At 53.2% G+C, this 108,548-nt stretch carries 126 protein-coding genes, 1 tRNA gene and 1 pseudogene (2 of these 128 only partly in view); 75 read left to right on the top strand and 53 right to left on the bottom strand.

Features of this window, described 5'->3' with window-relative positions:
• The 6 genes from RHK62_RS06590 to tgt form a co-directional block, all read right to left on the bottom strand.
• On the bottom strand, positions 1-1,254 hold the 5' portion of the coding sequence (locus RHK62_RS06590; protein WP_310453455.1) for an AAA family ATPase. The gene continues 246 nt to the left of window position 1, outside the view; 1,254 of the gene's 1,500 nt are visible here — the first part of the coding sequence; its start codon is at positions 1,252-1,254; its stop codon lies beyond the left edge, outside the window.
• Positions 1,251-1,748: a DUF177 domain-containing protein gene (locus tag RHK62_RS06585; RefSeq protein WP_302679111.1), complete on the bottom strand. Its 498-nt coding sequence runs from the start codon at positions 1,746-1,748 to the stop codon at positions 1,251-1,253. Before RHK62_RS06585 ends, RHK62_RS06590 begins: the two co-directional genes overlap by 4 nt.
• A gap of 1 nt (position 1,749) precedes the next feature.
• On the bottom strand, positions 1,750-2,181 hold the full coding sequence (locus RHK62_RS06580) for a BLUF domain-containing protein (RefSeq protein WP_206201518.1): 432 nt from the start codon (positions 2,179-2,181) through the stop codon (positions 1,750-1,752).
• A gap of 86 nt (positions 2,182-2,267) precedes the next feature.
• A complete protein-coding gene (locus RHK62_RS06575; RefSeq protein ID WP_310453454.1) occupies positions 2,268-3,239 on the bottom strand; it encodes a class I SAM-dependent methyltransferase in 972 nt (323 codons plus the stop codon).
• Positions 3,240-3,242: 3 nt separating this feature from the next.
• Positions 3,243-3,716, bottom strand: coding sequence for a DUF2752 domain-containing protein (locus tag RHK62_RS06570; protein WP_302676455.1), 474 nt, complete (start codon positions 3,714-3,716; stop codon positions 3,243-3,245).
• Positions 3,700-4,836, bottom strand: coding sequence for a tRNA guanosine(34) transglycosylase Tgt (gene tgt / locus RHK62_RS06565; protein ID WP_206201516.1), 1,137 nt, complete (start codon positions 4,834-4,836; stop codon positions 3,700-3,702). Before tgt ends, RHK62_RS06570 begins: the two co-directional genes overlap by 17 nt.
• Before the next feature lie 367 nt (positions 4,837-5,203).
• Here tgt and rplC point away from each other — a divergent pair, with 367 nt between their 5' ends.
• From rplC to aguB, 32 genes are read left to right on the top strand one after another with little or no spacing between them, the layout of a single operon-like run.
• Entirely contained in the window at positions 5,204-5,842 is a 639-nt protein-coding gene (gene rplC / locus RHK62_RS06560; RefSeq protein ID WP_206201515.1) for a 50S ribosomal protein L3, read from the top strand.
• Positions 5,843-5,858: 16 nt separating this feature from the next.
• Positions 5,859-6,491 (top strand): 50S ribosomal protein L4, encoded by a 633-nt coding sequence (gene rplD / locus RHK62_RS06555; RefSeq protein WP_302676457.1) that lies wholly within the window; start codon positions 5,859-5,861, stop codon positions 6,489-6,491.
• Positions 6,484-6,786, top strand: coding sequence for a 50S ribosomal protein L23 (locus RHK62_RS06550; protein WP_206201513.1), 303 nt, complete (start codon positions 6,484-6,486; stop codon positions 6,784-6,786). The genes rplD and RHK62_RS06550 overlap by 8 nt, the downstream gene beginning before the upstream one ends.
• A gap of 11 nt (positions 6,787-6,797) precedes the next feature.
• Positions 6,798-7,664, top strand: coding sequence for a 50S ribosomal protein L2 (gene rplB, locus RHK62_RS06545; RefSeq protein WP_302676458.1), 867 nt, complete (start codon positions 6,798-6,800; stop codon positions 7,662-7,664).
• A gap of 22 nt (positions 7,665-7,686) precedes the next feature.
• On the top strand, positions 7,687-7,965 hold the full coding sequence (rpsS, locus tag RHK62_RS06540) for a 30S ribosomal protein S19 (RefSeq protein ID WP_011055940.1): 279 nt from the start codon (positions 7,687-7,689) through the stop codon (positions 7,963-7,965).
• A 30-nt stretch (positions 7,966-7,995) separates the two neighbouring features.
• Positions 7,996-8,364 (top strand): 50S ribosomal protein L22, encoded by a 369-nt coding sequence (gene rplV, locus RHK62_RS06535; RefSeq protein WP_011055941.1) that lies wholly within the window; start codon positions 7,996-7,998, stop codon positions 8,362-8,364.
• 12 nt (positions 8,365-8,376) lie between these two features.
• Positions 8,377-9,093: a 30S ribosomal protein S3 gene (rpsC, locus tag RHK62_RS06530; protein ID WP_149817906.1), complete on the top strand. Its 717-nt coding sequence runs from the start codon at positions 8,377-8,379 to the stop codon at positions 9,091-9,093.
• Between the two features lie 14 nt (positions 9,094-9,107).
• Complete coding sequence (gene rplP, locus RHK62_RS06525) at positions 9,108-9,539, top strand: 50S ribosomal protein L16 (RefSeq protein ID WP_149817904.1); 432 nt, start codon at positions 9,108-9,110, stop codon at positions 9,537-9,539.
• Between the two features lie 2 nt (positions 9,540-9,541).
• A complete protein-coding gene (gene rpmC, locus RHK62_RS06520) occupies positions 9,542-9,754 on the top strand; it encodes a 50S ribosomal protein L29 (protein WP_206201511.1) in 213 nt (70 codons plus the stop codon).
• Positions 9,754-10,002: a 30S ribosomal protein S17 gene (rpsQ, locus tag RHK62_RS06515; protein WP_011055945.1), complete on the top strand. Its 249-nt coding sequence runs from the start codon at positions 9,754-9,756 to the stop codon at positions 10,000-10,002. Before rpmC ends, rpsQ begins: the two co-directional genes overlap by 1 nt.
• A 12-nt stretch (positions 10,003-10,014) precedes the next feature.
• Positions 10,015-10,383 (top strand): 50S ribosomal protein L14, encoded by a 369-nt coding sequence (gene rplN, locus RHK62_RS06510; protein ID WP_149817900.1) that lies wholly within the window; start codon positions 10,015-10,017, stop codon positions 10,381-10,383.
• Complete coding sequence (rplX, locus tag RHK62_RS06505) at positions 10,383-10,736, top strand: 50S ribosomal protein L24 (RefSeq protein WP_225901675.1); 354 nt, start codon at positions 10,383-10,385, stop codon at positions 10,734-10,736. Before rplN ends, rplX begins: the two co-directional genes overlap by 1 nt.
• Positions 10,737-10,793: 57 nt before the next feature.
• Positions 10,794-11,339, top strand: a complete 546-nt coding sequence (gene rplE, locus RHK62_RS06500; protein ID WP_206201510.1) for a 50S ribosomal protein L5 — start codon at positions 10,794-10,796, stop codon at positions 11,337-11,339.
• A gap of 29 nt (positions 11,340-11,368) precedes the next feature.
• Positions 11,369-11,770, top strand: a complete 402-nt coding sequence (rpsH, locus tag RHK62_RS06495; RefSeq protein WP_149817898.1) for a 30S ribosomal protein S8 — start codon at positions 11,369-11,371, stop codon at positions 11,768-11,770.
• A gap of 18 nt (positions 11,771-11,788) precedes the next feature.
• Entirely contained in the window at positions 11,789-12,352 is a 564-nt protein-coding gene (rplF, locus tag RHK62_RS06490; protein ID WP_302679109.1) for a 50S ribosomal protein L6, read from the top strand.
• On the top strand, positions 12,353-12,715 hold the full coding sequence (gene rplR / locus RHK62_RS06485; protein ID WP_206201508.1) for a 50S ribosomal protein L18: 363 nt from the start codon (positions 12,353-12,355) through the stop codon (positions 12,713-12,715).
• A gap of 11 nt (positions 12,716-12,726) precedes the next feature.
• On the top strand, positions 12,727-13,251 hold the full coding sequence (rpsE, locus tag RHK62_RS06480) for a 30S ribosomal protein S5 (RefSeq protein WP_011055952.1): 525 nt from the start codon (positions 12,727-12,729) through the stop codon (positions 13,249-13,251).
• 13 nt (positions 13,252-13,264) lie between these two features.
• Positions 13,265-13,729: a 50S ribosomal protein L15 gene (gene rplO, locus RHK62_RS06475; protein WP_206201507.1), complete on the top strand. Its 465-nt coding sequence runs from the start codon at positions 13,265-13,267 to the stop codon at positions 13,727-13,729.
• 12 nt (positions 13,730-13,741) lie between these two features.
• Positions 13,742-15,052 (top strand): preprotein translocase subunit SecY, encoded by a 1,311-nt coding sequence (gene secY, locus RHK62_RS06470; RefSeq protein ID WP_206201506.1) that lies wholly within the window; start codon positions 13,742-13,744, stop codon positions 15,050-15,052.
• The gene (locus tag RHK62_RS06465; RefSeq protein ID WP_206201505.1) at positions 15,052-15,639 is read left to right on the top strand and encodes an adenylate kinase; all 588 of its coding nucleotides are present in this window, start codon (positions 15,052-15,054) and stop codon (positions 15,637-15,639) included. The genes secY and RHK62_RS06465 overlap by 1 nt, the downstream gene beginning before the upstream one ends.
• Positions 15,632-15,856, top strand: coding sequence for a translation initiation factor IF-1 (infA, locus tag RHK62_RS06460; protein ID WP_011055956.1), 225 nt, complete (start codon positions 15,632-15,634; stop codon positions 15,854-15,856). The genes RHK62_RS06465 and infA overlap by 8 nt, the downstream gene beginning before the upstream one ends.
• A gap of 60 nt (positions 15,857-15,916) precedes the next feature.
• Positions 15,917-16,030: a 50S ribosomal protein L36 gene (gene rpmJ, locus RHK62_RS06455; protein WP_011055957.1), complete on the top strand. Its 114-nt coding sequence runs from the start codon at positions 15,917-15,919 to the stop codon at positions 16,028-16,030.
• A gap of 33 nt (positions 16,031-16,063) precedes the next feature.
• Positions 16,064-16,444: a 30S ribosomal protein S13 gene (gene rpsM, locus RHK62_RS06450; protein WP_024125578.1), complete on the top strand. Its 381-nt coding sequence runs from the start codon at positions 16,064-16,066 to the stop codon at positions 16,442-16,444.
• Positions 16,445-16,486: 42 nt separating this feature from the next.
• Positions 16,487-16,879 (top strand): 30S ribosomal protein S11, encoded by a 393-nt coding sequence (gene rpsK / locus RHK62_RS06445; RefSeq protein ID WP_011055959.1) that lies wholly within the window; start codon positions 16,487-16,489, stop codon positions 16,877-16,879.
• 29 nt (positions 16,880-16,908) lie between these two features.
• A complete protein-coding gene (locus RHK62_RS06440; protein ID WP_206201504.1) occupies positions 16,909-17,874 on the top strand; it encodes a DNA-directed RNA polymerase subunit alpha in 966 nt (321 codons plus the stop codon).
• A gap of 22 nt (positions 17,875-17,896) precedes the next feature.
• The gene (gene rplQ, locus RHK62_RS06435; protein ID WP_206201503.1) at positions 17,897-18,247 is read left to right on the top strand and encodes a 50S ribosomal protein L17; all 351 of its coding nucleotides are present in this window, start codon (positions 17,897-17,899) and stop codon (positions 18,245-18,247) included.
• 6 nt (positions 18,248-18,253) lie between these two features.
• The gene (gene truA / locus RHK62_RS06430) at positions 18,254-19,108 is read left to right on the top strand and encodes a tRNA pseudouridine(38-40) synthase TruA (RefSeq protein WP_206201502.1); all 855 of its coding nucleotides are present in this window, start codon (positions 18,254-18,256) and stop codon (positions 19,106-19,108) included.
• 16 nt (positions 19,109-19,124) lie between these two features.
• Positions 19,125-19,583 carry a 50S ribosomal protein L13 gene (gene rplM / locus RHK62_RS06425; protein WP_206201501.1) on the top strand — a complete coding sequence of 153 codons (459 nt, stop codon included), beginning with the start codon at positions 19,125-19,127 and terminating at the stop codon, positions 19,581-19,583.
• A 1-nt stretch (position 19,584) separates the two neighbouring features.
• Complete coding sequence (gene rpsI, locus RHK62_RS06420) at positions 19,585-19,998, top strand: 30S ribosomal protein S9 (protein ID WP_149817876.1); 414 nt, start codon at positions 19,585-19,587, stop codon at positions 19,996-19,998.
• Between the two features lie 39 nt (positions 19,999-20,037).
• Complete coding sequence (gene rpmE, locus RHK62_RS06415; protein WP_149817874.1) at positions 20,038-20,313, top strand: 50S ribosomal protein L31; 276 nt, start codon at positions 20,038-20,040, stop codon at positions 20,311-20,313.
• 9 nt (positions 20,314-20,322) lie between these two features.
• Positions 20,323-21,348, top strand: a complete 1,026-nt coding sequence (locus RHK62_RS06410) for an agmatine deiminase family protein (RefSeq protein WP_206201500.1) — start codon at positions 20,323-20,325, stop codon at positions 21,346-21,348.
• The gene (aguB, locus tag RHK62_RS06405; protein ID WP_310438379.1) at positions 21,345-22,202 is read left to right on the top strand and encodes an N-carbamoylputrescine amidase; all 858 of its coding nucleotides are present in this window, start codon (positions 21,345-21,347) and stop codon (positions 22,200-22,202) included. The genes RHK62_RS06410 and aguB overlap by 4 nt, the downstream gene beginning before the upstream one ends.
• Here the strand turns inward: aguB and RHK62_RS06400 are convergent.
• Positions 22,199-23,533, bottom strand: coding sequence for an MFS transporter (locus RHK62_RS06400; RefSeq protein ID WP_302679105.1), 1,335 nt, complete (start codon positions 23,531-23,533; stop codon positions 22,199-22,201). The two genes, aguB and RHK62_RS06400, sit on opposite strands and share 4 nt — an antisense overlap.
• A 222-nt stretch (positions 23,534-23,755) precedes the next feature.
• Here RHK62_RS06400 and RHK62_RS06395 point away from each other — a divergent pair, with 222 nt between their 5' ends.
• Positions 23,756-24,013 carry a spore coat U domain-containing protein gene (locus RHK62_RS06395; RefSeq protein ID WP_310438380.1) on the top strand — a complete coding sequence of 86 codons (258 nt, stop codon included), beginning with the start codon at positions 23,756-23,758 and terminating at the stop codon, positions 24,011-24,013.
• Here RHK62_RS06395 and RHK62_RS06390 read toward each other — a convergent pair.
• Positions 24,010-24,381, bottom strand: coding sequence for a ferredoxin-thioredoxin reductase catalytic domain-containing protein (locus RHK62_RS06390; RefSeq protein WP_206201496.1), 372 nt, complete (start codon positions 24,379-24,381; stop codon positions 24,010-24,012). The genes RHK62_RS06395 and RHK62_RS06390 overlap by 4 nt on opposite strands.
• Positions 24,382-24,458: 77 nt before the next feature.
• Positions 24,459-24,531 (bottom strand) — tRNA-Ile (locus tag RHK62_RS06385).
• A 125-nt stretch (positions 24,532-24,656) separates the two neighbouring features.
• On the opposite strand from RHK62_RS06385, the gene RHK62_RS06380 reads away from it, so the two are divergent.
• Positions 24,657-25,808 (top strand): cysteine desulfurase family protein, encoded by a 1,152-nt coding sequence (locus RHK62_RS06380; RefSeq protein WP_206201495.1) that lies wholly within the window; start codon positions 24,657-24,659, stop codon positions 25,806-25,808.
• A gap of 3 nt (positions 25,809-25,811) precedes the next feature.
• On the opposite strand, the gene RHK62_RS06375 is transcribed toward RHK62_RS06380, so the two are convergent.
• Together RHK62_RS06375 and RHK62_RS06370 are read right to left on the bottom strand one after the other, a co-directional pair.
• Positions 25,812-26,501 (bottom strand): transposase, encoded by a 690-nt coding sequence (locus RHK62_RS06375; RefSeq protein WP_310453525.1) that lies wholly within the window; start codon positions 26,499-26,501, stop codon positions 25,812-25,814.
• 535 nt (positions 26,502-27,036) lie between these two features.
• Entirely contained in the window at positions 27,037-27,561 is a 525-nt protein-coding gene (locus tag RHK62_RS06370) for an alpha/beta hydrolase (protein ID WP_206201492.1), read from the bottom strand.
• A gap of 129 nt (positions 27,562-27,690) precedes the next feature.
• Here RHK62_RS06370 and rlmD point away from each other — a divergent pair, with 129 nt between their 5' ends.
• Complete coding sequence (rlmD, locus tag RHK62_RS06365) at positions 27,691-29,040, top strand: 23S rRNA (uracil(1939)-C(5))-methyltransferase RlmD (protein WP_206201491.1); 1,350 nt, start codon at positions 27,691-27,693, stop codon at positions 29,038-29,040.
• Here the strand turns inward: rlmD and RHK62_RS06360 are convergent.
• The 6 genes from RHK62_RS06360 to RHK62_RS06335 all read right to left on the bottom strand — a co-directional run bounded on the left by RHK62_RS06360 (position 29,023) and on the right by RHK62_RS06335 (position 35,317).
• On the bottom strand, positions 29,023-29,685 hold the full coding sequence (locus RHK62_RS06360) for a hypothetical protein (protein WP_302679102.1): 663 nt from the start codon (positions 29,683-29,685) through the stop codon (positions 29,023-29,025). The genes rlmD and RHK62_RS06360 overlap by 18 nt on opposite strands.
• A gap of 21 nt (positions 29,686-29,706) precedes the next feature.
• Entirely contained in the window at positions 29,707-31,665 is a 1,959-nt protein-coding gene (locus tag RHK62_RS06355) for a ribulose bisphosphate carboxylase small subunit (RefSeq protein ID WP_302679101.1), read from the bottom strand.
• A gap of 18 nt (positions 31,666-31,683) precedes the next feature.
• On the bottom strand, positions 31,684-31,983 hold the full coding sequence (locus RHK62_RS06350; RefSeq protein ID WP_149817455.1) for a EutN/CcmL family microcompartment protein: 300 nt from the start codon (positions 31,981-31,983) through the stop codon (positions 31,684-31,686).
• The gene (locus tag RHK62_RS06345) at positions 31,983-32,324 is read right to left on the bottom strand and encodes a carbon dioxide-concentrating mechanism protein CcmK (protein ID WP_011056790.1); all 342 of its coding nucleotides are present in this window, start codon (positions 32,322-32,324) and stop codon (positions 31,983-31,985) included. The genes RHK62_RS06350 and RHK62_RS06345 overlap by 1 nt, the downstream gene beginning before the upstream one ends.
• 87 nt (positions 32,325-32,411) lie before the next feature.
• A complete protein-coding gene (locus RHK62_RS06340; RefSeq protein WP_011056791.1) occupies positions 32,412-32,720 on the bottom strand; it encodes a carbon dioxide-concentrating mechanism protein CcmK in 309 nt (102 codons plus the stop codon).
• A gap of 410 nt (positions 32,721-33,130) precedes the next feature.
• Positions 33,131-35,317, bottom strand: a complete 2,187-nt coding sequence (locus RHK62_RS06335; protein ID WP_310453453.1) for an argonaute PAZ domain-containing protein — start codon at positions 35,315-35,317, stop codon at positions 33,131-33,133.
• A gap of 101 nt (positions 35,318-35,418) precedes the next feature.
• On the opposite strand from RHK62_RS06335, the gene RHK62_RS06330 reads away from it, so the two are divergent.
• Positions 35,419-36,549, top strand: a complete 1,131-nt coding sequence (locus RHK62_RS06330; RefSeq protein WP_310453452.1) for a hypothetical protein — start codon at positions 35,419-35,421, stop codon at positions 36,547-36,549.
• On the opposite strand, the gene RHK62_RS06325 is transcribed toward RHK62_RS06330, so the two are convergent.
• A complete protein-coding gene (locus tag RHK62_RS06325) occupies positions 36,485-38,419 on the bottom strand; it encodes an AarF/ABC1/UbiB kinase family protein (RefSeq protein WP_310453451.1) in 1,935 nt (644 codons plus the stop codon). The genes RHK62_RS06330 and RHK62_RS06325 overlap by 65 nt on opposite strands.
• 62 nt (positions 38,420-38,481) lie before the next feature.
• Here RHK62_RS06325 and rfbD point away from each other — a divergent pair, with 62 nt between their 5' ends.
• Positions 38,482-39,375, top strand: coding sequence for a dTDP-4-dehydrorhamnose reductase (gene rfbD, locus RHK62_RS06320; protein WP_310438384.1), 894 nt, complete (start codon positions 38,482-38,484; stop codon positions 39,373-39,375).
• Here rfbD and mfd read toward each other — a convergent pair.
• Entirely contained in the window at positions 39,372-42,800 is a 3,429-nt protein-coding gene (mfd, locus tag RHK62_RS06315) for a transcription-repair coupling factor (protein ID WP_302679096.1), read from the bottom strand. The genes rfbD and mfd overlap by 4 nt on opposite strands.
• Before the next feature lie 312 nt (positions 42,801-43,112).
• Here mfd and tatC point away from each other — a divergent pair, with 312 nt between their 5' ends.
• Positions 43,113-43,931 carry a twin-arginine translocase subunit TatC gene (gene tatC, locus RHK62_RS06310; RefSeq protein ID WP_149817467.1) on the top strand — a complete coding sequence of 273 codons (819 nt, stop codon included), beginning with the start codon at positions 43,113-43,115 and terminating at the stop codon, positions 43,929-43,931.
• Between the two features lie 195 nt (positions 43,932-44,126).
• Entirely contained in the window at positions 44,127-44,462 is a 336-nt protein-coding gene (locus RHK62_RS06305) for a carbon dioxide-concentrating mechanism protein CcmK (RefSeq protein WP_024125880.1), read from the top strand.
• A 144-nt stretch (positions 44,463-44,606) separates the two neighbouring features.
• On the opposite strand, the gene RHK62_RS06300 is transcribed toward RHK62_RS06305, so the two are convergent.
• The 4 genes from RHK62_RS06300 to RHK62_RS06285 form a co-directional block, all read right to left on the bottom strand.
• Positions 44,607-44,810, bottom strand: coding sequence for a phycobilisome linker polypeptide (locus RHK62_RS06300; RefSeq protein ID WP_206201483.1), 204 nt, complete (start codon positions 44,808-44,810; stop codon positions 44,607-44,609).
• Between the two features lie 142 nt (positions 44,811-44,952).
• Positions 44,953-45,438, bottom strand: a complete 486-nt coding sequence (apcB, locus tag RHK62_RS06295) for an allophycocyanin subunit beta (RefSeq protein WP_149817471.1) — start codon at positions 45,436-45,438, stop codon at positions 44,953-44,955.
• Between the two features lie 59 nt (positions 45,439-45,497).
• Positions 45,498-45,983, bottom strand: a complete 486-nt coding sequence (apcA, locus tag RHK62_RS06290) for an allophycocyanin subunit alpha (protein WP_149817474.1) — start codon at positions 45,981-45,983, stop codon at positions 45,498-45,500.
• 229 nt (positions 45,984-46,212) lie between these two features.
• Positions 46,213-46,533 (bottom strand): DUF3067 family protein, encoded by a 321-nt coding sequence (locus RHK62_RS06285; protein ID WP_149817476.1) that lies wholly within the window; start codon positions 46,531-46,533, stop codon positions 46,213-46,215.
• 114 nt (positions 46,534-46,647) lie between these two features.
• Here RHK62_RS06285 and petC point away from each other — a divergent pair, with 114 nt between their 5' ends.
• The 10 genes from petC to RHK62_RS06235 all read left to right on the top strand — a co-directional run bounded on the left by petC (position 46,648) and on the right by RHK62_RS06235 (position 55,808).
• Complete coding sequence (petC, locus tag RHK62_RS06280; RefSeq protein WP_310438386.1) at positions 46,648-47,190, top strand: cytochrome b6-f complex iron-sulfur subunit; 543 nt, start codon at positions 46,648-46,650, stop codon at positions 47,188-47,190.
• 19 nt (positions 47,191-47,209) lie between these two features.
• Positions 47,210-48,145 (top strand): cytochrome f, encoded by a 936-nt coding sequence (gene petA / locus RHK62_RS06275; protein ID WP_149817480.1) that lies wholly within the window; start codon positions 47,210-47,212, stop codon positions 48,143-48,145.
• A 21-nt stretch (positions 48,146-48,166) separates the two neighbouring features.
• Entirely contained in the window at positions 48,167-49,576 is a 1,410-nt protein-coding gene (gene mnmE / locus RHK62_RS06270; RefSeq protein ID WP_310438387.1) for a tRNA uridine-5-carboxymethylaminomethyl(34) synthesis GTPase MnmE, read from the top strand.
• A 3-nt stretch (positions 49,577-49,579) separates the two neighbouring features.
• On the top strand, positions 49,580-51,316 hold the full coding sequence (locus RHK62_RS06265; RefSeq protein ID WP_302679094.1) for an ABC transporter ATP-binding protein: 1,737 nt from the start codon (positions 49,580-49,582) through the stop codon (positions 51,314-51,316).
• Positions 51,317-51,434: 118 nt separating this feature from the next.
• Complete coding sequence (locus RHK62_RS06260; protein ID WP_149817487.1) at positions 51,435-52,199, top strand: MinD/ParA family protein; 765 nt, start codon at positions 51,435-51,437, stop codon at positions 52,197-52,199.
• 93 nt (positions 52,200-52,292) lie between these two features.
• On the top strand, positions 52,293-52,610 hold the full coding sequence (locus tag RHK62_RS06255; protein ID WP_310453450.1) for a hypothetical protein: 318 nt from the start codon (positions 52,293-52,295) through the stop codon (positions 52,608-52,610).
• Positions 52,611-52,706: 96 nt separating this feature from the next.
• Complete coding sequence (gene tpiA / locus RHK62_RS06250; protein ID WP_206201478.1) at positions 52,707-53,438, top strand: triose-phosphate isomerase; 732 nt, start codon at positions 52,707-52,709, stop codon at positions 53,436-53,438.
• A gap of 271 nt (positions 53,439-53,709) precedes the next feature.
• Positions 53,710-54,306 carry a tetratricopeptide repeat protein gene (locus tag RHK62_RS06245; protein WP_302676478.1) on the top strand — a complete coding sequence of 199 codons (597 nt, stop codon included), beginning with the start codon at positions 53,710-53,712 and terminating at the stop codon, positions 54,304-54,306.
• A gap of 69 nt (positions 54,307-54,375) precedes the next feature.
• Positions 54,376-54,630: a hypothetical protein gene (locus RHK62_RS06240; protein ID WP_149817491.1), complete on the top strand. Its 255-nt coding sequence runs from the start codon at positions 54,376-54,378 to the stop codon at positions 54,628-54,630.
• 5 nt (positions 54,631-54,635) lie between these two features.
• Positions 54,636-55,808, top strand: a complete 1,173-nt coding sequence (locus RHK62_RS06235; RefSeq protein ID WP_310453449.1) for a murein transglycosylase A — start codon at positions 54,636-54,638, stop codon at positions 55,806-55,808.
• Here RHK62_RS06235 and RHK62_RS06230 read toward each other — a convergent pair whose 3' ends face one another.
• The 3 genes from RHK62_RS06230 to RHK62_RS06220 are packed head-to-tail and all read right to left on the bottom strand — an operon-like array spanning position 55,809 to position 58,282.
• Complete coding sequence (locus tag RHK62_RS06230) at positions 55,809-56,858, bottom strand: zinc-binding dehydrogenase (RefSeq protein ID WP_206201475.1); 1,050 nt, start codon at positions 56,856-56,858, stop codon at positions 55,809-55,811.
• A gap of 13 nt (positions 56,859-56,871) precedes the next feature.
• On the bottom strand, positions 56,872-57,990 hold the full coding sequence (gene mraY, locus RHK62_RS06225; protein ID WP_302679091.1) for a phospho-N-acetylmuramoyl-pentapeptide-transferase: 1,119 nt from the start codon (positions 57,988-57,990) through the stop codon (positions 56,872-56,874).
• 46 nt (positions 57,991-58,036) lie between these two features.
• Entirely contained in the window at positions 58,037-58,282 is a 246-nt protein-coding gene (locus tag RHK62_RS06220; RefSeq protein ID WP_149817500.1) for a DUF3134 domain-containing protein, read from the bottom strand.
• 178 nt (positions 58,283-58,460) lie between these two features.
• Here RHK62_RS06220 and RHK62_RS06215 point away from each other — a divergent pair, with 178 nt between their 5' ends.
• Positions 58,461-58,784 (top strand): hypothetical protein, encoded by a 324-nt coding sequence (locus RHK62_RS06215; RefSeq protein ID WP_206201473.1) that lies wholly within the window; start codon positions 58,461-58,463, stop codon positions 58,782-58,784.
• A gap of 32 nt (positions 58,785-58,816) precedes the next feature.
• On the opposite strand, the gene metK is transcribed toward RHK62_RS06215, so the two are convergent.
• A complete protein-coding gene (gene metK, locus RHK62_RS06210; protein WP_206201472.1) occupies positions 58,817-60,067 on the bottom strand; it encodes a methionine adenosyltransferase in 1,251 nt (416 codons plus the stop codon).
• A gap of 184 nt (positions 60,068-60,251) precedes the next feature.
• Between metK and RHK62_RS06205 the strand changes: the two genes are divergently transcribed.
• Positions 60,252-61,151, top strand: a complete 900-nt coding sequence (locus RHK62_RS06205) for a CoB--CoM heterodisulfide reductase iron-sulfur subunit B family protein (protein ID WP_206201471.1) — start codon at positions 60,252-60,254, stop codon at positions 61,149-61,151.
• Here RHK62_RS06205 and RHK62_RS06200 read toward each other — a convergent pair.
• Entirely contained in the window at positions 61,148-61,705 is a 558-nt protein-coding gene (locus RHK62_RS06200; RefSeq protein ID WP_206201470.1) for a 5-formyltetrahydrofolate cyclo-ligase, read from the bottom strand. The two genes, RHK62_RS06205 and RHK62_RS06200, sit on opposite strands and share 4 nt — an antisense overlap.
• Before the next feature lie 67 nt (positions 61,706-61,772).
• On the opposite strand from RHK62_RS06200, the pseudogene ureA reads away from it, so the two are divergent.
• The 4 genes and pseudogenes from ureA (at position 61,773) to RHK62_RS06180 (ending at position 66,354) form a co-directional block, all read left to right on the top strand.
• Positions 61,773-62,076 (top strand): annotated as a pseudogene (gene ureA, locus RHK62_RS06195) (urease subunit gamma).
• A 174-nt stretch (positions 62,077-62,250) separates the two neighbouring features.
• On the top strand, positions 62,251-63,549 hold the full coding sequence (thrC, locus tag RHK62_RS06190) for a threonine synthase (RefSeq protein WP_310453448.1): 1,299 nt from the start codon (positions 62,251-62,253) through the stop codon (positions 63,547-63,549).
• 50 nt (positions 63,550-63,599) lie between these two features.
• Complete coding sequence (locus RHK62_RS06185) at positions 63,600-63,875, top strand: MoaD/ThiS family protein (RefSeq protein WP_302676484.1); 276 nt, start codon at positions 63,600-63,602, stop codon at positions 63,873-63,875.
• Between the two features lie 232 nt (positions 63,876-64,107).
• Positions 64,108-66,354, top strand: coding sequence for a DUF3488 and DUF4129 domain-containing transglutaminase family protein (locus RHK62_RS06180; RefSeq protein ID WP_310453447.1), 2,247 nt, complete (start codon positions 64,108-64,110; stop codon positions 66,352-66,354).
• Here the strand turns inward: RHK62_RS06180 and RHK62_RS06175 are convergent.
• Positions 66,351-67,691: a hemolysin family protein gene (locus RHK62_RS06175; protein ID WP_302679088.1), complete on the bottom strand. Its 1,341-nt coding sequence runs from the start codon at positions 67,689-67,691 to the stop codon at positions 66,351-66,353. The genes RHK62_RS06180 and RHK62_RS06175 overlap by 4 nt on opposite strands.
• 306 nt (positions 67,692-67,997) lie before the next feature.
• On the opposite strand from RHK62_RS06175, the gene RHK62_RS06170 reads away from it, so the two are divergent.
• Positions 67,998-69,050 carry a TrkA family potassium uptake protein gene (locus RHK62_RS06170; RefSeq protein ID WP_302676487.1) on the top strand — a complete coding sequence of 351 codons (1,053 nt, stop codon included), beginning with the start codon at positions 67,998-68,000 and terminating at the stop codon, positions 69,048-69,050.
• On the opposite strand, the gene RHK62_RS06165 is transcribed toward RHK62_RS06170, so the two are convergent.
• From RHK62_RS06165 to RHK62_RS06110, 12 genes are all read right to left on the bottom strand, one after another.
• Positions 69,032-70,210, bottom strand: coding sequence for a glycosyltransferase (locus tag RHK62_RS06165; protein ID WP_302679087.1), 1,179 nt, complete (start codon positions 70,208-70,210; stop codon positions 69,032-69,034). The two genes, RHK62_RS06170 and RHK62_RS06165, sit on opposite strands and share 19 nt — an antisense overlap.
• The gene (gene rsgA / locus RHK62_RS06160) at positions 70,210-71,256 is read right to left on the bottom strand and encodes a small ribosomal subunit biogenesis GTPase RsgA (protein ID WP_310438390.1); all 1,047 of its coding nucleotides are present in this window, start codon (positions 71,254-71,256) and stop codon (positions 70,210-70,212) included. Before rsgA ends, RHK62_RS06165 begins: the two co-directional genes overlap by 1 nt.
• Entirely contained in the window at positions 71,253-71,474 is a 222-nt protein-coding gene (locus tag RHK62_RS06155) for a sulfurtransferase TusA family protein (protein ID WP_149817527.1), read from the bottom strand. Before RHK62_RS06155 ends, rsgA begins: the two co-directional genes overlap by 4 nt.
• A gap of 24 nt (positions 71,475-71,498) precedes the next feature.
• Positions 71,499-72,284, bottom strand: coding sequence for a carboxylesterase (locus tag RHK62_RS06150; protein ID WP_255521518.1), 786 nt, complete (start codon positions 72,282-72,284; stop codon positions 71,499-71,501).
• 101 nt (positions 72,285-72,385) lie between these two features.
• Positions 72,386-74,641: a formate C-acetyltransferase gene (pflB, locus tag RHK62_RS06145; protein WP_206201464.1), complete on the bottom strand. Its 2,256-nt coding sequence runs from the start codon at positions 74,639-74,641 to the stop codon at positions 72,386-72,388.
• A gap of 301 nt (positions 74,642-74,942) precedes the next feature.
• Positions 74,943-75,980, bottom strand: coding sequence for a tRNA dihydrouridine synthase DusB (dusB, locus tag RHK62_RS06140; RefSeq protein ID WP_206201463.1), 1,038 nt, complete (start codon positions 75,978-75,980; stop codon positions 74,943-74,945).
• A 15-nt stretch (positions 75,981-75,995) separates the two neighbouring features.
• Positions 75,996-76,958 carry a glycosyltransferase family 2 protein gene (locus tag RHK62_RS06135; protein ID WP_310453446.1) on the bottom strand — a complete coding sequence of 321 codons (963 nt, stop codon included), beginning with the start codon at positions 76,956-76,958 and terminating at the stop codon, positions 75,996-75,998.
• A 34-nt stretch (positions 76,959-76,992) separates the two neighbouring features.
• A complete protein-coding gene (locus RHK62_RS06130) occupies positions 76,993-77,883 on the bottom strand; it encodes a glycosyltransferase (protein WP_310453445.1) in 891 nt (296 codons plus the stop codon).
• A 19-nt stretch (positions 77,884-77,902) separates the two neighbouring features.
• Positions 77,903-78,787, bottom strand: a complete 885-nt coding sequence (locus RHK62_RS06125) for an alpha-1,2-fucosyltransferase (protein WP_310453444.1) — start codon at positions 78,785-78,787, stop codon at positions 77,903-77,905.
• Positions 78,784-79,863: a glycosyltransferase family 10 domain-containing protein gene (locus RHK62_RS06120; protein ID WP_310438394.1), complete on the bottom strand. Its 1,080-nt coding sequence runs from the start codon at positions 79,861-79,863 to the stop codon at positions 78,784-78,786. The genes RHK62_RS06125 and RHK62_RS06120 overlap by 4 nt, the downstream gene beginning before the upstream one ends.
• Entirely contained in the window at positions 79,833-80,489 is a 657-nt protein-coding gene (locus RHK62_RS06115) for an FkbM family methyltransferase (RefSeq protein ID WP_206201459.1), read from the bottom strand. Before RHK62_RS06115 ends, RHK62_RS06120 begins: the two co-directional genes overlap by 31 nt.
• 75 nt (positions 80,490-80,564) lie before the next feature.
• Positions 80,565-81,347 (bottom strand): TIGR00297 family protein, encoded by a 783-nt coding sequence (locus tag RHK62_RS06110; protein ID WP_310744219.1) that lies wholly within the window; start codon positions 81,345-81,347, stop codon positions 80,565-80,567.
• Between the two features lie 22 nt (positions 81,348-81,369).
• Between RHK62_RS06110 and RHK62_RS06105 the strand changes: the two genes are divergently transcribed.
• Both RHK62_RS06105 and ftsZ read left to right on the top strand, forming a co-directional pair.
• Positions 81,370-82,215, top strand: a complete 846-nt coding sequence (locus tag RHK62_RS06105; protein ID WP_304941103.1) for a metal ABC transporter permease — start codon at positions 81,370-81,372, stop codon at positions 82,213-82,215.
• 94 nt (positions 82,216-82,309) lie between these two features.
• Complete coding sequence (ftsZ, locus tag RHK62_RS06100) at positions 82,310-83,551, top strand: cell division protein FtsZ (protein WP_310445799.1); 1,242 nt, start codon at positions 82,310-82,312, stop codon at positions 83,549-83,551.
• Between the two features lie 43 nt (positions 83,552-83,594).
• Here the strand turns inward: ftsZ and RHK62_RS06095 are convergent, their stop codons facing one another.
• A complete protein-coding gene (locus tag RHK62_RS06095) occupies positions 83,595-84,461 on the bottom strand; it encodes an SDR family oxidoreductase (protein WP_310453442.1) in 867 nt (288 codons plus the stop codon).
• A gap of 6 nt (positions 84,462-84,467) precedes the next feature.
• Positions 84,468-85,301, bottom strand: coding sequence for a fatty acid desaturase (locus RHK62_RS06090; RefSeq protein ID WP_206201629.1), 834 nt, complete (start codon positions 85,299-85,301; stop codon positions 84,468-84,470).
• A 318-nt stretch (positions 85,302-85,619) separates the two neighbouring features.
• On the opposite strand from RHK62_RS06090, the gene RHK62_RS06085 reads away from it, so the two are divergent.
• Positions 85,620-85,817 (top strand): DUF2949 domain-containing protein, encoded by a 198-nt coding sequence (locus RHK62_RS06085; protein WP_190278154.1) that lies wholly within the window; start codon positions 85,620-85,622, stop codon positions 85,815-85,817.
• A 29-nt stretch (positions 85,818-85,846) separates the two neighbouring features.
• Here RHK62_RS06085 and RHK62_RS06080 read toward each other — a convergent pair whose 3' ends face one another.
• Entirely contained in the window at positions 85,847-86,302 is a 456-nt protein-coding gene (locus RHK62_RS06080; RefSeq protein ID WP_302676501.1) for a hypothetical protein, read from the bottom strand.
• Positions 86,303-86,624: 322 nt separating this feature from the next.
• On the opposite strand from RHK62_RS06080, the gene RHK62_RS06075 reads away from it, so the two are divergent.
• Complete coding sequence (locus tag RHK62_RS06075) at positions 86,625-86,969, top strand: carboxymuconolactone decarboxylase family protein (protein ID WP_149817557.1); 345 nt, start codon at positions 86,625-86,627, stop codon at positions 86,967-86,969.
• Positions 86,970-86,979: 10 nt separating this feature from the next.
• Here the strand turns inward: RHK62_RS06075 and RHK62_RS06070 are convergent, their stop codons facing one another.
• On the bottom strand, positions 86,980-88,332 hold the full coding sequence (locus tag RHK62_RS06070) for an AAA-associated domain-containing protein (protein ID WP_149817559.1): 1,353 nt from the start codon (positions 88,330-88,332) through the stop codon (positions 86,980-86,982).
• 188 nt (positions 88,333-88,520) lie between these two features.
• Here RHK62_RS06070 and RHK62_RS06065 point away from each other — a divergent pair, with 188 nt between their 5' ends.
• From RHK62_RS06065 to msrA, 5 genes are all read left to right on the top strand, one after another.
• Positions 88,521-88,874, top strand: a complete 354-nt coding sequence (locus RHK62_RS06065) for a hypothetical protein (protein ID WP_302676502.1) — start codon at positions 88,521-88,523, stop codon at positions 88,872-88,874.
• Positions 88,875-88,980: 106 nt separating this feature from the next.
• Positions 88,981-89,460 carry a DUF2214 family protein gene (locus tag RHK62_RS06060; protein WP_310438400.1) on the top strand — a complete coding sequence of 160 codons (480 nt, stop codon included), beginning with the start codon at positions 88,981-88,983 and terminating at the stop codon, positions 89,458-89,460.
• Between the two features lie 67 nt (positions 89,461-89,527).
• Positions 89,528-91,498 carry an acetate--CoA ligase gene (gene acs / locus RHK62_RS06055; RefSeq protein WP_310438401.1) on the top strand — a complete coding sequence of 657 codons (1,971 nt, stop codon included), beginning with the start codon at positions 89,528-89,530 and terminating at the stop codon, positions 91,496-91,498.
• Positions 91,499-91,535: 37 nt separating this feature from the next.
• On the top strand, positions 91,536-92,105 hold the full coding sequence (locus tag RHK62_RS06050; protein WP_310453441.1) for a DUF4340 domain-containing protein: 570 nt from the start codon (positions 91,536-91,538) through the stop codon (positions 92,103-92,105).
• 80 nt (positions 92,106-92,185) lie between these two features.
• The gene (msrA, locus tag RHK62_RS06045; RefSeq protein ID WP_302676506.1) at positions 92,186-92,845 is read left to right on the top strand and encodes a peptide-methionine (S)-S-oxide reductase MsrA; all 660 of its coding nucleotides are present in this window, start codon (positions 92,186-92,188) and stop codon (positions 92,843-92,845) included.
• Here the strand turns inward: msrA and RHK62_RS06040 are convergent.
• The 3 genes from RHK62_RS06040 to RHK62_RS06030 form a co-directional block, all read right to left on the bottom strand.
• Positions 92,842-93,360, bottom strand: a complete 519-nt coding sequence (locus tag RHK62_RS06040; RefSeq protein WP_206201450.1) for a pentapeptide repeat-containing protein — start codon at positions 93,358-93,360, stop codon at positions 92,842-92,844. The two genes, msrA and RHK62_RS06040, sit on opposite strands and share 4 nt — an antisense overlap.
• A 73-nt stretch (positions 93,361-93,433) precedes the next feature.
• A complete protein-coding gene (locus RHK62_RS06035; RefSeq protein WP_149817571.1) occupies positions 93,434-93,991 on the bottom strand; it encodes a DUF4126 domain-containing protein in 558 nt (185 codons plus the stop codon).
• Positions 93,985-94,539, bottom strand: a complete 555-nt coding sequence (locus RHK62_RS06030; RefSeq protein ID WP_302679075.1) for a shikimate kinase — start codon at positions 94,537-94,539, stop codon at positions 93,985-93,987. Before RHK62_RS06030 ends, RHK62_RS06035 begins: the two co-directional genes overlap by 7 nt.
• Before the next feature lie 69 nt (positions 94,540-94,608).
• On the opposite strand from RHK62_RS06030, the gene RHK62_RS06025 reads away from it, so the two are divergent.
• The 3 genes from RHK62_RS06025 to RHK62_RS06015 are packed head-to-tail and all read left to right on the top strand — an operon-like array spanning position 94,609 to position 97,027.
• The gene (locus tag RHK62_RS06025; protein WP_310438403.1) at positions 94,609-95,253 is read left to right on the top strand and encodes a DnaJ domain-containing protein; all 645 of its coding nucleotides are present in this window, start codon (positions 94,609-94,611) and stop codon (positions 95,251-95,253) included.
• 49 nt (positions 95,254-95,302) lie between these two features.
• Entirely contained in the window at positions 95,303-95,821 is a 519-nt protein-coding gene (ilvN, locus tag RHK62_RS06020; protein WP_149817577.1) for an acetolactate synthase small subunit, read from the top strand.
• Positions 95,822-97,027 carry an ABC transporter substrate-binding protein gene (locus RHK62_RS06015; protein ID WP_310453440.1) on the top strand — a complete coding sequence of 402 codons (1,206 nt, stop codon included), beginning with the start codon at positions 95,822-95,824 and terminating at the stop codon, positions 97,025-97,027.
• On the opposite strand, the gene der is transcribed toward RHK62_RS06015, so the two are convergent.
• Both der and petG read right to left on the bottom strand, forming a co-directional pair.
• Positions 97,024-98,373: a ribosome biogenesis GTPase Der gene (der, locus tag RHK62_RS06010; RefSeq protein ID WP_206201446.1), complete on the bottom strand. Its 1,350-nt coding sequence runs from the start codon at positions 98,371-98,373 to the stop codon at positions 97,024-97,026. The genes RHK62_RS06015 and der overlap by 4 nt on opposite strands.
• Before the next feature lie 43 nt (positions 98,374-98,416).
• Positions 98,417-98,530, bottom strand: coding sequence for a cytochrome b6-f complex subunit V (gene petG / locus RHK62_RS06005; protein WP_149817584.1), 114 nt, complete (start codon positions 98,528-98,530; stop codon positions 98,417-98,419).
• 119 nt (positions 98,531-98,649) lie between these two features.
• Between petG and RHK62_RS06000 the strand changes: the two genes are divergently transcribed.
• The 3 genes from RHK62_RS06000 to grxD all read left to right on the top strand — a co-directional run bounded on the left by RHK62_RS06000 (position 98,650) and on the right by grxD (position 102,451).
• Complete coding sequence (locus RHK62_RS06000; RefSeq protein WP_310453439.1) at positions 98,650-101,745, top strand: response regulator; 3,096 nt, start codon at positions 98,650-98,652, stop codon at positions 101,743-101,745.
• Positions 101,746-101,814: 69 nt separating this feature from the next.
• A complete protein-coding gene (locus tag RHK62_RS05995) occupies positions 101,815-102,066 on the top strand; it encodes a BolA family protein (RefSeq protein ID WP_149817589.1) in 252 nt (83 codons plus the stop codon).
• Between the two features lie 61 nt (positions 102,067-102,127).
• Positions 102,128-102,451 carry a Grx4 family monothiol glutaredoxin gene (grxD, locus tag RHK62_RS05990; RefSeq protein ID WP_181496364.1) on the top strand — a complete coding sequence of 108 codons (324 nt, stop codon included), beginning with the start codon at positions 102,128-102,130 and terminating at the stop codon, positions 102,449-102,451.
• A 102-nt stretch (positions 102,452-102,553) separates the two neighbouring features.
• On the opposite strand, the gene RHK62_RS05985 is transcribed toward grxD, so the two are convergent.
• A complete protein-coding gene (locus RHK62_RS05985) occupies positions 102,554-102,991 on the bottom strand; it encodes an Hsp20/alpha crystallin family protein (RefSeq protein ID WP_206201444.1) in 438 nt (145 codons plus the stop codon).
• A gap of 232 nt (positions 102,992-103,223) precedes the next feature.
• Entirely contained in the window at positions 103,224-103,898 is a 675-nt protein-coding gene (locus RHK62_RS05980) for an MBL fold metallo-hydrolase (RefSeq protein ID WP_206201443.1), read from the bottom strand.
• On the opposite strand from RHK62_RS05980, the gene RHK62_RS05975 reads away from it, so the two are divergent.
• Positions 103,897-105,354, top strand: coding sequence for a site-2 protease family protein (locus RHK62_RS05975; protein WP_206201442.1), 1,458 nt, complete (start codon positions 103,897-103,899; stop codon positions 105,352-105,354). The two genes, RHK62_RS05980 and RHK62_RS05975, sit on opposite strands and share 2 nt — an antisense overlap.
• On the opposite strand, the gene RHK62_RS05970 is transcribed toward RHK62_RS05975, so the two are convergent.
• Positions 105,328-105,732 (bottom strand): hypothetical protein, encoded by a 405-nt coding sequence (locus RHK62_RS05970; protein WP_149817595.1) that lies wholly within the window; start codon positions 105,730-105,732, stop codon positions 105,328-105,330. The two genes, RHK62_RS05975 and RHK62_RS05970, sit on opposite strands and share 27 nt — an antisense overlap.
• A gap of 142 nt (positions 105,733-105,874) precedes the next feature.
• Here RHK62_RS05970 and RHK62_RS05965 point away from each other — a divergent pair, with 142 nt between their 5' ends.
• The 3 genes in view from RHK62_RS05965 to RHK62_RS05955 are tightly spaced (at most 58 nt apart) and all read left to right on the top strand, a layout consistent with a single transcriptional unit that may run on beyond the window.
• Positions 105,875-106,837 (top strand): DUF362 domain-containing protein, encoded by a 963-nt coding sequence (locus RHK62_RS05965; protein ID WP_206201441.1) that lies wholly within the window; start codon positions 105,875-105,877, stop codon positions 106,835-106,837.
• Positions 106,838-106,895: 58 nt separating this feature from the next.
• Entirely contained in the window at positions 106,896-108,332 is a 1,437-nt protein-coding gene (gene lpdA / locus RHK62_RS05960; RefSeq protein WP_310453438.1) for a dihydrolipoyl dehydrogenase, read from the top strand.
• Positions 108,333-108,372: 40 nt separating this feature from the next.
• Positions 108,373-108,548: the 5' portion of an iron-sulfur cluster assembly accessory protein gene (locus tag RHK62_RS05955; RefSeq protein WP_206201439.1), read on the top strand. The gene runs 178 nt beyond the window's last position; 176 of the gene's 354 nt are visible here — the first part of the coding sequence; it begins with the start codon at positions 108,373-108,375; its stop codon lies off the right edge, out of view.

The following is a 108,548-nucleotide window of genomic DNA, read 5'->3' as shown; positions in this document are numbered from 1 at the left end:
TAAATCATAGTTTTGCAGGCGATCGCGCCGCACACGACTGAGGTGCACTTCAAAAATCGCTCGCCGCTCATCCACATTGGGTAGTCCGACAAAAAAGATTTCATCAAAGCGACCCTTACGCAGCAGTTCCGGGGGCAAGACCTGCACATTGTTGGCAGTGGCCACAACAAAAACAGCAGAGGTTTTCTCCGCTAGCCAAGTGATAATCGTGCCAAAAACACGGCTACTGGTACCGCCATCCCCTCGGCCATCAATGCCCGCAAAGGCTTTATCCATCTCATCAATCCAGAGGACGCAGGGGGCTAGGGCTTCAGCAATTTGAATCATCTCGCGGGTACGTGCTTCGGATTCCCCCACGAGGCCGCCAAAGAGTCGCCCCACATCCAATCGCAACAGCGGCAAGTGCCATTGGTGGGCGATCGCCTTTGCCACTAGGGATTTACCGGTGCCCTGAATTCCCACTAGCAGCACCCCCCGCGGATAGGGCAGCCCATAGCGCCGTGCCCGCTCGGAAAAAGCACCGCCGCGCCGCAGCAACCACTCCTTGAGGTTATCAAGACCACCAATGTCGGCAATCGTTTCTTGGGTGGGGTAAAATTCGAGAATTTGGGTTTGCCGCAGGATCTGCCGTTTCTCCTCCAAGACCAGATCCACATGGCTGCCGTCCAGCACACCGTGCAAAGCAATGATCCGACCAATGACGCGGCGAATCCGCTCTAGGGTCAAGCCCTGACAGGCGCGGATCAACTCATCGAGAATGGGTTCTGCGGGAATGTTGCCGAGGCTTTGACAGAGCTTCACCAGTTCAAGGCGAATTTCCTCCCGTTGGGGCAAAGGGAACTCCACAACGGTAATCACATCCCGCAGTTCCGGGGGCAACTGCACCGTCGGAGCCAGTAGGATCAGGTTTTTGGGCTGGGACTTGAGCTGCCGCGCCAAGTTGCGCAGTTTGCGGGAGACGGCCACGTCCTCAATAAAGCGGTGAAAATCCCGCAGCAGAATCATGGCCGCTGCCGGTCGCGGCAGTCTTTCGACGAATTCAAGGGCACTGAGGGGATTGCGCTTGGCGATCCCCAGATCATTGGGATTGCCCTGATACCCCTCCACAAAATCCCAAATGTAGATGGGGCGCTGATTCAGGCGATCGCTAATTGTGTGCAGTGTTGCCTCAAGGCGTTCTTCCTCTGTTGTGGCCACATACAACAGGGGATAGCGTGCCCGCAGCAACAGTTCAAGGTCAGACTGAGCACTCACGGCGATGGTTCCGAACGCTCCAGAACCGATTGTAGTTGCGCAAGCATTGCCCAGCGGTGATCAATGGGGGGATCCGCAGGGACAGGGGGGTGAATACCGCCACAATTGGGGTCACAGTATTGGGGGTAGGGCAGGGCAAGGCAGAGTTGCTGGTAGAGCCAATCCGCAAGATCAATGCGACCGTTGGCGGGCAAGGTTTCCACCAGATCATCGTCGGGCTGACTGGCTGGGGTTTCTGCAAGCCAAATGAGTTCCGTAGTGGTACACACCAAGCGATGGTTATAGTACTGCAAACAGCGATCGCAAGAGAGGGTGACAATTGTCTGCACACTGGCGCTGACTTCTAAGTAGGTGTGGCGGTGACTGGCAGTCACCATTCCTTGCACGGGAGTCAACGTTGCCAAGTCTGGAAAATCGGTATCCACCCGCCACTCATAGGTCTGGGCGGGCAGCCGCAGTAGATCGGGAATACTTAGCCAGTGGGCATCGCTCACACTAAGTTCCTTGGCTCATTTCATAGAGTTCTTTGAGGAAGTGAAAACATTGCTCAGCCGTCATTGAGGTGGGCTGAAAGGTTGCTGCTGGTGAGTATTTTAACCGCAGGTACCGAATTTTATCACTGTCCATCTCGCCCAACTGCACCAGACGCATTGACCAATTGATGAAGGTGCGCTCTGCGATCGCTTTGAATTCAATAATCTCAGCGCTGTGGTGGCGGGGATCCTTGAGGATGCGGGCGTAGGTTTCACTCACTTTCTGGCGATCGCCCTCTAAGGTTTGCAGAAACATGCCGTTGCCGTAGCACAGTATTCCCGTAATGCCATCGCGGAGATTGTTCACCTCTGACTTGGCCATAATATCCCGCAGGTCTGGGTAGGACAGGCCATCTGTGGCACAACTGAGATAAAGCAAGCGATGTAATCTCATGGGTCTCCGGTTCTCGATCGCACACAACCGATTTCAATATCCCATGAAAGGGACCCTTGCTAAAGACGACTCCCGTGATCTTTACTTTAAGTTTCGCGAACGCCTCTGACCACTGCGCTAGTGCCAGCGCTTGATTTGACAAATCCGGCAAAAGTAACCTTAGCTCCGTGACGTTCAAACATAGCAGCAACATCTTTTATTCTTTGGGGATTGTCATACTCCGGCGAGAACATATCAAAGGTGTCTAAAATTGCCCATTCACGGCGTTTTTGCTGATCCACAGTACTAGGAATTGTTCGTAGATCAACAATTGGTAAAAATCGAGTCAGTACGCCTAGTTTAACTTTCACTAAAAAATCAAATAACGTAATTAAACTATCAATATTCTTCTCAATTAAATTCAACAGAGCTTGGTGTGACATCTTTTTTGTCAAGGGTCTTAAAAGATATTTTGCGTGTATTTTTGTCCAAAAACCTTTAATCGGATAGAAATCAACCACAATCTCAGCACCGATTTTTGCGTATTTAATCAGATTTTTTACAGATTCTTCAAAGTCAGGTGTATGTTGTAGAACCCCAAAACAAAACACCTTATCAAAAGAGGCTTCAGGCAAAGGGATGTCATAGATGCTCGCCTGAAATAGGTGTAATCTTCCGCCAGCAATATCAGAATTATTTTGCCAATTTGCCTCAACCGCCTCTGAATAATCAAAACTCCAAAGATAAGCAGACGTTTTTTCTAGGATAACCCGTGTAAATCTACCTGCACCAGAACCAGCTTCTAAAATACTTTTGCCAGCAAGCTCCTCAGGCTGCCAGTTTGTTGTTGCAAAGAATCGAGTTTCAGATTGTTTTTGATCTGTATCATCTATTTGTGTTTTTGAGAACTTATTCCATTGCAGACCAAAACTTTGGGTGTAGTTTTGGCTTGAATCTACAAATCTAGGAATCTGATTAACAATTGGATAAACAGAACCCGTCTCACTATAGTACGCAGTATGATCCTTTCTAAGTGGTGCTTTTGTCTTGGGATCAACGTAATGAATGGAGATAGTCATTGATTAACTCCTCAGAAAGATGTTTTTTAGGGGATTGATATAAAATTCCCCGGTGTGAAATAGGCTGTACAGCCGCAAACCATAGTAGCCAAGATAAATCACCCCTAGCCACCACCAGTTTTGAATGCGTTCATTGATGTAGCGAAAGGGGGTGTGCTGCAATCGCCGGCCAGTTTTCAGCTCTAGGCCTATAAAAACCGCCATCACCGTAAATGCGAGAAAGAGCACAGGGCCAAAGAGATGCATTCTCAGGGCATCTTCAACATTGCCGCGAGCGATCGCCATAAAGGAACGGGTCAGACCGCAGCCTGGACAGGGAATACCCGTTGTTGCTCGAAAAAGACAAAGTAAAAAAGGCGGCGTCCCCGTATGGTTAAAGAGTGCCGCTCCCACTAAAGGTGCTGTGGTCAGTCCCAAAAAGCCCCAGCGGCTCAAGCGTTCCTGTTTCGATAAAACGGCATCAGAGAAGCGCAGCATCCGGTTCCTCGGCATTCACCAACAGTCGCTGCTCCCATTCTGCCGCAAACGCCACAAATCGCTCCTCTAAAATGGCTTGGCGTGCTGCTTGGGTGAACCGAATCAGTTCCGTCACATTATGAATCGAGAGTAAGGTGTAGGCCAGTAGCTCCTTGGCACGCACTAAATGACTTAGGTAGGCTCGGCTAAAGGTGGTGCAGGTATAGCAGGGACAGGTGGGATCCAAGGGTTCATAATCGCGGCGAAAGCGAGCATTTTTTAGGTTCCAGCGCTGCCCTTGGACAATGGCACAGCCGTGGCGAGCCAAGCGGGTGGGAATCACACAGTCAAAGAGATCGACCCCGGCAGCGATCGCCCGCAACATTTCTAAGTGAGTTCCCACCCCCATCAAATAACGTGGCTTATGGGCAGGCAAGAGGGGAGCCGTCACCGCCACAATTTCATGCATGGCACTGTTGGGTTCCCCCACACTCACGCCACCAATGGCATAGCCCGCCAAGTCATAGGGCAGCATCGCCGCAGCACATTCTCGCCGCAGATCGGCATACACTCCCCCTTGCACAATGGCAAAGAGGGCTTGATCGGATCGTTGCTTTGCAGCAATGCAGCGCTCTAGCCAATGCAGGGTGCGTTGCGTCGCTTGGATCACTGCCTGCCGGCTTGCAGGATAGGGGGGGCACTCATCAAAGGCCATGATCACATCTGCCCCCAAGGCCTCTTGAATGGCGATCGCCCGCTCGGGTGACAGTTCAATGATTTGACCATCGTGGGGTGAACGAAACACCACCCCCTGATCGGAAATTTGCCGCATTTCGCTGAGGCTAAAGACCTGAAACCCCCCCGAATCCGTGAGAATTGGCCCTGACCAGCCCATAAAACGGTGCAGCCCCCCCGCTGCGGCCACAATGTCTTCCCCCGGTTGCAGGTGCAAATGGTAGGTGTTGGCCAAAACCATTTGAGCGCCCGCCGCCTTGAGGTGTTCTGGGGTGAGGGTTTTCACATTCGCTAAAGTACCCACGGGCATAAAACGCGGCGTTGCCACTGCGCCATGGGGGGTGTGAAACAGGCCTGCCCGCGCTTGGGTATGGGCACAGTCCTGCTGGCAGACAAATTCAAACACGCTGCTGGATCCACAAGAAGGCGTAAAAAATGTTACCAAATGCCTAGACAAACCCACAATCGCTGATCTATGATTAAAACTTGTGACCAAAAACGGATACTGAGTGGGCGCGATCGCCTCAACCCCCTTAAGTCCTTGGTTCCACTGATCCAGGGGTGGCAGCGTGTTCGCAACTTGCAATCATAGCCTTGCCATCTTTACCTGCGCCTGTCCTTGATCAACGATGGATGCGCCTTGAGCGTCATCGTCTTGACCGTGTAACTGCTGGGTCAATCCACCATTCCTAACTGTAGGAATCTGCCGAGGTGTAGCCTACGGGCTGCCTCTCGCTGTTTTGTTGTGATTCGTATTTTTAAGGAACGCGATCGTGACAGTTGGTATTTTAGGGACAAAGTTGGGCATGACCCAAATCTTTGACGAGGCGGGTCGATCTGTCCCCATTACGGTGGTACAAGCGGGGCCGTGTCCGATCACACAAATCAAAACCCCCCAAACCGACGGCTACACGGCCATTCAAGTGGCCTACGGCGAAGTGCGGCAGAAAAACCTGAGTCGCCCCGAGCGCGGCCACCTCAACAAATCGCAAACGCCCCCCATGCGTCATCTGCGGGAATTTCGCCTCGAAGATGCCTCTGCCTATCAATTGGGTCAGGCCATCACCGTTGATATTTTTAGTCCGGGGCAGCTTGTGGATGTCCACGGCACCAGCATTGGCCGAGGCTTTGCGGGCTATCAAAAACGCCACAATTTTAAGCGCGGTCCAATGGCGCATGGCTCGAAAAACCACCGTCTGCCCGGTTCCACTGGGGCAGGAACCACCCCGGGTCGGGTTTTCCCCGGCAAGCGGATGGCCGGTCGCATGGGCAATACGGCAGTCACCATTCGCAAATTGCAGGTGGTGCGCGTTGATCCTGAGCGCAACTTAATCCTGATCAAAGGGGCACTACCGGGTAAACCGGGGGCACTGGTGAGCATTACCCCCGCCAAGGTTGTCGGTCGCAAATAAGGGCTGGAGAGTAGTTATGGTTGCATGTGTGGTTAAAGACTGGCAGGGTGCCGACAGTGGTGAAGCCACCCTTGATCTAACGACGGCAAAACCTGAAACCGCCAGTCATATTGTTCATCGTGCCCTTGTGCGGCAGTTAGCCAATGCTCGGCAGGGAACCGTTTCCACCAAAACCCGTGCCGAAGTGCGCGGCGGCGGTCGCAAACCTTGGCGGCAAAAAGGAACAGGGCGTGCCCGTGCTGGTTCGATTCGTTCTCCCCTCTGGCGGGGGGGCGGTGTGATCTTTGGTCCTAAGCCCCGCGACTACAGCCAAAAAATGAATCGTAAGGAGCGGCGGCTTGCCCTGCGCACAGCCCTGATGAGCCGCGTTGAAGACTTGATTGTGGTTCAAGACTTTGCCGATCACTTGCCCCGTCCCAAAACCAAGGAACTGGTGACGGCGCTGCAACGCTGGGGCATTGAGCCAGAGCAAAAGGTGCTGCTACTGGTGGAAGACATTGCCGAAATGGTGGCACTCTCGGCGCGAAATGTGCCCACCCTGAAACTCCTGCGTGCCGATCAATTGAATGTTTTTGATTTACTCTATGCCGATCGCATTGTTGCCACCACTGGCGCGATCGCCAAAATTCAGGAGGTGTACGGTGACTAAAGTCCAACCCCGCGCCCTTGCGGATCTCATCAAGCGCCCCATCATCACAGAGAAGGCCACGATTTTATTGGAAAACAATCAATACAGCTTCGATGTGGACCGGCGCGCCACCAAACCGCAAATCAAGGCTGCGATTGAAGAACTCTTTAACGTCAAAGTTACAGCAGTGAATACCTATCATCTGCCCCCTAAAGAGCGCCGTGTGGGTCGGTTTGTTGGTCATCGTCCTCGCTACAAGCGGGCGATCGTCACCCTTGCCCCCGACAGCAAGATCGTTCTCTTCCCCGAAGTTTAACGGAGTAGATCATGGGCATTCGCGTTTACCGACCCTACACCCCCGGCGTTCGCCAAAAAACTGTTTCTGACTTTGCTGAAATTACCACCGACAAGCCCGAAAAGTCGCTGACCCGTGGCTTCAAGCGCGACAAAGGCCGCAACAATCGCGGTGTCATTACCAGTCGGCGGCGGGGGGGTGGCCACAAGCGTCGCTATCGTATTGTGGATTTTCGCCGCAGTAGCAAGCTCAATGTCCCCGCCAAAGTGGCAACTGTGGAGTACGATCCCAACCGCAATGCCCGCATTGCCCTGCTCCACTATCGCGATGGCGAGAAACGCTACATCATCCATCCTCGAGATTTGACCCCCGGCACCGAGGTTATTGCCAGTCCCGATGCCCCTATTGAAGTGGGTAACTCCCTTCCTCTGGGCAAAATTCCCTTGGGTACCAGTGTGCACAATGTGGAAATTATCCCCGGTCGCGGTGCGCAAATGGTGCGAGCTGCTGGTGCGATGGCACAAGTAGTGGCCAAAGAAGGGGATATGGTCACCCTCAAGCTTCCCTCGGGTGAAGTGCGGCTCTTCCGCAAGGAGTGCTATGCCACCATTGGCCAAGTGGGGAATGTTGAAGCCAACAACATCAGCTTAGGGAAAGCGGGTCGCAATCGCTGGAAAGGTCGTCGTCCGAAGGTGCGCGGTTCGGTGATGAACCCGGTGGATCACCCCCACGGTGGGGGTGAAGGACGCGCCCCCATTGGTCGTCCTGGGCCTGTCACGCCTTGGGGTAAACCCACCCTTGGCTACAAAACTCGCAAGAAGAAAAAACTCAGCGATGCTCTCATCGTGCGGCGTCGTAAGAAGTCTTCCAAGCGGGGTCGCGGTGGTCGTCAGTCTTAGGTTTTTGCGGAGAAGTTAGGTTATGGGACGTTCATTAAAAAAAGGCCCCTTTGTGGCGGATCATCTCTTACGCAAGATTGAAGCCCTCAATGAGCGCAATGCCAAGGAAGTGATCAAAACGTGGTCGCGTGCCTCAACGATTGTGCCAGAAATGATTGGCCACACGATCGCCGTCCACAACGGCAAGCAGCACGTGCCCGTGTACATCACTGAGCAGATGGTGGGTCACAAACTGGGGGAATTTGCCCCCACCCGCAACTTCCGCAGTCATGTTAAGGGCGATAAAAAAGCCCGCCATTGATTCTCTTGTTCGCGTCTGGGATAGCCGTCTATGGTTTCTACCTCTTCTCCTACTGCCCGTGCCTGCGCCAAGTATGTCCGCATGTCACCCCACAAGGTGCGGCGGGTACTGGATCAACTGCGGGGTCGCACCTACCGCGATGCCCTGATTATGCTGCGCTTTATGCCCTATCGTGCCTGTGAGCCGATTACAAAGGTCTTGCGATCGGCGGCAGCCAATGCCACCCACAATTTAGGCTTGGATCCCGCCACCTTGGTAATTAGTCAAGCCTATGCCGATCAAGGGCCTTGCCTGAAGCGGTTTCGCCCTCGCGCCCAGGGCCGCGCTTACCAAATTCGCAAGCCCACCTGCCACATCACGATTGCTGTGGCGCCCCAAAACACTGCTGACGAATCGTAGAAGGATACCACCGTGGGACAGAAGATTCACCCAATTGGCTTTCGCCTCGGCATTACACAAGAACATCGCTCCCGCTGGTACGCCGATAGCGATCGCTATCCTGAGCTATTACAGGAGGATCACCGCATCCGCACGTTTATTAACAAGCAACTGGCCAACGCTGGCATTGCGGAAGTGCGCATTGAGCGCAAAGCGGATCAAGTGGAGTTGCAAATTCGCACCGCTCGTCCCGGCGTCGTCGTTGGTAAAGGCGGCCAAGGGATTGAGGAACTGCGCAAGCAACTGCGGCAGATGCTCCCTAGCAACCGCACGATCAAAGTGAACGTGGTGGAAGTCAACCGTGTCGATGCTGAGGCCAGCCTCTTGGCGGAATACATCACCCAGCAACTAGAGCGACGGGTGGCCTTCCGACGCGCCGTGCGCCAAGCCATTCAGCGGGCACAGCGAGCAGGCATTGAGGGGATCAAAGTCCAAGTGGCGGGTCGCCTGAATGGGGCGGAAATTGCCCGTACCGAGTGGACACGGGAGGGTCGCGTTCCTCTGCATACCCTACGGGCAGACATTGACTATGCCTACCGCACCGCCCGCACAATCTACGGCATTTTGGGCGTGAAAGTGTGGATCTTTAAAGGTGAGGTACTGCCGGGACAAACCGAAGCCGTAACACGGGAACCCAGTCGCCGCAGTCCCCAACGCCGCCTACCCCAATTTGAAAATCGCTCTAACTAACAGGGAAGCCAGCGATGTTAAGTCCAAAGCGTACAAAATTTCGCAAACAGCAGCGGGGTCGCATGACGGGGGTTGCCAGTCGCGGTAACTCTATCCACTTTGGCGACTATGCCCTTCAAGCCCTTGAACCCGCTTGGATCACCTCACGGCAAATTGAGGCTGGCCGTCGTGCCATGACCCGCTATATCCGCCGCGGTGGCAAAATCTGGATTCGCATTTTCCCCGATAAGCCCGTGACAATGCGGCCTGCCGAAACGCGGATGGGGTCAGGGAAAGGCTCACCGGAATACTGGGTGGCAGTGGTCAAACCCGGTCGCATTATGTATGAAATTGCCGGTGTGCCGGAGGCGGTTGCCCGCGAAGCCATGCGCCTTGCTGCCTACAAAATGCCGATCAAGACCCGTTTTCTGGTGCGCAATCAAGAAGAGGAACAACAGGAGGGTTAAGAATGGCACTGACAAAAATGAAAGACCTGCGGGAACTGAGTGATCAAGAGGTGAGCGATCGCATTGCCGCCATTAAAAAAGAACTCTTTGATCTCCGCTTCAAAAAAGCCACCCGCCAAGAGGTCAAGCCCCATCAATTTAAGCATCTGCGCCACGAGTTGGCACAGCTTTTAACCCTTGAGAATGAACGTCGCCGCAGTGGAGGCCAAGACTAATGGCAGTTAAAGAACGTGTTGGCGTCGTCGTCAGCGACAAAATGCAAAAAACCGTCGTCGTTGCCGTCGAAAACCGCGCCCCCCACCCCAAGTACGGCAAAATTGTCGTCAAAACCCGCCGCTACAAAGCCCATGATGAAAATAACGAAGCCAAAGTGGGCGATCGCGTGCGCATTCGGGAAACCCGTCCCCTGAGTCGCACCAAGCGTTGGGTCATTGCCGAGATTCTCAGTCCTCGCACTGCCTAAGGAGAGCCAGCCATGATTCAACAGGAAACCTATCTCAACGTTGCCGACAATAGCGGCGCCAAAAAGCTCCTCTGCATCCGTGTGCTCGGCGGCGGTAACCGTCGCTACGGCAGTGTCGGCGATGTGATCATTGCCACCGTCAAAGATGCCACCCCCAATATGGCCGTGAAAAAATCCGATGTGGTTCGCGCTGTCATTGTGCGCACCCGCAAAACCATCCGCCGTGAAAGTGGCATGAGCATTCGCTTTGATGACAATGCCGCTGTCTTGATCAACCAAGAGGGTAACCCTCGCGGTACCCGTGTCTTTGGTCCTGTGGCTCGTGAACTGCGGGATAAAAACTTTACGAAAATTGTTTCATTGGCACCGGAGGTACTCTAATGGCGGCCAAGAAAGCAAACAAAAAGCCAGTGCGCTATCGCATGCACGTGAAAAAAGGGGACACGGTTCAAGTCATCGCTGGCAGCGACAAAGCTAAAGTCGGCGAAGTCCTTGCGGTCTTCCCCAAAACCAGTCAGGTGATTGTCAAAGGGGTGAACCTGAAAACCAAACATGTGAAGCCCCGCCAAGAGGGAGAATCCGGCCAAATCATCACCAAGGAGGCTCCCATCTACAGTTGTAAAGTGATGCTCTACTCCACCAAGCACAACGTGGCCAGCCGCATCTGTTACACCTACACCGAAGATGGCCGTAAGGTGCGCATGCTCAAGAAAACTGGCGAAATCATTGATTAGGTCTAACCCGTTTTCCCTCTCTGACCCAGCCCAGAGAATGCCCCTAGGAGAAGCCCCATGTCCCAACGCCTCAAAGATCACTACAACAAAACCGTTGTGCCGCAGCTCATGCAGCAGTTTCAGTACAAAAACATTCACCAAGTCCCCAAGATTGTCAAAATAACCGTCAACCGCGGTCTGGGGGAAGCGGCGCAAAATGCCAAAGCCCTTGAAGCCACCATTGCCGAAATTGCCACGATTACGGGACAAAAGCCCGTGGTCACCCGCGCCAAGAAGGCGATCGCTGGCTTCAAAATTCGCAAAGGCATGCCCGTTGGTGTGGCCGTGACGCTGCGATCCGATCGCATGTATGCCTTTTTGGATCGCTTGATTAACTTGGCACTGCCACGGATCCGTGACTTTCGCGGTGTCAACCCCAAAAGCTTTGATGGCCGGGGCAACTACACCCTAGGTTTGCGCGAGCAACTGATTTTCCCCGAAGTCAACTACGACGACATTGATCAAATTCGCGGCATGGATGTCTCAATCATCACCACTGCCAATACTGATGAAGAAGGACGCGCCCTGCTCAAAGCAATGGGCATGCCGTTCCGTGAGAACTAACGCCGGAGGCAGATTTTTAAGGAGCAACTATGGCAGTAAATGACACGATTGGCGATATGCTAACTCGCATCCGCAACGCAAACCTTGCGCGTCATCAAACCACCACCATTCCGGCCACGCGCATGACCCGCAGTATTGCGCAGGTGCTGAAAGCGGAAGGGTTTATTCGCGATTTTGAAGAGCAAGGGGACGGCATCAAACGGCATCTTGTGGTTTCCCTAAAATATCGCGGTAAGCAGCGCCAGCCGATTATTACTGCGCTCAAGCGGGTGAGCAAACCCGGTCTGCGCGTCTATGCCAATTCCCGTGAGTTGCCCCGAGTGCTCGGTGGTATCGGCATTGCCATCATCTCCACCTCTAGCGGCATCATGACTGATCGCGAGGCACGGAAGCAGGGCATTGGCGGCGAAGTACTCTGTTACGTTTGGTAAGCTCGGAGGAAGTCCCACATGTCTCGTATTGGCAAGCGTCCCATCCCCCTGCCAAAGAATGTTACCCTCACCCTAGACGGGCAGCAAGTCACGGTCAAAGGCCCCAAGGGTCAACTGAGTCGGGTTTTTCCGCCCGAGGTGAATGTTGCCCAAGAGGGCGAAAATATTGTTGTCAAACGCCGCGATGATTCTCGACCTGCTAAAGAACGCCACGGCCTCTGCCGCACGCTATTGGCCAACATGGTGGAAGGCGTCTCCCAAGGGTTTACGAAAAAGCTGGAGATTCAAGGGGTCGGTTACCGCGCCCAACTCCAAGGCAAAACCCTTGTCCTCAGTATGGGCTACAGCCACCCCGTTGAGATTGTGCCACCTGAGGGCATTACCCTAGAAATTGAGGACAACCAAGGTAAAAAAGTGCAGCAGGGCACGATTGTCCTTGTCAGTGGCATTGATAAAGAACTAGTCGGCAACACCTCTGCCCGTATTCGCGCCGTACGTCCCCCTGAACCCTACAAAGGCAAGGGCATTCGCTATATGGGTGAATTTGTGCGTCGTAAAGTTGGTAAGACAGGGAAGAAATAGATGAAACAAACTCGTACTGCGGCTCGCCAAAGTCGGCATCAGCGCATTCGCCGCAAAGTCAAAGGTACCAGCGATCGCCCCCGCCTCGCTGTCTTTCGTTCTCATCAGCACATCTATGCTCAGGTGATTGATGACACCCGGCACCATACCCTTGTGGCCGCTTCCAGTGTTGAGCCAGAACTGCGGCAAAAGCTGGGGGATGGCAGCACCTGTGCCGCCTCTATTGAAGTGGGGCGACTAATTGCAGAGCGTGCCAAAGCCGCTGGCATTGAGCGCGTTGTCTTTGATCGCGGTGGCAATCTCTACCATGGTCGTGTCAAGGCCTTGGCGGATGCCGCCCGTGAAGCTGGACTAGACTTTTAGAGGATGACCCGATGGCAAATCGTCGTAAAAACCCCCGCAAAGTTGAAAAAGAAACCGACTGGCAAGAGCGGGTCGTCCAGATCCGCCGCGTCTCCAAAGTAGTCAAAGGCGGTAAGAAACTGAGCTTCCGTGCCATTGTGGTTGTTGGCAACGAGCGTGGCCAAGTGGGTGTGGGCGTCGGTAAGGCTGCCGATGTCATTGGTGCGGTGCGCAAAGGTGTGGCCGATGGCAAAAAGCACCTGATTGATGTCCCGATCACCAAATCCAACTCTATTCCCCACCCCACTTTTGGCGAAGGCGGTGCTGCCCGCGTCATGATTCGCCCCGCTGCACCGGGAACCGGGGTAATTGCTGGTGGCTCTGTGCGCACCGTTCTAGAACTAGCAGGGGTACGCAACGTGCTGGCCAAACAACTAGGCTCCAGCAACCCCCTCAACAATGCCCGCGCCGCCCTCGAAGCCCTTGCGGCCTTGCGCACCTTCCAAGAAGTTGCCGAGGAGCGGGAAATCCCCATTGAAAACCTCTATAGCAAATAGGTAGGAGTTGTCCATGCGGTTTCAAGATCTGCACCCCCAAGCGGGATCGCGACGACGCAAACGGCGGATTGGTCGGGGCATTGCCGCAGGTCAAGGGGCAAGTGGTGGCTTTGGGATGCGCGGGCAAAAATCCCGTTCTGGTCGCCCCACCCGTCCCGGCTTTGAAGGCGGTCAAAACCCCCTCTACCGTCGTCTCCCCAAACTCAAGCACTTTCCCCTCGTCAACCGGAAGGTTTACACTACGATCAACGTGGGTCGTCTCAATACCCTACCCGCCAATAGTGTAGTGACGGTTGAGTCTCTCCTTGAGACTGGCATTCTCACCACCGCCAAATATCCCCTCAAAGTGCTGGGGGATGGTGAGCTAAACGTCAAGCTAGAGGTTCATGCCGCTGCCTTTAGTGGCAGTGCCCGCAGCAAGATTGAAGCTGCTGGTGGGGTATGTGTGGAGACCTCCGTTGCTGCCGACAGTGAATAGAGGAACCCCAATATGATTGTGAATCGCGGCAAGGCACCCACTGCCCAAGAAACCTTTATGCAGATGGCTCAAGCGGCTGGTCTGCGGGGTCGACTCCTGATCACCATTGGGCTATTGATCTTGGTACGGCTGGGGATTTATCTACCCATTCCGGGGATCGATCGCGCCGTTTTTGCCCAGAGCGTCCAAGATAATGCCGTGATTCGCTTCCTCGACATCTTTTCAGGCGGTGGCCTCTCTGCCCTTGGGATTTTTGCCCTCGGCATTCTGCCCTATATTAACGCCTCCATCATCATGCAATTGCTGACTGCTGCTCTCCCCTCCTTGGAGCGGCTGCAAAAGGATGAGGGAGAAGCCGGCCGCCGCAAAATTTCCCAAATTACTCGCTACGTGGCTGTGGGCTGGGCAGTTCTGCAAAGTTTTGGCATTGCCATTTTTGTCAGTTCCATTCCCGGTGCGGCTTTGCATCCGGGGGCGTGGTTTGTTGCTGAAATTGTCCTTGGCCTGACCGCTGGCTCAATGGTGGTGATGTGGATTTCGGAATTGATTACTGAGCGGGGCGTGGGTAATGGAGCCTCACTCTTGATCTTTTTGAGCATTGTTGCCTACTTGCCTGCCTCAGTGGGTCAGACGATCGCCCTCGCCGAAAGTGGGGGCAATATTGGCGGCATCGTTATTTTGGTGGCCGTCTTTTTGGCCATGATTGTCGGCATTGTCTTTGTGCAAGAGGGGACTCGCCGCATCCCCATTGTTTCGGCACGTCGCCAAGTGGGGCGCAAACTCTACCGCGAGCAAACCAGTTACCTGCCCCTGCGCTTAAACCAAGGGGGGGTGATGCCAATTATCTTTGCCTCAGCGGTACTCATTCTGCCTTCCACCTTGGCGCAGTTTACCCGCAACGAACTCGTGGCACGACTGGCCAGCTATGTTTCCCCCGCAGGTCCTACCCCATGGGCATATGTGATTTTCTACTTGCTCTTGATTCTCTTCTTTAGCTACTTTTACGCTTCTTTGATTGTTAACCCTGTGGATATGTCCCAAAACCTGAAAAAGATGGGCGCTAGTATTCCGGGAATTCGACCGGGGAAAGCCACCTCTGATTACCTAGAGCGGGTTCTCAACCGCCTGACATTCCTAGGGGCGATCTTTTTGGGTCTGGTGGCGATTATTCCCACGGCAGTCGAAAGTGCAACCAAAGTAACAACATTTCAAGGGCTGGGGGCGACCTCCCTGTTGATCTTGGTGGGGGTGGCCATTGACACCTCAAAACAGATTCAAACCTATGTGATTTCACAACGTTATGAGGGGATGGTGAAGCAGTAATGCGCTTAATTTTGTTTGGCGGCCCTGGTTCGGGCAAAGGGACACAGGCAGCAATTCTGACCACACTTTTGGGGATTCCCCATATTTCTACAGGGGATATTCTGCGGGCAGAGCGAGCTGCGGGCACCCCCCTCGGTCAACAGGCTCAAAGCTACATGGATCGCGGTGAACTGGTACCGGATCAGGTGATTGTGGATATGGTGGCCAATCGCTTGCAACAGCCAGATACGGCTGCGGGTTGGCTTTTGGACGGTTTTCCCCGCAATGTGGTACAAGCAGCAGTCTTTGAGGAGATGCTCAAAAGCATTCACCAAGACTATGATTACTTGCTCTTCTTAGATGTGCCTGCTGCGATTCTCCAGGAACGCGCCCTCAAGCGTGCTCAGCAAGCGGCCAATGGTCAGCAGCGCTCCGATGATACCCCTGAAACCATCCTCAAGCGGGTACAGGTCTATGAGCGGGAAACCCTACCGATGATTCAACAGTACATGAGTCATCCCAAGTTTGTGCACATTGATGGAACACGTACGATCGAAGAGGTAACTGCTGCCATTCAAGCACGTATTGGGGAGGTGAACCGTGTCTAAACAGGATGCTATTGAAATTGAAGGGACAGTGACCGAGTCATTGCCCAACGCCATGTTTCGGGTGGATCTGGACAATGGCTTTAATGTCCTTGCCCATATTTCCGGTAAGATTCGCCGCAACTACATCAAAATTTTGCCGGGCGATCGCGTGAAGGTTGAATTGACCCCCTATGACCTGACCAAGGGGCGGATTACCTATCGCCTGCGCAAAAAGTAGTTTGATCTTTGTTGGCCACTCTGCTAAGATATAAAATTTGCGACTACATGAGCAACTGATATGAAAGTAAGAGCATCGGTACGGCGTATTTGTGAAAAATGCCGCGTCATTCGGCGACGTGGTCGGGTCATGGTGATCTGCACCAATCCGAAGCACAAGCAGCGCCAAGGGTAACCCACTGTTGTTGCACACATAGGAACTAGATTCATGGCTCGTATTGCTGGTGTTGATTTACCCCGCGACAAACGCATTGAAATTGCCCTCACCTACATCTATGGCATCGGCTTGACCCGCTCCAAGGAAATTTTGGCAAAAACGGGTGTTAACCCAGATACCCGCACTCGCGATTTGACGGATGCCGATATTGCGGCACTGCGGGCTGCGATTGACGAGTACCAAGTGGAAGGGGATCTGCGCCGTCTCGAGGCCATGAATATCAAGCGGCTCATGGACATTGGCTGCTACCGCGGGCGGCGGCATCGCCTTGGATTGCCGGTTCGTGGTCAGCGCACCCGTACCAATGCGCGCACCCGTCGTGGTGGTCGCCGCACTGTGGCGGGTAAGAAAAAACCCGCTGCTAAGAAATAAATTTTTCCGCTCCTGCTACCTGATTCACGGTTTGGATAGATTATGGCACCCTCTGCAAAACGCTCTGGCCCTCGTAAGCAAAAGCGCAATGTCCCCAGTGGCGTTGCCCACATTCAGTCCACATTTAATAACACGATTGTCTCAATTACCGACCCCAATGGTGAGGTGATTGCTTGGGCCTCCGCTGGCTCCAGTGGTTTCAAAGGTGCCAAAAAAGGCACACCCTTTGCAGCTCAAACTGCTGCTGATAATGCAGCTCGCCGTGCCATTGATCAGGGAATGCGGCAAATTGAGGTCATGGTGAGTGGTCCCGGTTCTGGTCGCGAGACAGCGATTCGGGCGTTGCAAGCCGCAGGTCTAGAAATTACCCTCATTCGGGATGTGACCCCCATTCCCCACAATGGTTGCCGTCCCCCCAAACGGCGGCGGGTTTAGGTTCGTTTGGGTCACTTGGGAGCACAGTTATGGCATATCAAATTGAATGTTTGGAAACACGGGTTGAGGAGGATCAAGGGCAGTACGGCCAATTTGCGCTGTACCCCCTCGCCCCCGGTCAAGGGATTACGGTGGGGAATGCCCTGCGGCGGGTTCTTCTTGCCAACTTACCCGGTAGTGCCGTGACAGCGGTGCGCATTGCCGGTGTGAATCATGAGTTTTCAACAATTCCCGGTGTGCGCGAAGATGTCATGGACATTTTGCTGCAAATGAAGCAGTTGGTGATTCGCAGCCACACCTCAGAACCCCAAATGGGTCGCCTTTTTGCCCAAGCCCCTGAGAATGAGCCATTGACGGTTACTGCTGGCATGGTGCAACTTGGCTCTGAAGTGGAAGTGGTCAACCCCAACCACTATATTGCCACGCTGATGCCGGGGGCAACCTTGGAGATGGAATTCAAGATTGAACAGGATCGTGGCTATCGCTCGGTGGAGCGGGTACGGGACGATCGCCTTGCCTTGGACTATCTGCAATTGGATGCGGTCTTTATGCCCGTGCGGCGGGTCAACTATACCGTTGATTCGGTGCGCAGTGCGGGTGCAGAGGGCGATCGCCAGCTCCAAGACTATCTAAAACTGGAAATCTGGACGAATGGCAGCTTGACCCCCCAAGATGCCCTCAATCAGGCGGCAACGATTCTCGTGGATCTCTTTAGCCCCTTGAAGGAAGTGCCCCTGCACACCTCTGAGGCCACCACCACCGATGAGCATGACGAAACGGGACAAATTCCCATTGAGCAACTCAATTTGTCGGTGCGTGCCTACAACTGTCTCAAGCGTGCCCAAGTCAATACGGTCGCTGACCTCCTTGAGTATTCCCAAGAAGAGCTACTGGAGATCAAAAACTTCGGTCAAAAGTCTGCCGAGGAAGTGATCGAAGCACTGCAAAAACACTTGGGCATTACGCTACCGCCCCAAAAAGCTGCCCGTAACTAGAGAGATTGAATGAGGTTTGTCTATGCGTCACCAACGTCGGGTTCCCCAGCTAGGACTGCCAGCCGATCAACGAAAAGCACTGCTGCGGGCACTGACCACTGAATTGATTCGCCATGGCCGCATTACCACCACCAAAGCGCGGGCAAAGGCGGTACGCGCAGAGGCGGAGCGGATGATCACCTTGGCAAAGGATGGCTCCTTGGCGGCACGGCGGCGTGCTCTTGGCTATCTCTACGATAAGCAACTGGTGCATGCTCTGTTTGCCCAAGCTCCAGAGCGCTATGGCGATCGCAAGGGTGGCTATACCCGCATTATCCGCAGTGTGCGGCGGCGAGGTGATAATGCCGAATTGGCGGTCATTGAACTGGTGTAGCAGGCAATGATGACGGCGATCGCACCTCCTCAGAGCGGCCAACGCTTGGCACTGCTTATTCAGTACCAGGGCACCCATTTCCACGGCTGGCAACGGCAGGTGGGACAGCGCACAGTACAGGAGGTGATTGAGCAGGCGATCGCCAGTGTTGTCAATCATCCCGTCTCTGTTGTCGCAGCCGGTCGCACCGATACAGGGGTTCATGCTGCTGGTCAAGTGGCTCACGTCACGGTCAACTCGCCCATTCCCGTTCATCGTTGGCCGGGGATTCTCAATGCTCGCTTGCCTGCCGATGTGGTGATTCGTGCGGCGGCAGTGGTGCCCGATCACTGGCATGCCCGTTTCTCGGCGCTGTGGCGTCGCTATCGCTATACCCTCTATACCGATCCCTGCCCCAATATCTTTCTGCGCCCTTGGACATGGCACTACTACTATGCCCCCTTAGATGTGGAAAAAATGGCAGCCGTGCTTCAGCCATTATTGGGGCGGCATCACCTCAGTGCCTTTCACCGTTCGGGCTCGAATCGTGCCCATTCTTGGGTGGAGGTGCAGGCGGTGAGCTGCCAGCGGCGCGGTGCCCTTGTGGAAATTGAGGTGCAAGCTTCGGGGTTTCTCTACGGCATGATGCGCCTGTTGGTGGGACTCTTGGTACAGGTGGGGCAAGGCCAGCGATCGCCCGCCAGTTTTACGGAAATTTGGCAGCAGGAGCAACGCCACCTCGTCAAGTATGCTGCCCCCCCTGTAGGCCTTTGTCTATTGGGGGTGGGTTATCCTGAATCGCCTTTCCCCCTTGCCCTGTGCACCGAGGCGATGCCCCAGTTTCAGTTAGCCTCCATTAGCCCTGAATTGTCCATTGCATAGAATCATGGAGTTTGTGATGACCAGTACCGTAAAGACACCACTGCCCGCCGTGGATGACCTTGCTCCCCAGTGGTATGTCATTGATGCCGCTGATCAACGCTTGGGTCGGCTAGCCGCAGCAATTGCCCGTATTCTCAGGGGTAAAAACAAAGCCATTTACACCCCCCACATGGACACGGGTGACTTTGTGATTGTCATCAATGCCGAGAAAGTCACCGTCACCGGCAGAAAACGCTCCCAAAAACTCTACCGTCGTCACTCGGGACGCCCCGGCGGCATGAAAATTGAAACCTTTGATCAACTGCAAGCCCGCATTCCCGAGCGGATTATTGAGCATGCTGTCAAAGGGATGCTGCCGAAAAATTCCCTTGGCCGTAAACTCTTTACCAAGCTGAAAGTTTATGCTGGGCCAGAGCATCCCCACCAAGCGCAAAAACCCCAGCCTTTGACCATTAACACGATTCCGGGAGCCTAACATGCAGATTGCTGATCAGTCTAAGCGGGTAGTTTATTTGGGAACCGGTCGCCGTAAGTCGGCGGTGGCACGGGTGCGCCTGATCCCCGGTAGCGGTCAACTGTTGATCAATGGCCGCAATGGGGCTGACTACCTGCAAAACAACCCCACCTATCTCAACTTGGTGAAAGCCCCCCTTGAAACCCTTGGCCTTGAAAGTAGCTATGATATTTATGTCAATGCCACGGGGGGTGGTTTGACGGGGCAAGCAGATGCCATTCGTTTAGGGATTGCCCGCGCCCTGTGTCAACTGGACATCGAAAACCGCAAGCCGCTGAAAACGGAAGGCTATCTCACCCGCGATCCCCGTGCCAAGGAGCGGCGTAAATACGGTCTGCGCAAAGCCCGCAAAGCCCCCCAATACTCAAAACGTTAGGATTTTCGTCTTTTACTTCTCGTTTGTGGTGAGACGCCTATGCCAAAACCGAACATTCATCCCCAGTGGTATCCCGAAGCCAAAGTCTATTGTGACGGTGAAGTAGTGATGACCGTGGGTTCCACGAAACCCGAACTGCACGTGGATATCTGGTCAGGCAACCATCCCTTCTTCACGGGTACTCAGAAAATCGTTGACGCTGAAGGGCGGGTGGAACGCTTCCGCCGGAAATACAGCGGTGCCAAACCCCAGCAAACTGCTAAAGGGAAAAAAGCTGCCGCTAAACCTGCACCCAAAACCAACAAAAAGGGCTAATCGCTCTTCATGTCCCCCTTTTTTCAGCCGGCTGAGTGGCTGCCCCATCGCGCCTGTTGGTTAGCTTTCCCCAGTCACGAGGATTTGTGGGGAGAACTATTACCGCAGGTGCGTTTAGAATTTACTGCCCTGTGTCGCGCGATCGCTGACCCCGATCCCGTAACAGGTCAGTGCCGCGGGGAGCAACTGAAGATTCTGGTGCTAGATGAGGTGGGAGAAGCCACTGCTCGTTCTTATCTCGGGGATCTGAATCCACAGTTTTATCAGCTCCCCTTTGGTGACATTTGGCTGCGGGATACCGCTCCTGTGGGCTTAATCAATGAGGCAGGGGAGCGCCGACTCCTCTGTTTGCCCTTTAATGGTTGGGGCAAGAAGTATCAACTTCCCGGCGATAGTGACTTGGCTGTGCGCCTTGCTCTAGCCATCGGCCTCCCCTATGGGGCGATGCCGTTATTCTTGGAGGGGGGGGCGATCGAAGTGGATGGCGAAGGAACCTGCCTCACCACCCGCCAGTGCCTCCTCAACCCCAACCGCAATCCCTATTTAGACAGCGCAGAAGTGGAAGCCCGCCTCAAGCCCGCCCTTGGCGTGAGCAAAATCCTCTGGATTGAATCGGGACTGGCCAACGATCACACCGATGGTCACATCGATACGCTGGTGCGTTTTGTGGCTCCGGCAACCGTGGTTTGTATGCTGCCCGACAGCCCTGAGGATCCGAACTACGATGTCCTGCTGACGATTTATGAGCAGTTGCAAACGCTAACGGATGCCAAGGGGCGCTCCCTAGAGGTGATCCCAGTGCCTTCGCCGGGGCGGGTGACGAGTCGAAAGGGGGAGATTTTACCCGCTAGCTATGTCAATTTTTATATTGCCAATACCACCGTTGTCGTCCCCACCTATGGTGTCGAAGCGGATGCCAAAGCGGTTGAGGCGATCGCCAAGCTCTTTCCCAGTCGCAAAACTGTTGGCCTTCCCGCACGGACGATTTTAGAAGGGGGAGGCGCCTTCCATTGCATTACTCAGCAGGAACTATGAGAACACTGACCGTTGCTGCCATTCAAGCTCAACTGACCGATGATGTTGAGACCAATATTCTGCACCTCAGTGATCTAGTGCGGCAGGCGCATCAGCAGGGGGCACAGGTCATTGTCCTGCCAGAGCTATTTGAAGGTCACTATTTTTGTAAGGAAGAGCGGGAGAGTCACTTTCAGCGGGCACACCCCGTGAAAAACCACCCAACAATTGCTCACTTTGAGGCCTTGGCGCGGGAACTGGCGGTGGTGATTCCAGTGTCCTTTTTTGAAAAGGCGGGCACCGTCTATTACAACAGTGTGGCCATGATTGATGCGGGGGGTGTCAACCTCGGTGTCTATCGCAAAAGTCATATTCCCGATGGCCCCGGCTATGAGGAAAAGTTTTACTTCCGCCCCGGCAATACAGGCTTTCGAGTCTGGCGTACCCGCTACGGCAAAATCGGTGTCGGCATCTGCTGGGATCAGTGGTTTCCAGAGGCTGCACGGGTGATGACCCTGATGGGAGCAGAAGTGCTCGTGTATCCCACTGCCATTGGCAGTGAACCCCACGATCCCACACTGGACACCAAAGACCCGTGGCAGCGGGTGATGGTTGGTCATGCAGTGGCAAATGTGATTCCAGTGGTGGCAGCCAACCGTGTGGGTGATGAGGGGGGACAACTATTCTATGGCAGTTCATTTATTGCTAATCCAAGGGGAGATCTGGTGGCCGAGGCTGATCGCACCCAAGAAGCAGTGCTTGTCCATAGATTTGATTTAGAGGAAATTGAACGCCTACGGGCGGCCTATGGCTTCTTTCGCGATCGCCGACCCGGCCTCTACAAAGCCCTGTTGACTGCGGATGGTGTTAGTTAATTGCCGTGGCTTGGCTGGAGATGAAAGTGTAGGTGCTGATGAGCCTGTAGCCGATGGCAATGATCATGCTCGCTGTCGTGCTCATGGGGATGAGTGTGCCAAAAACCAGCGGGGAGATGCCGCAGGTGCCACGGTTGGGTCAACACCACAAAAGCGATGAAAAGCACCATGCTACTGAGGCCAGTATAGAAAAAATGTTGGGCTGGAAACTGACTGCCGAACCATCCCGCTAGGGGATAGGCCAAGACCCACCAAAGATGACTCCAAGCAAACTGAGCGCCATAAACCCGACCCTGCAAGTCCACGGCCACTCTCTCAGCAATTACCGTCTGCATAGGCACATTGACGAGGGTTTTACCGATACCCGCGATCGCCCACAACAGAGCGAGGGTAGGGACATTGGCACCATAGGCAGCCAACAGCGGCAGCACCGTCAGTATCCCCCCTAGGGCCATCACCACCACTGCACTCATCCTGCGACAGGAAGAACCCCAAATCACCGCAGCCAAAGTAGCACCCACACCAAATGCCGCCATGATTGAGCCGTAGGCCTGACTTCCTGCCTGTAGCGTGCCCTGAACATAGCCGACGGTATTCACCAAAATTTCCGCGCCAGCGATCGCCGCCACCAATTGCAGTAGTAATCCATAGCGAATTGCTGCATCCCACCAAAGGCACTGACTACCAACACTTAGCTCCTCAAGAAATCCGCTACGGGGGGGGACTGATCCTGCTCTAGGTACGATCAAAGCAGTGGGCAGCCCAGCAATCAACACCGCTGCAACCAAAAAGGTCAAAGCATCCAAAAAGAACACTGAACGGGTACTGCATAACGCCGCAACACTACCTGCGAGGGCTGGGCCTAAAACACTCAGGAGTTGGTACGTGGCATTCGAGAGGGCGATCGCCGGTGGGCACTCTTCAGCCGTCGTAATCAAGGGTAATGTGGCCGTGTAGGTTGGGGTAAAAAGGGCGTGAAAGCCACTCAGCAAAGCCACTACGAGATACAGTTGCCAGCCGTCAGTAACAAACGGCAAGAAGGATACCAAAACCATCCGCACAAGATGGGTAGTCACCATCAATCCCTTGCGATCCAATCGATCTGCTAAGACACCAGCAATAGGAGCCAATAGCACAAAAATGGTGACCCGCAGCGTTAAGGCAGTTGAGAGCCACAGTCCTGAATTCTCTCCTGCTAACTCAAAAGCAAGGAGTGCTAAGCCGAGCCATGTGAACGCATCCCCAATCAGATTGATCGTTTGCGCCGTATAGAGACCGGCAAAGGCTCGATTCCGTAGGCACTGCAACAGGGGAGGAAGTTGAAAGGTCATGGTGGCCACCTCAGAACCCACGCGTTTACTATATCCCCCCTAGGGGGATGTCTGCCAAGGGAAATCACGGATGAACTATGATTGGATTGGCGTAGGTTGTTCTTAAATACCTGTGAGTGGTGCAGCTACATCTCAGTATCCTGCTCGCGATCGCCAGCGGCCTAGCTCTACCGACAGTTACTTTTGCAAACTGCACCATTAACAGCGTGACTGGCCTAAACCTTGGCGCCTACTGGCAATGCCGATCCTTTTATCCCTCGACAAATGACCTCTGGCAGGGGGCGCCTTGACTACAACCTTTACATTGATGCCGCTCGCACCCAAATCTGGGGGGATGGTACCGGTGGGAGCAGTTTGCGTACCTTAGTGCCTGTGAATCATGCCCCTACAACCCTTGAAATTTTTGGTCGCATCCCCACCCGGCAGTTTGTGCCTGCGGGCATCTACAGCAATACGATTGTAGTGACACTGGAATACTAAGAAACCGTAAAGCGATTGGTTTCCTCGCGAATTTGTTCAAAGGAAATCTCCTGAGCTGTACCCGCAAAGGGATGATCCGGAGTTAAAAAGAGAAGGCAGTGACACTCCCGCCGTTCGCGCATGGGCACACAGGGGCAGTTCCAGTAGGCCGCTTCTACCTCTGCTTCTTTGTCTTCATAGTGGCGGCAGGGACACAGGGGAGAGCCGTAGTCGTCTTTATGCTTGGCCAATCCTTCCAGAACAACCGCCGTTGTCCCCAAATCTGAGCAAAAGTAGGTTCCTGTGCGCTTAGCATAGGTTTCCGCAAACTTGCGCATGGCTTCAAGATTTTTGTCGGAGGCCTGTTGCGGTTTATAGGTGCTACTCATGGCAAAATTTGCGACACGAAACTTCTTTCAGTTTAGCGGAAGGCGATCGCTGGATTGGCGTTGACTGGATTAAAAGATCCAGGGTGCTGGAGTTGAACCAGCCTATGGCGAATTATGAGTTCGCTGCCTCATCCGCTCGGCCAACCCTGGGAAAATGCCTATCACTTTTCAATATAGTCCCACTTGGCGCTTTCTACCGCCAGATGGTCTGAATGGCCATTGAGTGCGGGGTTCCTTGCTAGGCTAAAGGAGAAGGGGTTTCAAGAAGACTGGGGATGAAGCCAATTTACTTAGATGGACTGGCAACCACACCGGTGGATCCCCAAGTACTGGCAGCCATGTTGCCCTATTTTAGCGATCGCCCCGGCAATGCCAGTAATCGTGCCCATGCCTATGGTTGGGAGGCCGCCGCCGCCATTGATCTTGCCCGTGAAACGATTGCCGCAGCCATCCATGCCCATCCCGAAGAAATCATTTTCACCAGTGGTGCCACTGAAGCAGACAACTTGGCAATCAAGGGGGTGGCTGAAGCCTACTACAGTCGCGGTCGCCATATCATTACCGTGCAGACAGAACACAATGCAGTGCTCGCTCCCTGTCGCTATTTGGAGTCCCTTGGCTTTCGGGTGACCTATCTAGGGGTGAATGAGAAAGGGTTCATTGATCTGGCTGAGTTAGAGCAAGCCTTTACCCATGAGACCATCTTGGTATCCGTGATGGCTGCCAATAATGAAATTGGGGTGCTCCAACCCTTGGCCGAGATTGGTCGCCGCTGTCGCGATCGCGGGGTACTCTTCCACACCGATGCCGCTCAAGCCTTGGGCAAAATTCCCTTGGATGTTCAGGCGCTTCAGGTGGATCTCATGTCCCTGACTGCCCATAAACTCTACGGACCAAAGGGCATTGGTGCCCTCTATGTGCGGCGCGATCGCCCCCGCGTCCAACTTGCGCCTCAACTTCATGGTGGCAGTCAAGAACAGGGCTGGCGATCCGGAACCTTGGCCACTCCCCTCATTGTCGGCTTTGGGGTAGCAGTACGACTCGCTCAGGAACGTCAAGCCACGGATATTCCCCATCTGCGGCACCTGAAAGAACGGCTGTGGCAGGGCTTAGCCTCCCTTGGAGACATTTATCTCAATGGTGATTGGCAACAGAGTTTACCCAACTGTCTCAATGTCAGTATTGGTGGGGTTGAGGGCAATGCCCTCCTACAGTCGATTTATCCCCATGTTGCCCTCTCAACGGGGGCAGCCTGTAGTAGCGACAAACCAACACCGTCTCACGTTCTGCTTGCCTTGGGGCGATCGCCCACCCTTGCTCATGCTTCGCTGCGATTTGGTTTATTACGTACCACCACAGAGACCGAGATTGATTTAGCGCTTCAGCAGATTCACCACAGCATTCAACAACTACGCCACCAGAGTTGACGCTCATCCCGGTAACGCTATGCCTAACGGCAGGCTTAGGCCAACGCGTATAGCAGGAGATTCCCCGTTCACAGAGTCTTGACTAGATGACCTGAAAGTCATCCCCGCCAGAACCTCTCTAGGGGCATTTTCAAGACGGTACGCCCCACCGCCTATCAATCGATTCCGCAACACGAATGCAGCGGCAATATCCCTAGGCATTGAACAGCCACAGGGGCACTCATGCCAACGGATTGATAGCGTTTTGCGGACTGCTTCGCCACAGTTGGGACACTCTTGAGAGGTGCCCGCTGCTTTCTCCTTGACAACCACCTTGCCACGCTTGCAGGCCACCCAAGGCAACACCGAGTTCAGGAATGGCCCATGACCCGCATCCAGCATGTGCTTGCCCAGCGTCCCACGACTGAGGCCAATCAGATTCAAATCCTCCACCACAATCACATCAGCCCCGTCGCAAAGTTGGTGGGCAACCTTGAAGTGAAAGTCCCTGCGGGTGCGGGCAATCTGTTCATGCAGCTTCGCCACCTTGCGTTGAATCTTCTTCCAGTTGGCTGACCCAATCTGTTTCCGCTTCAGTCTGCGTTGCAGCAATTGAAGCTTGCGTTGCATCTCTACGAAAAACCTAGGCCGTGCTAGTTGAAGTCCGTCCGAGGTGGAGAGAAAGTATTCCAAGCCAACATCGAGGCCAACCACCTGCTTCAAGACTTGCTGATGCTTGGGCGTTAACCGACGCTAAATCAGGGTTGAACTGCTTTGCTTGGGTTAATCGTTGACACTGCACGTTGAAGCTGGGGTAGGGGGCATCCGCTGGGATGATGTACTCGCTAGGCACAGAGCAGGCATTGACTGGACATTTGCGCGAAGCAATCCAGTCTTTGCGCTCCCTCAGCGCATCATTCCAAAACTTGGCGACACACGTCTAGATCGTGGTCGATCTGCTTGGCCTGCTGCTGGGTTAGTTTTAGCCTGTACTCGTACGTCAGGGTGATCATGAGTGGACTATAGCTATTAGTCGCACCCGATGTTCGGTGCCAGCTCAATATGTCCAGCAACAAGCTGAGATTGAGTGACTGCTCCCTGCGGTCGCCCGCCACCTCACCACCACCTAACCGCTTTGCGGTATAGACGGAGTACTACGGCGAATTTTGGTAGATTGCTAAAAAATGCAGGAGCCTCTTTGCCCCTGCACTGGAATCGTTAATTTTAACTCTTCGTCAATCGTCTAGCGCTATGGGCGCAGTTTCCCGAGCATGCTCATAATGCCATCTTGTTTCTTGAGCATTTGGTTGAGCTTGCGCAAATCAAGGTTGATGGTTTCAGCAGGATAGTTTTTCAAAAACGACATCATGCTCAACCCTTCCGGAGAAGCAGCGGCAGTGAGCATGGCACCACGGAGAGCCACTTCACCGGCTTTATCGCGGCGAATCGTGACCTGAGAAAATTGTTTGAGTAAATCTTTGCCAATGGGACTACTCAAAATTTTATTGGTTTGCACAACATTAAAGGGCAGCCGCATACCCAAGAATTCAAGGAGCTTGGCTTGGTCATCTTTGGAAACCATCCGCATCAATGCTCGCAATTCTCCCGTAGCTTCTTGAGTGGACACAAATTCCTCTAGCTCCGACATCGGGAAGGAGCGCTGAAAAGGACCATAGGTGAGGGAGACAAAGTTAGCTGCTTTGGCAGGGGTGGTGAAAAGGGCACCCACGGGTAGTGCCAGTGCCAGTAACCAAGGCGAAAGACGCTTCAGCATAGGGGATCGACTCCAAAATCACTTCAGTACAAACGTCGGATTGCACCGCTAGCAGTATAGCAGCGAAAATAGAGCTTGCTGGCTCTCCTTAACTTATCCCTAACGTTTAGTAGGCTTAGACGTAAATTGATGAGCGTTTGGCAGCAGGGCGCCACCATTGAGCTAACAATTGACTCCTTGAACCACACGGGGGAGGGGGTAGGACGCTGGCAGGATCGGGTGGTTTTTGTGGCGGATACGGTTCCGGGCGATCGCCTGCGGGTGCGACTGACCCATGTCAAGCGGCAATATGCCCACGGCAAGGTCTTGGAGGTGGTGCAACCCTCAGAGCAGCGGGTGCGGCCAAGCTGTATTGTGGCGGATAAATGTGGCGGCTGTCAGTGGCAGCGGGTGGCCTATGGGGCGCAATTGGCGGCCAAAGAACAACTGGTGAAGGACGCGATCGCTCGCATTGCTCATCTGAAACCGCAAATTTTCCTACCGATTTTGGCTGCCCCTAACCCCTTTGGCTATCGCAATAAAGTGACGTACCCCCTCGGTCGCCGCCATGGTACCGTGGTTGCGGGCTATTACCAAAAAGGCTCCCATCACCTAGTAAACCTGAATCAATGTCCCGTGCAAGATCCGCGCTTCAATCCGCTCTTGGCTGCCCTGAAGCAAGCGTTACAACCTTGGCCGATATACAACGAGCAGACCCATGAACCGGGGTTGCGCCACTTGGGCTTGCGCATTGGTCAGCGTACCGGGGAGCAGCTCATTACCCTCGTGCTTGCGGGGGCATTACCCGCTGGCTTGCAGGCAGAGGCAGAAGGTTGGTTACAGCAGTTTCAAGGGGTGGTGGGGGTCTGTGTCAACTTCAATCATCAAGTGGGAAATCGCATCTTTGGTGACGAGACCCAGGTATTGGCGGGGCGATCGTACCTTTGGGAAGAGATGGCAGGGGTGAGGTTTCAGATTGCTTCGACCACCTTTTTTCAAGTCAACACGGCGCAAGCGGAGCAACTGGTTAGCACCCTGCGAGAGTGGATTGCCCCAACAGGTCACGAACGACTGGTCGATCTCTACTGTGGAGTCGGGACACTGAGCCTACCCCTTGCCGGCGCTGTCGCTGAAGTGATTGGTGTGGAAGTGCATCCTGCTTCGGTACAACAGGCGATCGCCAACGCCCAACACAATGGTATTAACAATGCTCGTTTTTTCTGTGCCAGAGCAGAAGAGTGGCTACCCCAGTCCGATCAGGCCGTGGATGTGCTAATTCTTGATCCACCGCGCAAAGGGTGCGATCGCCCCGTTCTTGAGGCGATTCTCCGCCACCGTCCGCCGCGCATTCTCTATGTCAGTTGTCACCCTGCCACCTTGGCACGGGATTTGGCTCACCTCTGCGCTACCGGTGCCTATCAACTAACCAAAATTCAGCCCCTCGATATGTTTCCGCAAACAGCCCATGTAGAAACGGTTGCTTTACTGACTACTTCCTAGGGCAGGATTCTCCCCAGTGGGTTGGATTGGCTCTACGCGAAACATTTTGGCAAACATCTTGCTAACGTAGGCTTGGCCATAGACCACGCTGGTCTTAGCTGTTGGCGAAGTGCTTGTCTCTGGTGGCGCGGCGGTTGGACTTTCCTGATGGCTAGAGGGAGAGGCTGTAGACTCCTGCTGCTCTGGCGTGGAATTCTCTGCAGTATCGGCAGTTGTTGATGGCTCTTGCCAAGGATCCTCAGAGGAAACGGCACTCTCTTGGAGGGGACTCGTTTCTGTGGGGGGCTGCCAACGGCGACTACTATCACCAAGAAGCGAACCAGCGGCCACCACAGCACCAGACGGAATCGTTGTTTGCATCACGGTGGTACTGGCGCCAATACAGGCATGGGGTTCAACGGTCACTGCCCCAATCAGCAGCACGCCCGCGCCAATGTTGACCCCTTCGCCAATTTCAATGGTGCCGCCGTGGGCATGAATGACGCTGCCCATACCAATACAGACACCTGCGGCAATGCGAATTGAAGCCCCTGCTTCTGCCCAAAGCAACACCCCGGGTGCCAAAACGGCTTGGGGATCCACCACCACATCACCAACAATGCGAACCGCAGGTGAAGGGGGCAGGGCTAAAGGCGGCAGGGGCATTGGGGCACCTCACAGGGAGGGCTACTTAGCAGCCTGTTGGAGCAGGATTTCGGCCACCCGCTGCTTACCGGCAGGATTAATGCCAATCAGCCGCACGTACTCGCCACTGTATTCTTGGAGGCAAGCCTGAATCGCAGCAAGGGCTTCATTGAGATTTTTGGCCTCAATGCGGGGGCCACTTTGCCAAGAGTTGGTGCGGTAGCGACGGGCATCCACGTGTTCTAGGCCGAGGGTATAGCCCTGTTGTAGCAGTTGCCGTACTTGTTCAACCACCTCTTGACTGAGACTGTGGCTGCTAGTGCTCCCTTGACTAGAGGCGGTTGGGCGCGGTGCGAACCCTTGACCACGGGTGCTACTGCCATTGCTGGCGGTTTTACCATTGGGGCGGTGAATAATCGTTTCCAGTACCCGCTGTTTGGCTTGGGGATTGACACCTACGAGGCGGACATAGTCCCGCTGGTGCTCGGCAAGGAAGGCACTGAGGTCATTGAGCTGCTGCGCTGAGGTAATTTTGATGCCGCTTTGCCAAGAACTGGTACGGAAGCGACGCTGGTCGGCATACTCGGTGGTGACTTGGCAGCCCTGGCGCAACAGGTCTTGAATTTGGTTCAGGAGATCGGCGCTGAGAACGGTTTCATTGCTGGCCGAACTGACGGAGACAGGGCTAGTAGCCGCTGGGGTTGCTGCTTTTGTGGCGATCGCCACCGCGCCATCGGGTCGCTGAATAATTTGCTCAAGGACGCGCCGCTTTTGCTTTTGATCAATACCAATCAAGCGCACATATTCCCCTGCATGTTCTTGGAGGCAGGCCTCAAGGGCGGCGAGCACTTCCCGTTCCTCTTTGGATTGAATGGGGGCGCAGCTAGTCCAAGAACTAGTGCGATAGCGGCGAGCATCAGCGTGCTCTGTGCCAATTTGATAGCCCTGCTGAAGTAACTGCCGCACCTGAGCCACAACGGAGGCATCCAAGGAACCCACTGGGGCTGCACTCACGGTTGCGCTAGGACGATAGCTACTAGAACTAGTCACAGCAGCTTGACCGGGGCGTTGAATAATTTCCTCGAAAACGCGACGCTTGGCTTTGGGATCAACGCCGATCAGGCGTACATACTCACCCTCGTGTTCCTTGAGGAGTTGGGCGATCGCCGCCATCACTTGAGACTCCTGCCGTCCCGTCAACGTCGGGCAACTCTGCCAAGAGCTCGTACGATACCGCCGCGCATCGGCATATTCCAAGCTGATTTGGTATCCCTGCTGCAACAATTGGCGGACATGAGTCCCATAATCTGCGGTCATAGTGTTCTTTTCCCCGGTGAGCGTTTCAACGTGTAGGATGGGTGGGTCTTCTTGACGCTGGAGTTCATTCCGAATCGGGGCAATACAGGCAATATTCTCAGCACACTGGTACCCCGATAGCAGTGCTTCATTGATGCCAACCACGTGCTGGGCAAAGTGAATATCCGACTCTTCCACGTTCGGCAGGCGATCGGCTTGCTGCTGCGTCGTGATCACCATTCCTGAAGGCACATATTTTCCCGGTGGAATCTCCACATCCTGAATGAGGACATGCATCATCACCACACAGCCTGCGCCAATCCGAGCATTAAAGACCGTCGAACGAAAGCCAATGAAACAGCCATCGCCAATGTAGGCAGGGCCGTGGATCAGCGCCATGTGGGTAATTGAGGCATTATCACCAATCCAGACAGAATACTCTTGGCCATCATCGCCAATCACCCGTCCCTGCTGGAGGCCGTGGATGACAACGCCATCTTGGATGTTGGTGCGGGAGCCAATGTGGAAGGGCGTTCCTTCATCGGCACGAATGGACGTGCCGGGTGCGATGTGAACATAATCTTTGATGCGGACATCGCCGATGAGGTTACTAAAGGAGTGGACGTAAGCCGTGGGGGCAATCTCTGGCTCCGCTAAATCCCTAGACCACGGCGTCGGAGGTGCCGCATAGCTTTGAACCGCCATAGGGAGAAGTCTCCAATGCTAATACTGGGTACGTTTGCTGTAGAGCAAATAATTATCCCGACTTACGGTGTCAATAATGGCGACAACGGCTGCGTCAATGGGTTTGTCGGTGCCATTGATAATACAGCGGGCGGCACTGCCTCGGCTTACCAATACCCACTCATCCTGTCCTGCACCCACCGTATCTGCAGCCACTTCGTAGTCGGGTAAAAATTCGCCGTCCTCACCCAAATATTGCAAGACGAGAAACTTGACTCCCGTTAAGGTGTCTTCTTTTTGAGTACTGGTAACGGTGCCGCACACTCGCGCGATTTTCACTATGGGCGACCCATCGGACGAATGCCACTAACGCTTTCGCGGAATTGTTCCACCGCTTCGGTGTAGCGAATGGGCAGGACGTATTCGAGGTTTTCGTGGGGACGTGCAATGATGTGGGTGGAGAGCACTTGACCCCCATTCACACGCTTCACGTTTTCGACCCCCGCCGCCACCGAAGCCTGCACTTCAGAGACATCACCACGGACAATCACGGTGACCCGACCACTGCCGATTTTCTCGTAGCCCACAAGGGTAACGCGAGCGGCTTTCACCATTGCGTCTGCGGCTTCCACCACTGCGGGGAAACCAAGGGTTTCAATCATACCGACGGCAATTGCCATTGTAATAACTCCTAAACGTCAGACAAGTTAAGAACTAGAGGATCGATAAGCGATGCAACTGAAAACTCCACCCAACTGCCAAACCCCTTAGTTTCGGAATTGCTCCACTGCCTCGGTATAGCGAATGGGCAATACGTACTCAAGGTTTTCGTGGGGACGAGCAATGATGTGCGTAGACAGTACCTCGCCGCCATTGACACGTTTGGCAGAATCGACCCCGGCAGCCACTGAGGCTTGCACCTCGGAGACATCACCCCGCACAATCACGGTGACCCGACCACTCCCAATTTTCTCGTAGCCCACAAGGGTGACCCGAGCGGCTTTTACCATTGCGTCTGCTGCTTCGACGACGGCGGGGAATCCGCGCGTTTCAATCATTCCCACAGCAATTGGCATGAGTAAGCTCTCCTAATTAGAATAAGGGTAAGCAGTACAAAAGCTAGAGTTGCAATCAGAGCGATCGCTACAGAAAATAATGACGGGATAGCCGATTGTTATCGTAACGTTAATCACCGTCCTCATTATTTCTAAAACAAGCATAGGGTCAGGGGTTTCTTTTGACAATATAATGATTGATAATATTTTCTAGTTTCTCGTATTATCAAACCTAATTTTAAGCCCTTGACCCCTATTTCAGCTCAAGGCAGGTGAGTATGAATCAGTTAATCCATAGAATTTTATCTAAAACTGGTTACCTTCTCATAGACTGATTGCTTGATTAAGAGGGTTCTGCCGGCGTTTGGGCAGACTGCATAAGGTATTTCAATGTTGCCCTGTATTTTGCTAGATTAAAATCTATTGTTCCATCAAACAGCAATTAACTTTTCTCGATCAATATTCTGTAAAACGCTGATTTGACCGATGCGCTGAAACTCTTTGCTACTTTTATCGGCGAGGTGCAGTACCCAAGGCAGTCGAGAAGAGCAAAATCCGCTAGCAGGATGCAATTGAGTCAAATGATAGGTCTGTAAAGCCAGTAGTTCTAAAGGGGTCTTGCCATGGGTGTGCACAACGCGCAACGGTCTAGCACTGCCTCCATATTTTTTCTTGCTTGCCTCCTCGCTACTTTGTAAAATAAATGAGTTCGTTTCCTCGAACAAGACAACAGTACCCACTGCAGCGTCCTGATAGGTTACTTTGCTATCAGTTGAACAAATCTCACGTCCCATTCTGCCTGAGCCACTTTTACGGACACTGAGAATATCGACAGCAATATCTTTTTTATTTAGTTCTTCGATTGTTTGCTCAAATTCCCCTTTTTGAATAAGGCCATCACGCATCAGTAGTATCTTTTTAGGGTAGGAATGACAATTGTCTTGGAATTTAAGCACTAGCTTAGACACAACTTGCCAAATTGCTTGGCCAGAGATAGTTTCTCCCCGTTGCACATGTGGTAACTCCCAACCCAAGCTTTGACCATTGGCTAAAACTGCAAAAGCAGAAGTGCCATAGTACAGTCTTCCATTTGTACCTGTGTCAAAACCGATAACCAAGTCAGCAGCTTCAGGATGATCTAATGGTTTTAGATAGACAGGCTGCCACTTGGCTTTACACAACAGCCCTAGGCAAACATTGAGAGATTTATAATTATTTACATTAACTGGCACTATAAACTGAGTTGCTATACCTGCTTTTAATGCTTGATTTCGCAATTTCTGTTTTTCTTCATTGGGTGACCAGGGCATCACCACTAAGACAGTTTTAATTTCTTGAGCAGCCCATTGCTGCCAGAATCTTTGTTGAGCCAGATAACCTTCCGGGTATTCGCTTTTGGTAAAATAGGAGTCTATTTGTATCTGGGTGCCACTATTTTTCGCTATTTCCAGTAAGCATTTGCGTACTTCTTCTGGATATTCAGTTTTATCATCAGAAAGATTAAGGCAACCAAATTTCTTTTCACCAATTTTTGCACAGCCAAAGGAGCTAATTTTAGCTGTTTTGTCAATTTCTTTATTATTGCGAGCTAATAGTTTTGCGCGAGGCATGACAAACCCGTTAACTTTGATCGGCTCTGGTTGACAACTAAGATTATAGATGTGTTTGAAAATGAGTTCGGCTGTTTTTTGGGATTCCGACAAACGCAGGTTAATGTTTTTCCTAATGCAGTCAAACACACCTTGAATTTCACTTTTTTCTCTGCCTTGTTCAGTAATTTGTGCTAAAATTTCCACTGTGAGAACTGGTGATAGTCTTTGAGATAGATGATATACTGGCTTAGCTTTATAGTCACTAGTTTTTCTAACAATTATAATACGTGATTCATTTATTTCTTCTTCAGATGCACCCTTTCGACGGTGGTAATCCGCTAAACTGATTCCGAGTTCTTTTATTTCTACGTCATTTGGACTTTTATTCGAAAAATCTTCAAGAATCCAAACTTTTTTATCTTCGTAAGTATTTCTGACGTACTTGATCTGAATATCGGGGTATTCGTTGAGCCACCATTCAAGTGTAAATGGAGTATAAAAGCGATGATGAATATCAATTTCCAAGTATAATTTTCCATCTGGCTCAATTCTAACGTTGATTGCTCTACCTCTATGTACTTCCCAGCCATCCCCCCTTTTTTCTACCCCTTCTTCAGCAGGAATCCACCAAATCAATCCGACTTCGTAATCTTTTTCAATTCTGGTTTTGTTAAATTTTTCTTTTAATTTGCACTCTAGGATTTTGCGTTCAAAGGATTCCAGTGCCTGCCTTTCGTGATCTTTTTGACAACTCAGATCTCTACATTCTATTTCTTGTAACTGCCAATCCTGAGTTTGCCTCCTACTAGTATCAATAGGCTGCCTTGTAATAATGCGGTTCCCTAGTCGAACAGCAGTTACACCTAGTTTGTAGCAAACGCTGGAAAGGGCTTTTTGCTCGCTACCTTCCTCTGGCACTTGAGTAAATTGGCATTGGTATTCATAAAATGTGAGATCCTGTTGAGTCAGATTTTTCACAAAAAAACGATTGAGTATAACTTCAACTTCTCGAAATTGGGCGAACATGATTCACAGAGAATGCAAATGTGGATGATTATAGCAAGTCTTGTTACAAATTTAAGCAGCCGAGATACAATTGTCATGAATATTGGTGTGGAGGATCTGGGGTGCTGCGGCTACCAATGCAACCCATTTGGCAAAGGGTTTCCCAGTGGCCAGTGTGGGAGCCAACACGACTGGCGATCGCTAGTTCAATTCTGCTGCACGCTGTGATTCTTTCCTTTGTGCGGGTGCCCGAACCCACACCGCCAGAGTTGGCCAGTGATCAACTGGTGCCCTTGGTCAGCCTTTCTCCGGAACTCGAAGCGGATTTACCTTCGATTGAACCGCTCTTGCCCACGGAACTGCCGCCCCTTGCCACGACCGCACCACCGCCTCTACCGTTTACAGGCATTGAGCCACCCCCTCTTTCCTTTGCCCCCTTGGCACCCCTGCCCCCCTTGCCGCCGCTGACGGAACTGCCGCCCCTACCCAATCCAGTACCGCTGCAACCTTTGCCGCCGCTATGGCAATTGCCCCCGCCCGCCCGCCCCTTACCCGTTATCCCGACAACCCCGAATGAAGAGGTGGCCGTTGCGCCGGAACTCGTCTCACCGACGCCTACGCCTGAACCCACCCCTGAAGAACCCCTAGCAACCACAGAAGGCGAAGCGGCAGCAGCGTTATCGCGGTGGTTGAATCAAACGCGATTGACCCTCAATACGACGAATCTACAAGTGAATTTAGCCCAGCGGATCACGGACTTTTATCCCCAAGAGGCCTGTGGCGATCGCCTGCAGGGGGAAACAACTGTTGCGGTGGTGGTCACTCCCCAAGGGCAATTGCTGCCTGCCAATGCCGCCCCAGAAACGGGTTTGCTCACCCGCAATCCCCAGATTATTCGCAGCAGTGGTTCTGTACTCCTCGATCAAGCCGCCCTAGAACGGGTACGTCAGCAATCCTTTGAGGCCACAGGGCAGTACCAAGCCCTAGCGCTCACCTTTGCTTTTGAGTATCGCCCCGAAGTGTGCCGAGGTCAGCAACCTGCTGCCACCCCAAGACCACAGCCTGCCATGCCAGCACCGGCAACGCTACCACCAACACCAAAACCAGAGGCTAGACCATCCCCTGCGAGTGAAGCCTCACCAGCACCCACCCCCACTGAAGAAGCACCACCGCCCGTATCCCCAGAACCTAGCGAGACAAACTCGTCGTCTGAAGCGCCGGCTGCGAGTCCGCCAGCAACATCTCCCGAATAAAGCGGGCGATCGCCCGTTGCAGGAGGCCGTTGACAATACGCTGACCCATTTGCTGTACCTCTGGGCGCACAATAATCCGCAGAATTGCAGGGATGACTTTGCCCCAGTCAAAGCCGGGGGTATCCTGCAAAATGCTGAAAATGCGGCGCAAATGCTCTAGGGCATTGGCTTCACTGATGATATTAGAACTTGCCGTTGCTGGTACGGGACGGGTGACGAGGGGTAAGAGTTGCACCAAGTTCCATTGCCCTATGGTTGTCCGTGCCCACGTGTCAAGGCTCTTGACAATTTCATCCGCTAGGCGATCGCGATACTCCGCTCCCCGCTCCGAAAAGAGAAAATCTAAAGCCTGCTCCAGCACCACATTAAAGTCATAGTCACGGCTCTCGCGGGCATTGCGCAGCAGATTTTCTAGGCGCGTCCAGCGAAATTGACCATCCTTGAGGAGCAGGTTCGTGAGACTTGTGCGCAGCTCTGGGGCAGGATCCGTGAGCAGTCGTTTGGCAATGTAAGGATAGGCGGCACTGAGTACCTTAAAGTTGGGGTCAACGCCCATGGCAATCCCTTCCATGGTCAGGAGCGATCGCACGATCAAGGCATAATAGGCAGGCACCTGAAAGGGATACTCGTACATCACCTCTGACAGGCGATCGAAAATGCGTTGGATATTTAGTTCCGAGACACTCGCCCCCAAGGCATCCTCAAAGACCAAGGCCAGCGCCGGAATAATCGGTTCCAGATCTGTATCGGGGGTTAGGAACCCTAAATGAACATAGTCGTAGGCAAGGCTTTCGTACTCACGGTTAACAATGTGGACAATGGCATTCAGCAAGCCATAGCGCTGCTCTGGGGCAATCTCACTCATCATGCCAAAGTCGAGATAGGCCAATTTGCCGCTAGGCATGGCCAGCAGATTCCCTGGATGGGGATCAGCATGGAAAAACCCATGTTCGAGCAACTGCCGCAGGGAGCACTGCACCCCCACATACACCATGTAGCGCGGATCAATCCCCAAGGCTTGAATTTGCTGCGGTTGGTTGAGTTTGACCCCCGTCACCCACTCCATGGTGAGCACCCGCCGCCGCGTATAATTCCAGTAAATCTTGGGAATATAGACATCGGTGAGGTGGCCATAGAGACGGGCAAAGCGTTCGGCATTCCGTCCCTCTTGGGTATAATCCATTTCCTCAAAGAGGCGACCAGCAAATTCATCGAGAATGGCCACTAAATCACTGCGAATCTCCTTGATCAGGCGTTTTGCCCAATAGGCCACCCCCCGCAGAATGTAAATGTCCAAGGTGATACTTTCTGCCAAGCCGGGACGCTGGACTTTGACGGCCACCTCTTCGCCACTGTGGAGTTTGCCCCGGTACACCTGTCCCAAGGAGGCAGCCGCAATGGGATGATCACTCAGTTCAGCAAAAAGCTCACTGGGGGGGGCGCCCAGTTCCTCCTCAATAAACTGAAAGGCCACTTCATTGGGGAAGGGTGGCAACTGATCTTGGAGTTTTGTTAATTCTTCCAAATAGACCGCTGGCAAGAGATCCGGACGAGTGGAGAGGGCTTGCCCCACTTTGATATAGGCTGGTCCAAGGCGGGTGAGGGTTTCCCGCAGGGCGATCGCTCGCTGGTGTTGATTTTGTTTACTTTGGCCTGTGACCCTGTCCCACCAACGGTTAAAGAGCAGCCAAAACACTGGCCAGAGAATCCGCAACCAGCGACTGAAGACCAGTAAAGGTCGCTGCCGGTAGTAGGCACCAATGGCCACGGGATCATAGGGTTGAAAGGTCTCCGGATCATTGGGAAGGGTTTCAGCCGCGATCGCAATCTCTTGGGGCGCGGAATCACTGGGGACAATTGCCGTATTCATGGGCAGTCGCGCAAACTCTTAAAGTATTTTAACAATCAGTTCATCATCAGGGAGGGCGGAAAATGCGGCTAGTGATTTTGGGGGCAACGGGGCAGGTGGGCTGGCAATTGGTGCAGCAGGCTCCCCAAGGGGTAGAAGTCATTCCCATTGCTCGCCAAGGCACTGCCGTAACACTGGACTTGGAAGATTTAGAGGCCATTCCCAACCTAGTAAAAACCCTTTGCCCCGATGTGGTCATCAATGCGGCGGCCTATACTGCCGTGGATCAGGCGGAACAGGAACCGGAACGGGCACAACGGATTAATGGCACAGCTGTGGGTCTTTTGGCAGAAACGATGGCCTCTTTGGGAGGGCTGTTGATTCACTACTCAACGGATTATGTGTTTGCTGGTACGCAGTCGCGACCCTATCGCGAAACGGATGCCACTGCCCCCCTCAATGCCTATGGCTATAGTAAGTGGCTAGGAGAGCAGGCGATCGCCACCCATCACCCCGCCCACCTGATCTTGCGCACCAGTTGGGTGTATGACCTGCGGGGCAAGAACTTTTTGCGCACCATGGTTCGCCTTGCTCAAACCCGTCCTGTGGTTCGGGTCGTTGCCGATCAAATCGGTACGCCCACGGCTGCCCCCTTCATTGCCCAAGTCACCTATCAACTGCTGGAACACTGGCAGGTGGATTCCTCCCTGAGCGGTCTCTATCACCTGACGCCCCGCGGCAGTACCAGTTGGTATGGCTTTGCGGTAAAAATTTTTGATCACCTGCGTGCCAAGGGCTATGCAACTGCCACCCTAGAGGCGATTCCCAGCAGTGAGTATCCGACACCGGCCAAGCGACCCGCCTTTTCCACCCTCAACTGCGAGAAGTTGGAGGCGGTTTTGGGGACTCCCCTCCCCCCTTGGGAAGCGGTTCTTCAGCCCCTTTTAGACCAACTAGATCCGCAATCCGTGCTTTAGGGGGTTGTTGCAACGGTTGTTTTCATTTGGCTGAACCAGTCGATGAGTTGCGCCAGTTGTTTCTCCACCGGTTGCGTCCCTAGACCCCGCACGGTAATTTTGCCCTGACTATAGACAAACCGACTTTGGAGATGGGTGGGCAGTTGCTCTAGGAGCAGTTTCCATGCTGGCTCCGCCATCGGAGTTTCCAAGATCACATGTTGCTTGCCTTCCGGGCGAATGCGACTAATGCCACACTGCCGTGCCAGTTGCTTGAGTTCCACAACCCGCAGCAGTTGCTGAACTGATTTGGGCAATGCCCCATAGCGATCGCTCCACTCTGCCGCCAATTGCATCAAGTCTTCTTTTGTCGTTGCAGCGGACACCGCGCGGTAGGCGGCCATCTTTTGCTCCAAATCGGGCATATAGTCGGCGGGAATAAAGGCAGTGACATTGAGATCCACTTGGGTATCGTCAACGGTGGGAATCTCTTGGCCACGAATTTCAGCGATCGCCTCCTCGAGCAGTTCCACATACAAATCAAAGCCAACACTGTCCAGTTGACCGTGCTGCTCCGCCCCTAGGAGATTGCCCACACCGCGAATTTCCATGTCTCGCATTGCCAGTTGGTAGCCCGATCCCAGTTGGGTAAACTCCTGAATTGCCCGCAGTCGTTGGCGTGCCGCTTCAGTCAGCACCTCTTGGCGGGGGTAAAATAACCACGCATGGGCTTGAATGCCCGCTCGGCCAACCCGACCCCGCAGTTGATAAAGTTGTGCCAAGCCAAACCGCTGCGCATCCTCCACCAAAATCGTATTGACGCGGGGAATATCCAAGCCGGACTCAATGATGGTCGTACAGACAAGGATATCGGCCTCGCCATTGCTAAACCCCAACATCGTCGATTCCAGCTCCCCTTCGGGCATCTGACCATGGGCAATGAGAATGCGGGCACTGGGCACCATCCCTTGCAGCTTTGCCGCCACCTCCTCAATCCCCTCAACCCGCGGCACGACATAGAAAACTTGACCCCCCCGATCCAGTTCTTGGCGAATCGCGCTGCGCACCGTTTCTGGGTCATAGGGGGCAAGGTGGGTTTGAATCGGGCGCCGCGAGGGGGGTGGTGTGGTGATCAGGCTCATCTCCCGAACCCCCGACAGAGCCATATAGAGGGTGCGGGGAATTGGCGTTGCACTGAGGGTGAGCACATCCACTTGGATTTTGAGGGCTTTGATTTTCTCCTTTTGGTTGACGCCAAAGCGTTGTTCCTCATCCACCACCAGTAGCCCCAAGTCCCGAAATTTAACGGTTTTGCTCAGGAGTTGATGGGTGCCCACGACAACATCCATTTCGCCGGTTTTGAGTTTTTGTAGGATGTCTTGGCGCTCCCGCTCACTGCGAAAGCGGTTGAGGAGTCCCACTTGAATGGGATAGGGGGCAAAGCGTTCCTTGAGGGTGTGGTAATGCTGCTGCGTCAGAATCGTTGTGGGTGCAAGAACCACCACCTGTTTGCCTGCCATCACGGCTTTGAAAATAGCGCGAATGGCCACTTCGGTTTTGCCAAAGCCAACATCACCGCAGACCAGCCGATCCATGGGGCGATCGCTCTCCATATCGGCCTTAACCTCTTGGATGGCCTTGAGTTGATCCGGAGTGGGCTGATAGGGAAACGAGTCCTCCATTTCCTGCTGCCACGGTGTATCTGGAGGGAAGGCAAAGCCCTGTTGTTGGGCACGTTGAGCATAGAGTTGCAGCAGATCCACCGCTACTTTTTTAATGGCCTTACGCACCCGGGCTTTGGTACGTTCCCAAGTGTTGCCCGTTAACTTATTGAGTTGGGGAACGCCATCGCTCTGTTTGCGGTAGCGGGAGAGGCTGTTGAGTTGATCGGCAGCAACGCGGAGAATGCCATCGGCATATTGCAGGGCGAGATACTCGCGGGTTTCGTTGTTAATCGTTAGCGTTTCTAGGCGCAGGAACTGACCAATGCCGTGTTGGCGATGGACGACGTAGTCCCCCGGCTGAAGCGTGTTGAGATCCACCTGTTTGGCAGCAGCGCGGCGGCGTTTGCGCACATAGCCAAGGTTGACTAGGTTGTGCTGGCCAAAGAACTCGCGATCGCTCACCAGCACCGTGCGGAACGTAGGCAAAATAAAGCCACTAATTTCCGCTAGACCACTGGCCTTGAGGGCAATGGGCAGTCGCTGCTGTTGCAGCTTATCAATGGCCGGAAAGTCCTTGGGATTGGGCACAAACTGGGCGGGGCAATCATGCTCCTGCAACAGGGCTACAGAGCGACTCGGCTGCGCAGAGACCAACCACACGGTGTACCCCTTGTCCCGTTCCTCCCGCAGGGTTGCCGCCAAGCGACCAAATTGGTGGGGAATGGCTGGAACCGCCCGTGCTGATAAATTGAGACCGAGTCCCTCACTGGCCAGTTCGTAGAGGTGCACCCGTTGAAACCGCTCGAGGGCTTGGGCACTGGCTGACCACGGACGATGAATGGGGGGGGGTGGCGTTTCAAGGCTTTGCCAGTAGGCTTGACTGTGCTCATACCAGCGATCGCCATGGGCAGCACAGAGGGGCGGCTCATCCACGGCAATGAGGGTTTGGGCAGGCAAATAATCCAAGAGCGAAGCCGGTTGCGGAAAAGCCACCCCCAGATAGCGCCGCAATCCCTCTTGATCCTCCGAAATGAGATGGGCGTGATCTGCTGCCCGCAGGGCTTGGGCAATCAGGGGAGTAAAACTAATGGGCGTCAGGGTTACCTGCGCAAGGGCATCAAGGCGATCGCCCTCGGTGTGTAGGGAGCGTTGACTGGCCGGATCAAACTCGCGAATGGACTCAATCTCATCGCCAAACCACTGCAAGCGCACCGGTAGCTCCGCCGAGACGGGGAAAATATCCACAATGTCGCCGCGCCGACTCCACTGACCTTCCGTTTCCACGAGAGAAACCCGCTCATAACCAAGGGCTGCCAAGGCAGTAGCCACTTCCCCTAGGGAGTGCTCTTGACCCACCTCTAAAGTTAGACAGGCGGCACGAAACTGCTCTGGTGGGGGTAAATGGGGTTGCAGTGCCCGTTCGGTGGTGACAATTGCAATATTGGGGCGATCGCTCTCGACTAGAACTTGCAGTTGCCCCCAGACCATCTCCGCTTCCAAGTCAAAGGGGTCATAGGGAGAGGCCTCCGATGTCGGGTAAAAGAGCACCGCCTCCCAACCCATGAGTTCCAATTGCGCCGCCCAGCGTCCCCCCTCCTCTAAGGTGGAAGTAATCACACACAGCGATTGCTGACTCTGCTGCGCCAATGTGGTGGCCACAAAGCCCTTGACAAGGCGGGGCATCCCCGTGAGGATCAGTTCCCGTTGGTGTTGTAATTTGCTGAGCAGTTCAGCCGTCAGCGGCAGCTTACCCCAACTGCGGGGAATTGCCATTAAGGACATAGACGAGTGTCAGTGCAGGTGATCAAGATTGCAGAATTGAATTGCGACCCCTTGGGGCAGCGCTAACGCATTATAATTCTTACGCTCTCCTATCATTGTAAAAAGCAGGACAAGGATTCAGAAAACTCTAGCTAAAGCGCTTTTCGACAATTAGGGGGTAAAGAAGGGGGGATGCTCCTGTTTGGTAGCTGCTTTGGCTGTTTTCAGTGTGTGCCATCCCTGTAAAAAGAGCTACATCACTGCTGAAGAGAGGGTGGAACCCCGTCGGCACTTCCTTCATAATTGTGAAAGAGTAGGAATTGCAGAGATTGAATGACGCGATCGCCCGATATTGATAGTCCGGCTCCAGAATCCTCAGCGATTGTTGACAGCACCCTTGAGGCAAGCGACCCCATTGACCCTGAGGATGAACTGCCCAATGAAGTGGAAATGTCCCTCTGGGATCACCTTGAGGAGTTGCGACAGCGGCTCTTTGTTGTCCTCGGCACTGTTGCTGTCACCATTGTTCTCTGCTTTACCCAAGTCCGCTGGATCATTCAGTTCCTTGAAAAACCAGCCCATGGTGCGAAATTCCTGCAACTAAGTCCGGGGGAGTACTTTTTTGTCTCCTGTAAAGCGGCGGCCTACAGTGGCATCCTCCTAGCGACACCGATGATTCTCTACCAAGCCATCCGTTTTATCCTGCCGGGATTGACACGACGTGAGCAACGCTTGCTGGCACCGGTGGTTTTTGGTTCATCCATTCTCTTTATTGCCGGTTTGGCCTTTGCCTATACCCTCTTGGCACCCGCAGCCCTTGGCTTTTTCATTAACTATGGGGCAGATGTGGTTGAGCAACTGTGGTCGATCGATCGCTATGTGGATTTTATTTTGCTATTGCTCCTTGCCACCGGCCTTGCCTTCCAAGTCCCGATTCTCCAGTTGGTACTCATTGCCCTCGGCATTGTTTCCATCCCGCAAATGCTCAGCCAATGGCGCTACGTGGTGATTATTGCCGTAGCCGTGGCAGCGGTTTTGACCCCCTCCATTGATCCGATTACTCAAGGACTGTTGGCGGGTGCTCTGCTTGCCCTCTACTTTACGGGGATTGGCTTGGCCAAGCTGATGGGGGTGGGGCGTTCTGAGGCTTAAACTTGCAATACCCTCAAAAAAGACTCAATCAGAAAAGATGATTTTGGCGATAAAAATCAATTATCGCGATCGCCCCTCGAACTTATCAAGGCTCTCAATAGAGATGATATGCTGATGTTGCCAAATTAGTGCATCCCTTCGCGATCGCAAGAATGGCATTACTTTAACAAATTTTTGTGTTTAGGAGCGGTCTTCATGCCCATTGCCCTTGGGATGGTAGAAGTACTGGGTCATCCCCCTGCCTTAGCCGTTGCCGATGTCATGGTGAAAGCGGCGCGTGTTACCCTTGTGGGCTATGAAGTGGTCAGTGGTGCTCGCCTGACGATTATTGTGCGCGGCGACGTTTCTGAAGTGCAAATTGCGGTTGCAGCGGGTGTGGAAGCCGCCAAGAAAATTCCAGCTCAAAGTCCTAAGGAAAAAACGCTCTATCTGTCGTCAACGGTGATCCCGCGCCCCCACGAGAATTTAGAGGCCGTTTTCCCGAAAATGCGGTTCCAATATGGCGATGGCTGGGAGCGTTTTCTCGTTTAGCAGCCTTGGGAAAAGTTCTCTAAAGCTTCTCTAATGAGCAAAGCTCCACCGCCCAGATAATTGCCTCAGAAGGGAGCACCCCCCCAATCAACTATCTCAACAGTGAAGCCTCAAAATCGCTAGGAAACAGTTTTAGAGGGGTACCTAGGCTAGACCAGTGTTGACCCCCGGCTTACCCGTAAACAGTTCCACTTTCACAATTTTGCCACCCATTTTTTGGATGCGTTGTTGCTCGCGGAACCAGTTTTCGTAGGGCACCAGTTTTGTGAAATAGGTGTTTTGCAGTTCGCGCTGGGTGCGAATACGGGTTTGACTCGGCACACAGGCGGTAATTTTGAAGATGCGCATGGGATGGGACTCCAAATCTGTGTAGGGTGATTACACGTCTGGGAGCTAAAGGCCAGACTCAGACTGTTTAAGCACAATTGCCATGACAGGCTGACACTCTAACCCCTAACTCCCAGACAGATGTGCGACTGGAGAGCTGTACTTAGCTTAAGCCAGAGCAGATGTAGTCAAAGTAGATGCCCATTTCTTTGCCGGCATCGGCACCCACCAAGCTGGCGGTGACTTCTTTCATAGCTTGGATGGCTTGCACAGTGGCAGCGATGGGCACGCCCAAGGAGTTGTAGGTTTCTTTCAACCCATTGAGCACCCGCTCATCGAGGATGGAAGGATCCCCAGCCAGCATGGCATAGGTGGCATAGCGCAGGTAGTAGTCGAGGTCGCGGATACAGGCCGCATAGCGACGGGTGGTGTACATGTTGCCACCGGGACGGGTGATGTCAGAGTAGAGCAGAGATTTGGCCACTGCTTCTTTGACGATATTGGCGGCATTGGCGCTGATCACGGTCGCAGCCCGCACCCGCAGTTCGCCAGTTGCGAAGTAAGCTTTCAGCTTCTCCATGGCGGCGGTGTCGAGGTATTTGCCTTGCACGTCAGAGGCGTTGATGACAGCGGTAATCGCGTCTTGCATAGTTCTTTTTCCTCAAAAACTGATTTGGATGATGGATCAATAAAGGATGCTGAGGCGACCTACTGCATGGCGCCAATCACGAAGTCAAAGTAAGAACCGGCTTCAGCGGCATCTTCTGCAGACAGCAGCGAGGAAGCAACGTTCTTCATGGCGCGGATCCCTTCGGCCACGGCAGGAATGGGGGTGCCGAGGGAGTTGTACATTTCACGCACACCCACCAAACCAATTTCTTCGATGGGGGTGACATCACCCGCAACAATACCGTAGGTCACAAGCCGCAGGTAGTAGTCGAGGTCACGCAGGCAGGTGGCGGTCATTTCTTCACCGTAGGCATTGCCACCGGGGGAGACCACATCAGGCCGTTTTTGGAAGAGTTGATCGCCCGCTTGCTTGACAATCCGCTCGCGGTTTTCGGTCAGGGTTTGGGCAATGCGCAGACGGCGCTCGCCGGTGCTGACAAAGCTTTTAATGCGATCCAGTTCACCGGGGCTGAGGTAACGGGCCTCGGCATCTGCATTCACGATCGATTTCGTGACGACGCTCATTGAGTTCCTCCAAAGTTGGAATTGTAAAACAAGGGTCTTGATAATGTGGCATTTGCCATTGGAATGTTACGATTCACCGCACTCCTGTAGGAGAGATAGGTACGGCGATGAACCCGACGGGCTGACGTAACCTTCCGCAAACATTCTCAGGCATAGGGGGGACATCTCCCACATCATCGCAATCCTTTTTAACATTCTTAACATTTTTTCAAAAATCTGCTAAGGGCAGCTATTCCAGCCATTCGATAATGCGGGTGCCAAGGTTGAGGGGAATATTCACCGCTTTGCCGAGGCGGGGTTTCTCACGGGTGGTCTCAATAAAGGTGCAAACTTGCTGGGCACAGCCCCAGTCATTGAGGTGCTGGGCGATGGCTCCAAGGTGGGCGGCATAATCTTCAGGCGTATCGGGATAGGAGGCCTGCTCGAGGTAACGCCACATCACTTGCAAAAAGATGCGATCGCCCACGCGGCGAAACTGAAGGTCAAAGGAGCGCCCCCATTTGCGCAGGAGCAAGGCATGGAGTTCATCACCAGTGAGGGGCGTCAGCATTGGCAAGAATTTCAGCCCTTGCGGCTAGGACGGCTCGGACAGTGTGATAATAGTTAACAAACGTAATTATTTTACGGCTGTTCGTTTCGATTCCTTAGTAAATAAGCGTAAACCATGGCTCAAGTTTCTGGAATGTCTGATGTGCCCGATATGGGGCGGCGACAGTTTATGAACCTGCTGACGTTTGGTACCATTACCGGTACAGCGTTGGGCGCTCTGTACCCTGTCGTCAAGTATTTCATTCCGCCCTCCAGTGGCGGCACGGGTGGTGGTGTGGTTGCCAAGGATGCATTAGGCAACGATATTAAGGTTTCCGACTACCTGACGAAGCACCTGCCGGGCGATCGCTCCCTTGCCCAAGGGATTAAAGGGGATCCCACCTACGTGATTGTTACTGAGGATCACCAAATTGCCAATTACGGCTTGAATGCCGTCTGCACTCACCTTGGCTGCGTGGTGCCTTGGAATGTCAGTGAAAACAAGTTCATTTGCCCCTGCCACGGCTCTCAATACGACAACACAGGTAAAGTGGTGCGTGGCCCTGCTCCCCTCTCCTTGGCACTGGTGAATGCCACGGTTACCGAAGATGACAAACTGGTGTTTACCCCTTGGACGGAAACCGATTTCCGCACGGGCAAAGAACCTTGGTGGACGTAAAAAGAAATTAGGGAGTGGTATGAAACGCTTTTTCAAATCGTTGACGCTGGCGATCGCCCTTGCCGCCAGTGTGCTTCTTTGGTCACCGCAAGCACAGGCCTATCCATTTTATGCGCAGCAGGGCTATGACAGTCCTCGCGAAGCGACCGGGCGAATTGTCTGTGCCAACTGTCACCTCGCCGCCAAACCCACCCAAGTGGAAGTGCCCCAAGCCGTCACCCCCGATTCCGTTTTTGAAGCCGTGGTGAAAATTCCCTACGACACCCGTGTGCAACAGGTGTTGGGGGATGGCTCTAAGGGCGGTCTGAATGTCGGTGCAGTTCTCATGCTGCCCGAGGGTTTCAAAATTGCTCCTCCCGATCGCATTCCCGAGGAGTTACAAGCCAAAACCAGCGGCATTTACTACCAGCCCTACAGTGAGGACAAGCAAAACATTATTCTGGTGGGGCCCTTACCGGGTGAGCAGTATCAGGAAATTGTTTTCCCCGTCCTCGCCCCCAACCCTGCCACGGATAAATCGATCCACTTCGGTAAATACTCCGTTCACGCTGGGGGCAACCGCGGTCGCGGCCAAGTCTATCCCAATGGTGAAAAGAGCAACAATAACGTCTTTACTGCACCGATCGCGGGCACGATTACCAGTATTACCGCTAACCCCGATGGCAGTACTGCGGTGGTGATCACCCCCGAGAGTGGTGAAGCAGTGACAGAGACCATTCCCGCTGGCCCTGACCTCATTGTCAGTGAAGGCCAAACGGTGGCAGCGGGTGAAGCCCTCACCAACAATCCCAATGTGGGTGGTTTTGGGCAAAAGGATACGGAAATTGTCCTGCAGGATCCCAACCGCATTAAGTGGCTGTTGGTCTTCTTTGCCGCCATCACCCTCTCGCAGATTCTGCTGGTTCTGAAGAAGAAACAGGTCGAGAAAGTGCAAGCCGCCGAGATGAGTCTCTAGGGCGTCATAGCGCCAACGCTAGTGCAATCCCTTCATGACACGATTGTGGCGATCGCCACGGCTATTGTGCCCCAGCAAGGGAGTATTGGCATTGTCCGTCTCTCAGGCGCCAAAGCAGTCGCGATCGCTCAGTCTTTATTTGAAGCCCCCGGCAAGCAGCCTTGGGAATCCCATCGTATTCTCTATGGCTATGTCCGCGACCCCCAAACTGGGGAACGGGTCGATGAAGCGCTCCTGCTGTTAATGCTGGCGCCCCGCTCCTACACCCGCGAAGATGTGGTGGAATTTCACTGTCATGGTGGCCTCATCCCTGTCCAGCGCGTGCTGCAACTGTGTGTCGCCGCCGGAGCACGCCTCGCCGAGCCGGGGGAATTTACGCTGCGCGCCTTCCTCAACGGTCGCCTTGATCTCACCCAAGCCGAAAGTGTGGCTGAACTGGTGGCCGCCCAATCCACAACCGCCGCTCAAATTGCTTTGGCGGGTCTGACAGGAAAATTCGCCCGCCCCCTCAAGCAGATTCGTCAGACCTGTTTATCCCTCTTGGCGGAAATTGAAGCGCGACTCGATTTTACGGACGAGCTACCCCCCCTTGACCCCGCAGCCATTGCTGAGGACATTCGCCAGCTGCAACACCAAGTGGCAGCGTTTTTGGCCACAGCAGAACGGGGAGCACTGATCCGCACTGGGCTAAAAGTGGCCATTGTGGGTCGCCCCAATGTCGGTAAGTCGAGTCTGCTCAATGCTTGGAGCCGTAGCGATCGCGCCATTGTGACAGATTTACCCGGCACCACCCGCGATATTGTCGAGTCCCAATTGGTTGTCGGTGGCATTCCAATCCAAGTACTTGATACCGCAGGCATTCGCGAGACCGATAACCTTGTCGAACAAATTGGCGTCCAGCGATCGCGCCAAGCCGCAGCCAGTGCTGATCTCATCCTCCTTGTCATTGATGCCAGTCAAGGGTGGACAGCCGCCGATCAGGAGATTTACGACCAACTCGAGCTGCAGCAGCGGCGGCAGCAAGCGCCTCAGTCCGTCTTGGTGGTTTTGAATAAAGCTGATCTCCTCAGCGAAACCGTAGAGGTTCAAGATATTCCATTGCCCATTGCCCCCATTCCCACTGTGCTGCTCTCGGCCCTCAGTCAAAGGGGAATTGAGTCTCTCGAGGACGCCATTTTAGACCTTGTCCAAGGCCAAGGGGTTACCGCCGCCAACCTAGACTTTGCCATCAACCAACGTCAAGCCGCGCTCTTGGAGCAGGTTCACCAATCCCTGAATCATGTGCTTGCGGCCATTGATGCCCAACTCCCCCTCGATTTTTGGACAATTGACCTGCATGCTGCCGCTCGTGCCCTTGGTACCCTAACCGGGGAAGAGGTGACGGAGTCTGTGCTAGAACAAATCTTTAGCCGTTTTTGCATTGGAAAATAGCCCATGCTTTGGAATACCAGCTACCGGCCGTTACTTGCTTATATCCTTCCCTATCGGCGACGGTTGCTGGTCGCTTTTTTGTGTACCCTCGGCTACGTCTCGACCATGCCGGCGATCGCCTACCTGATTGGCCAAGCGGCGAAGCTCATCGGGGCAGGGGATTTGATAGGCCTGATTCAATGGTGTGCCGCCTCCTCGCTGCTGTTTGTCGGTCGTAGTTTTTGCCAATTTGGCCAAGATGTCCTAATGTCCGATATTTCCCTACGGATTGTCTATGACATTCGGGTGCGGCTGTACCGTCATCTGCATCGTTTGGGGGTGGACTATTTTGAAAAGGCAGCGACCGGCGATCTCACCTACCGCCTCACTGAGGATGTGGATCGCATTGGCGTCATGGTCAATAGCAGTTTTCATCGCCTCATCCCCTCAACTTTAACCACAGTTGCCGTCATTGGTTATATGTTCTACCTCAACTGGCAACTGACATTGGGGACGATGATCATTGCGCCACTGATGACGTTTCTCATCGCTTGGTTTGGCAATCGGTTGTTGCGACAGTCGCGCCTGAGTCAAGCCCGCATTGCGGATTTGGCCTCCCACCTCACGGAGATTTTTTCGGGGATTCGTCTGATTAAGGCGTTTGCGGCTGAGGACTATGCTGTAGAGCAGTTTGAACAGCAGGCTGATATGAACCGTCGTGCTCGCTACCGTGCAGAACGCATTAAGTCAATGCAATACCCGGTGGTGGGGTTTCTTGAGGCTCTGAGCATTATGCTGCTGTTTATCTTGGGGGCGTGGCAAATCAATGCCGGTCATCTCACAGGGCCGCAGTTCCTCAGCTTTGTTGCCGCAGTAGCGCTACTGATGGAACCCATTAATATGATTTCTGCTGATTACAATGAACTCAAGATGGCACAGGCGTCGGTGGAGCGTAGCTTTGGCCTGTTGGCTCTCGAACCCACGATCAAGGAAATGAGCCATGCGCAGCCCCTACCCCCCATTTCTGGCAAAGTGCAATACCTAGATGTGTGCTTTGGCTATGATCTAGAGCGTCCCGTGCTCAAGGACTTTAATCTCTTGGCGGAGCCGGGCGAGGTGATTGCCCTTGTGGGACATTCAGGAGCAGGTAAATCCACCATTGTTAACCTGTTGCCCCGGTTTTATGACCCCCAAGCGGGAAAAGTCTTGATTGATGGCATTGACATTAAAACTGTGACCCTGAAAAGCCTGCGGCGGCAAATTGGCATTGTTCCTCAGGAAACGATTCTTTTCTCAGGCAGTATTGCCCAAAATATTGCTTTTGGTTACTCTGAACCGGATTGGCAGCGACTGATTGAGGCCGCCAAAATCGCCAATGCCCATGACTTTATTACTCAGTTTCCTGATGGCTATCAGACATGGGTCGGGGAAAGGGGGATTAATCTCTCTGGGGGTCAACGCCAACGACTGGCGATCGCTCGTGCAGTTTATGCCGATCCGCGTATCTTGATCTTGGATGAGGCCACCTCTGCTTTGGACTCTGAATCGGAAGCCTTGGTGCAAAGTGCTCTCGAAAAGGCAATGAAGGGGCGCACCGTCTTTATTATTGCCCACCGTTTGGCCACGGTTCGTCGCGCTGATCGCATTCTTGTCTTAGAGCAGGGGCGGATCATTGAAAGTGGCAGCCATCAAGAACTACTTGCCCAGTCTGCCCGCTACGCCCAGTTCTACGCCCAGCAGTATTTCCAAGACGCGGAATGACCCCTTGTCTGATGGGCTGGCCGTTTGGATTCTATCTTCTGAATTTGGGATGAGATGTTTCCTCGACGGCAGGATGTGAAAATAGACGTTGAATTGTTCAGAGCAGCGAGGACAGCTCATGGGTAGCATTATTTCTGTGCATTCTTTTCGTGGTGGCACAGGCAAGTCAAATACAACAGCAAATCTGGGCTGTACCTTGGCAACCTTGGGCTATCGGGTGGCGATCGTGGACACGGATATTCAATCCCCCGGTATCCATGTGCTCTTTGGCCTTGAGTCGGAAGATACGGAACATGCCCTGAATGACTACCTGTGGGGACGCTGTGAAATTACTGATGTGGCGCGGGATGTCAGCCATCTGATTACGGCTCACGGCCAGCAAGCCAAAGGAGCAATCTATCTCATTCCCTCTAGCCTCAAAACCAGTGAAATTACCCGTGTGCTGCGGGAAGGCTACGATGTCGGCTTGCTCAATGATGGTTTTCAGCAGTTGCTCCAAGGGCTGAATCTCGACTTTTTGCTCATTGATACCCACCCAGGGCTGAATGAGGAAACGCTGCTCTCGATTACAGTCTCCGATGCCTTGGTGCTGATTCTGCGACCCGATCGCCAAGACTTTCAAGGAACAGCGGTCACGGTTGATGTGGCGCGGCAGCTGGATGTGCCCAAAATGGTGATGGTGGTGAACAAAGTCCCCAGCGCCTTTAATAAGGACTCCCTCAAGCAGCAGGTGGAAACGACCTATGGTGTGCCCGTTGCGGGTATCTTGCCTGTTTGTGAAGAAATGTTTCAACTGGGGAGCAGCGATATTTTCTGTTTACGCTACCCTGAGCATCCCTACAGTCTCGTTGTCAGGAGTGTTGTGCAGCATCTGTTGGATTAGGGTAGCCTAGGAGTAAGGAGACTGACTGAATTTTGATCCTTTTGATCCTTCTCGAGTGCCACTGCCAGTCACTGCCATTGAGGAACATTGCCAATGATAGACAGTCAAAATGCTAGCAGTGGTTGCGGTGGGGGTCTCAATCCAGCAGATTTGTTGGTTTTGCCCGATCGCCAGCGATCGCTCTTGACACTGATGATGCGCCAGCCAACGCCCTTCACCGTGCCAGAATTGGCTGAGCAGTTGCAGTGGTCTGCGGAAGAGGTCAGTGCCACCCTCGCAGAGGTTCGCCAACTCGGCTATGTGACAGTTGACAACGACACCTACCAAGTCAAACTCGGACGGCGGACTCCGCGCGTGCAACCCAAGCGTCAATCTCCCCGAATTGCGGCGGTTTGGGACAAGCTGGGTTAAGTCTGAGCCACTTCCTCAGTTAAACCTCTAATTATATGAGGCAACTCGTGTGGTACGCTTAATTACGCTAAGTTTCGCAGAGGAAAGTCAGGACGAGTGCGCCCAAAAGTTCTTGCTGGCAACTGGAAAATGCACAAAACTCAACAGGAGGCGGTGGCCTTCCTACAGGAGTTCTTAGGGAAATTGGTGGACACCCCCAGCGATCGCGAGGTGGTGCTCTGTGTTCCCTACACCTGTTTAAGTGTATTGTCCAAGAGTCTGCACGGAACGCGGGTGAAGCTGGGTGCCCAAAATGTCCACTGGGCGGATCAAGGGGCGTTTACAGGGGAAATTTCGCCACCGATGCTGGTGGAGTTGGGCGTGCGCTACGTGATTGTTGGCCACAGTGAGCGGCGGCAGTATTTTGGGGAAACCGATACTACGGTCAACCAACGGCTCAAGGCTGCCCAACACTATGGCCTGACCCCCATTCTCTGTGTCGGTGAAACAAAAGCCCAACGGGATGCTGGGGAAACTGAAAACCACATCCTTCAGCAGTTGACCCTGGACTTGGTGGATGTCGATCAGAGCAATTTGGTGATTGCCTACGAACCCATTTGGGCGATCGGTACGGGCGATACCTGTGAAGAAGCGGAAGCCAACCGTGTCATTGGCCTGATTCGCAGCAAGTTACAGAATCCCGATGTCCCCATTCAGTACGGTGGCTCGGTCAATGCCAACAACATTGATGCGATCATGGCGCAGCCAGAAATTGATGGGGTGCTAGTGGGTGGCGCTAGTTTGCAGCCGGAGAGTTTTGGGCGTATCGTTAATTACAAGCTCCTTTGAACATGACTTTGAGTTCGGCGCCAGTGCCCTAGATCACATCTGATCCAAGAGCTCGCGCACTGCCCTCTGCGCAGAAAAACTTAAAGATATCAACATACAGCCCTTTCCCAAGCATGGCATGCACTACGACTCCAGAGCGCAATGCTGTGTATGTAGCCAAGAAAAGGGTCGGAGCGAGCGACTTATTACAACTGTTATCGTTTGCTGGGCGATTTCTTCATTTTCTTTTAGGATCGAAGTAAGGCTGAGCGATGCCCAAAGGAGGCCGACGATGCGCCAACAACTCTTCAGTGCTTTGACAGTTTTAGCTGCTTTTGTTGGTCTCAGCAGTGCTGCTGTGGCACAGCCCATGGCGATCGCCACCCTCACACCTCCTGAACTGCAAGAACTGCAACGCCTCGTGCCCCGCAGTGCCGAGGACTACTACAACGTGGGATTAATGCACCAAGGTACGGGTGATCTGGCCGCTGCCATTCATGCCTTTAGCCAAGCAATCAGACTCAACCCCAGTGCTGACTACTACTTTGCGCGCGGCCTAGCCTACTATGACCAAGGGGATATGCAGCGGGCGATCGCGGACTTTAGCACTGCGCTGCGCAACGATCCCCAGTTTATTGCCGCCTACTACAACCGCGGCATGGCCTATCTGGCTCTGCAAAACTACACAGCGGCGATTGCCGACTTTGATGCTGCCCTAGCACGGGATCCGCAATTTGTTGCTGCCTACTATAGTCGGGGCATGGCTCACTTCGATAGTGGCAATGTGGAATTGGCGCAACGGGACTATGAGCGTGCTCGCGCTCTCAACCCAGCGATGACAGCCCAGTACTACGATCGCGCCCCCCGTCCCCTCACTGGCGGTCCCTAGTGCCTGAAGCCACCGATTGCGGCGATAATAGGGGAATAATGTGCATGATGAGGATGAGCGATCGCGCCTATGCCCAGAACCCCTTCTGAATTTGCGGTGCATTTATTTCTGGATGGCGGTCACCGTGAGGAGGTGCGCTTCCCCACCATTCAAGACTTCCAGAAGTGGTACAGCAACGAGTTAGTGGCCAAAGCAGATTCCAACGACTTTATTTCCGTTCCCATTAAAAACATTCAAGGGGAATACATGGTGGTGCGCCCCTCAAAGGTATTTGCAATTCGGGTAGAACCCGTGTTTGCCTCTAGTGTGGATCGGTTTGCCTAACGTCTATGGCGGGTTTATTCGCAGGATGGGTTCAGGGGGTCGTGATCCTCGCAACAAGCGCGATCGCCACAGCACCAACGGTTGCTCCCTTAACGCGCCAAAGCCAACTGCCCCCAAGGGTTGCCCTAGATACGGCCCTCTGGCAATCCCCCAGTGAACGAGCACGACTGCTGCAGGCCATTGATCATAGTTTGCGTTACCTGCGCAGCGATAAAGCGCGCCGCGACTACGCCGCCTACACTGCTCCCGGTCAACCCGGCGCCGCCCTTGGCCCCAATCTCCATCAGCGAGTGATCCGCTCCCTCGAACGCTTTCGCCATCTGGTACAAACCCGTCGCTCTGCGGCAGAACTGCAAGCATCTGTCAAGCGAGAATTTGTCTTTTATCAATCCATTGGCACCGATGGCCAAGGGCGAGTGGATTTCACGGGCTATTATGCACCGACGTATCGTGCCAGCTTAGTGCCCACCGCAGAATACCGCTATCCCCTATTTCGTCGCCCCCCCAATTTTGAGCAGTGGCGAGAGCCGCACCCAACCCGCTTGGAACTGGAAGGGGCGGATGGTCAGCAGTGGCGCAATGGGCCTTTGCGGGGTCTGGAACTGGTCTATTTGCGCGATCGCCTAGAGGCCTTTCTGGTTCACGTCCAAGGGTCGGCTGAGCTGCAACTGCCCGATGGTCGCCGCTTTACGGTGGGCTATGCCGGTAAGACCAATCACCCCTACACGAGTATTGGCCAAGAACTCATTCGCGATGGCAAAATTCCCCGTGAGGAACTGACGCTACCGCGCCTCATGGCTTACTTTGAGGCCAACCCCGCTGAGTTAGATCGCTATTTACCTCGCAATGCCAGCTTTGTCTTTTTTGAACATACCCAAGGGCGCCCCCCCACGGGCAGTCTCTCAACGCCGGTGATTCCAGAGCGTTCGATCGCCACTGATAAGTCCCTGATGCCTCCGGGTGCCTTGGCGGTGATCAACACGAAAATTCCCCTCAAAGCCCAAGGCCAATGGCAGCAAACCCCCGTCAGCCGTTTTGTTTTGGATCAGGATACGGGGAGTGCCATTCGCGGGCCGGGTCGTGTCGATATTTTCATGGGCACGGGGGAGGTGGCCAAAGCGCGGGCGGGTCTGATCAATACACCGGGGCAGTTGTACTATTTGCTCCTGCGGGAATAGCTAGGGCTGCAGCGCTACTTTAATCACTTGGCGCGCCTTCATTCCTTGCAAGACGTTTTCAATCTCCGTGAGGGGGGCTTGGCCACTAATCAGTTTCTCGAAAGGCAATGTGCCGCTGGCAATCAGTTGCAAGGCTTGGCGGACAAATGTGGGTGTGTTGTGAAAGACCCCCTTGAGGGTGAGTTCTTCGTAGTGCAGGCGTTCGGTATCAACGCGGATCGAAGTTTCGCGGGGGCAGCCACCAAAGAGGTTAATGGTGGCACCGGGGCGACCACAGGCGATCGCCGTTTCCCAGACTTCAGGTACGCCAGTGGCTTCAATGACAATATCGGCACCCCGTCCTTGGGTCCAGTCTTTAACCACAGCAGGAATATCGCTGCACTGGTGATGATTTACTATCTGCTCTGCCCCGAATGTGCGGGCGATCGCCAGCCGCTGATCGGAACCGCCAAAGGCGAGAACCCGTGCTCCCTGCTGTGCCAGAACCCCCATAAACATCAGGCCAATGGCACCATCCCCCAGCACCACAATTTGCGGTGGACTTGGCCACGTTTCAACCATTGCGGGGTCAAAGCCAGAGCGAGCCACACCGTGGAGGACACAGGCGAGGGGTTCGGTGAGGGCAGCTAAGGCAAAGGAGAGGGACGCCGGAATAGGCAGCAGATTCTGGCGGACGATGCTGGCGGGAATTTTTAGATACTCGGCAAACGTGCCATTGTTAAACTCCAGATGGGGACAGAGAGAAAAGGCTTGGCGTTGGCAGTAAAAACACTGGCCACAGGGGGCAGAATTATTCGCTACCACGCGATCGCCCACCTGCCAGCCGGTCACCCCAGCCCCAAGGGCAACAATTTCCCCGGCCGCTTCATGGCCAAAGAGAATCGGTGGCGTTAGCATCCGTGCATGACCGCCGCGCCGCCATACCTTCAAATCGGTACCACAGGTAGTGGCAGCCTGAACACGAATCACCACTTCTCCGGGACCGGGCGTGGGATCGGCGACGGTTTCAATGCGGACATCTTCTTTGCCGTAGAGTACTGCTGCTTTCATTGCACTTCCCCCATCAAGCCAACCATTGCAGGAGGCCACAGAGCAGTCCCAAGAGGGCAACCACCCCATAAAACGTACTCACCACCCGCAGTTCTGACCAGCCCCCCAATTCAAAGTGATGGTGTAGAGGGGCCATCCGCAGCAGCCGTTTGCCCACGCCATCGGAACCTTTGGTTGCTTTGTAGTAGAGCACTTGGGCAATGACTGAGAGAGACTCCACAAAGAAAAGACCACTGACAATCAACAGTTCCCAGAGGTGATGACTGGCCAAGCCAATGCCCGCAAGGAGTGCCCCAAGGGCTAGGGAACCCGTATCCCCCATAAACACCCGTGCCGGATGGTGATTGTGCCAGAGAAAGCCGAGGCAGGCACCACTCATGACCACTGCCAGAATTTGCAAATCGGGATGGGCGGTCAGAATCATGCCTAAAGCGAGGAGGGCGATCGCCGCCGTGCCCGCGGCAAGACCATCGAGACCATCGGTGAGATTGAGGGCATTCCCTTCCGCCATCGGCACAAAAATCGCCAAAGGGATAAAGGCGATCCCTAAAGGCCAAACCCACCCCCAAGGCGCGGTCACCACCGCTGCCGTTGGATCACTGCCCACCAGCCAAGCACAAAAAAGAGCTGCCCCAATGCCCTCAAGGAGGAGCCGCAGCCGCGCCGATAACCCTTTGTTGGATTTGCGCCGCAGAACTTGCCAGTCATCCCACCAGCCAATGGCGGCATACCAGAGAACAAGGAGGGCGATCGCCCCCACCGTTGCGGATACTTTCCCCTGCGCAACTCCAGTCCACAGGAGGGCTAGACCTAACCCCGTCGGCACAAAAAAGATTCCCCCCATTGTCGGTGTGCCCGATTTTTGCAGGTGAGATTGTGGACCATCTTCGCGAATAATCTGCCCAGTTTTCAACCGCCGCAACAGGGGCACCACCGCCATCCCTAGCCCTACAACGATGGCAAAGCTCACCAACCAAGGCAGTGTCAAGGTTTTCAACGGCTGTTGCCAGTGGTTTGCTCCGGTATCGTAGGCAATGCTAGCCATGAGCAGGCCAATAGCGAGAAGGCCAAAAAGTCGCTGTCCTGTCAGCCAACGGGGTTCAATGGCAGCCGTGGTTTTGGTGGAGGGCATGGGGATAGCTCTAGCACATCACTCCGATAATAGGGGGATTGGTGCCCTACTCCTCAAGCCCTAGGTCATCTTCTTCGTCGTAATCGCCCAAGGAGTCACCAACAAATTCCTCAATTTCACCCATATCATCGAGGGTGCTATCCACGATCGGGTCTGTCTCATTGGCATCACGGGCAATTAATCGACCCGTTTGCTGTAACCATTCCAAAATGGAGCGATCGGAACGACCCGCAGCGGTTAAGTTCTTTTGGGAAATGGGTTCTTCGTACAAAGAGGGGTTGTATAGGGTCATAGGGCTAAGGTGAACGGTGTTGTAGTAGTCCAATCCTCTACTTTAACGTTTGCCCCTAGGAATGTAAATCTGCGTTTTGTGGCGATCGCCCAAAGTGGCACATTCTCTGGAACCTGCCTAGACTAGAGAAGTCCCTAAAGAATGGGCATGAAACTTTGATACACGAAGGATAGAAACAATGTCTTTACTCAAAAAATCATCCATCTCTTTGACGGTTTTAAGTGCGGTGTCCCTCGGCGGGGGGGCGATCGCTGCTCCCTACCCCCCAGAAGTGGTTTCCCGATTTACCAGTGAATGTACGACTGCCCTGCAACAACAGGTGCCGCAAATGGCGCAATACGGCAATGCCTACTGTACCTGTGTGATCAATGAACTGCAATCCTCGCTCACCTTGGCAGAATTTCAGGCGATCGGTGAAGATGTACAGACCAATGTCAATCCCGAAGTGCGCCAGATGCTCACCAACACGGCACAAACCTGCCTGCAACGAGTCACCCAGTAGTGCAGGGGGGAGAAATCCCCCCCAATATGTTCCTAGACTGCGCTTAGAAATTGAGCGGCAGCGGCTTGCAGATCGGCGACTTTATCGAGTTTTTCCCAAGGTAGGTCGAGGTCATGACGCCCAAAGTGACCGTAGGCAGCCACATCTTGGTAGAAGCGACCACCGCGCTCCTGGGGCAAGTGGCGCAGACCAAAGGTTTGGATAATGGCAGCGGGGCGCAGATCAAAGTGGGTTGTAATTAACTCCAGCAGTTGCTCTGGGGCAAGTTTACCCGTGCCAAAGGTATCCACAAAGAGGCTCATGGGGCGAGCCACACCAATGGCATAGCTAATCTGTAACTCGCATTTGTCGGCTAGGCCTGCGGCCACAATGTTTTTGGCAATGTAACGAGCCATGTAGGCAGCACTGCGATCGACCTTGGTGGGGTCTTTCCCGGAAAAAGCACCGCCCCCGTGACGGGCATAACCACCGTAGGTATCCACCACCAGTTTGCGTCCTGTGAGTCCCGAATCCCCCTGAGGACCACCAATGACAAATTTGCCCGTGGGGTTGACGAGAAAGCGGGTCTTGTCATCGGGTTTAATTGCCAGATCCGCAAAGACAGGGTTGACGACGGCTTCCCATAGATCGGCTTTAATCTTTTCTTGAACGGCGGCTTCGTCGCTGATGTCACCAATGGTGGCCGTGTGTTGGGTGGAAATCAGGATGGTATCAATGCCCACCGGCTGGCCATCTTCGTAGATGACAGTGACTTGAGTTTTGCCATCGGGACGCAGATAAGGAAGTTGACCCGTTTTGCGGACAGCAGCCAAGCGACGCGCCATGCGGTGAGCCAAGCTAATGGGCAGGGGCATATACTCAGGGGTTTCATTGCAGGCATAGCCAAACATAATGCCCTGATCACCGGCGCCAACGCGATCTAATTCGGCATCACTGAGACGTTCCCGTGCTTCTTGAGCCGTGTCCACCCCTCGGGCAATATCGGGGGATTGCTCATCAAGGGCAACGATAACGGCACAGCTATTGGCGGCAAAGCCATTTTCAGCATCAGTGTAGCCAATTTCACGGATTTTCTGCCGTGCTAGGTTGACGTAGTTGACCTGTGCTTTGGTGGTAATTTCCCCAGTAATCAGCACCAGACCCGTATTCACGACGACCTCAGCGGCAACGCGACTTTGGGGGTCTTGGGTGAGCAGCGCATCCAGAATGGCATCGGCAATTTGGTCGCAAATCTTATCGGGGTGGCCTTCGGTGACGGACTCCGAACTAAATAAGTAACGCAAGATAACACTCCTATGGCATGGGTTGTTGAAAGAACTGCAAGAAATTGGTTTATGGTAACACGGACTTTTGACTAAAAAACAAGGATTGGTTTCTAAATCCTAGGATTATACCTGAGCAGTAGGACACACGAGTGATTGTGATGATTGGCTAGACTAGGGGCAGATTTTAGGCGTTTCAAGTTGTATGTCTGCTTTACGCTATGCCTATTATCCCGGTTGTGTGGCTCAAGGGGCCTGTCGGGAATTAGACCTCTCAACGCGGGCGATCGCCCCCCTGTTGAATATCGAGCTGGTGGAACTGAAGGAAGCCAGTTGTTGTGGCTCAGGCACGTTTAAGGAGAATTCGTGGCTGCTAGAAGATACCGTCAATGCCCGCAACATTGCCCTTGCCGAACAGTTGGCTTTGCCCCTGTTGACCCATTGCAGCACCTGTCAGGGGGTGATTGGCCATGTGGATGAACGCCTCAAGACCTTTCAGCGCGATCGCCCGGCGTACGTGGCAGAAATTAACCAAGTGTTGACGCAACAGGGCTGCGCTCCTTACCAAGGCACCACAGAAGTGAAGCATTTGCTCTGGGCGATTATCGGCGATGTGGGCATTGACGAGTTGCGCGATCGCGTCCGTCGTCCCCTCAAGGGACTGCGCTGTGCGGCCTTTTATGGCTGCTATCTGCTGCGTGCCCAAGAGAGGCTGCCCTTTGATCACCCAATTCACCCCACCTCAATGGAACAGGTGTTTGAGGCAGTTGGGGCTACCCCCATCGAGTATGAGGGACGTACCCAGTGCTGTGGTTGGCCCATTTCCAGCTATGCGACGGCGGCCAGTTTTGCCATGGCGGCACAACGACTCCAGAGCGCGATCGCCCATGGCGCGGATTGCATTGTCACCCCCTGTCCCCTCTGTCATTTGAATCTGGATGCTCGCCAACCAGAAATTGCCCAGCAGGTGGGAGTTACCCTCAATTTGCCGATTCTCCATCTGCCGCAACTGGTGGGTCTAGCCCTTGGCCTGCGTCCTGAGGAACTGGGTTTGAGAAAACACGTGGTTTCAATGCAACCGGTGTTGGCAAAACTGGGGCTTTAGCTGATTGCCAAGAGGCCTGATTCAGTGCAGATAGCTTGCAGTGGCTGATCCCACGGGTCACGGGGCAATTCTGCTAGAAGGGCTGACTCAAAGACAATTCCCCAGCGACACACGTGCTGCCAATCGGGGTGGGCAAAGAGGCGATCAAAAAAACCGGCGCCATAGCCGAGACGGTAGCCTTGGCGATCGCAGGCAACGGCAGGCACTAGGCAGAGATCAACACACGCTGGATCAATCGGGGGCGCTTCGGGGGGCGGTTGCCAAAGGCCATAGCGTCCTTGCTGGAGAGTGTCTTGGTTGCCATTAAAACAATGCCACCGCAAATCCTGACCCACGACACGGGGCAAGCCCCACTGTTTCGGGAGTGACCAGAGGAAGCGCAAGTCGGGTTCGCGGCGATGGGGCACATAGGTCAACACTGTGGTTGCCTGTTGAAACTGGGGATGATCAAGCAAGTGCTGACAAATGCGCTGACTGCGATCTTGCCACTCGCGATCGCTCAGGTGCTGCCGCCATTCAAGATAGTGTTGTCGCAGTTTGACTTTATCGCTCATTGATTTTCTGGGCACCAAAGCTACAAGTTAAGATAGAGGCCAAAGTGAGTGTTTAGCCTGAGGAACGATGCAACTGTCCCCCCAAGAATAAAGACAAGCTCCTGATTTTTACCGCCGCTCTTGTGGCCGAACGTCGTAAAGCACGGGGTCTCAAGCTCAATTATCCCGAAGCAGTGGCCTATATTTCTGCTGCCATTTTGGAAGGGGCGCGGGAGGGGCGCACAGTTGCTGATTTGATGAACTATGGCACAACGCTGCTCAGCCGTGACGATGTCATGGAGGGGGTGCCGGAAATGCCCACAGAAGTACAAGTCGAAGCAACATTTCCCGATGGCACGAAGCGGGTGACCGTGCATACACCCATTCGCTGAAGCCTCAAAAAGCCCTAGGATAGCGCCAACCGCTGATTAGCAGCACATCTCCAAGGAAAACGGAGAGAATTTTTATGGCCATTCAAATCCCGATAAAAATAGTCGGATATATTTGACAGGGCGATCGCCCCCTGCTAGGATGGTCAACAACTTGTCTGAGGCAGGCTGAGACCCATGACCGCAACGTTGACCTCTACCACCGAAACCGCCTATTTTACCCACCTCAAATGCAAAGAGTGTGGCGCCGAGTACGAACCCCAAGCCATTCATGTCTGCGAATACTGTTTTGGCCCCCTAGAGGTGAAGTACGATCTGAGCCAATTGGCGGCAGCCGTAACGCGCAGCACGATTGAGGCGGGGCCAAAGTCCATTTGGCGTTACCGTCCCTTTTTGCCCGTGACATCGGCCAACCCCATTGATGTGGGCACAGGGATGACTCCCCTCCTCAAAGCCCAGCGGCTGGCTCGGCGACTCGGACTCAAGCATCTGTACATCAAAAACGATGCCGTGAATATGCCCACCTTGAGCTTCAAGGATCGGGTGGTATCGGTGGCGTTGACGCGGGCGCGGGAATTGGGTTTTACGACCGTCTCCTGTGCCAGTACCGGCAATTTGGCGAATTCAACGGCGGCGATCGCGGCTCATGCAGGGCTAGATTGCTGTGTCTTTATTCCAGCGGATCTGGAAGCGGGTAAGGTCTTGGGGACGCTCATCTATGGGCCAACGGTAATGGCCGTTGAGGGCAACTACGACCAAGTGAATCGCCTGTGCTCGGAAGTGGCGAATACCCACGGGTGGGGGTTTGTCAATATCAATTTGCGCCCCTACTATTCGGAAGGGTCAAAGACGCTCGGTTATGAGGTGATTGAACAGTTGGGCTGGCAGCTTCCTGACCACATTGTGGCTCCCTTGGCTTCTGGCTCTCTGTTCACGAAAATTTACAAGGGCTTCCGCGAATTTGTGGAAGTGGGTCTGGTGGCGGATAAACCCGTGCGCTGTAGTGGTGCCCAAGCAGTGGGCTGCTCCCCCATTGCCCAAGCCTATGCCGAGGGGCGGGATTTTGTGGCACCCGTGAAGCCCAACACCATTGCTAAGTCCATTGCCATTGGTAACCCCGCCGATGGGGTCTATGCCCTAGAGATTGCCCGCAAAACCAATGGGGCGATCGCAGCCGCCACCGATGAAGAAATTGTGGCCGGCATTAAGCTGCTGGCGGAAACGGAAGGTATTTTCACGGAAACCGCTGGCGGTACCACAATTGCCGTTCTTAAAAAATTGGTGGAATCGGGCAAAATTGACCCCGAAGAGGTGACGGTGGTCTATATCACCGGCAACGGCCTGAAAACCCAAGAGGCAGTGCAAAACGACATTGGTCAACCCCTGACGATCCAACCCAAGTTGGCTAGCTTTGAGCGTGCCTTAGAGCGATCGCGCACCCTCGAACGGTTGGATTGGCAACCGGTATTGGTCTAGTCGGTTTTCCCGACGCTGTGTTGAAGTTTATGGATGGTTTGTAGAGGTCTATGGCTATTACTGTTTTGATTCCGACGCCCTTGCAAAAGCTCACCCGCGATCAAGCAACGGTGGAGTGTCAAGCCCAATCGATCGCTGAGCTTCTGGAAAAGCTAGAGCAGGACTGCCCCGGCATTAAAGGGCGCCTCTGCGATGAAAGTGGCCAACTGCGGCGATTCGTCAATTTCTACGTCAACAATGAGGATATTCGCTTCCTCAATGGCATTGAAACGCCCCTCAAGGATGGCGACGAAGTCAGCATCATTCCCGCGATCGCTGGCGGCTAAGCAAGAGGAATTTGCTCCTGTTGAGAGGATTGAACCCTGATTTTAGCCCTGGGGGAAGGGAGAGACCCAAAAGCGATTGGAGTTCCTCTTCGGTGTAGATTTGCGCCGTCAGGGGCTGATTTTTAAGCCATGCTGCAAGCCGCTGATAGAGGACGCGATCGCCGCCAAGGCATCCACCGCTTCTGGGGAAGAGATTTGTTAGGATCAGGGCACTGTTTGCCGCTGCTGTTCGATGGTTCAGTCTTGGTTACAGCCCATTGCCAATTCCCCGATGCTAGCTCCCGCCAAGGATGTTGAGGATTCCCTACTGCTGCGCCTAGGGGTCTTGGGCATGGTGATTGTTGGCCTAGTGGCAACCGATGTGGCGGCGGATACTGCCAATAGTCTCTGGGCAGTTCCCCTCTCCATTGCGGGCTTTAGTTGGAGTTGGTGGGCACGGCGACAAAGAAATGTGGTGGCAAAGCTGGCGATCGCCGTTGGGATGTTGACGGCATTAGCGGTCTTTTTGGCGCGGTTGGCAGCACTGAACCAGGATTCACGGATTTTGCTGACGGAACTCTTGATTCAACTGCAAGTGCTCCATAGCTTTGACCTGCCCCGCCGCAAAGATTTGGGCTACTCAATGGTCATTGCCCTGATTTTAATTAGTGTGGCGGCCACCCTCAGTCAAACCATGACCTTTGGGGTTTTTCTGGTCATCTTTCTGGCGATCGCCCTACCCGTACTCGTCCTTGACTACCGCTCGCGCCTTGGCCTACTCTCCACCACCCTGAAATCCCTGCGCTTGCCTTGGCGGCAATGGGTCGGCCTCTTTGCCCTGATTCTTGGCTTGGGGATGGTGGTCTTTGTGCTGCTGCCGCGCTTCCCCGGCTATCAAATTCGCACCTTGCCTGTCAGTGCTGAAATTCAAGTGGCAGGGGAGTTTGACCAAACCCGGGTGATCAATCCGGGCTATGTCAGTGGCCGTGGTGGTGGTGGTGTTGGCGAGGAACTGGCCAATCAAACCTTTGACCCGAACTTTTACTATGGCTTTGGCTCTGAGATTGATCAGACCTTTGGCGGGAGCATGACGCCTAGGGAGTTAATGCGGGTGCGATCGCAAGCCCCCGGCTTTTGGCGCGTCCTTGCCTTTGATGAATATACGGGGCGGGGTTGGCGCATTAGTCGCAACGATAAGGCAGAAGTGCTGCGGCGTTCCCCTTGGAGTTTTCGCTATCTGCTGCCACAGCAACTCTCCCAAATGCCGACGCGGGAAGTGATTCAGACCTATACCATTGTCTCTGAGTTTAGTAACCTGATTCCCCATCTCTACGAACCCCGCGAACTCTATTTTCCCACCCGTGAAATTGCCCGTGACCCCGAGGGTGGCCTGCGGGCGCCGGTGCCCTTGCCCGAGGGGCTGACCTATTCTGTGATTTCCCAAGTGCCCGTGCGCGATCGCTCCCTGTTGCGCAGAGCGCCAAAATTAAATCACACCGTAGGCTATCAGTTTTACCTTGAAGTCCCCCCTGACCTGAAACCACGGCTGCAAGCGCTGGCCAAAGACCTCCTTGCCAAGGCCGATCGCTCGATTCCCGAACCCTACGAGCAAGCTCTCTACCTCACCCAAGCCCTGAAGCAATCCTATGCCCTGAAAACCGACATTCCCGAACTAGGCACAGATCAAGACTTGGTGGCCGCCTTTCTGTTTGAGTGGCAGGGGGGCTATCCCGATCACTTTTCCACGGCGTTGACGCTGTTACTGCGCAGTATTGGCATTCCCACGCGCTTGGTCACCGGTTTAGGAACGGGGGAATTTAACCCCTTCACGGGCTTGTATGTGGTTCGCAATACCGATGCCTATGCCCTGACGGAAGCCTACTTTCCCAATTTGGGCTGGTTTCTCTTTGATCCAATTCCGGGGCACGATCTCTATCCAGCCACCCTAGAGGTAGATCAGACCTTTAGCGTCCTCCAGCAGTTTTGGCAGTGGGTCACGGGATGGTTGCCGACCCCGGTGACGGGATTTTTTGGCATTATCTTTGCTACCCTCGAAACTGCTTTGCAAAAATTCTTTGATCTGTTTAGCCAAGGGCTGGGGGGGATTGTCCAAGGGATTTTGATTCTCTTTGGTGGCGTCATTGTGGTCTGGGGTTTGTGGTACGCTCTCCAGACGTGGCGATATCGTCAACGCCTGCAAAAACTGCCGCCGATCGCCCGCCTCTATGTACAAATGCTCGATGGTCTCGCCCAGCAGGGATTACCGAAGCGACCCAATCAAACTCCGTGGGAATACGCGCGATCGCTGCAAACCGCTGGCCGTCTTGATGCCGTCAGTCAGCGAGCCATTGAAACCCTGACGCAGGCCTATGTGGCTTGGCGCTATGGTGGTGATCAGCCCCCCTTGCCACCCCTGAAACGCGCCCTGAATCAACTGCGACAACAACGCTGGCGATCGCTGCAACGTACAGTAGCGGATCTGCATCTGCGCCGTCGTTAATCCTTGTCCTTGGGGTTGCTGTCATCGGCGAGGGCATCATCGCTCACTAGTTCGGTCACCAGCACCTTATCCACGCGGTTGCCATCCATATCCACCACTTCAAAGCGCAGGCCATCGGTTTCAATGTAATCTCCCGACTGGGGAATACGCCCAAATAGCGTAATGATTAGCCCGCCAAGGGTGTGGTAGTTGGCCGTGTCCTCCTCAGGTAAACTTTCCCGCCGCAGCAATTCCTTGAGTTCATAGGTCGAGAGCAACCCATCCAATAGCCACGAGCCATCCTCCCGCTGAATAATTTGCGGTTCCTCCCCCTCGTCGTGGCGCAGTGTGCCAATAATCGCCTCCGTGAGATCATTGAGCGTCACCAGTCCTTCGATGCCCCCGTATTCATCGGTAATCAGGGCAATGTGTTGACTCGACTGACGAAAGAGTTCAAGGACATCAAGTGCCGGTAGGCCTTCGGGAACAAAGAGCGCTGGTTGCAAAAGCTGGCGCAGGTCAATCTCTTGCTGGGTGAGACGAGCGGCCAAAAAGTCCTTGGCTGAAATAATTCCCAAGCAGTGATCAATGGTCTCTTCGGCCACGGGAAACCGCGAATGGGAACTGGCCAGAATTTCTGTTTCTATTTCTTCAAGCGAGGATTCAATATCCAGCCACACAATATCGGTGCGGGGGGTCATGATCGACTGAATCGGGCGATCGCCCAAGTTAAAAATCCGCGCCACCATGTCCTGCTCCGCCACCTCAAAGAGACCCGCCTGTGCCCCCTGTTCAATCAGGACTTTAATTTCATCCTCTGTAACCGTTTGGTCAGCAATGGTGGTAATGCCCAATACTTGCAGGATGGTGTCTGTGGAGACGCTGAGTAAATGCACAATCGGAGCCGCTAATTTCGTCAGCCATGTCATGGGTTTGGCAATGTTGCAGGCGATCGCCTCGGGGTACGTCATGGCAATGCGCTTGGGCACCAGCTCCCCAATCACTAGGGAGAGATAGGTAATGCCCGTCACCACAAGGGCAATACTCAAAGGCTGGCTGTATTGACCCAACCATGGCACGGGACTGAGGGCAGCCTGTAACCGCTGGGCAAGGGTGGCACCGCCCACGGCACCACTGAGAATCCCAATCAGGGTAATCCCAATTTGTATAGCCGAGAGAAAATTATTCGGGGAGTTGGCAAGTTTCAGAGCCACCTTCGCCTTGCGTTGACCCCGTTTTGCCAGTTGCTCAAGACGAACCTTGCGTGCAGAGACCACTGCGATTTCAGCACCAGCAAAAATGCCATTGGCGATGATGAGCAGCAGCACAAGTAAAATTTCTAAGGCAGCGGCAGACATTGCAGCTATTCTTCTAGGGGGAACCCCAGATATACAGTCTGAGTCGGCATTGTGGGTCGTCAGGCTTATTCAAGAGACTGCTCCTTTACTGCCGATGTTGTTTCTATCATGCTGAATAAATCGCCCCTCTGCCAGTGATATCGACCTGTTGAGGGGATGTGATTGGGTCATTAAGCAGTTTTGGCTGTTTCGAGGGGGTTCCATCCTTAGGGAAAAGAGTTGTATAGCAGTCAGGATACTGGAATCTGGGAGACTCTACAAGGGGGCGGAATCTTAGAATAGACGTGATGTTTCCCTCGCCAACCAATGCACGAGCGACTTCAACGCTTCCTTACCCTAGGGGCGATCGCGATTCTGGTGCTGTTAATTGTGGCTTTCCTCTGGAGCGAAGAGGCACTTCAGTCGCCGAGCCGCGCTTGGGAGACCCTCAGTAATGCAGTGATTACCTTGGTGGGGGAGTATCCCGATCGCCCGCGCACCCTGCTAGGGCAAGTCCTGCAGCTCGTACTACTGCTTTTTGGCACCTTTGCCTTTGGTGCCCTGATTGGCAAATTTTCCGCCTACTTTGTCACCCAAGCTCTTAGCCAAACCCTACCCATGAAACCCTTTAGCAACCACATCATTATTTGCAACTGGAATGCCAAGGCGCCCCTTGTGCTCCGCCAACTGATTGCCGCCAACGCCTACCATCCCCGTGACATTGTGCTTTTATGTGCTGAACCGATTGCACTGGATCCTGAATTCCAAGGGCGCCCGGATGTCTTTGTAGTGCAAGGGGATCCTACCCACCATGGCACCCTAGAGCGCCTCAATGCCCCCCAAGCCAAAGCCATTATTCTGCTTGCCGATGCCGACATGGAAGCTCCCGATGAAAAAAATGCCCTCATTGCCCTTGCGGTAAAGCACCTAGAGAAAACCCCTGGCCAAGAGCAGGATATTCATGTGGTGGCCGAATTGGTGAATAGCGATCGCCAGCGCCACCTCAAGGAAGCGGGGGTGGATGAAGTGATTTTGAGTCAGGACTATAGTTCTGGGATTCTGGCTCAAAGTGCCCTCTTTCGCCAAATGTCCGAGGTCTATCGGCAACTCCTGACCTATTCTGATCACACCAATGAGTTTTACTTCATTGAGCCAGGGCACTATCCCACTACCCTCTGTGGCCTCTCCTTTGCTGCCCTCAGTGCTTGGATGAGTGAGTACAGTAGCCGCCATCCAGAGAACCCGCTGCTCCTGATCGGGATTCGCCGCCAAAATCAGCAGGTGTTGCTCAACCCTCGTCCCTCAGACTTTCAGAGTCTTGACCCCACTGACACGCTGATTGTCATGGCCTATCGCCCCATCTATGACTTGCGGGGATAAACCCGTCCTTTCCAAGCACCGCCCCGACCTTGCCAGTGGCGCCGCGCCGAATCCAGTGTCATCAGCGTATAGAGGAAGGCAATCACAGGCAGTGTCAACGCCCAAGCCCTATTGAGGCCATAGAAACGCACCGTTGGCCCGTAGGCGATCGCCATGCTCCCCCAAGTGAGTCCCGCCATGACGGCTAAGGGTAGCGACTGACCGATCAGACCGATAGCAAGGGCAAGGGGCGCCCACAAATACACCAGTGTCATGCCAATCACGGTTCCCACCAGCAATAGCGGTGAATAGGACAACTGCGTATAGGCAGTGCGAGCCACCATCTGCCAAATACTGCTGAGGGTATTGTAGGCCCGCAAACTCACTGTTGTCGGTGTTAATCCCAGCCAAATGCGGTAGCCTGCGCGCTTTACCGCTGCTGCCAAGGAACAATCATCAATTAGGGCATCGCGAATACAGGCAATGCCTCCTATCTTGTCCAGGGCCAGAGGATCAATCAAAATACACCCCCCCGCTGCAGCCGCCGTTGATCGCTGTGGATCGTTGACCCAGCGGAAGGGATAGAGCTTGGCAAAGAAAAAGACAAAGGCGGGAATCAGCAATTTTTCCCAAATACTTTGGCAGCGCAGTTTCACCATCAGCGAGACAAGGGCACAGTTTTGCTGACGGGCGTGGGCGACCAATTGGCGCAAATTTTGGCGATCGTGGGCAATATCGGCATCTGTGAGCAGCAAGTAATCGGGATCAAACGCTCGGGCGGCCTCAATGCCTTGGGACAGCGCCCAGAGCTTACCTGACCAGCCGGAGGGGAGCGGTGTGCCTTCAATCACCGTTAGGCGATCGCCCTTGCCCAGTTCCAAAGCCGTTTGGCGAGCAATGTCCCCTGTGCCATCGTTACTTTGATCGTCCACCAAGATCAGATGTAGGGTTCCAGCATAGTCCTGTTCGAGGAGCGATCGCACACTGGTGCCAATCACCGCCGCCTCATTGCGAGCTGGAATGACAACCACCACCCTTGGCCAAGCCCTGAGGTCTCCCCCCTGTAGCCGCTGATCCGGGCGCCAAAACTGTCCCCAAAACAGCAGCAAAACCAGCCAGATTACCAAGGAAAGACCCGTTACACTCAACAGGATGAGAGTTAACACAAGGGGCATCGTCATCACAGTTCGCTATCGAGGACTTCTTCAGCCATAGGATTGAGGTGCTGATGCTGCTGTCGGCGCGATCGGCGGCGATATTTTTTCGGATCCAAGAGGGGTTCAAGGCGCTGCTGCCCTTGGCGGTCACTCTTGGCCTTCACTGGGGGTGCCTTCCCTAAGGATGGCTCTAAACTGGCCATTGTTTCTAGCTCATGCAAATACTCAATGTAGAGGAGGTAGCGCTCCCAATCACCGCGTACACAGCAGCCCGGTTCCTGATCGTGGCGACAGTTATCAAAGAGACACCGATCCTTGCTCAGCCGTTGGCGAATCTCCGGAAAAGCCGCCGCCAATTGCTGGGGGTCTTGGGGCAGTTCCGGCTGATTAAAGCCCGGTGTATCGGCAATCCAGCCCCCCGCTGGCAGGGGAAAGAGTTCCACATGGCGAGTGGTGTGCCGCCCCCGGTGCCAGTGATCCGAGACCGCACCGACGCGAATATCTTCCCGAGGTGTCAGATGGCGGATCAAGCTACTTTTGCCTACCCCCGACGGGCCACAGACAACTGTAATCTTATCGGCGAGGTGGGGATGCAGATGTTGCCAGTCGCTTCCTTGGGTGAGACTGAGGACATGGCAGTGATAGCCCCATTGATGCAGGCGATCGCGCCACTGCTGTTGCTCTTGCGCAGAAACTAAATCCGCTTTGGTGAAAAGCACCTGAATTTCGACATTCAATCCCTCGGCGGTCAAGAGAAAGCGGCTAATTTGATGGACATCAGCAGGAGGGTCAGCCAAGGCAAAAAGGAGCAACACTTGATCGACATTGGCGATCGCTGGGCGTGACAATTGATTGCGGCGGGGCAAAATCTCAGCGATCGCTCCGCGGTGTCCTTGCCAGTCGGGATGGCTCACCACTACCCAATCCCCCACACACACCTGTTGCCCCATCTTCTTGAGGCGGGCGCGGCGTACACACAGTAACTCCTCAATACCATTGGTGGCTTCCCGCAGGCGGACACGGTAGTAATTGGCCTGAACAGCCCGCACCAAGCCCACCAGATCACTCATGCCGGACGCTGCACCTGAAGGGCAAAATAGTCCTGCCGTGGCTCAATCCCAAGGACATCGTAGCCCGCCATGCGCAAACTATCGGGCACCTGCTCAATGGGTTCTCCTGCATCCAACCACACCTCAAGGGGCTGCTGGGGGGGCAACTGTTGCAGTCGCAGTTTTGTGCGCACAAAGTTCAAAGGACAGGGCGTTCCCCGTAGATCCAATGTTTCCATGGCAGGGCAAGTAACCAACTGCAACTATCTTCCCAAAAAGGCGACCACCTTGGCGAATACCTGTTCTCGCTCGACATCAAGGGGGAGCAAGTGATCCGACTCCTTGAACCAGTGCAATTCCTTTTCGGGGCTGCCTAGGTGTTCATAAATCCTCTGCGCCCCTTGGGGGTCAACGACCGTGTCAGCAAGGCTTTGCAGAATCAGTGTTGGCGTTGTGATCAGCGGCAGTTCCCGCTCCACTTGGGCAATCAGCTCAAGGGCACTGCGCACCGCTTGCAGGTTGAAACTTTTGAAAAAGCAGGCGGCTTCTGCTGCTTGGCGTAGGGGGCGATCGCGGATTGGTAGGCTGCGCCGAGGCACAAAGGGAATCCACTGGCCAACGGACTGCACAAGCCTCTCTGGAGCGACGGGGCAAAACCAAGGCCGATAGATGCGCAAAAAGGGGGCAAGGAGTACAAGAGAATCAACGGCATACTCATAGGCAAGATGAAGGGCTAGCGTTCCCCCAGTGGAAAAGCCCACCACGGCAACCGTGCGATGGCTGTCTCGTAAGGTCTTAAAGGCTGTCACTACTGCCTCATACCACTGCGGCCATGTCGAGGCGGGCATTTGGGCACTGGGGCGATCGTGCCCCGGATAGAGGATGCCCTGAACCGTCCAGCCTGCTTTGTAGAGAACCTCTCCCAAAAGTTGCAGTTCATAAACCCCACCCCCCAAGCCATGGAGTAACAAGCAGGCGCGATCGCCCGCAGCATGGCTATAGAAAAAGGGAAGATTAACGAGATTCACCAATGTACGCAAACACCACACGCTAGCACCATAAAAAATCTACCCCGATCGCCAGAGCAACCGAGGTAGAGGACGCGACGTTCATCTAGGCGGCAGTTCGCCTAAAGAGCCTAAAGATGAGCCTAAAAGCGTTCATGGAAGGTGCGGTTAATCACATCCAACTGTTGTTCGCGGGTGAGTTTGATAAAGTTCACCGCATAGCCCGACACCCGGATGGTGAGTTGGGGGTACAGTTCAGGGTGATCCATGGCATCCAACAACATTTCGCGGTTAAGCACGTTGACGTTGAGGTGGAAGCCTTGGTCGTGGATGTAGCCATCCAGCAGATTCACCAAGTTGCTGATTCGATCCTCCCGTGTCTTGCCAAGGGCACTGGGCACGATGGAGAACGTGTTGGAGATGCCATCTTGGGCATGGACATAGGGCAACTTGGCCACGGATGCCAGTGAGGCGATCGCCCCTTTCGTATCGCGACCGTGCATGGGGTTGGCGCCCGGCGCAAAGGGTTCACCGGCTTTGCGGCCATCGGGAGTATTGCCGGTTTTCTTGCCATAGACGACGTTGGAGGTAATCGTCAGGATTGACTGCGTAGGCACGGCATTGCGGTAGGTTTTGTGTTTGCGGATTTCATTCATGAAGGTTTCCACGACCCACACCGCGAGACTATCCACGCGATCGTCGTTGTTGCCGTACTTCGGAAAATCACCCTTAATCTCGTAGTCCACCGCCAACCCTTCGGCATTGCGGATCACTTTCACCTCGGCGTACTTAATGGCCGAGAGGGCATCCGCCACCACCGATAGACCCGCCACACCACAGGCCATGGTGCGAAAGACATCGCGATCGTGGAGCGCCATCTCCAGCCGCTCGTAGCAGTACTTATCGTGCATGTAGTGGATGACGTTGAGGGTATTGACATACACCTTCGCCAACCAAGCCATCATCTGTTCAAAGCGCGGCAGCACTTCTTCCCACTTCAGGGTGTCGCCTGTAATCGGCGCAAACATCGGTGCCACTTGCTGGCCAGAGACTTCATCCCGACCGCCATTGATTGCGTAGAGGAGGGCTTTGGCTAAATTCACCCGTGCCCCAAAGAATTGCATTTGTTTGCCGACCCGCATCGCTGAGACACAGCAGGCGATCGCGTAGTCATCGCCCCAGTAGGGACGCATCAAGTCATCGTTTTCGTATTGGATCGAACTGGTGTCAATGGAAACTTGGGCGCAGAAGCGTTTGAAGGCCTCTGGCAAGTTTTCCGACCACAGCACCGTCAAGTTGGGTTCGGGGGCAGGCCCAAGGGTATAGAGCGTATTCAGAATACGGAAGCTGGTTTTCGTCACCAATGGGCGACCATCAAGACCCATGCCACCAATGGATTCCGTGACCCATGTGGGATCGCCAGAGAAGAGTTCATTGTATTCCGGCGTCCGCAGGAAGCGCACCATCCGCAGTTTCATCACAAAGTGGTCAATCCATTCTTGGATCTCAGCTTCTGTGGCTGTGCCGTGGCGCAAATCCCGTTCAAAGTAAATGTCGAGGAAGGTGGAGACCCGCCCAAGGGACATGGCGGCGCCGTTTTGTTCTTTGACAGCCGCAAGGTAGCCAAAATAGAGCCACTGAATCGCCTCTTTGCCATTGGCCGCTGGCCGCGAAATATCAAAGCCATAGCTGGCGGCCATTTCCTTGAGTTCATTGAGGGCTTTGATTTGCTCTGAGAGTTCTTCCCGTAGGCGGATGGTTTCTTCGTCCATGACATCCACTTCTAGGGAAGCCTGCTGTGCCTGTTTGTCGGCAATCAAGCGATCTACCCCATAGAGAGCCACGCGGCGATAGTCACCAATAATCCGACCGCGGCCATAGGCATCCGGCAGTCCCGTAATGATCCCCGATTTACGACAGCGGCGCATTTCGGGTGTGTAGGCATCAAAGACGCCATCGTTATGGGTTTTGCGATATTTGGTGAAGATTTCCTTCGTGTGCGGATCCAATTCGTAGCCGTAGGCCTTGAGGGAGGTTTCAACAACGCGAATGCCACCAAAGGGCATAATCGCCCGTTTCAGGGGCTGATCGGTTTGCAGGCCAACGATTTGCTCCAACTCGCGATCAATGTAGCCCGGTGCGTGGGCTGTAATCGAAGAGGGGACACTGGTATCGGCATCGAGCACCCCTTTTTCGCGCTCTAGTGCCATCAGGTCGCGCACTTTTGCCCATAGTTGTTGGGTGCGATCGCTAGCGCCTGTGAGGAAGGAGGCATCCCCAGCGTAGGGGGTATAGTTGCGTTGAATAAAGTCGCGCACATCAATGCGATCGACCCAATCACCACCCGTAAATTCTCGCCATGCCGCTTCGGGCAATTCTGTGTAGCGTGTACAGTTCATAATCAATGTTCCTCATCAAGTGTGCAGCAATTTCTCGCGATCGCCCTTCACCAATAGCGATCGCCCCTTCAAACCAGCAAGAACCTGCTAACTGCAAATGCTAGAAAATACGCAAGAGATTAAGCGATTGCGATCAAACAAGAAATGCAAATGAACTTTTTGTAGGCCAAGCCTCATCACTCTTTTTTGGCCTGCTCACACCTACACTTTCATTATAACCCGTGGGTTCTAGGGACTTTTTTTACGAAATTTTTGCGGAATTGTTGCGCAACACAAATCTTTTTTTCATTTGTTTAGGTATTTAGGCCGCGATCGCCTCGGTGTCTGAACTTACCTGCAAGCGCTCAATTGCTGCATCCAGCAGGGCTAAACCAGCCTCTAGGGTTTCAATGCGACACAATTCACTGCGCAGTTCTGCGGCATCAGCAAAGCCCTTGGCGTACCACGTCAAATGTTTACGGGCTTGGCGAATCCCCCGTTCCCCCTTGTATTCCCAGAGGGCAATGAGATGATCCCGCGCACAGTGCAGACGTTCAACCACCGTTGGCGCAGGCCGCAATTCCCCGGTTTTCAAAAAGTGATCAATTTCCCCCACCAAGAAGGGATAACCCATCGTTCCTCGCGAGCACATCACCCCATCCGCCCCAGTTTGCTCTAGGCAGCGCACCGCCGCTTCCACCGAGAAAATATCGCCATTGGCAATCACGGGAATACTGACGCGCTCCTTCACCCGCGCAATCCACTCCCAGCGAGCTGGGCCATTAAAGCCTTGGGCACGGGTTCGCCCATGAACTGTGATCATGGCAGCGCCAGCATCTTCCATCGCCTTGGCAAAGTCAAGGATATTAATCTCCTGATCGCTCCAACCAATGCGGGTTTTGACCGTAACCGGCACAGGCACCGCCTTGGAGACCGTCCGCACAATTGTTGCTGCCGTTTGCACATCCCGCAGCAGCGAAGAACCACCGCCATTCTTCGTAATTTTATTCACGGGGCAGCCCATATTGATATCTACCGTATCCGCCCCTTCAGCCACCGCCTTTATCGCTGCTTCCGCTAGAAAATCAGGGCGGCAGTCAAAAAGCTGAATACTAATGGGGTGCTCATTGGCATCCACTTCCATGATCCGGGGCAATGTTTTCAGATAGTGCAACCCCGAAGCACTGACCATCTCCGTGTACATCATTGAGTCGGGGGCATAACGGCGCACCAATCGCCGAAACACCAAATCAGTTACCCCGGCCAACGGGGACTGCAAGACCCGACTATTGACCGTAACAGAGCCAATCTGCAATGGCGTTGCCAAACGGGCTTTTAGCTCTGGAGACAGGGTTAACATAACTCCCACGAAAGCTCAATGCTGCTGCTGCGGTGTTTGCTCTTGATAGGCTGAGTAGACTGCCCGCACATTATACCAGTTCAAAAAGATACGAGCCACTTCCAAGGCATCTTGAGGGCGACCGATATTAATCAGCCATTGCAACAGGGGCGCCAGTGTTTTTTCATTGAGAATGCCGCCGAGGGATAGGATGGCCCAAAGGAAATAGTGAAAGGGCGTCATTTGAATCATGAGCTTCACTTCCCAAATGGGATGCTTTTTATAGAACAAGACCCCCATTCGTCCCCTTTCAATCTCTTTCTGAATCAGGGTGGGCACTTGACTGAGGGAAAAGGGGGGATGCCAGTGGTAGCCAACGGCTGCGGGGCACTTCAGCAATCGCAAACCCAATTTCTTGAGGCGCACCCCTAGTTCTAAATCTTCCCAGCCATAGAGTTGAAACTGGGTATCAAAGAGGCCTGCTTTTTCCAACCAATGGCGGGCGATCGCCACATTTCCCGTTGCAAAATAGGCGGCTGAAAAATCAACAATTTTATAGGGTTCTGAGGTTGGGTCTTCAAAATTACAGGTATTAATCACACGACCATAGGAAAAAGCAGGAACCTGAGCAATATCCTCAATGCCAAGACGTTCTTTTTCTTGAGTTAAGCACTTCCCATGGGCTTCTAAAAACGTTTCCGTCACCACCAAGTCACTATCAATAAAGATAATCCAGTCACCCTTGGCCACCTGCAGACCTAAGTTACGAGCCGCTGCCGGACCCAGATGTTCCTGTTGAAACCAGCGGACACAGGGAAACGCTTCACGATGTGCCTCAAGCCACTCAATGGTGTTGTCTGTTGAGCCATCGTCAACAATAATGACCTCATAGCCCTCAATGCCTAAGTCTGGATTCCACGTTTGATGGGCGATCGCGCGAACACACTTTTCTAGAATGGGCAAGCGATTATAGGTAGGAATTACGACACTAAAAAACATGATCACTCCAGAAATGTGGTCTTGAGCTACTCAACTAGCTTGTTCTATCTAAAACCCAACTATGAAAACGGTGGTAACAAAGGCGTGGGAAGGCATGGTGGAGAATTTTTTCTGCTTCTGTTCCTTTATAACATTGCTTTAACTGCCGCAGGAGTTGGAATGTTTTCCACAAATCTTTCTCTGCTTCTTGAGCCTCAGTTGCTGAAATTCCTAGCTTGGCACTCAGTAGTTGTTGCCAGTGGCGCGAACGAATCCGTTGACTATTTTGAGCTTGCTGCCGACGATAAAGGCTGGAGGTTTGTTTGCGATGCACTCGGTACTGCAGAAGCACCTCTGGCACATTCCCCATCTTGAACCCTGCCGCCCATGCCCGCTGCCAGAGATCATAATCTTCCACCAGTGACCACTCAAAGGAGTACCTCAGTTCTTTGAAAACACTGGAGTGACCCATTACAGATGGATGGGCAAAAGGTACACCAAATAACAATTCAATTTCGCAACCTTCATGGGAAGGAGGATAGTGCCAAGAACCAATCGCTGCCCCAATGAGCTGAACAGATGAGCCACAAAGATGTAGTTTATTTTTTTCTAGAAATTCAAGTTGACTTTCTAACCTGTTAGGTAAAGTCAAATCATCTGCATCCATTCTAGCGATATACTGACCCTTAGCAAGTTCAATTGCTTGATTCATTGTATAAATCAAACCTTGATTATCCCGACGAATTAAATGAATACGAGCATCAAGTTTTGCATAATTTGATAAAATTTCAAAGGAATTATCTGAAGAACCATCATCAATAACAATGAATTCAAAATCATTAAAGGATTGATCAAGAATAGAATTTATAGCTAATTCAATATATTGGTCAGAATTAAAAACTGGTAAAATAACTGAAATAGTCGGACTATTGTGTATATTCATCATTAACAATAACTAAATCATCTCAAATTCTAATCCAAGTCTTTGGAATTAAATCCGAGTCATCTTTATCAGATGTGGCGAACCATTTTTGAGGAGCAATTACAATTTTTTCAGGGCTATTATTTAGCCAAGCTCCCCACCAACTAAATGTACTGTTGGCAATAATATGATGACGACATAGACTCATTAATCGCATATCATTATAGCTCTCCTGACCAGTATTATTTTCCACATAGTAAACAGGGTGCGAGATCTCTAAGTTTGATTTTGCCCATTCAATTTCATCTGAGAAAATGAAAAATACAGGATCAGCGACAAGGGTAGTGATATATTCAACTGCTCTGTGATAGTAATCAAGGCTACAGACACCATGAACTTTGTGTGTCGTTAAATTAGAAATATAATCCCCACGTCGGATGTGAAGACTGACCGAATGACACTGGGTAATTTTATCTGCCCATTGAGCATTTATTTCTGACAAGGGTTTCCTAAACTTGAAATCTTCCCGTAGAACGTCAGCAATTTTGCTAAAGTATTTTTCTGATTGCCAGTAGCCCTGAAGGTAGGCAATGTCGGGGACAGAATGAATTTTCTCCCAATAGTGATAGTGAGGTTCAAGAATTAGTCGTCCCTTACATAGTGCTGAAAGTCTAAGGTTGGCGATCGCTCTCCTGATTTTTGGTACCCCCCACCACCCCAAAACAGACTTCAAATCCTCAAGAGAAGCAATCGGAGCCTCACAGCAAAATACACGATGTAGCTCAAACCCTTGATGAAGCTGGTAACTTGCAAAATCGGAAATATCTAAACGCAAGGGCACTCCCCTAGTCATAGACAAAGCCCTTCCTACAGCATACTGGAACATCTGATTGCCAAGGCCACCGATAAGATTGACAAAGATCATCATTCCGAGTGTTTATGACTAGCGTTGACTTGATCCAAAATGCCGTGAACAATGGTCTGCACAAAGTGAGCAATAGAAAACCGCTGTGCTTGGGGAGAGTGCAGAAAATTCCAAATCGCTTGCTGGTAGCCTTTATAGATCTCTTCTGGCATCGTCTTGAGAAAGTTGTATAAAGAGTCGTAGGAAGAAAACTCTCTACGGTCAATAAAACAAGCCTTAGGAATGTAGTCGGTAATGTCTGGTGCCCCCCAGTAGATCGGCACGTTCCCGGCGCAAAAGGCATCAAAAATTTTCTCTGTGATGTAACCACGAAAAATCGCGTTCTCATAGACAATCGAGAAGCGGGACTGTCGTAATACTTCACTCTTTGTGAGCACAATGCCCCGCCAAGACGGAAATGGGGGCAATGGTCTGTGAATCCACCTTTTTTCTAAGGCGTGAATGATATCTCCTACCACGGGCTGTTGGGCTGAATGATTCCAACCGTGACCATAAAGGGCAAAGTCCTGTGGTGCATGACGTTCAAACCAGCGAATAGCTCTGACCCGCTCGCGGTAGAGATCTTGAGAGGGAGCCCACCAAGCCAAAGCCTTATTACTGTTGATTAAAACAACCAACTGAGGACGTTGCCCATAGCCATCTACACCACCTGTTATCTTGAACGGGTGAGGCAGTTGAATTTGCTGAGCCTGCTTGATAGCTAGATCAGGGTTCCAAGTAAACACACTTTGATAGCGACGCAATAAGAACCGCTGCCCATTGGCTGGATAGATCAAGGGATGTTCAGCGAGAATTACAAACTTTGGAGACTTAGAGCGGGGAGCTTGAACATTAAGATGGAGTTCAAAATCGGGGTCATGACAGCATTCATCAAGGCCAACAAGTTCAACGCCTTGAGCACGAAACCCCTCCCGCAGGGCAACCCAAGGCTGTGTTAGCCCGTCTGGAGATCCATTCGGATCAAAAAATACGGCTGTGGGAATATCAGGATAGACAAAAAGACCAGTTAATCTTTGCTTTGTCATTGCATGATTTTCTAGGTTAAAACTCAAATGCTCTTTAAGCGCCAGCTTTCCCAAACAAATTCATAATTCCACATTTCAATATGAGTTCTTGTTAGCTGAGAGCGTAAATTCTGACGCTTTTCCTCTGCGTTCTCAACAAAATTATGAAACTGAATCTGAAGATATTTTATCTTTTCTATTAAATCAGAATCGATGAGCTTTTTCACTAAATTATACTCTCCTCCTTCAATGTTAATTTTCATCAAATCTACTTTTTCGATACCAAGCTCCTTGAAAACAGTAGCACAGTTTCGTAGTTGGGCTATTTCCTCTGATGTTTTTGAATTTCTTTTATAAAAACTTGACGAGTCCTCAGCTATGTGAATTTGAGAAATTTTATCGGCGTCAGACAGTCCATAATTCAGGGCAATAATCTTTGCATTACCAGTAAACCGTTGCTTACAAATATGATAGAAGACTGAAACCGGTTCAAAAACAAATACTCGACAATTGAATTTCTCATGAATGAGAGCAGTAAAGTCTCCTTTATATCCCCCCACATCTAGGACAATGCTCTCTGCATCAAGTGGATAATCAAGCCGCAAGGTACTATCGCCTTTATCTCGAAACCAGCGACGAACCTCTCTTTGAAATGAGTTTTGAATTAGCAATGAGTCAAGCCAGTCTAAAACTTTGTTCATACCTAAAAAATTTGATAAATGTCAATAAATCAAACGAGGTAAATCCCTAGGTCACTAACAGCCCGCTTACAACGCTTACGAAGCGATAAAAACGGCTACCATTGCCACCAAAGCCCCCACCGTTGTGTTGATGCCGTTAACGATTTCATTACTCAGCCAAGTGTAGCGTTCCTGAAGGGTGGCTCCCACGAGACTCTCCACAAGGTTGGCTAGGAAAGCAGCAAGGAGACAAATGGGGAGGGCGATCGCCCCCATCAAGCCCACACTCCAGCCTAGCGCAGCAATCACGGTGGCACCAATTAGACCGGCCAGTGTTCCCTCTAAACTCACCGCTCCCTCTGTCCCTCGGGGCACTGGTTGCAATGTGGTAATGAGAAAGGTGCGCTGACCATAGGCTTTGCCCACTTCACTGGCACAGGTGTCTGACAGCTTGGTGCTAAAACTGGCCACAAACCCCACCAAAAATAACTCCCGCCATTGGGGTAGCAGGAGAGCAAGGAGTGCACAGAGGGTGCCTGTAAAGGCTGATCCCCAGACATTCTCTGGGCCGCGCGCCCCGGCGCGTTTTTCAGCAATGCCTGCGGCCTCTTTTTCGGCCATGCCAATGCGGGTGACGGCTGAACCGACAAGGAAATAGACCATGACAATCAGATAGCCCTGCCAGCCTAAGGTGCCCCAAATCAGCACGCCGAGGAGCCACGCATGGAAGAGACCTGCTAGGGTGAGTAATTTTTGCCGTGTAAGGAGGGCGATCGCCCCAAGGACGGTATTGAGCAAAATACCTATCCACCAAGGGTTCAGCAAAAGGATGCCATCCACGAGAACCGCACTCCGACTGTACTGGCAGCACCTTATCATACTTTTCAGGCATAGAGGACAAATGATGATCACTTGGCTATTGGAGCCACTGCAACATGCATTTATGGTTAAGGCGCTGGGGGTAAGCACCCTTGTGGGTTGTGTGTGTGCGGTATTGTCCTGTTTTTTAACCCTAAAGGGCTGGGCCTTGATGGGGGATGCGGTGTCCCATGCGGTCTTGCCCGGTGTGGTCTTGGCCTACTGGCTGGGGCTGCCCTTTGCTTTGGGGGCTTTTGTCTTTGGTCTGATGGCCGTGACCCTCATTGGCTTTATTCAACAGCAGACACGGGTGAAGGAGGATACAGTCATTGGCTTGGTGTTTACGGGCTTTTTTGCCTTGGGGTTAGTGCTGCTCTCGAAGACCGCCAGTAGTGTTGACCTGATGCATATTCTCTTTGGGAATGTCTTGGGGATTAGCGATCGCGACCTCTGGCAAACAGTGATTGTGAGCCTCATGACACTGATCACGATCGCCCTACTGCATCGGGATTTGATTCTCTTTTGCTTTGACCCGACCCATGCCCGCACCATTGGCCTGAATACGACGCTGCTGTACTATCTCCTGCTGGCGCTGCTGTCCCTCACCACCGTGGCTGCCCTGCAAACCGTGGGCATTATTCTCGTCGTGGCGATGCTAATTACACCGGGGGCAACGGCCTATTTGCTGAGCGATCGCTTTGGCATCATGGTACTCATTGCCTTGGCGGTGGGTGGCCTTGGCAGTTTATTGGGAACCTACCTCAGTTACTATCTCGATGCGTCAACAGGTGGCTGTATTGTTGTCCTGCAAACAGTGATTTTTTTGCTGGCGATGATTTTTGCCCCCAAGCACGGTCTGTTGGCCAAAGCCCGCTCTCCCCTGAGTTAGGTTTAAGGATTATTTTGTGGGGTGTTGCCGATGCCTTTGCTAGAGTTCATGATATAGTTGCCCCATATTTATCATGGGTGAAGACAGTTGCGTTATGGAGTCAGATCAACAGTGGCCTACGGAACCTGTTCCCTCTGAAGTCCCCGCCTCCTTTGTTTCGGGAGAGGTAGGCATTGCATCTGGCGACAATGGCCATGGCGCACCAACCGATGTGTTAAGGAGTTATGACAGCTTGGTGGAAACTTCAGCAGCGCGCATCAAAGTGATTGGTGTCGGTGGGGGCGGTGGCAACGCAGTCAACCGCATGATTGCCAGTAATGTGGCGGGTGTTGAATTTTGGTGCGTCAATACTGATGCGCAGGCGATCGCCCAATCCCAGGCCCACCGCTGCCTGCAAATTGGCCAGAAACTCACCCGTGGTCTCGGCGCCGGTGGCAACCCCGCCATTGGTCAAAAAGCGGCCGAAGAATCCCGCGAAGACCTTGCTGCGGCACTCAAGGATGCCGATTTGATTTTCATTACCTGCGGCATGGGAGGTGGTACCGGCACTGGCGCTGCCCCAATTGTGGCTGAAGTGGCTAAGGAACAGGGCGCCCTAACTGTTGCAGTCGTCACCCGTCCCTTTACCTTTGAGGGTCGTCGTCGAGCGAGCCAAGCGGATGAAGGAATCGAAGCCCTGCAAAGTCGTGTTGACACCCTCATCGTGATTCCCAATGACAAGATTCTCTCAGTGATTTCGGAGCAAACATCGGTTCAGGATGCGTTTCGAGTGGCCGATGATGTCCTGCGCCAAGGGGTTCAAGGGATTTCCGACATTATTAACCTGCCGGGGCTGATTAACGTTGATTTCGCCGATATTCGTTCGGTGATGGCTGATGCCGGTTCTGCCATGATGGGTATTGGTATTGCCTCTGGCAAGTCACGAGCTACGGAAGCTGCCGTCAGTGCAATTTCTTCGCCCCTACTGGAGGGGTCGATTGAGGGTGCCAAGGGCGTTGTCTTCAATATTACGGGGGGCACAGATCTCACCCTCCATGAGGTCAATGCCGCTGCCGAGGTGATCTACAATGTGGCCGATGCTAACGCCAATATCATTTTCGGTGCGGTGATTGATCCCCAAATGCAAGGGGAAGTTCAAGTCACCGTTATTGCCACTGGCTTTAGTGGTGAACCCATTAGCCGCACCCGTGCCACAACCAAAACGACACCCCTAACGAACCGCCCCCTAACGACGGCATCGCCTCCCCCGGAAGCCCCCGCAACACAACCAGAGGTTGAAGCCAAGCCGAAGTTAGACATTCCTGAGTTTCTCCAGCGACGGCGACCGAATCCTTAGGTATTATAAGGTGCCTATTTCTCACAGGGGATGGCAGGCCGTCTCAAAGACCTAATTCGCTGGCGATCGCTAGTAACCCCTCGCGGTAGGAAGGATAGCGGAGCTGAACGCCTAAAACCCGCTTGATTTTGTCATTGCGGACTCGGCGGGATTCGCGCCAAAAGGACTGAGCCATTGGACTCAGATTGGCTGCCTCTAACGGGATGGCTGGTGGGGCTGGGCGACCCAAAAGACGATAGGCCTCGAGTAGAACAGGGAGCGACTCTGAGGGTTGATCATCACTGAGGTTATAGATTTCCTGCGGCGTGGGTTGTGCCAGCGATCGCTCAAGGGTTTGGACAATATCGACCACATGAATACGGCAGAAGTAGTGCCCCGGTTTATCAATGAGTTGCACATCACCCTTGAGAATACGAGCAATGGGATTGCGTCCTTCTCCGGGGCCATAGATGCCGGGGAGTCGAAAGATATGGGTGGGCAGATTGGAGTTGAGAAAGGTTTGCTCAATGCTGACGCGGTGTTGTGAACGCAAATTTTGGGGATTGACGGGTGTGGTTTCATCTACCCAGCCCCCTTGGCGATCGCCATAGACCCCCGTTGTCGAAAGGTAGCCAAACCAGTGCAGATTCAGTTTCTCTAACTGCGGCAACAGTGCCAGCGCAACCGCATCCTCCCCTTGGCGATCGGGAGGAATACTATTGAGGATGTGGGTTACCCCCTCAAGGGCGGCTGGTGCTAAGGGAACTTGCTCCCCCTGCTGCTCCCATGTAAAGGGAAAACAAGGAACAGTGCTGAGTTCTGGCGGCGGCTCTCCCCGACGGTTGGTAATGACCACATCAATGCCTTGGGCTTGGAGCGATCGCGCCAACCACGTTCCCGTATAACCGCAACCGAGAATGAGAACCCGCATTGCGCTCTATTCTTGGGAAGAGGCTGCTGGTGCTTCTACCAAACGCACCTTCGTAGCCAAACCCAGCAATTGCAACAAGCGAATGGTGAGCCACGTCAGATCCAGTTCCCACCACTGCAACCCATGGCGTGCCGAATATTGATAAGCATGGTGATTGTTATGCCAACCCTCGCCAAAGGTTAACAGGGCGACCCACCAGCAATTCGTTGAGTGATCCGTGGTTTCAAACGTGCGATAGCCAAAGGCATGGGTGGCACTATTCACCAGCCAAGTGGTGTGATAGACCGTTACAAGACGCACAAAAATTCCCCAAACCACAAATGGCCAACCGCCCCAGAGGTAAAGAACAATGGCCAAGACCACCTGAATTGGTAGAAAGTACTTGTCAAGAAACTGATACACCGGATCATCCGCAATATCTTTGGTGAAACGGGGAATCTCTGCCTCCGCTGGCACCTCACGAAACATCCATTCAATATGGCTCCACCAAAAGCCCTTACGGGAATCGTGGTGATCATTGGGTTGATCGGAGTACAGATGGTGATGGCGGTGCAGCCCAACCCACCAAATCGGCCCCCCTTGCATTGAGAGTGTGCCGCAAAAGACCAAGAAATACTCTAACCACTTGGGCACTTGGAAGCTGCGATGGGTAACGAGGCGGTGCCAACCAAGGGTAATACCAATGCCAGCAGTCAACCAGTGAAGTACAAGCGCCAGCAGGACTGCCTTCCAACTAAACATGCCGGGTAAAAACGCAAGAAGAGCACCGAGGTGCACAAAAATAATAAAGGTCGCCGTAGGCCAGGCAATGGGGGGTTTGGCAACGGTGGCTTGGGTCATGAACACATCCGTAAAACAACTGATTTGGCTGCTGTTCTCTCTAGGCTCGGCTTGAACAACACCCATCAGACTTTAGTATAACGAGCTACGGTTGAGTATCTTTACTTAGGGTGTTTTTCCCAAGACCAATGATTCGGCAATCCCTCTATAAATTCCCTCTGGTGGGGGAAGTCTCTGGGGAGAGTGTCCCCGAAAATAGCAGGCATCATACCAAATAGCAGGCTGATTATTTCACTTTCTGTGGTTTTGTAACGAAATGTTGCATTTTCTCAGATTAATCCCTAGGATAGAGGGTAAGGTGTGGTAGTTATAGGAATCATGAAAACGCCACGTTGGACACGACTCATTGACTTCCTACAGCGGGAGATGGCACTGCCCACCGCTGCCATTGACTTCGGCCTCAAGCACTGCGATGAGCAGGTGAATCTGTTGCCCGTTGTTCTCTGGCAGTATGGCTTGGTGAGCCTTGAGCAGCTTGACCGCATCTTTGACTGGCTAGAAACCAGTCACTCCTAGTGGCGCTCTCAGAATTCCTTTATTTAGGCTTAATGAATCACGGTTTCCTTAGCAACAAAGTCATAGCTCTGGGAAATCCCTAATTGCTGAGGCAGAGAGATGGGACTTTGCCAGCCCACGGGTTGAATTGACAACAGGGGTGAGGGACTCTTGAACGTTCCCCAGAGATGAACCTTCTTACCGAGTAGCTCGGGCGGAACGGTAATTTTGTAACTGCAACCATGACTACCAGCAGGGGACAAAGTAGCGGTGGCACCCCCCACTGGAAAGCCGCCGGGAGGATGCAGTGTGGCATTAATCACAATCTCATTGCAGGAGATAGAAGGAGATTTATTGATCTTGCCGATAATCGTAGGGCGCACCCGTACATTACTTGGGGGTTGCAATTGCACGGTCTGGGTGGCAGCTAGAGGTACAGCACGGCTCACAGCGGGGCTGAGGGCAACGGCGAGGCAGGCGAGGAGTAAACCTTTTTGATTCAGCATTTGGGTGTCCTTTGTGTGAATGGAGAGAACAGTTTTGTCTAGCCCCTATGGGGTGAATACTCTTATCCTAGGTGGGCTGACTAAGAACATCCGTGGCGTTTCTCACCCGCAACCGATGATGCTCATCACCAAGGGCGGTGACCGTCGAACATGTTTAGCCTGCACTCCCCCATCCTCGCGTCACAGGTGGGGGTTAGGGCGCGGTAATGTAGCGAAGCGGAGTTGCCAATAGACCAATGAAGAAGAAAAAACGTTGAAGTTTCGGGCGGGTAGCCTGCTTCAGCGGCGATGATAGGCGTAACACGATTGTTTGAGAACAGCGATGTACACCGAGCAAATTAACCACATCAAATCCTACACGGCAAAGCTAACGGCAGCGATGCCCGATGCCATGAAGGCCTTTTATAGCTTGAGTCGGGCCTCGTCAACCCCCGGTGCTCTTGATACCAAAACCAAAGAGTTGATTGCCCTAGCCATTGGGGTTGCCAAACACTGTGACGGCTGCATTGCCTTCCACACCCGTGCTGCTTTGCATGCAGGCGCAACCCCTGAAGAAATCATGGAAACCCTCATGGTGACTGTAGCCATGGATGGCGGCCCTGCCTTGATGTATGCCACCCATGTGATGGAGGCGCTAGAGGAGTTTACCCAAGCGCAGACCCATTAGGACATTCCCCTCAGACTGCTGTCGTTTCAAGGGGCAATGGCTCCTCGGGTTCACTGACTTCAAGGAAAATTTCTTTGGCCGGTTCGTCGTAGCTAAAGAGTTCGGCGTAGCGTCCCCAGTCAATGGCGGTATTGAGCTGGCGATCGGCCTCCTGCGGCGTAAAGTGCCGCTCTAAAATATCCAGCACCAAACTTTCGGGAATGCGGTGGTTTTGCTTGGCCATTAGGAAAGTGTGGATTTGCTGCACAAGGCGAATATGCTTGAGGAGTTGTTGGCGAATAATCAGCTTGCGCTGGTCAATGTCCCCCTGAATAAAGGCATTGCCAATCGGGGTCACGCTGATGTCTCCCTCCTTGAGTTCCACCAGTTCCATCATCTGGGCGGCTTCGACAATGGGCAGAATATCATCTAGCTCCAGTTGCAGCTCTTGGGCAATGCGGTAGAGGTCTTCTTTGCGGTGTTCTAGGAGTTCCAATAGACCGGCGATCGAGCCAATGCGCACATGGGGGAGCAGCGGATAACGCGGTTCTTGACTCGTGGGCAGGGTAGCTGGCTTGGGTTCCAGTTGCTCCAATTCATCCACATGGGGATTGGTGAGAATTTTATAGATGCGATCCACGGTGGCTTGAAACTCAGGGTTCTTGCGATCGCGATAGTGGGGCAATGTCACTGGAAAGTCAGCGCGGACGCGACCGGGGTTGCTCCCCAAAACAATAATGCGATCGGCGAGAATGACCGCCTCTTCAATGTGGTGGGTGACAATCAAAATACTCTGGGTAGGAATTTTATGCTCTAGCCACAGATCGAGAAGTTCAAAGCGCAGGTTCTCTGCTGTCAGCACATCCAAGGCGGAAAATGGCTCATCCATACACAGGAGTTCCGGCTCCACCGCCAAAGCACGGGCAAATCCCACCCGCTGCCGCATTCCCCCCGACAGTTCCTTGGGGTAGGCGTTTTCAAAGCCATCCAAGCCAATAATGTCAATCATCCGCAGTGCCTTGCGGCGGCGCGATCGCGGGCCTTCTCCTAGAGCCTTTAGCCCCAATTCCACATTTTCTAAAACCGTTAGCCACGGATAGAGCGCCGAACTTTGAAAGACAATCGCAGCCCCCGGATTCAGGCCCTGCATTGGCTGCTCGCGGTACAAGACCTGCCCAGACGTAGGCGCAACCAAACCCGTAATAATGCGCATCAGGGTTGACTTACCGGATCCCGATGGCCCTAGGAGCGCAACAATTTCCCCCGTGCGCAATTCAAGGTTAATATTTTCCATAATGCTAATGACCTGACCGTTGGGCTGACGGTAGGCCTTACCCACATCCAGTAAGCGGACGAGCGATTCCCCTTTGGTTTTGGCGTGCATGGTCCTGCATCCTGTGGCATTTCCACCGTTAACCTACCATGAGGATTCAGGTCTTGGAAAACCTCGGGGACAAAAATTGCTACTAGGGTTGGCGATCGCCCCTCATTTGCGGAATTTCTGATAACCCCCCTTGAGATTTTTATTGTAAACTGATCAGCGGTTTCTTCACAAAAGGTAACAATTCCGCTATGGGACTCTTTGATGGCCTTTTCCGTCGGGGCAAGCAAGCTGACGCCCAACCCAGCAAAGACTTTTTTCTCGATCCCGATGCAGCCAAGACCTACGGCAACATTGAGTACATGCGTACCGCCAAGGTCGTGAAAAAAACGTTCCCTGCAACCGGCGGTGCCAAAGAAGAGGTAGAAGTGGTGGAGTTGGTCTCCGCCATCGAAAGGGTAAATCCAGAGGCAGAAAACAAAGGTAAACCCGAACCCAGTGTCAGTGATGTGGTAACGCCCCCAGTGGAAGAACAGGAACGCCGTCGCAGTGATCCCAGCTTAGACCGCTTTCGCTCCATGGCCAAAGATCTACGCCGTGGCTAAAGCCTAAAAACTTGTGGGGGTTGGCACTTGCGCATCCCAAGGCTGCCCCCTAGGATCAATACAGCCCTTTTTGCAAAGTCTCTCACTCGCCAAGGAACGCTATCGGATGAACACCCTTTGGAGCAGTGCCGCGATCGCCTATCTGCACTACCTCAGCTTTATGGTGGCTTTTGCTGCCCTTGTGGTGGAGCACCTCACCCTGCGCAAGGATATAGACCTTAAACAGGCTTGGCGATTAGTGATTACGGATGCCCTCTATGGCATTGCTGCGGTGACTGTTCTTGTCACGGGCATTTTGCGGGTTCTCTATTTTGGCAAAGGCACTGAATATTATTTGGCCAACCCCATCTTTCACCTCAAGGTGGGCTTATTTATTTTGGTGGGGCTATTGTCGCTGTATCCAACGATCTCTTTTCTACTGTGGATTAAACCGCTGCGGGAAGAGAAGGCTCCCACCCTCGAGTTACCAACGGTGCAGCGTTTGACTTGGGTGATTCGGGCTGAACTGGCCTTTCTCAGTGCCATTCCCTTTTTAGCAGCGATGATGGCGCGGGGGATTGGTTTGGATTGGATTCAACGGGGATAAGCAGGGGTCATCTTCAGTAGGGGAGCGATCGCCCCTATGATAGATCTTGCTGCCACGGATAAAACGGATGAGTCATCCCACGATTGAATCCATTCTTCAGGAAAACCGCCTTTTTTATCCCCCCGCTGATTTTGTGGCCAAGGCGCGGATCAATTCCCTTGAGGCCTACAATGCCCTCTACGAAAAGGCCAAAGCCGATCCCGCTGCCTTTTGGGGCGAATTGGCACAACAGGAATTAGAGTGGTTTCAACCTTGGGATCAGGTGCTGGATTGGCAGCCCCCCAATGCCAAGTGGTTTGTCAATGGCAAAATCAACATCACCTACAACTGCTTGGATCGCCACCTCAAGACTTGGCGCAAGAATAAAGCAGCCTTGATCTGGGAAGGAGAACCCGGTGATAGCCGCACCCTCACCTATGCCCAACTGCACCGCGAAGTCTGCCAATTTGCCAATGTCCTCAAGCAACTGGGGGTGAAAAAGGGCGATCGCGTCGGTATCTATATGCCGATGATTCCAGAGGCAGCCATTGCCATGTTGGCCTGTGCGCGGATCGGCGCCCCCCACTCAGTGGTCTTTGGGGGGTTTAGTGCCGAAGCTTTGCGCGATCGCCTCATTGATGCCCAAGCCAAGCTGGTGGTTACGGCTGACGGTGGCTGGCGCAAAGATGCCATTGTGCCCCTCAAGGATCAAGTGGATAAAGCCCTAGCCAATCAGGCAGTTCCCAGCGTTGAACATGTCTTGGTGGTGCAGCGCACGCAGCAGCCAGTGACCATGGTGCCCGGTCGCGATCACTGGTGGCATGATCTGCAAAAGGGGGTCAGCGCTGACTGTCCTGCCGAACCCATGGACAGCGAAGATTTACTCTTTATTCTCTACACCTCTGGCTCCACCGGCAAACCCAAAGGCGTTGTCCACACCACAGCGGGTTACAACCTCTACACCCACATCACCACTCAATGGGTCTTTGACCTCCAAGATACCGATGTCTATTGGTGTACCGCTGATGTTGGCTGGATTACGGGTCACAGCTACATTGTCTATGGGCCGCTGTCCAATGGGGCAACCACCCTCATGTATGAAGGGGCACCCCGCGCCTCCAATCCCGGTTGCTTCTGGGATGTGATTGAGAAGTATGGGGTGACTATTTTCTACACAGCTCCCACGGCTATTCGTGCCTTCATTAAAATGGGCGAACACTTGCCCCGCGCACGGAACCTCTCTTCTTTGCGCCTCTTGGGAACCGTGGGTGAACCGATTAACCCCGAAGCATGGATGTGGTACTACCGGGTCATTGGCGGTGAACGCTGCCCCATTGTCGATACATGGTGGCAGACAGAAACTGGGGGGCACATGATTACACCGCTACCGGGGGCAATTCCCATGAAACCCGGTTCTGCCACCAAGCCCTTTCCGGGGATTCTTGCCGATGTGGTGGATCGGGAAGGCAACCCCGTGGGGGTCAATGAGGGTGGGTATCTGGTCATTCGTCACCCTTGGCCAGGAATGATGCGAACCGTGTACGGAGATCCCGATCGCTTCCGCCGCACCTATTGGGAACACATTCCCCCTCGCGATGGCCAATACGTTTACTTTGCTGGCGATGGTGCCCGCAAGGATGAAGATGGCTACTTTTGGGTGATGGGACGGGTTGACGATGTGATCAATGTCTCCGGTCACCGCTTGGGCACGATGGAAATTGAATCGGCATTGGTCTCTCACCCTGCTGTTGCTGAAGCAGCCGTTGTTGGTAAACCCGACGAGGTCAAGGGAGAAGAGATTGTTGCCTTTGTGATTCTTGACGGGTCGGCTACCCCCAGCGATGCCCTCCAACAGGAATTAAAGCAGCACGTTGTCAATGAAATTGGTGCCTTGGCACGGCCGGCGGAGATTCGCTTTACCGATGCCCTGCCCAAAACGCGATCGGGCAAAATCATGCGGCGGCTCCTGCGTTCCCTTGCAGCTGGCCAAGAGGTATCTGGGGATACTTCAACATTGGAAGATCGGTCAGTGCTGGATAAGTTGCGCCAGGGGGCTTGAGAGTCTCCCCTATCAATGAGTCTATAATTGATAGGCTATGGCAAGTGGCATCCGCACAAAAACACTCGTTCTTTTAACAACGGCGGCCATTTTGGGTGGCGGTCTCTATCTCTTTGAGAAACAGTTACCGACTCCCAATAGCAATGATACAGCGGCCAAAAAACCTCTTTTTGGCTTTCAAGAAGGGGATGTGGTGGCCTTGAAAATTATTGCCCCTGATTACAGCCTAAACCTGAAAAAGTTGGCTACAGGTAACTGGGTAATTGATCGGGCAAAGCAAACCCCCGCAGAAGAGGGCACGGTTGTCTTTTTATTAAACTTATTGGTCACGGGTCAGCGCGATCGCTCTCTCGATGTACCTACTGAACGTGCCGGGGATTATGGCCTTGCTCCCCCCATGGCCACTGTGGATATCACCCTTAAAGATGGCCAGCAGCACCGTTTACACTTGGGAGACACCACCTTTGACGGCCTCAAGCTCTACGCGGAAATTGACCCGCCAGCGGAACCGCGCGAAAAAATGACGGTGACCCTCGTGCCCCTTGATCTTAAAAATGCCCTCCAGCGCCCCCTACAGGAATGGGAGCGTCAGCAAGCAGCAAACTAGAACGCTGTGACTTCTGGCACGACTCCCCAAAAGCTCGTCAGAATATAAAAGCGTAGTGAACTATCGAGTGAACATCAGCCATGGGATTCTTCGGATTCAAAAAGTTGACAATGCCTAGCCCCAGTGCCGCTCTACCCGGCCGAGCAGAACCCATGCCCGTGCCAGAGGCTCATCTTGTGAATGGTCATCCCCTCACCCCTCCCTATCCCGAAGGCATGGAGTTAGCCATGTTTGGTATGGGCTGTTTTTGGGGGGCTGAGCGCAAGTTTTGGCAGGTGCCGGGGGTCTATGTCACCGCTGTGGGCTATGCTGGCGGCTATACCCCCAATCCCACCTATCAAGAGGTGTGTACGGGCATGACAGGTCACAACGAGGTGGTGCGCGTGGTCTTTGACCCCCAGAAGGTGACCTATGAGGAATTGCTCAAGGTCTTTTGGGAAAACCATGACCCCACCCAAGGCATGCGCCAAGGCAACGATGTGGGGACGCAGTATCGCTCCGGTATTTACTACTATTCCCCTGAGCAAAAAGCCCTTGCCGAGGCCAGTCGCGATCGCTACCAAGCAGCCCTAAAAGCCGCCGGTTATGGCACGATCACCACTGAAATTCTACCAGCGCCCGAATTTTACTTTGCCGAACCCTACCACCAGCAATATCTCCATCGCAATGTCAATGGCTACTGCGGCCTTGGGGGCACAAAGGTGCCCTACGAACTGATGAGCGCTACCCCTAGCGCCTAGTGGAGATTGAGGCGATAGGGCATACGGGGACGGTAAGCATCGCTAAAGTTGGTCTGACTAACCGTGGCATTGTTTAACCGTGCCCACTGCATATTGGCTTGCTCAAAAGTGGCACCGTTGAGATTGGCGCGGCGAAAATCCCCATAGCGGACATCGGCTCCCGTTAAGTTGCTGTTGTTGAAATTGGCACGGCGGGCACGACTATGGCGCAAAATCGCACGGCTCAGGTTAGCACCACTGAGATTGGCCTGTTCTAGGTTAGTTCGTTCTAAATAAGCGGCGGTGAGGTTGGCATTACTCAGATTTGCCCCGACCAAATTGGCCACCATGAGGTTAGTATCCTGGAGGTTGGCGCCCTGAAGATTGGCGCCGCGCAAATTTGCCCCTGCTAAGTTATAGCCCCGTAAATCGACATTCCGCAGATCACAGCCGGGACAAGCATTGGTTTGCACCAGTTGCTGCATGGGGGAGGGCATGGCAAAAGCAGCACCGCTGGTAAGCGCTGCACTAATCATTGCTGTTGCGATGAACGCTTGCTGGTTCACATCCACATCCTCCTGCCACGCTAGAGAGACTTTAGCACAAGTCCTAGGAATTTAGCCGTTGGCGGCGGGAGCGCTGATGTCGTTGTTGCCAATCCTTAGCACTGCGAACGGCCAACCACAGCAGGAGTAAGGCAATTAACCCGCCCTGCTTGGGTGCCCTGAGGGCAAATAAAATTAACAGCATACACAGGATATCCTGCCCGACAATCACCCAGCGGGGTAACTTCCCCAGCCGATAAAACCAACCCACCTGCACCAATTGCAACACAAAGGCAAAAAGACCACTCAGGGTACCAATGAGCCACTGGGGTGTCTCTGTTGCTGTTGCCACGGTCATGCCAAGGAGGGCACCCACAAGGGGGCTAAAGCACAGTTGTACAAGGATAATCAGGCGGTAGCCCCAGACATTGCGGGACAGGAAGATCTCCAGAAACGACCAAGCGGCTAACACACCAACCACGCCATAGGGGGAAAAATGGCGCAGTAAAGGCACCTGTGACCACAGTTGTTCCCCCTGCAATAGACCAATCAACAGGAGGGGCAGTGCCAGTCGTAGCCCGCCGGCCGCTGCTGCTGAAAGAATCGCTAGAACTTCTAGCATGATGGCTCTATGGGTTTCAAAATATTGGGGAGGGTTTCCCACAGGCGATCGCACACCGTTTCTGGGGTATCCTCAGCCGTAATCGCCAGTTCTAAATCCGCCTGCGCATAGAGGTATTGACGCGCTTGCAGCAGTTCACTCAAGCGTTCCTCAAGGGGCTGATCCTGCAATAGGGGACGTTCCTGATCTTGGCGCAGGCGCTGACAGAGCACCGCAAGGGGGACATGAAGCCAGACCACAATGCCATGGCGCAAATAACTCCAGTTCATCGGGTTGAGGACAATGCCGCCACCGGTGGCCACAACCAAATGATGGTAACTAGAGACTTGTGCTAAGACCTGTTGTTCCAACTCCCGAAAAGCAGCCTCCCCCTCTTGGGCAAAAATTTCGCGAATGGGTCGTTGGCGAAACTCTGTAATCACCGCATCTGTATCCACAAACCTGTAGCCCAAGCGTTGCGCCAAGATGCGACCTGTGGTGGTTTTACCGGCACCCATCATGCCCACCAGATAGATATTGACTCCTCCAAGGCGTTCTTGCAGTTCCATAGATAACCATTTCTCGACACCGCCAAATCAGCACTTTAACCTAAATATGGAGGTCTTCTCACCATTTCGATGTCCCAGCCCAATCCCTACGTGACACTACAGGTGGCAGTAACGGCTACCCAAGCCGAGATTAAGGCCGCTTATCGCCGCTTAGTCAAGCAGTATCACCCCGACTACCATCCTAGCGATCGCTCCAGCCATGAGCGGATGGCCGCCATTAACGCCGCCTATGAAATCTTGGGGGATGAGCAGTGTCGGCAGGCCTATGATGCCCAGCACCGTGTCCAGCAAACAACCGCTCAGCCTGATGTGCAGCGTTCCCAAGCTGCCGATCGCGAGCTAGAGCAATGGCTGACCCTCACCTACAACCCCGTGAGTCGGATTATTGAGGCGGTCTTGCGATCGCTCCCCCGCCAGATTGATGCCCTTGCAGCTGATCCCTTTGATGATGACCTCATGGATCATTTCCTTACCTACTTGCAGGACTGTCGTCGCGCCCTCACCCGCGCCCGCTATACGTTCCAAGCCCAACCCAACCCCGCTGCTGTGGCCAAGGTGGCAGCCCACCTCTATTACTGTTTGAATCAACTGGTGGATGGTCTCGATGAGCTAGAGCAATTTAGCCACAGTTACGACGATCGCTATTTGCACACTGGGCAGGAACTCTTTCGCATTGCCCATCGCCTCTTCGCAGAGTGTCGGCTTGTCCGCTAAACTAGAGAGAATCAGCATCCCAGCATGGCAGCAAGATTCAATCCCAGTTATGAAACATACCCTATCGGTTTTAGTGGAAGATGAGGCGGGTGTGCTCACTCGCATTGCCGGTTTATTTGCGCGGCGTGGCTTTAACATTGAGAGCTTAGCGGTAGGCCCTGCGGAGCAAATTGGCATCTCCCGCATTACGATGGTGGTGCCCGGCGACGATGCCATCATTGAGCAATTGACCAAGCAACTCTACAAGCTGATCAATGTCCTCAAGGTGCAGGATATTACCACGATTCCCTGTGTGGAACGGGAACTGATGCTCCTGAAGGTGAATGCCACCGCCAGCACCCGCTCTGAAATCTTGGAACTGGTACAAATCTTCCGTGCCAAGGTGGTGGATGTGTCCGATGATTCCCTGACCATTGAAGTCTCCGGTGACCCCGGCAAGATGGTGGCCATTGTCCAAATGCTGAATAAATTTGGGATTCGCGAAATTGCCCGCACCGGTAAAATTGCCCTTGTGCGTGAGTCGGGGGTGAATACGGAATACCTGAAGTCCTTGGAGGCACGGGTCTAATTGGCGGGGAAGTATTGCTGGTTATTACTTGCACTAGGGGCGATCGCCCTCAGTAGCTGTACCGCAACGGAGTCTCCCTCAGTAAGCAACAATGCATTACCCCTTGGGGTTGCCCTCGCTCAAACCGGTAATGCCGCTCTCTACGGCCAAGAGGCTCTACAGGGGGTGCAAGTCGCCGGGGAGTTTTTCAACCAAGCCGGCCAGATCAAGGGGCAGACCCTACGGCTGGTGATTCAGGATACCGGCAGTGATGAAGCGGGGGCAGTGAATGTTTTTCAAACCTTAATCAATCGCGATCGCGTGATTGGCATTGTTGGCCCCACCCTCTCGCAGCAGGCTTTTAGTGCCGATCCTATTGCCGAGCAGGCTGGTGTCCCCGTGGTGGCTCCTTCCAATACCGCCCGTGGCATTCCCGAAATCGGTGCCTTCATTAGTCGCGTCTCCGCAGGGGTGGATGTGGTGGCGCCCACGGCAATTCAAGCAGCCCTTGAGATTAATCCCAACATTCGCCGAGTGGCAGTCTTTTTTGCCCAAGACGATGCCTTTAGTCGCTCAGAAACCGAGATTTTTCAAAAGGCCATTCGCGAGAACCCCAAGCTTGAACTGGTGACTGTCCAGCAGACCCAAACCACGGATACCAATTTCCAAGCCCAAATCAATGCCACCCTCAATCTCAAACCTGATTTAATTGTTATCTCCGGCTTAGCAGCCGACGGCGGCAATTTGATTCGCCAACTACGGGAATTGGGCTACCAAGGCCTAATTTTGGGCGGGAATGGCGTCAACACAGTCAACCTCTTCCCCGTTTGTCGTCGCCTCTGTAATGGCGTTCTGGTGGCTCAGGCCTATAATCCTGAAAACCCCGATCCCATGAATGTCAAGTTTCGCGACGCCTTTGCAGCCAAATATCGTCAAGCCCCCTCTCAATTCAGTGCTCAAGCCTTTACGGCAGTTCAAGTCTTTGCGGACTCCTTGGCACGACTGTCCCAAGAAAAGAACTTGTCGGAATTGCCCCTTGCCGATTTGCGTCAGGCCTTGAATCAAGAGATTCTCAAGGGAGTCTATGAAACCCCCCTTGGGGAAATTCGCTTTACCCCTGAAGGCGAAGTGCTGCAACGCTTCTTTTACGTTGGCCAGATTGAGATGAGTGACGATGGCCAGAGTGGGAAGTTTAGTTTAGTGAAAAAAGTTGAACGCCAACCCTAACGGACTGCTAATTCGGCAGCTTCACGAGGTTTCTTACTGCGCCAAAGGAGACGAATGGGGGTGCCTCGAAATCCCAGTTGTTGGCGAATTTGCCCTTCAATGTAGCGGCGATAGTTGTCCTTGAAGAGTTTGGCATCATTGACAAAAATCGCAAATGTTGGCGGCTGAGTGGCCACTTGGGTGGCGTAGTAGATTTTTCCTTGGCGGCCTTGGCGAGTCGCGGGGGGCGTATGCCAGCGTAGGGCTTCTTGAATCACTTCATTGACTACGGCTGTACTGACGCGGCGCCGATGTTGTTCAACCGCTGCATCTACTGCTGCAAAAATTTTGTCGAGGCGTTGACCCGTATGGGCACTGACAAAGAGGGCATCTGCCCACTCCAGAAAATTCAATCGCTGATACAGGCGATCGCGATAGGTATTGATCGTATAGGTATCCTTTTCGGGAACGGCATCCCACTTGTTCACAATTAGGACACAGGCACGCCCCTGATCGGCAATATGCCCCGCCAAGCGCTGATCCTGTTCCGTAATTTCTTCGAGGGCATCCAACACCAACAGCACGACATCGGAGCGGTGAATCGCCTTAAAGGCGCGATGCACACTAAACATCTCAGGCCCGTAGGCCACATGACTCCGCTTACGAATGCCGGCGGTATCAATGAAGCGGTACTGGGTGCCATTGTGTTCAATCACGGTATCAATGGCGTCACGGGTGGTACCTGAAATCGGACTGACAATGGCGCGATCGCTCCCAATCAAGGCATTGAGCAAACTGGATTTCCCCACATTGGGACGCCCAGCAATGGCCACCTGAATTTCCGGCGCCTCGGGGAGCGTTGCCGCTGCGGGTAAGTAGGTCATCAACTGATCCAGCAATTCCCCCGTACCGCTGCCATGAATACTGGAAATGGGGTAGGGTTCCCCTAGACCCAGCGCCCAAAATTCTGCCGCCTGCGCCTGACCCATTTGAGGAGATTCGCATTTATTGACCGCCACCAAAACGGGGACAGGATGCTGCCGCAACCAAGCCGCAATCTCATAGTCTAGGGCAGTGGGTCCTGCTTGGCCATCTACCACTAAAATTGCAGCTGTTGCCTCCTGCAGAGCCAGTTCCGCCTGTTGGCGAATCAGGGGGAGAAACTCACTGTCATCGTCAAAGACGAGTCCGCCAGTATCCACCACCAAGAACTCCCGATCGCGCCAAAAGGCTGGGCGGTAGGTGCGATCGCGGGTTACACCGGGCTGATCGTGGACAATGGCATCCCGTTCCCCGGCCAAGCGATTGACAAAGGTGGACTTGCCCACATTGGGGCGTCCTACAACGGCAACAACAGGCAAAGCCATAGGCGTGTTGTTCGCAGAATCAGGCTTGAGTTTACCCCTCAACTTAGGTCTCAAATTGACTGCCGCGCTTGTACTGCTGGTAGGCAGCAAAGAACAACCCCGCCAATGTGACTGGAATTAGCCCCAGCACAATGCCGCACAGTAAAGGTTCAATCATGGTCTTACACCCCTTTTAACCATCAACTCCATTCCCCACGATACACTAATGAATGGGCGCTGTATCGGCATCTCCCTGTTGATCAGGAAAAATCATCCTCACCGCCAGCGAGAACGTCCATGTTTCGCTTTCCTCTTTTCTCTTTTATTAAGTTATTTTTGCCCACAACAGCAGTCATTGCCGCTCTGTTAACACCCCTGTATTTTAGTCAACGCCATGCCCTTCTGAAGGACTTACAACTGCAGGAGGAGTATAAACTAGAGCGCAGCCGGCTGCTTCTAAGAATGATCTTAGATGACGCGGTTGAAGAGTTGAGAGCTCTGATGGCACTGCAGGTGTTGTCTAATTTAATGGAGGCTTCTGCTGGAGAAGAGGCTCACAAAAAGGCAAAGGCAGTACTGGCAGCATGGCAACACCTCAAAAAACACTATGATCAATTTTATTTTCTTGATCCAGAGGGCAGGGTGCGTTTTCAGTGGCATGCCACACCCAAAGCAACGGATGCCGCTGCGACCAAGACAATTGACCGTTACTGGCCTATCCTACAGCGATTGACCCCCAACCAGATTTTTGTTTCCCCCTTGGATTTAATAGAGGGCACCGGTTTCAGCTTGGCTCAACCTGTTTTGTATATTGGGGTACCCCTGTACCAAAAAGCAGCACCAAGGGGGGTTTTGCTGGTTCGTTACCGCGCCAGCCACCTTCTCAATCAGTTGATCAACAATTGCAATCTAGGGAACAGCAGCTGCCTCCTAGCAAATGACCAAGGCTATTGGTTCATTGCAGAAAATCATCACCAGGAATGGGGATTCTATTATCCTGAGCGACAGCAGTTTACGATCCGCAATCAATATCCGCTGCTGTGGCAACAAATGCAACGACGGCCTCGAGGCAGCCTATTAAGCCCCCAAGGGCTATTTATCTATCAAGCCTTTTTTCCCCTAAAGGCCAACTACCTTTCTGCCGATCGAGCAACCAATTCAGCTCGTGACTGGAGCAGCACCCGTTGGTGGTTGGTTTCGCGGCTCTCTGACACCCAGTTGGCGCAATACAACCGCCGCCTACATCAGGAGTTCCTTGTCCTCTTTGCTGCCCTATCCGTTTTGGTGGGTGGTGCTATCCTGATCATTGCCCGCGATCGCCAGCGCAAAGAGCAATTGCGAGAACTCCTAAAGTCAAGTGAAGCGCGCTTTCGTAGTGTCAGCAAAATGGCGCCGGTGGGCATTTTTACCCTAGATGCCGAGGGACGACCCACCTTTTTGAATCAGGCACTTCTAGACCTGTTGGGCGTCAACAGTCTGGAGGAAGCCGAACAACAGTGGATAGAACGCCTGCACCCTGAAGATCGCGATCGCGTCTTGAAGGCATGGGTCGCCTGCCAGCGAAAGAGGCTACCCCTCAACGAGCGCTTCCGGGTGGTTCAAGAAGACGGCAGCAGTCGCTGGATTAGGGCGCGGATTATTCCTCTGCAGCAAAGCCGTGGCAAAGATCGCTTTGTCGGCACTTGGGAAGACATCTCCCAAATGATCCAGCAGCAGGAATTCCTAGAGCAAGCGCGCAGGGCTGCTGAGGAAGCCAGCCGGGCCAAGAGTGAGTTTTTAGCCACCATGAGCCATGAAATTCGCACCCCAATGAATGCCATCATTGGCCTGACTGGATTACTGCTGGATACCCCCCTCAATCCCCAACAGCGGGAATTTGTCAACACCATTCGCCTCAGTGGTGACGCTCTACTCGCCATCATCAATGATATTCTCGATTTCTCTAAGATTGAGTCGGGCAAGCTACAGTTAGAGAGCTATCCCTTCAACCTGTGTGACTGTGTCGAAGAAGTCCTCGACCTTTTGGCCAGTCGAGCCAGCGATCGCCAGGTGGAACTAGCTGCCCATATTGAGCCAGGGATTCCCTATGAGGTCATTGGTGATATGGGGCGACTGCGGCAGGTCTTGGTGAATCTCATGGGCAATGCCATCAAATTTACCCAAGGTGGCAATGTGACCCTCTACCTTAAGGGCATGCCTGCACCAATGAGCCAGTATGAGTTTATGCCCTCCTATTACTCCTACTGGTTTGCCATTCAGGATACGGGCATCGGCATTTCGCCAAGGGGCATGGCTCGCCTCTTTCAGCCTTTTATGCAAGTGGATGCCTCAACCACTCGCCACTACGGCGGCACAGGTTTGGGCCTTGTCATTTGTCAACGCCTTGTGGAGCATATGGGGGGGCAAATTTGGGTAGAAAGTAAAACGGCCACAGATTCTTTGGCCATTGGCGGCACACCCCCAGCCAACTATGACTCGATCCCAATTGAAGAAAGTGGCTCTATTTTTTACTTTACTGTCAAATTTCTCGTCAATCCGCGGGCCATTTCCAAAGAGAGCAGGGGGGTCGGCCATCTTGAAAATCGGCGCGTGCTCATTGTGGATGACAATGCTACTAACCGGCAAATTCTCGCCCTACAAACCAAAAACTGGAAAATGCACCCCCTTGTGGCTGAGAGTGGCCCCAAGGCCCTTGTGCTGCTTCAACAACAAGCCCTGCCGGATGTGGCCATTTTAGATCTGCAAATGCCGGAGATGGATGGCATTTCCCTTGCTCGTAAAATTCGCGCCACCTACACGCAATTGCCCTTGGTTCTGCTAACCTCCCTAGGCAATACACTGCCAGAGTCGGAAACTGCTTTATTCTCTGCCCTGATCAGCAAGCCGGTCAAACAGTCCACCCTGTACAATGTCCTTAACCATTTATTTGACAAAAAGCCGACAACGGTATCGCCTAAGCCAGCGGCTGCCCTATCCTTTGAAGACTTAAAAGCCGGTCTGCCGCCGCTGCGGATTCTCATTGCCGAGGATAACAAAGTCAATCAAATGGTGGCACTGCGCATCTTAGAAAAATTGGGCTATCGCGGTGATATTGCTGCCAATGGTTTGGAGGTGCTGGATGCGGTGCAACGGCAGCCCTATGATGTGATTTTGATGGATATGCAGATGCCGGAGATGGATGGGATAACGGCTACCCGTGAGGTGATTAATCTGTTTCAACAGCTGAACCAACCCCGTCCGCGAATTATTGCCATGACCGCCAATGCCATGGAGAGCGATCGCCAGCTTTGCTTAGATGCAGGTATGGATGACTATGTGAGCAAGCCCATTAACCTTGAAGACTTGGTGCGTGCCCTCCGTCAGTGCCATCCCCTCCAGACCCCAACAACTTAACATTTAGCGATAGACTAAAGGAGATAGATTAACTGGTTCTTGATTCCAGCTAGGAATAAATAATTATCTATGGTTACCCCTGAACAACTAACCACCTTAATTCAATCCAGCTTGCCCGATGCCTTTGTTCAAGTGCAAGATTTGACCGGGGGTGGCGATCATTACGAAGCTGTAGTGGTCTCTGCTGCCTTTGAGGGTAAGCGACTGGTGCAGCAGCACCAATTGGTCTATAGCAGCCTTAAGGATCTCATGGCTAGCAATGAACTCCACGCCCTTGCCCTCAAGACCTATACCCCCCAGCAATGGGCACAACGCCAGTGATTTAGAATGCAATCTATTGCTGTTCTTTTGTAACTTGTGAACTCAAGAGGGAAAGCCAACGATGACACCCGAACTCCACGCCAAAATTGATCACCTCGTCAAAAGCAACAAAATCATTGTCTTTATGAAGGGCAGCAAGCTCATGCCCCAATGCGGGTTTTCCAACAATGCGGTGCAAATTTTGAATGCCCTCGGTGTTCCCTATGAAACGGTGGATGTCCTTGAGGATTTTGAGATTCGCCAAGGGATTAAGGAGTATTCCAACTGGCCAACGATTCCCCAAGTGTTTATCAATGGTGAGTTTATTGGTGGCTCGGACATTCTCATTGAGCTATACCAAAGTGGTGAATTGCAACAGCTGGTTGAGGTGGCCTTAGCTTCCTAGTTTTTTCTCACCTTCACTGACGCCCAAAATAAATCCCCCATTGCTGGGGGAGCTTCATCATCTGTTCAACAACCTTGACCGTTTGGCCGAGAAAGTGGCGGATTAGCCAAGGTTTACTTTGACGACGCGGTTTTTCTCTTCTTCCGCTTTCGGCAGGGTCAGGTGCAGGATGCCATCTTTGTATTCGGCTTTGACATCGGTGTTTTGAATCCGCACTGGCAGAGGAATGACCCGTTGGAATTTACCGTAGCGGAATTCGGTGCGTTTGATACCATTGCTTTCGCTTTGGCTTTCAGATTTGCGTTCACCACTGACAGAGACGGCATCCGCCGTCACTTGAATGTCGAGGTCTTTGGCCTCCATGCCGGGCAGTTCAATTTTTAGAAGCAAAGCATCAGGCGTTTCTTCGAGTTCGGCTGCCGGCAAGAAGCTGAGATCGCTGCGACGTTCGGTCAAGGGAATCAATTCATCAAATAGACGGTTCATTTGGCGTTGTAGCGCATCGATTTCGCGGAACGGTTCCCAACGAACGAGTGCCATACGCTGATCCTCCTGTATTTCTTAAGGTTTTAGATTGCCCACGGGATGATTTACAGAGAGAACAGCACCAACAATTAACTTTGTTTTTGTTTCCCTTGGTATTGCTTGGGCTTATTCCCTCTACCTACCTTCACTATAGAGGATGCAAGTCTTGATCCAAGTGGGGTTTAACGATCTCTCCAAGTTCCTTTTCCCGAACCTGTATTATCCTGATAGGGAAATTAAGGAAACATTAAACCTTGTTAGCCAAAAGGTTATCAACAGGGATTTCTTGCAGAATGGCTTGGGCGTTGGCGATCGCCAGTGTCCCCCGCAGAAAACCAATATTTGCCCCCGGACAGAGATAACTCAGGGACTTCTGCCGACAAAAGGCTTTTAATGTCTCAACACTGCGCAGTTGTCGAGGCCAGTGGAAGGTGGTCGCCGTTTTCATCGGTGCTAGTTCTCCCGTCGGCGTAGGGAGTAGGTGACGACCGCTAAAGAGAACACCCCCTTGGCCAGACCAATAGACACAGGCGCTGCCGGGGGAGTGACCGGGTGTCCAGAGGATTTCGAGGGTTTCACTAATCGCTAGATGGTGGTTAAACGGAGTTACGGTCACTTGGGGTAGAAGATAGGCTTCTTGACCATGGATGATTACTTCACAGTTAAAGGTGCGCTGCAGCTCACGAACGCGGGCGATCGCCCCTCGATGGGTAAGGATGAGGCGCTGAACGCCACCCTGCTCCCTGAGCCAATTTTGGCTGCTCTCTGTCCAAGGGGGGGAATCAATAAGGGTATTGCCATCATTTTCTACAATGAGATAAGCAGTGCCTCCCAGCGTCTCGCGGTTTGGTGGAAACCCGTAAACCATGGGCAATACAAGGCGGGGCGGTTTCTGTTGTTGAGCCACAGGGATCGAAATCATGACATGGATTTCCCTTATTGTATTGGGTTTGATCTTGGTCTTTATTGTCCGCCAGAGTGCTGCCCGTGTCAGTCAAACCCCTTGGTGGCTCCTATGGCTAGTGCTGATGTTGCCAGCATTTTTTATTGGGGGTTGGATGCTGCTTTTAGGGAATACCCCTGTGCCGTCGGGATGGTTGATCCTTGTTTTTGTCACCAGTTCGGTGCTCTATCTTGTGCTTTTGCGCCGAGGCCAGCCCTCCTTACCAGCGGCACCACCCACACCCCCACCGCCCACACCGACGGAAAATGGCAAGCTCCTCAATCAGGATGAAGAAACGCAATTGCAGAGCTGTTTCCCTTGGGGCATGTACTATCTGCAACAAATTGAGTATCGTCCGCAGGCGGTGATCTGCCGGGGGCAAATGCGCGGGGATGCGAACCAAGTCTATGAAACCGTGGAGCGCAATATTGCCCAACGCTTTGGCGATCGCTTTCTGGTCATGTTTCAAATGGGTTTGAGTAATAAGCCCTTTTTTGCTTTGATTCCCCGCGATCGCTTGCCCCAGCCCCAACAGCTTTTTCGTCCCGGCCTCAGCCTTGGACTATTGGCTTTAACGTTTCTGACGACAACGGTTGCTGGCTTGGCACTCGTGGCGCCTGAGCTGACGGCGGCGGAACTGCGACTCAATCCCAGTTTGCTCTGGCAGGGGTTGCCCTACAGTGTCAGTCTGCTGTTGATTTTGGGCATCCATGAACTGGGACACTTTGCCACTGCGTGGTATTACCGCGTCAAAGCAACGCTGCCCTACTTTATTCCTCTACCCTTTGCCATGGGCACACTGGGGGCCTTTATCCAGATGCGATCGCCCGTTCCCCATCGCCGTGCCCTCTTTGACATCAGTATGGCGGGTCCCCTTGCGGGATTGCTCGTGACCCTACCGATTCTAGTTTGGGGACTACAGCAGTCCGAGGTAGTACAACTGCCCGCCAATGCTTCCGAGCAGCCCCTCAATCCCCAAGTGTTTAGTCCCCGCATTTCGATTCTCTTTGCCCTGATTGCCAAAGCCATTTTTGGCGCTGCCCTCAAGAGTGATAGTGCGCTACACCTCCATCCGATGGCAGTGGCGGGAGTGCTGGGCTTGGTGGTGACGGCTTTGAACTTGATGCCGGTGGGTCAATTGGATGGGGGGCACATTGTCCATGCGATGTATGGTCATCGGGCGGGGGCAGTCATTGGCCAAGTCAGCCGTTTACTGGTGCTGATTCTCTCCTTTATTCAACCGTGGCTCTTTGTCTGGGCTTTGATCCTCTTCTTTATGCCCGCCTTTGATGAACCTGCCCTCAATGATGTCAGTGAATTGGATAACTGGCGCGATGCCCTTGGCTTGATGGCACTGGTGTTGCTATTGCTCATTATTTTGCCGGTGCCGGCACCCCTGGGGGATTTGCTACTGCCGACACACCCAATGCCATAGGGGATGGCGTTGCCCCTGTTGACGAATGCGCAGGACTTGTTTTTCTAGGCGTTGCTGCCACTTGGGGGATCTGCCCCAGAAAATGTTGCGGGTCTGCCAGTAGAGAACGCTCAGGGTCATGCCAATGCACAGCGCCAAACCGATCGCCGGCAGCCGATTGAAGAGAATGCCATAACGCAACGCTGCCCACGTAAAATGCTCGCGCATCAGGCTAATTTCATAACGGAAGCCCCAGAGACTCAATGTGCCAACCGTCAGCCAAAGAAAGAGCACCACACTCCAGCGCATGAGAACGGTAAAGCGATGCAGGCGATCCACCTGCTGCCGAAATTCTGACTCAAGGCCTTGGGGCATTCGCGATCGCTCATTAGCAGACATGTCTCTTCTCTATCGTATCTTTTTGCAGCTTTTTCATCATCTAATGTTGGTTTGAGAGGATCATTGGGCAGGGATTGCAAAGCCTCAATTTTATCTTTGTGGCACACTGTTGAGAAACAATGCCAGTGACAAGGAGCCTCCAATGCCAAGCGTGAGTTTACTGCGGGCAACATCCTATGACCTTGACCGTCTCAGTGCGTCCCTTGAGGAACTCCTAGCGCCCTTGGGGGGAATGGCGGCGATCGTCAAACCGGGCGATCGCGTGCTGCTCAAGCCGAACTTACTCACCGGCGCACGACCAAAACACGAATGCGTCACTCGCCCAGAACTGGTCTATTGCGTTGCCAAAATGGTGCAGGCGGTGGGGGGACAACCCTTCCTAGGGGATGGACCTGCCTTTGGCTCGGCATTGGGGGTCGCCCGCAACAATGGCTATTTGCCCTTTATTCAGGAATTGAATTTACCGGTCATTGAATTCCATGGCGATCGCTATGCTACAGACAATCCTGAATTTGCCCACCTGCGCCTGAGCAAAGAAGCGATGGCCGCCGATGTCGTCATTAACCTACCCAAGGTGAAATCCCATGTGCAACTCACCCTCACCCTTGGGGTCAAGAATCTCTTTGGCTGTGTCCCCGGCAAAATGAAGGCATGGTGGCATATGGAAGCGGGTAAGGATGCTGATCGCTTTGGCCGCATGCTCGTCGAAACTGCACGGGCGATCGCCCCCGACCTCACGATTGTGGATGGCATTATCGGCCATGAAGGCAATGGCCCCAGTGGGGGAACGCCGCGCCCCCTGAATATTTTGGGTGCCAGTCGTGATGTCTTTGCCCTCGATCGCGCCCTCGTGGCTATCCTGAATGTGGATCCTGAGCGCATTCCTACCCAACGTGCCGCCACCGCCCTTGGCTACAACTATGAGCTGAGTGAGATGACATTTCCCTTGGCACAGCCCCACGAATTAGCTGTTCGAGACTGGCAACTACCCCAGCAGATGATGCCCATTGACTTTGGTGCGCCGCGTGTCCTCAAGTCCACCTTCAAACACCTCTATATTCGCTGGATCAAGGAACCCCTAACCGCCTATAGCCAAAAGGTCTAAGTTCTCAGCGGGGACGCCCTTTGATAAGCTAGGAAAATGCTGTTGGGGAGAACCGTCCTTGAGCTTTGACTACGATCTCGTCATTATCGGTGCGGGTGTGGGGGGTCATGGGGCTGCCCTGCATGCCGTCAGCGTCGGTCTGAAAACGGCCATTGTCGAAGCCGCAGAAATGGGGGGCACCTGCGTCAATCGCGGCTGTATTCCCTCAAAGGCTCTCCTTGCGGCAGCCGGACGGGTACGAGAACTGCGTCAAGCCAGTCATTGGCAAGCCTTGGGGATTCAACTGGGGCAGGTGAATGTGGATCGCGCGGGTGTGGCTGCCCATGCCGCCAATTTGGTACAAAAAATCCGCAGTGATCTGACAAACAGCCTCAAGCGCCTTGGCGTAGACACCCTTATTGGTCGGGGCAAAGTAGCGGGGTGTCAGAAAGTCAGCATTACCACCCCCACGGGTGAGAAAACGGTTACGGCCAAGGACATCATTATTGCCACCGGCTCAGTCCCTTGGGTTCCCCCCGGCATTGAAGTGGATGGCAAGACCGTTTATACCAGTGATGATGCCATTAAGCTGGATTGGTTGCCGCAGTGGGTAGCCATCATTGGCAGTGGCTATATTGGCCTAGAGTTTGCCGATATTTACACCGCCTTGGGTTGCGAAGTGACCATGATTGAGGCACTGGATCAACTCATGCCCACCTTTGATCCAGATATTGCCAAACAGGCACAGCGGGTCTTGATTGCCCCTCGCGACATTGAAACCTACAGCGGTACCCTAGCCAAGCGGGTGATTCCCGGTAGTCCAGTGGTCATTGAATTGGCGGATGCCAAAACCAAAGAAGTGGTGGAGGTTCTAGAGGTGGATGCCTGCCTTGTGGCCACCGGTCGCATTCCCGCCACTCAAGATATTGGCCTAGAGAGTGTGGGCGTCAACACCGATAAGCGTGGCTTTATCCCCGTCAATGAGTATTTGGCAGTAACGAAAAAAGGGAAACCCGTTCCCCACCTGTGGGCGATCGGTGACGCCACGGGGAAAATGATGCTTGCCCATGCCGCTTCGGCGCAGGGGATTGCTGTTGTTGAAACCATTGTCGGGCGACCGCGCCAAGTGGACTATCGCAGTATTCCTGCGGCGGCCTTTACCCATCCGGAAATGAGCTTTGTCGGCTTGACGGAACCCCAAGCCCGTGAGCTAGGGGAAAAAGAAGGCTTTGAGGTACAAGTGGCACGTACCTACTTTAAGGGCAACTCCAAGGCACTGGCGGAAACGGAAACCGATGGCCTCGCCAAGGTGATCTTCCGTGTGGATACGGGCGAGCTACTGGGGGCGCATATCTTTGGTCTCCATGCTTCGGATTTAATTCAAGAGGCCGCCAATGCCATTCGCGATCGCCAAACCGTGAGCCACTTAGCCTTTAATGTCCACACCCATCCCACCCTCTCGGAGGTGCTTGACGAAGCCTTTAAGCGTGCCCACGAGATGGTGAGCCACCGCTGAACTTGCTACGATAAAGTTTGGAGTCTTTCAGGAGTGGGTGATGACACAGGCCACACAACCCGCCAAGGGAATCATGATGACCGAAGCTGCCCTCAAGCACGTGCTTGAACTCCGCGATAAGCACGGCAAAGACCTATGTTTGCGGGTCGGCGTCAAAGGGGGTGGCTGCTCCGGCATGTCCTACACGATGGACTTTGAAGACCCCGCCAATATCCG

This window comes from Thermosynechococcus sp. HY213, from assembly GCF_031460975.1.
GTDB lineage: Bacteria > Cyanobacteriota > Cyanobacteriia > Thermosynechococcales > Thermosynechococcaceae > Thermosynechococcus.
This window is presented reverse-complemented; position numbering and strand designations above follow the sequence as displayed.

Excerpts from the sequence above, each read along its gene's own strand:
- RHK62_RS06070 (WP_149817559.1), bottom strand. The coding sequence starts at position 88,332 with ATGCACGCCAAAACCAAAGGGGAATCGCTCGTCCGCTTACTGGATGTG.
- RHK62_RS06130 (WP_310453445.1), bottom strand. The coding sequence starts at position 77,883 with ATGATGAATATACACAATAGTCCGACTATTTCAGTTATTTTACCAGTT.
- rpmE (WP_149817874.1), top strand. The coding sequence starts at position 20,038 with ATGCCAAAACCGAACATTCATCCCCAGTGGTATCCCGAAGCCAAAGTC.
- RHK62_RS06390 (WP_206201496.1), bottom strand. The coding sequence starts at position 24,381 with ATGAGTAGCACCTATAAACCGCAACAGGCCTCCGACAAAAATCTTGAA.
- rlmD (WP_206201491.1), top strand. The coding sequence starts at position 27,691 with ATGAGCGTTTGGCAGCAGGGCGCCACCATTGAGCTAACAATTGACTCC.
- RHK62_RS06085 (WP_190278154.1), top strand. The coding sequence starts at position 85,620 with ATGAAAACGCCACGTTGGACACGACTCATTGACTTCCTACAGCGGGAG.
- mfd (WP_302679096.1), bottom strand. The coding sequence starts at position 42,800 with ATGTCCTTAATGGCAATTCCCCGCAGTTGGGGTAAGCTGCCGCTGACG.
- RHK62_RS05995 (WP_149817589.1), top strand. The coding sequence starts at position 101,815 with ATGGTTACCCCTGAACAACTAACCACCTTAATTCAATCCAGCTTGCCC.
- rplO (WP_206201507.1), top strand. The coding sequence starts at position 13,265 with ATGCGGTTTCAAGATCTGCACCCCCAAGCGGGATCGCGACGACGCAAA.
- rpsS (WP_011055940.1), top strand. The coding sequence starts at position 7,687 with ATGGGACGTTCATTAAAAAAAGGCCCCTTTGTGGCGGATCATCTCTTA.
- rpsK (WP_011055959.1), top strand. The coding sequence starts at position 16,487 with ATGGCACCCTCTGCAAAACGCTCTGGCCCTCGTAAGCAAAAGCGCAAT.
- RHK62_RS06125 (WP_310453444.1), bottom strand. The coding sequence starts at position 78,787 with ATGATGATCTTTGTCAATCTTATCGGTGGCCTTGGCAATCAGATGTTC.
- RHK62_RS06340 (WP_011056791.1), bottom strand. The coding sequence starts at position 32,720 with ATGCCAATTGCTGTGGGAATGATTGAAACGCGCGGATTCCCCGCCGTC.
- RHK62_RS05965 (WP_206201441.1), top strand. The coding sequence starts at position 105,875 with ATGCCAAGCGTGAGTTTACTGCGGGCAACATCCTATGACCTTGACCGT.
- rplP (WP_149817904.1), top strand. The coding sequence starts at position 9,108 with ATGTTAAGTCCAAAGCGTACAAAATTTCGCAAACAGCAGCGGGGTCGC.
- rsgA (WP_310438390.1), bottom strand. The coding sequence starts at position 71,256 with ATGAGTGATCTGGTGGGCTTGGTGCGGGCTGTTCAGGCCAATTACTAC.
- RHK62_RS06380 (WP_206201495.1), top strand. The coding sequence starts at position 24,657 with ATGAAGCCAATTTACTTAGATGGACTGGCAACCACACCGGTGGATCCC.
- RHK62_RS06260 (WP_149817487.1), top strand. The coding sequence starts at position 51,435 with ATGGGTAGCATTATTTCTGTGCATTCTTTTCGTGGTGGCACAGGCAAG.
- petA (WP_149817480.1), top strand. The coding sequence starts at position 47,210 with ATGAAACGCTTTTTCAAATCGTTGACGCTGGCGATCGCCCTTGCCGCC.
- truA (WP_206201502.1), top strand. The coding sequence starts at position 18,254 with ATGATGACGGCGATCGCACCTCCTCAGAGCGGCCAACGCTTGGCACTG.
- RHK62_RS06050 (WP_310453441.1), top strand. The coding sequence starts at position 91,536 with ATGGCAAGTGGCATCCGCACAAAAACACTCGTTCTTTTAACAACGGCG.
- rplB (WP_302676458.1), top strand. The coding sequence starts at position 6,798 with ATGGGCATTCGCGTTTACCGACCCTACACCCCCGGCGTTCGCCAAAAA.
- der (WP_206201446.1), bottom strand. The coding sequence starts at position 98,373 with ATGGCTTTGCCTGTTGTTGCCGTTGTAGGACGCCCCAATGTGGGCAAG.
- tatC (WP_149817467.1), top strand. The coding sequence starts at position 43,113 with ATGACGCGATCGCCCGATATTGATAGTCCGGCTCCAGAATCCTCAGCG.
- petC (WP_310438386.1), top strand. The coding sequence starts at position 46,648 with ATGGCTCAAGTTTCTGGAATGTCTGATGTGCCCGATATGGGGCGGCGA.
- RHK62_RS06065 (WP_302676502.1), top strand. The coding sequence starts at position 88,521 with ATGGGACTCTTTGATGGCCTTTTCCGTCGGGGCAAGCAAGCTGACGCC.
- RHK62_RS06165 (WP_302679087.1), bottom strand. The coding sequence starts at position 70,210 with ATGACGATGCCCCTTGTGTTAACTCTCATCCTGTTGAGTGTAACGGGT.
- aguB (WP_310438379.1), top strand. The coding sequence starts at position 21,345 with ATGAGAACACTGACCGTTGCTGCCATTCAAGCTCAACTGACCGATGAT.
- RHK62_RS06400 (WP_302679105.1), bottom strand. The coding sequence starts at position 23,533 with ATGACCTTTCAACTTCCTCCCCTGTTGCAGTGCCTACGGAATCGAGCC.
- rplM (WP_206201501.1), top strand. The coding sequence starts at position 19,125 with ATGACCAGTACCGTAAAGACACCACTGCCCGCCGTGGATGACCTTGCT.
- rpmC (WP_206201511.1), top strand. The coding sequence starts at position 9,542 with ATGGCACTGACAAAAATGAAAGACCTGCGGGAACTGAGTGATCAAGAG.
- rfbD (WP_310438384.1), top strand. The coding sequence starts at position 38,482 with ATGCGGCTAGTGATTTTGGGGGCAACGGGGCAGGTGGGCTGGCAATTG.
- RHK62_RS06335 (WP_310453453.1), bottom strand. The coding sequence starts at position 35,317 with ATGTTCGCCCAATTTCGAGAAGTTGAAGTTATACTCAATCGTTTTTTT.
- RHK62_RS06155 (WP_149817527.1), bottom strand. The coding sequence starts at position 71,474 with ATGGAAACATTGGATCTACGGGGAACGCCCTGTCCTTTGAACTTTGTG.
- RHK62_RS06230 (WP_206201475.1), bottom strand. The coding sequence starts at position 56,858 with ATGAAAGCAGCAGTACTCTACGGCAAAGAAGATGTCCGCATTGAAACC.
- RHK62_RS06575 (WP_310453454.1), bottom strand. The coding sequence starts at position 3,239 with ATGACTATCTCCATTCATTACGTTGATCCCAAGACAAAAGCACCACTT.
- RHK62_RS06355 (WP_302679101.1), bottom strand. The coding sequence starts at position 31,665 with ATGGCGGTTCAAAGCTATGCGGCACCTCCGACGCCGTGGTCTAGGGAT.
- RHK62_RS06215 (WP_206201473.1), top strand. The coding sequence starts at position 58,461 with ATGTCTTTACTCAAAAAATCATCCATCTCTTTGACGGTTTTAAGTGCG.
- RHK62_RS05975 (WP_206201442.1), top strand. The coding sequence starts at position 103,897 with ATGACATGGATTTCCCTTATTGTATTGGGTTTGATCTTGGTCTTTATT.
- RHK62_RS06240 (WP_149817491.1), top strand. The coding sequence starts at position 54,376 with ATGCCCAGAACCCCTTCTGAATTTGCGGTGCATTTATTTCTGGATGGC.
- RHK62_RS06185 (WP_302676484.1), top strand. The coding sequence starts at position 63,600 with ATGGCTATTACTGTTTTGATTCCGACGCCCTTGCAAAAGCTCACCCGC.
- thrC (WP_310453448.1), top strand. The coding sequence starts at position 62,251 with ATGACCGCAACGTTGACCTCTACCACCGAAACCGCCTATTTTACCCAC.
- mraY (WP_302679091.1), bottom strand. The coding sequence starts at position 57,990 with ATGCCCTCCACCAAAACCACGGCTGCCATTGAACCCCGTTGGCTGACA.
- dusB (WP_206201463.1), bottom strand. The coding sequence starts at position 75,980 with ATGTTAACCCTGTCTCCAGAGCTAAAAGCCCGTTTGGCAACGCCATTG.
- rpsI (WP_149817876.1), top strand. The coding sequence starts at position 19,585 with ATGCAGATTGCTGATCAGTCTAAGCGGGTAGTTTATTTGGGAACCGGT.
- pflB (WP_206201464.1), bottom strand. The coding sequence starts at position 74,641 with ATGAACTGTACACGCTACACAGAATTGCCCGAAGCGGCATGGCGAGAA.
- RHK62_RS06220 (WP_149817500.1), bottom strand. The coding sequence starts at position 58,282 with ATGACCCTATACAACCCCTCTTTGTACGAAGAACCCATTTCCCAAAAG.
- rplV (WP_011055941.1), top strand. The coding sequence starts at position 7,996 with ATGGTTTCTACCTCTTCTCCTACTGCCCGTGCCTGCGCCAAGTATGTC.
- RHK62_RS06205 (WP_206201471.1), top strand. The coding sequence starts at position 60,252 with ATGTCTGCTTTACGCTATGCCTATTATCCCGGTTGTGTGGCTCAAGGG.
- RHK62_RS06090 (WP_206201629.1), bottom strand. The coding sequence starts at position 85,301 with ATGACCCAAGCCACCGTTGCCAAACCCCCCATTGCCTGGCCTACGGCG.
- RHK62_RS06075 (WP_149817557.1), top strand. The coding sequence starts at position 86,625 with ATGTACACCGAGCAAATTAACCACATCAAATCCTACACGGCAAAGCTA.
- RHK62_RS06080 (WP_302676501.1), bottom strand. The coding sequence starts at position 86,302 with ATGCTGAATCAAAAAGGTTTACTCCTCGCCTGCCTCGCCGTTGCCCTC.
- RHK62_RS06325 (WP_310453451.1), bottom strand. The coding sequence starts at position 38,419 with ATGAATACGGCAATTGTCCCCAGTGATTCCGCGCCCCAAGAGATTGCG.
- RHK62_RS06345 (WP_011056790.1), bottom strand. The coding sequence starts at position 32,324 with ATGGCAATTGCCGTCGGTATGATTGAAACCCTTGGTTTCCCCGCAGTG.
- RHK62_RS05980 (WP_206201443.1), bottom strand. The coding sequence starts at position 103,898 with ATGATTTCGATCCCTGTGGCTCAACAACAGAAACCGCCCCGCCTTGTA.
- RHK62_RS06060 (WP_310438400.1), top strand. The coding sequence starts at position 88,981 with ATGAACACCCTTTGGAGCAGTGCCGCGATCGCCTATCTGCACTACCTC.
- RHK62_RS06300 (WP_206201483.1), bottom strand. The coding sequence starts at position 44,810 with ATGCGCATCTTCAAAATTACCGCCTGTGTGCCGAGTCAAACCCGTATT.
- RHK62_RS05970 (WP_149817595.1), bottom strand. The coding sequence starts at position 105,732 with ATGTCTGCTAATGAGCGATCGCGAATGCCCCAAGGCCTTGAGTCAGAA.
- RHK62_RS06000 (WP_310453439.1), top strand. The coding sequence starts at position 98,650 with ATGTTTCGCTTTCCTCTTTTCTCTTTTATTAAGTTATTTTTGCCCACA.
- RHK62_RS06110 (WP_310744219.1), bottom strand. The coding sequence starts at position 81,347 with ATGATAAGGTGCTGCCAGTACAGTCGGAGTGCGGTTCTCGTGGATGGC.
- RHK62_RS06235 (WP_310453449.1), top strand. The coding sequence starts at position 54,636 with ATGGCGGGTTTATTCGCAGGATGGGTTCAGGGGGTCGTGATCCTCGCA.
- RHK62_RS06095 (WP_310453442.1), bottom strand. The coding sequence starts at position 84,461 with ATGCGGGTTCTCATTCTCGGTTGCGGTTATACGGGAACGTGGTTGGCG.
- RHK62_RS06245 (WP_302676478.1), top strand. The coding sequence starts at position 53,710 with ATGCGCCAACAACTCTTCAGTGCTTTGACAGTTTTAGCTGCTTTTGTT.
- apcB (WP_149817471.1), bottom strand. The coding sequence starts at position 45,438 with ATGCAAGACGCGATTACCGCTGTCATCAACGCCTCTGACGTGCAAGGC.
- RHK62_RS06170 (WP_302676487.1), top strand. The coding sequence starts at position 67,998 with ATGCACGAGCGACTTCAACGCTTCCTTACCCTAGGGGCGATCGCGATT.
- RHK62_RS06580 (WP_206201518.1), bottom strand. The coding sequence starts at position 2,181 with ATGAGATTACATCGCTTGCTTTATCTCAGTTGTGCCACAGATGGCCTG.
- RHK62_RS06265 (WP_302679094.1), top strand. The coding sequence starts at position 49,580 with ATGCTTTGGAATACCAGCTACCGGCCGTTACTTGCTTATATCCTTCCC.
- petG (WP_149817584.1), bottom strand. The coding sequence starts at position 98,530 with ATGATTGAACCTTTACTGTGCGGCATTGTGCTGGGGCTAATTCCAGTC.
- rpsE (WP_011055952.1), top strand. The coding sequence starts at position 12,727 with ATGGCAAATCGTCGTAAAAACCCCCGCAAAGTTGAAAAAGAAACCGAC.
- rplQ (WP_206201503.1), top strand. The coding sequence starts at position 17,897 with ATGCGTCACCAACGTCGGGTTCCCCAGCTAGGACTGCCAGCCGATCAA.
- acs (WP_310438401.1), top strand. The coding sequence starts at position 89,528 with ATGAGTCATCCCACGATTGAATCCATTCTTCAGGAAAACCGCCTTTTT.
- RHK62_RS06370 (WP_206201492.1), bottom strand. The coding sequence starts at position 27,561 with ATGCTGAAGCGTCTTTCGCCTTGGTTACTGGCACTGGCACTACCCGTG.
- RHK62_RS06035 (WP_149817571.1), bottom strand. The coding sequence starts at position 93,991 with ATGCTAGAAGTTCTAGCGATTCTTTCAGCAGCAGCGGCCGGCGGGCTA.
- secY (WP_206201506.1), top strand. The coding sequence starts at position 13,742 with ATGATTGTGAATCGCGGCAAGGCACCCACTGCCCAAGAAACCTTTATG.
- RHK62_RS06025 (WP_310438403.1), top strand. The coding sequence starts at position 94,609 with ATGTCCCAGCCCAATCCCTACGTGACACTACAGGTGGCAGTAACGGCT.
- ilvN (WP_149817577.1), top strand. The coding sequence starts at position 95,303 with ATGAAACATACCCTATCGGTTTTAGTGGAAGATGAGGCGGGTGTGCTC.
- rpsM (WP_024125578.1), top strand. The coding sequence starts at position 16,064 with ATGGCTCGTATTGCTGGTGTTGATTTACCCCGCGACAAACGCATTGAA.
- RHK62_RS06175 (WP_302679088.1), bottom strand. The coding sequence starts at position 67,691 with ATGTCTGCCGCTGCCTTAGAAATTTTACTTGTGCTGCTGCTCATCATC.
- RHK62_RS06360 (WP_302679102.1), bottom strand. The coding sequence starts at position 29,685 with ATGCCCCTGCCGCCTTTAGCCCTGCCCCCTTCACCTGCGGTTCGCATT.
- RHK62_RS06200 (WP_206201470.1), bottom strand. The coding sequence starts at position 61,705 with ATGAGCGATAAAGTCAAACTGCGACAACACTATCTTGAATGGCGGCAG.
- RHK62_RS06305 (WP_024125880.1), top strand. The coding sequence starts at position 44,127 with ATGCCCATTGCCCTTGGGATGGTAGAAGTACTGGGTCATCCCCCTGCC.
- RHK62_RS06105 (WP_304941103.1), top strand. The coding sequence starts at position 81,370 with ATGATGATCACTTGGCTATTGGAGCCACTGCAACATGCATTTATGGTT.
- RHK62_RS06285 (WP_149817476.1), bottom strand. The coding sequence starts at position 46,533 with ATGCTGACGCCCCTCACTGGTGATGAACTCCATGCCTTGCTCCTGCGC.
- rpsQ (WP_011055945.1), top strand. The coding sequence starts at position 9,754 with ATGGCAGTTAAAGAACGTGTTGGCGTCGTCGTCAGCGACAAAATGCAA.
- RHK62_RS06135 (WP_310453446.1), bottom strand. The coding sequence starts at position 76,958 with ATGTTTTTTAGTGTCGTAATTCCTACCTATAATCGCTTGCCCATTCTA.
- rplE (WP_206201510.1), top strand. The coding sequence starts at position 10,794 with ATGTCCCAACGCCTCAAAGATCACTACAACAAAACCGTTGTGCCGCAG.
- rpsH (WP_149817898.1), top strand. The coding sequence starts at position 11,369 with ATGGCAGTAAATGACACGATTGGCGATATGCTAACTCGCATCCGCAAC.
- RHK62_RS06180 (WP_310453447.1), top strand. The coding sequence starts at position 64,108 with ATGGTTCAGTCTTGGTTACAGCCCATTGCCAATTCCCCGATGCTAGCT.
- apcA (WP_149817474.1), bottom strand. The coding sequence starts at position 45,983 with ATGAGCGTCGTCACGAAATCGATCGTGAATGCAGATGCCGAGGCCCGT.
- RHK62_RS06115 (WP_206201459.1), bottom strand. The coding sequence starts at position 80,489 with ATGAACAAAGTTTTAGACTGGCTTGACTCATTGCTAATTCAAAACTCA.
- RHK62_RS06410 (WP_206201500.1), top strand. The coding sequence starts at position 20,323 with ATGTCCCCCTTTTTTCAGCCGGCTGAGTGGCTGCCCCATCGCGCCTGT.
- rpmJ (WP_011055957.1), top strand. The coding sequence starts at position 15,917 with ATGAAAGTAAGAGCATCGGTACGGCGTATTTGTGAAAAATGCCGCGTC.
- RHK62_RS06255 (WP_310453450.1), top strand. The coding sequence starts at position 52,293 with ATGATAGACAGTCAAAATGCTAGCAGTGGTTGCGGTGGGGGTCTCAAT.
- rplN (WP_149817900.1), top strand. The coding sequence starts at position 10,015 with ATGATTCAACAGGAAACCTATCTCAACGTTGCCGACAATAGCGGCGCC.
- RHK62_RS05985 (WP_206201444.1), bottom strand. The coding sequence starts at position 102,991 with ATGGCACTCGTTCGTTGGGAACCGTTCCGCGAAATCGATGCGCTACAA.
- rplR (WP_206201508.1), top strand. The coding sequence starts at position 12,353 with ATGAAACAAACTCGTACTGCGGCTCGCCAAAGTCGGCATCAGCGCATT.
- rplX (WP_225901675.1), top strand. The coding sequence starts at position 10,383 with ATGGCGGCCAAGAAAGCAAACAAAAAGCCAGTGCGCTATCGCATGCAC.
- RHK62_RS06440 (WP_206201504.1), top strand. The coding sequence starts at position 16,909 with ATGGCATATCAAATTGAATGTTTGGAAACACGGGTTGAGGAGGATCAA.
- RHK62_RS06465 (WP_206201505.1), top strand. The coding sequence starts at position 15,052 with ATGCGCTTAATTTTGTTTGGCGGCCCTGGTTCGGGCAAAGGGACACAG.
- rplF (WP_302679109.1), top strand. The coding sequence starts at position 11,789 with ATGTCTCGTATTGGCAAGCGTCCCATCCCCCTGCCAAAGAATGTTACC.
- msrA (WP_302676506.1), top strand. The coding sequence starts at position 92,186 with ATGGGATTCTTCGGATTCAAAAAGTTGACAATGCCTAGCCCCAGTGCC.
- RHK62_RS06040 (WP_206201450.1), bottom strand. The coding sequence starts at position 93,360 with ATGATTAGTGCAGCGCTTACCAGCGGTGCTGCTTTTGCCATGCCCTCC.
- grxD (WP_181496364.1), top strand. The coding sequence starts at position 102,128 with ATGACACCCGAACTCCACGCCAAAATTGATCACCTCGTCAAAAGCAAC.
- RHK62_RS06570 (WP_302676455.1), bottom strand. The coding sequence starts at position 3,716 with ATGCTGCGCTTCTCTGATGCCGTTTTATCGAAACAGGAACGCTTGAGC.
- ftsZ (WP_310445799.1), top strand. The coding sequence starts at position 82,310 with ATGGAGTCAGATCAACAGTGGCCTACGGAACCTGTTCCCTCTGAAGTC.
- rplD (WP_302676457.1), top strand. The coding sequence starts at position 5,859 with ATGGTTGCATGTGTGGTTAAAGACTGGCAGGGTGCCGACAGTGGTGAA.
- RHK62_RS06030 (WP_302679075.1), bottom strand. The coding sequence starts at position 94,539 with ATGGAACTGCAAGAACGCCTTGGAGGAGTCAATATCTATCTGGTGGGC.